We start from the raw sequence: 115,343 nt of genomic DNA, 5'->3' as shown, positions 1-115,343 counted from the left end.
TCTACATCATCCGTGCCGCGGGCGGCGGGCTGTTCCTGATCGGTGCGCTGATCATGGCCTGGAATTTGTGGATGACCGTGCGCGTCGGCGAGGCGGAAGAGGGCGCGCTGTCGAGCCCTGGCGCCACGTTGCAGCCGGCTGAGTGAGGATCAATCATGTCGTTCTGGAGTCGGCACCAAATCTTCGAGAAGAACTCGATCGTCTTGATCGTGGGTATCATTCTCGTCATCGCCATCGGCGGCATCGTCGAGATTGCACCTCTGTTTTATCTCAAGAGCACCATCGAAGCCGTCGAGGGCATGCGGCCCTACACGCCGCTCGAGCTGGCAGGGCGCAACGTCTATGTCCGCGAGGGCTGCTATCTCTGCCATTCTCAAATGGTGCGGCCGCTGCGTGACGAGGTCGAACGTTACGGGCATTACTCGCTCGCGGCGGAGAGCATGTATGACCATCCGTTCCAGTGGGGCTCGAAGCGCACGGGGCCGGATCTGGCCCGCGTCGGTGCCAAGTATTCCGATGAGTGGCACGTCACGCATCTGAGCAATCCGCGCGCCATCGTCCCGCAATCGGTGATGCCGTCTTACAAGTTCCTGGCCGAGACGCCTGTCAGCACCGAGACCATCGCCGATCATCTGAGCACCAACCGCGCGGTGGGTGTGCCCTATACGGACGATCAGATCGCCAATGCGGTGGCGGACCTGAAGACCCAGGCCGATCCCGACAATGGCGATACCGACGCGCTGCTCAAGCGCTATCCGAAATCGGTGGCACGTAACTTCGATGGCAAGCCGGGGCTGCCCACCGAGATGGACGCACTGGTGGCCTATCTGCAGATGCTGGGCACGCTGGTCGATTTCAAACTCTACAACGAAAAAGCAAACCTCCGCTGAGGAGATGGAAGCATGCGCGCAATCCTGACCGTCGAGAACTTCGCGTCGAACCTCGTCCTCACATTCTGGACGCCGGTCTTTGTCGGAATCTTCATCGCAATTCTGACTTACGCTTTGTGGCCCCGCAACAAGGCGATGTTTGACGCGGCCGCGCGTCAGCCGTTGCGAGAGGATTGATCAGATCATGAGCGATCACGAAGGCGAATTCGACAAGGCCACTGGCAAGACCACCACAGGTCACTCCTGGGACGGCATCAAAGAACTCAACACGCCGCTGCCGCGCTGGTGGGTGATGACTTTCTATCTCACCATCGTTTGGGCGATCGGCTATTGGGTCGTGTATCCGTCCTGGCCGCTGGTGCAGAGCTACGCGACGGGCGTCATGGGCTATTCATCACGCGCGGATGTCGCCGTCGATCTCGCCAATCTCGAGAAGATCCGCGGAGGCAAGATGGCGACGCTCGGCGCTGCGCCGCTCGCGGAAATTGAGAAGGATCCGGCGCTGCTGGCGCTGGGGCGCGCCAGAGGCCGTGTGGTGTTCGGCGACAATTGCGCGCCATGTCACGGTACTGGTGCCGCCGGTGCCAAGGGCTTCCCCAACCTGAACGATGACGACTGGCTGTGGGGCGGCACACTGGAGCAGATCGAGAAGACAATCCAGTTCGGCGCGCGTTCCGCCCATGCGGAATCGCATGAAGGATCGATGCTGGCCTTCGGCCGCGACGGCATGTTGAAGAAGCCGGAGATCGAGACGGTTGCAAACTACGTGCGCTCACTGTCTGGATTGCCGACGGCCAAGGGTTACGACGCCAATGCCGGCCAGAAGCTGTTCGCCGACAACTGCGCCTCGTGTCACGGCGACGCGGGCAAGGGAAATCCCGACATGGGTGCGCCGAACCTGACCGATAATATCTGGCTTTACGGTTCGGACGAAGCGACTATCGTCGAGACCATCACCAATGGCCGCAACGGCGTGATGCCGGCCTGGATTGGCCGTCTCGATCCGGCGACCATCAAGGCACTGACGATCTATGTCCATTCGCTGGGGGGTGGACAATAAGTCATAGCGCGCGCGGCCAATCCCGCGCGTGCCTTTGACGTACATCAATTGCATCGCACCGGCGAAGTCTAGGGTCATTCCAAAGACGAGAGTGACCTCCATGAACAAGCCCGTTGCACCCGAGGAATTCGACTACGGCCCGCTCTATGCGGCGCAGAAGAAAGTCTATCCGCAGAAGGTCTCCGGCAGGTATCGCAACGTCAAATGGGCGCTGATGGCGGTTTGCCTTGGCATCTATTATCTGCTGCCCTTCGTGCGTTGGAATCGCGGTCCCGGTGCCCCCGATCAGGCGGTGCTGGTCGACCTGCCGAACAGCCGCTTCTATTTCTTTTTCATCGAGCTGTGGCCGCAGGAAGTTTATTTCTTCACTGGCCTGCTGATCCTTGCCGCCCTCACGCTGTTCCTGATGAATGCCATCGGTGGTCGCGTCTGGTGCGGTTATCTCTGTCCGCAGACAGTCTGGACCGACCTGTTTTTCGCCGTCGAGCGTTTGATCGAAGGCGACCGCCGTGAGCGGATGAAGAAGGAGGCCGAAGGGCTCACGCTGCAGCGTGTCGTCGAACTGACGATGAAGCATTCGATCTGGCTCCTGATCGCATGGTGGACCGGCGGCGCCTGGGTGCTCTATTTCAACGATGCGCCGACGCTGGTGAAGGAACTCGTCACCTTCCAAGCGCCGGCGCTGGCTTATATCTGGATCGCAATCCTGACGGCAACGACCTACACACTGGCCGGCTGGATGCGCGAGCAGGTCTGTCTCTATATGTGCCCGTGGCCGCGCATCCAGGCGGCCCTCACCGACGAATGGGCGCTCAACGTCACCTACAAGACCGATCGCGGCGAGCAACGGACCTCGCTAAAGAAGGCTGCGGAGTTGCGTGCGCTCGGCCAGCCTGCCGGCGACTGCATCGATTGCCATCAGTGCGTGAATGTCTGCCCGGTGGGCATCGATATCCGCAACGGACTACAGATGGATTGCATCCAGTGCGGGTTGTGCATCGACGCCTGCGACGGCGTGATGAGCAAGATCGGCCGGCCGACCCGGCTGATCGGCTATGACACCGACATCAACATTGCCAGGCGCAAGGCGGGCAAGTCCGAAATCTATCGCATCATCCGGCCGCGTACGGTGGCCTATGTCGGCATGATTGTCGCTGTCGGTGCGGTGATGCTCTACGCGCTGCTGAACCGTTCGCTGCTCGACATCAACGTGTTGCATGATCGCAATCCGGTTGCCGTGCGCCTCAGCGACGGTTCGATCCGCAATGCCTATACGGTGCGCCTCTTGAACAAGCTTGGCGCCGGCCGCGTGGTCACGCTCGATGTCAACGGGCCGGTTAATGCCAGGGTGCATGTGGTGGGCATGGATGCGGTGTCATCGGGCCGGCCGGAGATCGTGCTTGGCCGCGACCAGACCACCGAGCTGCGCGTACTGGTGACGGCGCCCGCGGCAATCAATTCCGAGAAGTCGCTCCCGCTCGTGATGCGTGTCACCGATGCCGTCCATGGCGACATGGCGTCGGCGACCGATCATTTCGTTGCACCGTGAAGGAGAACAATATGAGCGCCGTCGTTGCCGCACCTCGTCCGATCACCGGCCGGTTCGTCCTGATCTGCCTGGTCTTGTTTTTCGGCATGATCATCGGCGTCAATGTCGTCATGATGAAATTTGCGCTGGAGACGCTGCCGGGTGTCGAGGTGGATAGTCCCTATACAGCGAGCCTCGCTTACGGCAACGAAATCGAGGCCGCACGCGGCCAGAGCAGTCGCGGCTGGAAGGTCAGCGCGCATGTCGAGCGCGATGCTGCAGGTGATGCTGCCGTCCGCGTCGAAGCGCGCGATCGCAACGGCAACCCGATCGCGGGATTGACCTTCACCGGTCGGCTGGAGCGGCCGGCCGATCGTCGCGCGGACCGGCCGGTTGAGCTCGTCGGGGCTGGCGGAGTGCTGTATCGCGGCAAGGTCGCCGAACTTGCGCCGGGACTGTGGGATCTGGTGCTTGAAGGCGAGGCCGGCGGACAGCGCATGTTCCTGTCGAAGAACCGCCTCGTGCTGAAATAGGTCCAACCATGCAGTCCCTCGTCGTCCTCGTGCCGCTGGCGCTCGCGCTTGGGTTGCTCGGCCTCTGGGCCTTCATGTGGTCGCTGAAAAGCGGACAGTATGAGGATCTGGAAGGTGCGGGATGGCGCGCGATTCTCGATGAGGATCCGCCGGCGAAGAAGCCTGGCGATCCCCTCTGAGGCGGCTCTTTCCGTTCAATCCATCACCGCCACAACTTGTGGCCATATTTTTCCAACCGCCATGCCTTTGCCGCGCGTTGCCTCTGCAGCGCGCGTGCTGGCGTCTGCTGTGCACCGGGCGCATAATGGCGGGAACGGATTTTGCACGCGTTCGGCCGGACAAGATCGGCGTAGGGCGCCGCAGCAGAAAGAAATGAAGCACTATGTATGATGTGATCGTCGTCGGCGGTGGATCTGCCGGCGCTGCCGTGGCTGCCAGGCTCTCCGAAAATCCCGCCACGCGCGTGCTGCTGCTGGAAGCCGGGCTCGACTGGCGCGCGGCGGATGCGCCGTGGGAAGTCACCACAGCGAACCCGATCCCGATCATTCACCAGCGCGAATTTCAGGAAAAGTGGCAGTGGCCGCAGCTGCATTCGCGTCGCGTTGCCGGACAGGATCAGCGCTTCTACTGGCGCGGCAAGGGCCTCGGCGGTTCGTCGATGATGAACGGCCAGATTGCGATCCGCGGTGTCGCCGCTGCATTCGACGAATGGGCATCGCTGGGGTGCACCGGCTGGTCGGCCAGGGACGTCATGCCGCTATTCTCGGTGATCGAGGATGATCTGGACTTCGGCGACAGGCCCGGCCATGGCCGTGGTGGTCCGCTGCCGGTCTATCGCGCGCCGCCGCAGACATGGGGGCCGATCGACAAGGGCTTGCGCGATGCGGCGCTGGCGTCGGGCTATGCGTGGTGCGACGACGTCAACGGACCGGATGGCGAAGGCGTTGCCTGCTATCCGATCAACAGCCGCGATCTGCGTCGCATCTCCACCAATGAAGCCTATCTCGAACCGGCGCGCGGCCGCGCCAATCTCGAAATCCGCGGTCATGCGCTGGTCGACCGCGTTGTGATCAAGGACGGTCAGGCGACCGGTGTGATCGTGCACTTCGAGGGGCAGGGCACGCAGGAAATCAGCGCGCGCGAGATCGTGCTATGCGGTGGCTCGATCCACAGCCCGGCGATCCTGCTGCGCTCGGGCATCGGTCCGGCGGACGAGCTGAAGGACATGGGCATCGCTGTCGAGTGCGATCTGCCCGTCGGCCGGAATTTCTTCGATCATCCGCTGTTTCGCACCACCCTCAAGCTGCAGGATGCCGTCGCGCCAAAGGATCGGGACACCCGCCACACCAATTGCTGTGTAACTTACTCGTCGGGCTTGGCCGAGGGCGGCAAGCGCGACATGATCCTGATCGCGTTCAATCACCGTGGCATCGGCAATCCCGGTGCCATCGGCGCTGGCCTGTTCAATGCGTTCTCACGCGGCACGCTGAAGCTCGCATCGACCGATGCGTCGATCGACCCGATCGTCGAGGAGAACATGCTGGCAGACCCCCGCGACATGCTGCGGATGGTCGATGCCGTGAAGCGGCTTGCCGTGATCACCACGCAGCCGGCGCTGGCCGGCATCGCGGACTGGATCCGCCTCACCGATACCGACATGACGCTGCCGCAGGCGGCGGCGTTGCCGACGCGCGAGCTTGAAGCCGTGCTGCGCCGTGACACCGGCGATATCCAGCACGCCGCCGGCACCTGCCGCATGACCGGCTTCAAGGATACGGGTGGCGTGGTCAATCCGGATGGCACCGTGAAGGGCCTCAAGGGTCTGCGCATTGCCGATGCGTCGATCATGCCGTCGGATTGCCGCGCCAACACTCATTTCACCACGGTGGTGATCGGCGAAGCCATTGCGCGCATGATGATGCGCAGGTCGAATGTAGCGTCGCCCGTCGTGGCGATGGCGAAGTAAGAACGCGCAACGCAAGCGCTCAAGAGTGACCGAAGGACAATTCATGTTGAACACTACCGAAACCCAGATCATCGACTGGCTCGCGTCCCAGAAGCAGCCGATGATCGACCTGCTGCGCGACGTCGTGAACATCGATTCCGGCTCCTTCGACAAGGAAGGTGTCGATGCCGTCGGCGCTCGTTTCGAACAGCACTTCGCCGAATACGGCATCGAAACCTGGCGCGAGCCTCATGATGTCTATGGCGATGCCGTGCATGGGCTGATCACCAAACCCGGCAGCAACGAAAAGCCGATCCTGCTGATGGGCCATCGCGATACCGTGTTTCCCAAGGGCGAAGTCGCCAAGCGCCCCTTCACTATTAAAGGCAATCTGGCCCATGGGCCTGGTGTTGCCGACATGAAGGCCGGCGTCGTCATCAACGTATTCGTGGCCGCCGCGCTAAAGAAGTTCGATGCTGCGCCGTGCCCCATCAAGCTGCTGATCACCGGCGATGAGGAGATCGCGTCGCGCTCGTCGCGGCCGATCATCGAGCGCGAGGGCCGTGCGGCGCGCGCCGTCTATAATTCGGAACCGGGACGTCCGACCGGCAATATCACCACGGGCCGCAAGGGCGGCGTGTTCATGCGCTTCGAGGTATTCGGCAAGGCCGCGCATTCCGGCAACAATTTCTCGGTGGGCATCAGTGCCATCGGCGAACTCGCGCACAAGATCGTGCAGATTCATGCGCTCACCGATATGGACAAGGGCATCACGCTGAATGTCGGCCTGGTGTCGGGCGGCCAGTCGGTCAACACCACGGCGCCCCATGCCGAAGGCGAGATCGATTTCCGCTACATCGATCCGGCCGATCGCGCCACCATTATGGGCGCCATCGAAAAGATCATCGCGACATCGACCGTGCCGGGCACGACGGCGAAGCTGCACATCAACGGCGAATTCCTGCCGCTGGTGCAGGACGCTGCCGCCAAGGCGATGTTCGAAGCCTATCAGGCGGCCGCTGTCGACTCGGGCCTTACCACGCTGACCGGCGAATTTGCCGGCGGCTGCGCAGATTCCGGTTTCACCGCCAGCGTCGGCACGCCGACATTGTGCGGGCTTGGCCCGGTCGGCGGCAATGTCCATACCGATCTGGAGTGGTTGGATATTGAGAGCATTGTTCCGCGTGCACAGACACTGGCGCGGGCGATCCTGCGCACGGAGATCTGACGACGGGAGACGCCGCGTGGCATGGTTCTGGCCCGGCGACGGTTGCTGACAACGCCTTTGTTTGAAGAGACACTCGCCTGATCATGACATCACCTTCTCCCAATACTTCGGTTCCCACCCATCTCGAAGCCGATGTTCTCGTGATCGGCGCTGGCGGCGCCGGCATGTATGCGGCGCTGGAAGCAGCGAAGGGTGGCGCGTCGGTTATTCTCGCCGATCGGAGCCTGATCGGGCGTGGCGGCGCCACAGTGATGGCCCAGATGACGGTCGCAGCCGCTTTGGGCGAGCAGACACCGGATCACTGGGAACATCATTTCGCCGACACGCTCGCGGCAGGCCGCGGGCTCTGCGACGAGCGTCTTGCGGCGTTGCTCTGCGAAGATGGCCCGCAGCGGTTGCGCGAAATGGATGCCTGGAAGGTCGGCTGGGCGCGCGAGGACGGGCATATTAAACAGGCGCAGGCGCCGGGCCATGATCGGCCGCGTTGTGCCTATGTGGACTTTCTCTCCACCGGTCCCGCAGTGTCGAAGACGCTGCGCACGCAGCTGAATAATGCGAGCGGCATTCGTCGCATCGGTGATCTCACCATTGTCGATATCGCATTGCGTGATGGCGAAGCCTGCGGCGCCACGGCGCTGCATCTGCCGACCGGGCAGGCAGTGACGCTGGCCGCGAAAGCGGTGGTGATTGCGACCGGTGGATTGACCGGTCTCTATCGGCGTAACAGTGCGTCGTCGAATATGGGCGGCGACGGTTATGCGCTTGCCTTGCGTGCGGGCGCCGAACTGATCGACATGGAATTCGTGCAGTTCTTCCCGATCGGTCATCTGGCACCGCGCCTCGTCGGCATGGATCCGATCATGTGGGACCCGTTCCGCTACAAGCTCGGCGGCAAGCTGCTTAATTCCGAGATGCGCGAATTCGAAGAGGACTATGCAACGCGCGACAAGCGCAGCGACGGCACCTATGTGCTGACGCGCGATCTGGCCACCTATGCGATCACCAAGGAAGTCGAAGCGGGCCGCGGCAGCCCCGCCGGCGGCGCCTATCTCAGCTTCCAGCATGTGCCGGAAGCTGAAATTCGCAAGGCATTCGGGCCGGTGGTGGATCGGCTCGCCGAGAACGGCATCGATCTCGCACAGCGCCCGGTCGAGGTTGCCCCGATCGCGCATTATCATATGGGCGGCATCCGCGTGGATGAGACGATGGCGACCGGCGTGCCCGGGCTCTATGCCTGCGGGGAGGCGGTCGGCGGTGCCAATGGCGCCAACCGGTTGTCGGGCAATGCGATCACCGAAGCCTTCGTGTTCGGCGCGCGGGCAGGCCGTAGCGCCGCCGAACGTGCCAAGCAGGGCACTGCGACGGGGTCTGCCGATGCGGCGAAACCGGCGATCGATCTGCTGCGCAGCGCCAGCAAGCGCGATGCGCCAAACCCCGCGGCGGTGATCGTGAAGCTGCAGGCCGTGATGGCCGATGATGTGGGGCCGTTCCGCACCGATGCCAGGCTGCGTGCAGCGATATCAGCCATCGCGCAATTGAAGGCCGATATCGGCGATACGCCGTTCGCGTCGGCCGAAACCTTCGATCCTGTGCTGGCCGACTGGCTCGATCTGCGCAACATGCTCGCTGTCGCGCAATCGGTTGCCATACCAGCGCTGGCGCGTACCGAAAGCCGCGGCGCGCATCAGCGTGACGATCATCTCGGTCTGAACGATGCGTGGAGCGTCAACCAGATCGTGTCGATGTCGGATGGCGACATGACCCTGCGCAAAGTGATGCCGACCACCGGAAAGGCTGCCGCATGAAGGCGACACTTAGCATTCAGCGCGGCGCCTTCGGTGAAGCGCCGCATCAGGACATGTTCGACATTCCCTTCGAACACGGCCAGTCCATTCTCGACGGCTTGCGTGCCATCAGGCGCAGCATGGATCCCTCACTGGCGTTTCGCTTCTCCTGCATCAATGCGAATGCGTGCAAGGAATGCATGATGTTGATCGACGGCAAGGTTGATTACGCCTGCACGGTTCGGCTCAAAGAGGGAATGACGACGCTGGCGCCGCTGCCGAAAAAGGCGCTGATCCGCGATCTCGTCACCGAAATCGCGCCGCCGGATGAGCGGTTGGTGTTGCGTTCCTGAGTGGTTGTCTGCCTCTAAGGCGATCAGCCTGATTAATTTATAGTCGCTCTAATCTGGCGAAACTGCTGTCCGGTGCTCTTATTCCGCGAGATCGGGCGCGGCATTGCGAGTGGCGTTCTCTGCGACAATGCGCTGCATCAGCGCAATGAAGGTGGCCTGTTCCGGTTTCGACAGGCTGCCAAGGGTCGCGCGATGCGCATCGCGGGCGGCGGCCTCGATCCTGTTCAGCAGCGCCGCGCCAGCGGGAGTCAGTCTGCAGACACGCGCCCGGCGATCGTCGTCACTGACCGGGCGTTCCACCAGTTTGCGCGCTTCCAGCCGCTTCAGCGCGCCAGTCGTCGTCGTGCGATCCAGAGCAATATCAGCGGCTAAGGTCGTTTGATCCGCGGTCCCGCGCACCGCCAGCGCCGACAGCAGGCTGTATTGCAGGGGCGTCATCTCAAAGGCGCTGCACGCCTCCTGGAACAGCGCGACATGGATCTGGTGCAGTCTGCGGATCAGAAATCCGGGTCGCTGTTCCAGTGGCCAGGGCTTGTGGGCGGCTTGGTCGCGCCGCGGTTTCGCTCTCGGCAAGGTCGTGTCTCCTGCTATCGGCCGCTTCTCGCATGGTGCAAGCGCTCTGAAAAGTTGCCGCACTGCAATCCTATGGCACGGACTTTGCTTTTGTAAAATACGAAGTATGCTTCGTATTTTGGTGAACCTCTAAAGAGGGCCCGCCAAAGTGTAAGGAGATCGCCATGTCTGTTACTGCCTCATTCGACCTGCTGCTGCGCGGTGGTCGCGTTATCGATCCCGCAGCCGGCGTCGACGGCCTCAAGGATGTCGCCATTCGCAACGGCAAGATCGCAGCCGTGCAGTCGGACATTCTGCCGACCAGCGCGAAGGAAGTCGTCGATGTCACCGGCAAGCTGGTGCTGCCGGGCATGATCGATACCCATGCGCATGTCTATCAGTATGTCAGTGGTCGTTTCGGCATGCAGCCCGACATGGTCGGCGTGCAGTCCGGTGTCACCACGCTGATCGATCAGGGTGGCCCGTCCTGCATGACGCTGCCCGGCTTTCGTCACTTCATCGCCGAGCCCGCGAAATCGCGCGTCTATGCGTTTCTGTCGGCCTATCTCGTCGGCGGTCTCGAAGGGCATTTCTATCCCAACCTCTACAGCCCCGATGGCGTCGATATCGACGCGACCGTGAAATCGGCGGTGGCCAATCGCGATCTCGTTCGTGGCATCAAGGCCCATGCGGAAATCGGCGGCTTCGCGCGCTGGGGCATTCGCGTGATGGAAATGGCGGCCGAAATCGGCAAGCGTGCGGAATTGCCGGTTTACGTGCATTTCGGCCAACTCTGGGGTCTGCCGGAGTCAGGCAATAATGGGGAGGACGTCGATACGATTCTGGAGCGCGTGATTCCGCTGCTGAAGGAAGGTGACGTGCTCGCCCATCCGTTCACGCGGCATCCCGGCGGCTTCGTCAATCGCGAAGGCGAGGTGCATCCGGTGATCCAGGCGGCGATCGATCGTGGCCTCAAGATCGATGTCGGCCATGGCAGCCACTTCTCCTATCGCCTCGCCAAGAAGGCGATTGCCGCTGGCATCGTGCCGAACACGCTCGGCGCCGACATCCACGGTTACAACACCGAGGTGCCTGCGCCTGCCGGCACGCCGGATGAGCACGAGGATGACGAGAACCATCCGTTCAAGGGCCAGGCCAAGTTCAGCCTGGTGCAGGCGATGAGTTCGATGATTTCGCTCGGTCTCACGCTGGAACAGGTGGTGCCGATGGTGACGTCGAACCCGGCCAAGATGATCGGCCTGTCCGACAAGATCGGCTCGCTCAAGGTCGGCATGGATGCGGACGTTTCGGTGCTCGTCGAAAAGCCCGGTCGTTACATCCTGCGCGACAACGAGAACACCGACGTGATTGCGAACGGCCTGCTGCAGCCGGCCTTCTGCCTGCGTGCAGGCACCCGCTTCGATCCGATCGCTCCGATCCTTCCTCAGGCCGTTGCGGCCTGAGGTTTGCAAGTCCATTGGGAAGACGCCGGGAGTTCGTCGATGCGCAATGAGCGAGATATCTCGCCCGCAGCGCCTGCCTCAAAGCAGGGCGTCGGCGCGCGCGTACCGCGCAAGGAGGACGACCGCCTCATGCGCGGACGTGGGCAATTCGTCGGCGATATCCGACTGGCGGGATTGCAGGACGTCGCTTTCGTCCGCAGTCCGCTGGCCCATGCCCGCATCCGGGCGATCCATATTCCGGAACGCTATCGCGACGTGGTGTTCACGTCTGCCGATCTTGTCGGTATCAAGCCGATCCGCGCGATCACGGGATTGGCCGGCTTCAAGCCGTCCGACCAACCCATTCTGGCCACCGATAAAATTCGTCAGGTCGGCGAGCTCGTTGCCATGTGCGTTGCGCCCACGCGCGCCGAGGCTGAGGATATCGCGGCCTCCGTCACGCTCGATCTCGAAGAGCTGCCCGCCGTCTACGATATGCTCAAGGCGCGTGAGGCCGGCTCGCCTCTGGTGCATGAACACTGGGGCGACAACGTCTTTCTCGAGAGCTTCTTCGAACTCGATATTACCCAAGCTCTCGATGCGCCGATCAAGGTGACGCGCGAGATCTCGACCGCGCGACAATGCATGTCGCCACTGGAAGGTCGGGGTGTCATCGCCACGTTCGATCATCGTCTCGATCAGCTCACGCTCTATACGGGCAGTCAGATGCCGCACATTGTGCGCAACGGGTTGTCCGATTGCCTTGAGATGGATCAAGGACAGATCAGAATCGTCTCGCCCGATGTCGGCGGCGGTTTTGGCCACAAGGGCATTTTGCTGCCGGAGGAAGTCTGCCTGTCATGGCTCACCATGAAGCGCGGCTTCCCGGTGCGCTGGATCGAGGATCGTCGCGAGCATCTCGTCGCGAGTTCGAACTGCCGCGAGCATCACTACAAGATCACCGTCTATGCCGATCGCGACGGCACGCTGCGCGGCATCGACTGCGAAGCCACGGTCGATTCCGGCGCCTATTCGTCTTACCCGTTCTCGGCCTGCCTCGAAGCCGCGCAGGTGGTCAGCATCTTGCCTGGCCCTTATCAGATGCCAGCCTATCGCTGCCGCACCTATTCGGTGGCCACCAACAAGTGTCCGATCCTGCCCTATCGCGGCGTCGCCCGCACTGGAGTGTGTTTCGCGCTGGAGCTGATGCTCGATCTCGTCGCGGCGGAAGCAGGGCTTGAGCCCGGCGACGTCCGGCTGCGCAATCTGGTGCGGCCGGAGCAGATGCCGTTCGACAACATCACCAAGAAGCATTTCGACAGCGGCGATTATCCCGAGGCGCTGCGCCGCGCGGTGGCGCAGATCGATATCGATGGCATCCGTGCGCGGCAGCGCAAGGGCGAGGATGACGGCCGGCTGATCGGTGTCGGTCTCTCGATCTATTGCGAGCAAGCCGCACATGGCACCTCGGTCTATTCCGGCTGGGGCATTCCCATGGTGCCCGGCCATGAACAGGCCACCGCGCGACTGACGCCGGATGGTGGACTCGAACTGAAGGTCGGGGTGCATTCGCACGGTCAGGGTCTGGAGACGACGCTGTCACAAGTCGCATTCGAGATGCTCGGTGTCGATGTCGGCAAGATTCGTGTGGTGCATGGCGACACGGCGATGACGCCCTATTCGACCGGCACCTGGGGCTCGCGCTGCATGGTGATGGCCGGTGGCGCTGTGGCGACGGCGTGTCACGAACTCGGCGAGCGCGCCAAGAAGATCGGCGCCAAGCTGCTGCAGGTCGATGAAGCCAATGTCGTGCTGGTCGACGGCGAAATCCGCGGGCCTAATGGCAGCGTAACGCTGAAGGAAATCGCGCACACCTGGTATCGCCGTCCGCAGGATCTGCCCGGCGATGTCGACCCGGGCGGGTTGGAGGCGACCTCCGGTTACAAGCCGCAGCGTGACAGCGGCACATTCAGCTATGCCGCCCATGCGGTCACCGTCGCCGTCGATCCTGATTTGGGCGATGTGGAAATTCTCGATTACGTCATCGTTGAGGACGGCGGCGTGCTGGTCAATCCGATGATCGTCGATGGCCAGATCTATGGCGGCCTCGCGCAGGGCATCGGCACGGCGCTCTATGAGGAGATGCCGTTTGATCACGCCGGTCAGCCGCTTAACACCACGCTCGCCGATTATCTGCTGCCCGGTCCGACCGAAGTGCCGATGCCGTGGCTGGATCACATGGAAACGCCGTCGCCTTACACCAAGTTCGGCGTGAAAGGCATCGGCGAGGGCGGGGCCATCGCGCCGCCGGCGGCCATCGGCAATGCCGTGAATGACGCGCTGCGCGGCCTCGGCGTCGAGATGCTGCAGTCGCCGATCACGCCGCGCCGCGTGCTGGAAGGTATTCTGGCTGCACGCGATACGAAGAGGACCGCCGCATGAAGCCGGCACCTTTCGCCTATGAGCGTCCAAGCGACGTTGCCTCGGCCTTAGCCGCAATGGCTGGCGATGGCATGGTCAAGATCATGGCCGGAGGCCAGTCGCTCGGACCGATGCTGAGCCTGCGTCTGGTGGCTCCTGACACCATCATTGATATTACTGGTCTCGCCGAGCTGAAGCATGTGGAAGTCACTGGCGAAGAGCTGGTGATCGGCGCTTGCGTGACCCACGCCGATATCGAGGATGGCCGCATTCCCGACGTGACGCGCGGTGCGATGCAGCGCGTGGCCAGCGCGATCGCCTATCGCGCGGTGCGTAATCGCGGCACGATCGGCGGTTCGCTCAGTCATGCCGATCCATCGGCCGATTGGGTCTCCACCTTCGCAGCGCTCGGCGCAACGCTCTCGCTGCGCAGCGCCAAAGGCGCGCGCCTGGTAGCGATGAAGGATTTCATGCTGGGTGCACTGGAAAGTGTGCTGCAGCCCGGCGAAATGCTGGAAGCCGTACGTGTGCCGGTGATGTCCCCTTCGGCGCGCTGGGGTTATGTGAAGAGCTGCCGCAAGACCGGCGAGTTTGCTCATGCCATCGGTGCGGTGCTGATCGACCCCGAGGCGGGCCGCGCGCGTGTCGTCATTGGCGCAGTCGAGGCCGCGCCTATCATTGTCGACAATGCCGAAGAACTGTTCGGCGGGCGTATCACCAACGATTTCAAATCGCGCTTCGACGCGCGCGTCGCCGACACCCTGCTGTCGAAGGCCGGCATGAGCGATGCCGCCGACCGGCATATTCACGTCACCATTCTGCGCCGCGCTGTTGCGGAGGCCGCGGCATGAACTCGGTCGAACTCACCGTCAACACTCGCGCCGTGAAGAGGGACGTCGAGCCACGTACGAGTCTCGCCGACATGATGCGCGACACGCTCGATCTCACCGGCACGCATCTCGGCTGCGAACATGGCGTCTGTGGCGCCTGCACCATCCTGGTCGATGGCATACCGACGCGCTCCTGCATCACTTATGCGGTGGCATGCGATGGCGCCGATGTCACCACCATCGAAGGTCTTGATGATGACGAGATTGCCACGGAGCTGCGCGCCGCCTTTACCCGCGAACACGCGTTGCAATGCGGCTACTGCACGCCGGGCATGCTGGTCTCGGCGCGCGATCTGGTGAAGCGCCTGCCGGATGCCGACGAGAAGCAGATCCGCATCGGCATGTCAGGCAATCTCTGCCGCTGCACCGGCTATGTCGGCATCGTCCGCGCCGTGCAGTCGGTCATCACAGAGCGCCGCGCGCGCGATATCGCGCCGGAGCCGGATGCTGGCCGCAAGGTGCTGGGGCCGGCGGGTTCGGGACACAAAGCCTGTGTCAGCTCCCAGAAGCTGATGCCCGCGCAGCCTGCTGTATCCGAACCGGCTGCAGCCATCGCACCGCTGGACATTCCAGACTTCACGCCATCGACCACGCTCGAGCAGCAATTCACTGTCGCGCATGCACCTGCAAAAGTCTTTGCACTGTTCGATGACATCGCGGCCGTCGCCTCGTGCCTGCCGGGCGCCACGCTGGTCGGCACGCCCAGACCCGAGCGTGTCGAAGGCGCGATTCGCGTCAAGATCGGGCCGATCTCGGCCAACTTCAACGGCGCCGCCCGCGTTGAGCGCAACGAGGCCGATCTCGCCGGCCGCATTCTCGGCATAGGCAGCGACCAGCGCAGCCGCTCCACTACGCAAGGCGAGATTCGTTACCGGCTTGTGCCGCAGGATGACGGCGTGGCCACGCGTGTGGAGCTTTCCATCGGCTACAGCCTCACCGGCATGCTGGCACAGGTCGGTCGCAGCGGGCTGGTGCGCGATCTCGCGGCGCGGCTGGTCGCGGAATTCGCCGGCAATCTCGATCGCCGCCTGTCGGGCGATGTGACATCGGCGCCGTCAGCGGCAGCCGATCTGAATGGTGTTTCGCTGATTCTTGGTCTCCTGCGTGAGCGCGCGACGAATGTCGTTCGCCGCCTCACCGGGCGCGGAGGATCGGCGTGAGAGATCGACGTTCGCGCGGACATGCGAGCGGCGGGGTTTGGACTGCGCAAGTTTCATCAGCGTAACACTGGAGGACCACATGATACGGACCATCAAAGCCGCCTCGGCGACCGCCCTGGCCATTGCTTTCCTGAGCAGCGCCGCCACTGCGCAAACCATTAAGATCGGCGTCAACGAGCCTTTGACCGGCGCCTTCGCCGCGTCGGGTACCTATGTCGTCAACGGCGCCAAGATCGCCGCCGACGAAATCAACGCCAAGGGCGGCCTGCTCGGCAAGAAGATCGAACTCGTCATCGAGGACAACAAGAGCAACCCGACCGAAGCCGCTGCCGTCGCCGAAAAGCTGATCACCCGCGACAAGACGCCGGTGATGCTCGGCGCCTGGGGCTCGAGCCTCACGCTGGCGGTGATGCCGAAGCTGGTCGAATACGAAACCGCGATGGTCGTCGAGACCTCCTCGGCCAGCAAGATCACCACCTCGGGCAATCCTTACGTGTTCCGCATCTCGCCACCGTCTTTCGTGGAAGCGGCTGCGTTCAAGAACATCGTCGACAAGCTGGCGCTGAAGAAAGTCGACTTCCTCGTGATCAACAATGACTGGGGCCGCGGCACCGCCGAAGACTTCAGCAAGATGATGAAGGAAAAAGGCATCACCATCGGTCTGGTCGAGACCATGGACCAGTCGGCGCAGGACATGAGCGCCCAGCTCGCCAAGATCAAGGCAACGGATTCCGAGACCGTGATCATCACGGCTGCGGTCGACCAGCTCACTTTGATCTTCAAGCAGGCCGCAGCACTCGGCCTGAAGAAGCGGATCATCACTACCGGCGGTTCGCAGAATCCCGATCAGATCATCGCGCAGGCCGGTGCCGCCGCGAACGACACCATGCATCTGACGACGTTCTTGCCGTGGATGCCGGAAAAGACGCCCAACCCCGAAGCCACCACCTATTTCATCAACGAGTGGAAGAAGCGCGGCTTCGATTTCGCCGGCTGCACCGAGAGCTTCCGCGGCTATGACGGCATCCGCACCATCGCGGCAGCCATCGAGAAGGCCGGCAAGGCCGAGCCGGCCGCGATCAAGGATGCGCTCTGGAAGATCGACGTCAAAGGTTTGAATGGCGACATCATCTTCAAGAAGTCGGGCCCGGCCGGTTCGGAGAGCGGTCAGAGCTTCCCGAATGTCTATCTGGTCGAGATCTCCGGCGGCAAGATCGTGATGAAGGATCTGTGATCCAGTCGAACTCCGGCAGTGAGCTCCCTCGCCCCGCTCTTGCGGGGAGAGGGCTGGGGTGAGGGGCACTTGCGAGTGAAACTCTGGCTCCTCTCACCCGAAGCCTCGCTGTCGCTCGGCTCCGACCTCTCCCTGCCCGGCGAAGCAAAGCTTCGCTAGGCGGGGAGAGGTTAGCACCTTACTCGAACCTTTAGGGCCGCTCGTGGACCAGCTCCTGCAACACCTCGTCAATATGCTTGTGCTCGGCGGCACCTATGCGCTGCTCGGCATCGGGTTGACGCTGATCTTCGGCATCATGAACGTGGTGAACTTCACCCACGGCATCCTCTACACATTCGGCGCCTATATGATGTTCATTGTCGTGCATCAGCTCGGGCTGAATTTCTTCGTGGCGCTGCCGGTGGCGATCGTCGCTGGCTGGCTGCTGGGCGCCGTCATCGAGATCACGCTGCTGCGGCCGCTGCGCGGCGCCGATATCGATACCACCATGCTGGTGATGATCGGTGCCTGGATCGCGATGCAGTCCGGCGCGCTGTGGATCTGGGGTGGCGTCGCTAAGTCCATCGACAATCCGTTTCCTGACGCGCCGCTGGTGATCGGACCTGTGTCCGTGTCCTGGCTTCGCCTGTTCGTGCTGTTCGCCGCCGCGCTGCTGATCGTACTGGCCTACTCGCTGATCAATCTCACGAAACTCGGCAAGGCGATGCGCGCGACCTTCCAGGACTCCGACACCGCGGCGCTGATGGGCGTCAATGTCAGCCTGATCTACACATCGACTTTCGCCATCGGATCGAGCCTTGCGGCTGCCGCTGGTGCATTGCTCGGTCCGGTCTATGTCGTGTTCCCGCAAATGGGCGATCTCGCCGCGGTGAAGGCCTTCGCCATCGTCATTCTTGGCGGCCTCGGCAATATCACCGGCGCTGTCATCGGCGGCTTCATTCTCGCACTCGCTGAAGAGCTCGGTGCTGGCTACATCTCGTCGGGCTATCGCGATGCCATGGGCTTCCTGATCATCATCATGGTGCTGATCTTCAAGCCGACAGGATTGTTTGCACGGGCGGAGCGCGTCGGATGAAACAGATCGTCACTCTCCTCTGTCTCGCCTTCTTTGCCTCCGTGCCCATGTGGCTGACGGATCCGTATCTGCTCAACGCGCTGATTACGACCGGCATCTTCATCATCGGCGCCATGAGCCTCAATCTGCTGCTCGGCTTTACTGGACAGCTCAGCCTCGGCCATATCGCCTTCTTCGGCATCGGCGCCTATGTCAGCGCGCTGACATCGCTGGGATTCGATGTGCCGATCTACGGTGATTTCCATATCGTCCACGTGCCGTGGCCGCCGATTGCGGGCTTCTTTCTGGCGATCCTCATTTCGGGCTTCTGCGGCTATCTGGTCGGACGCCTGTCCTTCAGCGTGCGCGGCGCTTACTTCGTCATCGTCACGATCTCGTTCGCCGAAGTTGTCAGGCTGGTGGCGCTGAACTGGGTCGAGCTGACGCAGGGCCCGTTGGCGCTGACCAATATCCCGTCGATCACCATTGGTCTGCCGGGGCTTGGTTATCTCGTGCTGAAGACCAAGTTCCACAATTACTATCTTGTGCTCGCTGTCGCCGCGATCTCGTATTTCCTGATCTCGCGCCTCGTTCATTCGCACTACGGCCGCGCCATGCGCGGCTTGATGGAGAACGAGACGCTGGCTGTCGCCGTCGGTATCGACGTTACCAAGACGCTGACACTGGCTGCCGTGATCTCTGCCGGTATCGCCGGCGCGGCGGGAAGCCTTTACGCGCATTACATCCGTATCATCGATCCCGACGTCTTCGCTTTCATCTCGACGGTGACCATGGTGATCATGGTGGTGTCGGGCGGCAAGGGATCGCTGGCCGGGCCTGTGGTCGGCGGCGTCATCTTTGGCCTGCTGCCTGTGTTCCTGCGGCCGATCATGCCGCCGGAGGCGCAGTGGATCACCTATGGCGTGGTGCTGATCGTCATTCTGTTCGTCATGCCGCGCGGCATCGTGCCGTCGCTTGCCGCGAAACTCGGTTTGGCCCGTGCCGGTGGAACCAGACGAGCGTCCATCGCGGTCTCCGAACGCACCGCCGAGGAGCACGCGTGATGGCCGAGACAGTACTCAGCATTGAACATGTCGCGGTCCATTTTGGCGGCCTTGTCGCGATCTCGGACATGAACTTCCATGTCAACAAAGGTGAGATCGTCAGCCTGATCGGGCCGAACGGTGCCGGCAAGACCACGGCCTTCAACGTCATGACCGGCTTTCTCACGCCCACGAAGGGCGCGGTGAACTATTGCGGCGCGGACCTCAAGGGCAAGAAACCGCATGAAATCGCAGATCTCGGGCTGATCCGCACCTTTCAGCGCACCAGCGTGTTTCCCAACGACACGGTCTACGACAACGTCCTGATCGGTCTGCATCGCCAAGGGGAGCTTAAAGGCAAGCTTGGCCTTGCCGAAGCCATTCTCGGCCTGCCGCGCGCGCGCGCGTCCGAGAAGGCGCAGCGCGCGCGGGCGGCCGAACTGGTGCGCTGGATCGGCCTCGAAGCCCGTGCCAACGATCTTGCGGGCTCGCTGTCCTACGGCGAGCAGCGTCTCGTTGGTGTCGCGCTGGCGCTCGCCGCGCAGCCGAAGATGCTGCTGCTGGACGAGCCTGTGTCCGGCATGAACGCGTCGGAGACGCATACTTTCGTGCAGCTGATCCGCAATATCCGGGATCGTGGCGTCACGATCCTCTTGGTCGAGCACGACATGCCGATGGTGATGAGCGTATCGGATCGGATTGTGGTGCTGAATTACGGCCGCATCATCGCCGAAGGACCGCCCGACGAAATCCGCAAGAATCCCGCAGTGATCGAAGCCTATCTCGGTCAGAGCGCGAAGGATGTGGTCAAGGAGGTCGCAGTCCATGCTTGAGATCCGTGACATGGTCTGCGCCTATGGCCAGATCTCAGCCCTCAAGGGCATTTCGCTTTCGGTCAAGGCCGGCCAGCTCGTGGCGCTGATTGGCGCCAATGGCGCCGGCAAAAGCACGACGCTGCGGGCGATCTCGGGCCTCGTGCCATCGCGCTCCGGCAGTCTGCATTTCGACGGCGAAGACATCACCGGCATTGGCGCGCAGCGGGTGCTCACAAAGGGCATCGCACATTGTCCGGAAGGACGTCGCGTTTTTCCGCATATGACGGTGGCCGAAAATCTCGACATGGGCGCCTATCTGCGCTCGGACACGAGCGAAGTCGCAGTGGACCGCGATCGCATTTATGGCGAATTCCCGCGCCTCGCCGAACGCCGCAAGCAGGCGGCTGGCACGCTGTCCGGCGGCGAGCAGCAGATGCTGGCCATCGGCCGTGCATTGATGTCGCGCCCGCGCCTTGTGATGTTCGATGAACCCTCGCTCGGTCTCGCGCCCAACATCGTCGAGCGCACCTTTGCGATCATCCGCGCGATCCGCGATGCCGGCACGACTGTTTTGCTTGTCGAGCAGAATGCCTTCGCCGCGCTCGAGATGTGCGATCATGCCTATCTGCTGGAGTCCGGCCGTGTCGTGCTGTCGGGCGCGGGCGCGGAGCTGATCGAGAACGAGCATGTCCGACGGGCCTATCTTGGCGGATGACGACAATCCCGCCCGATGGGTCGCGGTCTGTTCGCGCGAGCGCCTGACCGAGCAGACAATCGTCTGCGTAAGCGTGGCTGGCCTCGGTGTTCTCATCGTGCAGGATGATGAGACCATCTATGCCTGCGAGCGCGCCTGTCCACATGAGCAGGCCGATCTCAGCCTTGGCCGCGTCGCCGATCGCCGGCTGCACTGTCCGCGTCATCTGGCCTGGTTCGATCTGGCAGACGGCAGCATGTCGCCGGGCTGGCCCAGCAGGGGTTTGCGACGCTATCCGGTGCGCGAAAGGGGTGCACAAATCTGGGTCGATGCACAGGCCGTCGTCCCGAAGTAACAAGCCTTCGCGACAGTTACGCGGCATCGGGTCTGGATGCAGAATTCGTTGGCGCTGCAGCATTCAATTGGTGCAGTTGCGGTATAATAATCATGCTTGCCCCCTCGTAAAGCGCGGATAATACTGCTGAAAAGTCAGACTCCTGAGTGTGTCTGGCAGTACACAAATGGGCGCAAGACCCATGCTTCTCGTCGATCTTCCAAGCGATCTCCGTCAAGGGCCAGGGATGTGACCATTATCGATTTCGGCAGGGCCATCCCATCGTCGCAGGGGCGCGGCTGGCAGCAATGGCCCGGCCATGAAGACTTTTCGCTGCAGTTCTTGCGCGTGCTGCGCGCGGCGCAGGAAGGCGGAAGTACCGTTTCGGAATGTTTCCTGGCGGCGGAGCGCATCAATCCGCGCGATGACGAGAGCTGGTATCGCGAATGGCACAGCGCGGCTGATATCAACCGTGAGCGCGCCGCGGAGGCGCTGGCCAGCGGCCGCATCCCGACGGCGCTGAGCAACTGGCTGCGCGCAGCCAACTACTATCGCACCGCTCAGGTCATGCTCGCTTGTAGCGATCCGCGGCAAGGCGCAGCCATCGCCTTGATGCAGGATTGCGCCCGACTTTACGTGCAGCATGCAACGCCTGCCGGCGAGGTCGTCGAGATCCCGTGGCGGGACGGTGTGTTGCAGGGATACTTCGTTCCTGCGCCGCGCGCGACGCGGCCGCTGCCGGTCGTTCTCTGCGTCGTCGGGCAGGGCCACTACAAGGAAGAGCATCTGCACAGGGTGCCCAGCTACGCGCTGGAACGTGGTCTCTCGCTGTTGCTCGTCGATTTACCCGGTCAATCCTATAGCCAGGAGATGATCGGGTCGCCTTGTCGGTATGAGGTCGAAACGGCGATCAGCGGCTGGGTCGATTTCCTGGCCGACCGCAGCGATATCGATCAGGAGCGAATTGCGATCTTCGGAGACGGCCTCGGAGCTGCCTTTGCGACGCGCGGCGCCAATCTCGACGACCGCTTTGCAGCAGCTGTTTGCGATGCCGGAATCTGGGAGCTTCACGAGCGCGCGTTTATTGCCAGCCGCATTTCAGGCCGGGCTGGTCTGGGCTGTCCGAGTGAAATCGAGGGCTTCAACAGCAGCAGTGTCGCCGCCAATATCAAATGCCCGGTCCTGGTTGCGATGGGCGAGCGCGACTGGCTCGATGTCGATCACGTCACGGAATGTTGCCGCGTCATGAAACAAAACGGCCTCGACATCGAACTGAAGATCTTTCGCGCGTCGGAAACGGTGGCCCCGCCCGCCCAGATCGATATTCCGACAGTGGGCAACGAGTTCATCTTCGACTGGATTGTCGATCGCCTGCGCGCAGGGACGAAGTAGGGGCGCGGCTCGGTCGATTGACCGCCGCTCACCCGGCGACGTTCAGCTCTCGACTTCCAGCATCAGTGTCGCTTTTTCGAGGCGACTCTTGAGCCGGGACATGTGCTGTCCGATCTCCTTCAAGGCCTGCTCGTCGAAATCGCTGAGAATGAAATCTCCGAGCGACTCCCTGCGGGTTGATAGTGCGGAGATCTTCTTGCTGGCCTTGTCGGACAGCGACATCAGTACGACGCGGGCATCCTCGCGGGACGCGACGCGCCGCATGAAGCCATTCTTCTCGAGCATCTTGGATTGGGTAGTGACGAAGGAGGGGTCGACGTGGAGCATGGCGGAGACGTCTTTGACCGGCACACCGTTGCCGCGATCGAGGTCGCTGACGGCCATCAGGATCATCCATTGCGGTCCGCTGATGCCGAGCTCCTTGGCCCAGAACTGGCGGATTCCCTCAAGATGGACGTTGATCGAGGCGATGTCCCAGATGAACTGTCGGATGATCTCCTGATTCTGGCCGGTCACCCAAATTGAAAGCTCATTTTCGTTCCAGCCCGCAGATCCCCCACGCATAGTCACCACTGCCCCGCCGGCCATTCCATCGTCCCATACTTCCCAGAATTCTATAATTGTATCAGTGAATTGTGACGTGCAAACCACGATTTCGTGTGTTGCCGGGAAACCACACTGCATCGCGATAAAGTTACCTGAGTTCATAAAGTATTTTGCTTCTAAGAATTGCGCAGGCATTCTCAGTTCCGGCGATGGGGAAACCCTCGATCGTCCCGTTGAAGTAGTTCGCTTGAGTGCCTCGCGTTATGCGGGTGTTTCCGAAAGCGCGAAGTGCTCTAGCGGTTAGTTTGGGGACTTGGGGGACTAAATCTTCGGGCGCACGCGCCTGGCAGATCCGGAACCTTCCCTTTTGGACAACTTGGAGGTTTAACATGACGATGATTAAGAGCCTTATCCTCGGCTCGGCGGCGGGTCTGATCGCCATCGGCGGAGCTCAGGCAGCCGATCTTCCGGTGAAGGCCAAGGCAGTGGAATACGTGAAGATCTGCTCGCTCTACGGCGCAGGCTTCTACTACATCCCGGGCACCGATACCTGCATCAAGATCGGCGGCGCGATCCGTTTGGACGTTGCGTTCAACGGCAGCACCTACGACGTGCCGTTCTGGCAGGGTGGTGCCGGTGGCAACAATCTCTGGACCAAGAACTATTTCTCGACCCGTGAACGCGTCAACTTGACGACGGACACCCGCACCGCGACCGAATACGGCGTGGTTCGTACCTACGCGAACATCCAGTTCGACTTCCTCCAGGATCGTGAATCGATCGCTGGTGGTTACACCGAAGTCGACTACGCTTTCATCCAGTTCGCCGGCTTCACCTTCGGTAAGGCCGTCTCGCAGTTCGATCCGCAGTGGGCGCTCGCCAAGCCGTACATCTCGTCGGGCTTCAACGCTGGTTCGAACAACGCGACCGGTATCCCGCAGCTGGCCTACACCGCTTCGTTCGGTAACGGCGTGTCGGGCACGATCTCGATCGAAAACGCATCGGCCTACCGCAACGCCGGTCTCTGGAATACCAACGCGTTCATCGTTGGTCCGGGCGCTGCCTCGTTCACCGGTGCGTTCTACGGCACGAACTCGAACACCTTCCTGGGTAACTCCTACGGCGGCAACCACATTCCTGATATCGTTGGCAACATCCGCCTCGATCAGGCTTGGGGCACCCTGCACTTCGCTGCTGCGATGCATGCTGCAACCCCGGGCTTCTACGGCGCGAACGAAGCAACCGGCCATGCTGACGACAAGTATGGCTTCGCTGTGAGCGGCGCGGTCGAGTTCAAGAACCTGCCCACCGGCGCAGGCGACAGCTTGAAGATCGAAGCGTCGTACGGCAAGGGCGCTGCCAAGTACGTCTTCGGCGGCACGACCGACACCTCGGGTGGTGGCCGTTACGCCAAGGTTGATGGCAACAGCCTCGGCTTCGGCTATGTTCTGGACGGCGTGTACACCACCGGCGGTCAGATCATCCAGAGTTCCGCTTGGGAAGTTAGCGCTTTCTACGAGCATTACTGGAACCCGGCTTGGCGTACGTCGCTGTTCGGCAACTATAGCCACATCTCGTACGGCTCCGGCAACGACCTGATGATGGCCGCCTTCCAGGGCCTGACCACCGGTGGTCCGGGTACCAACTCGTCGCAGACGGTTGCTGCTACTCGTGCAGGCGTGTTCGCTGGCACGGGTAACTTCGACCTGGGCCTCGCCCAGATCGGTACCCGTACGGCCTGGACCCCGGTTCAGAACCTGACCCTGTCGGCTCAGTTCACCTATAGCCGCCTGGATCAGAACCTGAACGGCACCTACACTGTGACGAGCATGTCGGGTAAGCCAGCCGGCACCGTGCTCAACACGGCTGACCAGAACCTGTACAACGGTTCGGTGCAGATCCTGCGCTCGTTCTAATATCGACTGCTTCACGGCAATCGCTATCTGAAACAAAGACCCCCGGCAGAAAACTGCCGGGGGTTTTTGCTTGATGAACCTTAACTGTGCTCGACGAACGCGGCAGCCTCACCATCGGGCCAGTCCTCTGCTTCTCACGGTGGTTGCGCTGGAGCGCCGCTTCACCAACACCAGCCGAGCGCGCCTGCGCCTTACCCTCTCTTTCTTTGACTGATATGTGTCTGTACCCTTCGATCCACGTTGCTCGACTGTTTCTGATGGAATCGTTTGGCCTTTACCGACGAAGGTGATGGCACTACTTAAGGTTCGGGCTGCCTGTCGTGGCAGGTGAGAATGCTTGAGGGGCGATGGCTCAATCGGATACGGGGAAACATTTCTTTTTCGCAGCGTTGGATCAACTTGATGCGAAGAACTTTGCGGAGGCCGAGCGGCTGTTCCGCGCCACACTTGAGGTGGTCCCGAACCACCTCTCCTCGCTTAATAATCTCTCGATTGCGCAGCTCGAGCAGGACAAATTCTCCGACGCAGCGGCAACGGCTCGGATAATTCTCGGCCTGGACCGGAACAATCTGGCCGCCCTCACGATGCTGTCGACCTGCGAACTGCACGACGGGCGTGCTGCCGATGCCCTTGCAGCATGCCGGGCGATCGTGGCGATTGATCCGCGGAATGTTGAAGCCCATCACAAGATTGGGCTGATTAAGACAAGCGAAGGCGCATTCACCGAAGCACTCGCGGCTTTCGATAAGGTGCTGGAGATCCAGCCCGGCGCTGCCGAGACCTGGCTGCGGCGCGGACATCTCGCGACGGAACTGGCGCGCTATGGCGATGCCCTCACGTCCTACGATAGCCATCTTGAACTCGTGCCGGATTCGATACCGGCCATGCTCGGCCGCGGCTATGTCCTCAGCGTAGGTGCGCGTTTCGGCGAGGCGCTCGATGCCTTCGACCGTGTGGTTGCGCTGGATGCTGGCCACGCCCCCGCGTGGCTCGGCCGCGGCCATGTTCTCGTGTCGCTGGATCGCCTCCCGGAGGCGGCGGCATCCTATGAAAAGGCCGTTTCGCTGGACGGCAGCGCGGTCGAAGCGTGGATCGCACTAGGCGATGTGATGAACCGACATCATGATTTCCACGCAGCGTTACGCGCCTTTGATGCAGTGATCGCACTGGCGCCGAAGGCCGGTGCGGCGCGCCGCGGCCGCGCTGTCGCGCTGTTTCGTCTCGGTCGCCACGCTGAGGCCGAAGCGGAGTTCCGATCGGCGCTGACGCTTGTGCCCGGCGATAGTAACCTGTGGATCAGCTTCGGCAATCTGCTGACCTCATTGTCACGCTTCGACGACGCGCTTGCTGCGTATGGCGAGGCAAGAAAGATCGATCCTATGCATCCGGGCGCATGGCTTTGCCGGGCGAATGTGCTGGGCCTCGTCAAGCGCTATGACGAAGCGCTCGACTGCTACCGAGAGGCACTGCGTCTCAAACCCGATGATATCGATGTATTCGACAGCCGTGCAAACATGTTCCTGCAGATGAAGCGTTTCGAGGATGCGCTGTCAGACTACGACACCGCCTATCGCTTGCGTCCGGACGCCTTCCATATCGAAGGTGAACGTTTGCATGCTCAACTGCATATCGCCGACTGGACCGATGTCGAGGTGCGACTTGCCGGTCTGGAGGCTGCTATTCGCGATGGCAGGGAGCTATCGACGCCATTCGTTTCTCTTGGCTTGCTGCCGTCGGGCGAACTGCACAAGCGGCATGCGTCGCTATGGGCTGAGCGCCTGCCACGCGCGTCGACCGAACCATTGTGGAACGGCGAACGCTACAAACATGCGAAGATCCGACTCGCTTATGCATCCGCCGATTTTCACGAGCATGCGACCTCGCAACTGATGGCTGGCCTGTTCGAGCGACACGATCGGTCGAGATTTGAGCTTCTGGCAGTCTCGTTCGGTCCAGACGATCGGTCGGCCATGCGGAAGCGCATCCTCGCCCCCTTCGATCGCGTGATCGATGTGCGCGACCGTACCAACCCGGAGGTGGCGCAGGACATCAGGTCCGCCGAAGTCGACATTCTGGTCGATTTGAAAGGCTATACGGAAGACAGCCGTCCCGGCATTTTCCTTCACCGGCCCGCGCCGATACAGGTGAGCTATCTCGGTTATCCCGGAACGCTCAGCCTGGATGTGATGGATTACATCCTGGCCGACAAAATCGTCATTCCCGAAAGTGCTCACGGACATTACACGGAGAAAATTGCCTATCTCCCGCACAGCTATCAATCCAATGACGAGAAAAAAGTCATTGGCGCGCGCCATTTAAGTCGGACGGGAGTTGGTCTGCCGGAGGACGGTACCGTATTCTGCTGTTTCAACAGTATTTACAAGATTTTGCCCGATGTCTTCGACTGCTGGATGGCTATCCTCAAGCGTACTCCGAGCAGTGTACTGTGGCTGCTCCGGCCAGATGCGATAGCCGAACGGAACCTGAAGCGCGAGGCCGCAGCGCGCGGCATCGATCCGGTGCGACTGGTCTTCGCAGCGCGCGTTCCTCTGGCGGATCATCTCGCCCGGCATGGTCTCGCCGATTTGTTTCTGGATACCCTCCCTTACAATGCGCACACCACTTCCAGCGATGCGCTCTGGGCCGGCCTCCCAGTGCTGACGCAGCGGGGAGAGACCTTCGCGGGTCGGGTATCCGCCAGCCTGTTACAGGCGGTGGGCCTCGCCGAACTCGTTGCCAACGATCGTCAGAGCTATAAAGATCTCGCGGTGCTGCTGGCCACCGATTCCGCCCGCCTGAATGGCATCAAGGCCAAACTAGCGGCCAACCGCCTCGCCAGTCCGCTATTCGATAGCGTTCGCTTCACCCGTGATCTTGAGGGGCTGTACGAACAGATGTATCGCCGCCACCTCCACGGCCTGCCGCCCGACCATATTGAGGCCGGCGGCTGTTAGGACCATTGATAGATAGTAAGATAGGCGGGCAATGTAGTTGCGCAGCTCCGGGCGTTCTCGACGCCGCCGAGACGGGTGTCTATACCGGATGGCGTGGCCCCGGCCACGCAAGCGGCAAAGCCAGAAGTCCGAACAACCATGGCGTCTCCAGCTGAACTGTTTCAAAGCGCATTCGCTGCCTTCCAGCAGGGCCGCCTCCAGGAGGCCGAGCGCGGATTCAGCAAGTTCTTGCGCAAAGACCCGAAGCATTTCCCGGCGCTGAATATTCTCGCTATCGTCCTGGTCGCGCTGAAGCGCCATGCCGAGGCCGAGCCGTATCTGAAAGCGGCCCTGCGCATCAATGCGACATCGGATGCCACGTTCTACAACTACGGACTGGTGCTGAAGGCGCTGAACCGGCCGGACGAGGCATTGCAGCGTTTTACGGAAGCGCTGGCGCTCAATCCCGGCAATGCCGAAACGCTGAATAATCGTGGCACGGTTCTGAACGATCTGCGCGACTATCCCGCCGCGCTGGCGGATTTCGATCGCGCGCTGGTGCTCCACCCGCGCTATGCCGCAGCATTCTTCAACAAGAGCAAGTCGCTGGCCGAGTTGAAGCGCTATGACGAGGCGCTTGCAGCCTGCGAGTCGGCACTCGCCTTGCAGCCCGATCTGGCAGAAGCTTGGTTTGGTCGCGGCTACATCTTTGGCCAGATGCGGATGCCGGCAGAAGCGGTGGAGGCCTATGGCCGCGCACGCCAGTTCAATCCGGACATGCCGCTGCTGAAAGGCAACCTGCTGCATCAGAAGATGCTGGTCTGCGACTGGCATGACGCGAATGCGCTGATTGCGGAGATCGAGGCTGATCTCATAGCCGGCAAACTGGCCGCCGAGCCGTTTGGCTGGCAAGGCGTGGCCACTTCGGAACGCAGCCTGCAGCGCTGCGCCGAACTGACCAACGCCTCGCGTTTTCCCATGCAAACTCCACCGCTGCGTGTTTCCCCGACCGGGCCGAATGCAAAAATTCGCGTCGGCTATCTGTCCGGTGAATTTCGACAGCAGGCGACCTCGCTGCTGCTGGTCGGTGTGCTGGAGCAGCACGACAAATGCGCGTTCGAGATTTTCGCCATCGACAACGGGTATGACGACGGCAGCGACATCAGGCGACGCATCGCTGGCGCCGTGGATGGGATCGTCGATATCTCCACACTGAACGATCCGCAGGCGGTGGACGCCATTCGTGCGCAGCGCATCGACATCCTCGTCAATCTCAACGGCTATTTCGGCGAGCAGCGCACCGGCGTATTCGCGCGCAGGGCCGCGCCGGTGCAGGTCAATTATCTCGGCTTTCCCGGTACGCTCGGCGCGGGTTTCATGGATTACATCCTCGCCGATCAGCACGTTCTGCCGCCCGAGCACCGGCAATTCTTTAGCGAGAAGGTGGCTTGGCTGCCGAATTGCTATCAGGCCAATGACGATCGCCGGGAGATATCGACGCGTGCATTCACACGTGCCGAGGTCGGCTTGCCCGCGCAGGGCTTCGTGTTCTGTTGCTTCAACAATGCCTACAAGATCACGCCCGATGTCTTCGATAGCTGGACGCGGATTCTCTCAGCCGTTGACGGTAGCGTTCTCTGGTTGCTGGAGGACAGCGCTGCGGCTGTGGCGAATCTGCGCCGCGAAGCAGAATTGCGGGGCATCGACCCCGCGCGTCTGGTCTTTGCCGCGCGCATGCTGCCGGCCGAGCACCTGGCGCGACATCGTTGTGCGGATCTATTTCTCGATACGTTGCCGTACAATGCGCATACCACAGCGAGCGACGCATTATGGGCGGGATTGCCGTTGCTGACGTGTCGTGGAGAAACCTTTGCAGGGCGCGTTGCCGCGAGTCTTTTGCAGAATCTGGGTGTGCCGGAGTTGATTGCGGCGAAGCGAGATGACTATGAGCGTATGGCGATCGAGCTGGCGGAAAATCCCGAGCGGTTGTCGTCGATCCGGGAGAAATTATCGGCCAATCGTCTGAACATGCCGGCCTTCGACACCCGGCGTCTGGCGCGTGATATCGAAACCGCATTTCACAGGATGTCCGAACGTGCCCGGGCAAGCCTCGCGCCGGGCCATATAACAGTCCCCGTTCACGATAGCGGCCAATAATATATTTGATTGAGCAAATCAGGTATTGCGCTCAACATTCTGGCTCATGTAATATTTTCGTGCGCAGCCGGCAAATTTTTTGACGGCCCTAGGTCTTCAAGGAGACTCGCGCACTCTGCTGTAAATCTCCGAAACCACCGGCAATGCCCTGCCGGTGGTTTTTCGGCTTTTTTGGGCCAATTTCGAGTGGCCCGGCTGGTATTCCATGATTATTGCTAACGCGGAAAGGGCGCGGGAACTGTGTCATGGCGGCGCGCCCTTGAATCAGTCCAACCCCCTCTGAAAACGACAGAATTGCTGCCGACCAGATCGGCAGCATGAGATGGAATCTGTCGCAGAGGCGTCCGAATTATGACCTGTTGCCCATCGTTGCATATCAGGACTGACGAGCTATCTGACCGAAATTGCTAGAGATTTCTTGCTTTTTGAGCAAGTTGTGGCTAAAAGCCGCTCATCGTGGAGAGTATGAATAATGGCGCATAACTACGCAATTAATGAGGACGTTCACCACCAGCTGCAAGGGCCGCAGGGCCGTTCCACCATCAAGGAACGCAGCATCTACACCATCACCTCTCGCCTTCCGATCGAAGCCGATGGTCGCCCGCGTTACCGGATCAAGAGCAAGTCCGAGAACATCGAGCGTGTCGTGACCGAAGAGCAGATCAGCCGCCTGGGTTAATCTCGGATCAGCCTTCTTGCTGATCGTACTTGCCGTTTGCTGTCGTCGCCGGGGCCTTGGACCCCGCGACGAAGCAGACCGCCCCAAAGACCCCAACCAGATTCTATCTTGAAGCGGGAAGCTTGGCCGGGGCTGATCTCTACTCGTCCTGCTGCGATGGTTGCGGCAAAGCGGCTTCGCACCATATGCTTTGCCCCGAGGGCGGGCACCGAAGGCCACACACGCGATCGTCGCGCCGCACCTCGGCAAAAATGATGTGGTCGGAGCGGGGCGTCCCTTGATCGAAAAACTTGAACTGCTGTTGTCGCTGGCGAAGGAACGGCATTTCGGCCGTGCCGCCGAAGCATGCGGCGTCACCCAGCCCACCATGTCGACCAGCCTCAAGCAGCTCGAGGATATGCTCGGCGTGATGCTGGTGCAGCGCGGCTCGCGCTTCCAGGGGTTTACGCCGGAAGGCGAACGCGCGCTCGATTGGGCACGCCGCATCGTCGGCGATGCTCGCGCGATGAAGCAGGAAATCAACGGTCTCAAGGACAGTCTGTCCGGCGAGATCCGCATCGCTGCGATTCCCACGGTGCTCGGCATGGTCGCCTCGCTGACGACGCCGTTTCGTGCGCGGCATCCCGATGTACGCTTTAAAATCATGTCCTGCACTTCGGCGGCGGTGCTGGGCCTCCTGGAAAATCTTGAGGTCGATGCGGGGCTGACCTACATCGAAAATGAACCGCTGGGCAAAGTCCGCTCGATCCCGCTCTACAAGGAAAGCTACCGGCTGCTGACCTCGCCGGACGGCCTGTTCGGTGATCGCAAGGAAGTCACCTGGAGCGAAGTCGGCCAAGTGCCGCTGTGTCTCCTGACACCCGACATGCAGAATCGCCGCATCATCGATCGTGCCCTGAAATCGGTGGGCGCCGAAGCGATGCCGATGCTGACGTCGAACTCTATCATCGTGCTCTATACCCATGTGAAGACCGGCCGTTGGGCCAGCGTGATGCCGGCCAAGCTGGCGGAGACGCTGGGTCTGACCGCCAATGACTCGGTCCGTATGATCCCGATCGTCGATCCTGTGGTGAATTACGGCGTCGGCCTCGTGGTGCCCCAGCGCGATCCCATGACCCCGCTGGTGGCGACTCTGGTCCAGATCGCCCGGGAGGTTGCGCCGTCGCTGGAGGCGTAAGACCTTCGTTTCGGACGCTGTAATTGCTGCGCTGCAACCAAGCTAACCATTTCAAATTCATCGATTTCGCCGGGTGTCGATACCGTTTCCGTATCGCAGCATGAGACAGCTTTATTGATCTTTGGATCGATTCCAATTTTGATTGGTTCTCCAGTCATAAGATCAATTGAGTACCGGGATGAACGCAGCCTACGAGCCGAATGCTTATGAGCCTTGGAGTGCCGACCGAGGCACCGAGATCATCGAGAGCCTGTCCCATGTGGAAGGCGGCGTGATCGTGATTCTGCATGCGATGCAGGAAGCCTTTGGTTATGTGCCAGAGGCGGCAATCCCGATGATCGCGCTGGCGCGTAACCTGTCGCGCGCCGAGGTCCATGGCGTGTTCACCTTCTATCACGACTTCCGGCATGAACCGGCTGGCAAACATGTGCTGAAGATCTGCCGGGCCGAGGCTTGCCAGGCGGCCGGTGGCGACGCGCTGGCTGCGCGCGCGGAAGCGAAGTTGGGAGTAAAATTCGGAAACACGACGGCGGATCAGCGTGTTACGTTGGAGCCGATCTATTGCCTCGGGCTCTGCGCCACGGCGCCATCGGCGATGCTCGATGGCCGTCTGGTTGGCCGCCTCGATGAGAAGCGCATCGATGCGCTGGTCGCGGAGGCACAGCGATGACATCGTCTGATAAAACTCTGAAGATCTACATTCCGCGCGATGCGGCCGCCGTTTCCGTCGGCGCCGATGAACTCGTCAGTGCCTTTGAAGCGGAGGCTCAAAAGCGCAAGCTTGCAATCGAGATTATTCGCCCCGGTTCGCGCGGATTGCTGTGGCTGGAGCCGATGATCGAAGTCGCGACGCCGGAAGGCCGTGTCGCCTTCGGGCCGGTCGAAGAGAAAGACGTTGCGTCGGTGCTCGATGCGATGGTCGCAAACGGCCCTCACGCGCTGCGTCTTGGTGTCGCGGAGGAGATTCCGTGGCTCAAGAAGCAGACGCGTCTGACCTTTGTGCGCTGCGGCGTCGTCGATCCCCGGTCGGTCGAGGATTACATCGCGCATGATGGCTACAGGGGCCTCGCGCGCGCGCTGACGCTGGATAGCGCCGGCATCATTGCCGACGTCACCACATCCGGCCTGCGTGGCCGCGGCGGCGCCGGCTTCCCGACCGGCATCAAGTGGAAGACCGTTGCCGATACCAAAGCCGATCGCAAATTCATCGTCTGCAATGCGGACGAGGGCGACAGCGGCACCTTCGCCGACCGCATGATCATGGAAGGCGATCCCTTCGTGGTGATCGAAGGCATGACCATTGCCGGCATCGCGGTGGGCGCCACCAAGGGCTACATCTATATCCGTTCGGAATATCCGCATGCCGTCGAGGCGATGAATGAGGGTATCGCTGCCGCCAAGCGCGCCGGTTATCTCGGCGACAAGATTCGCGGCTCGGCGCATACATTCGATCTCGAAGTCCGCGTCGGCGCCGGCGCTTATGTCTGCGGCGAGGAGACTTCGCTGCTGGAGAGTCTCGAAGGTCGCCGTGGCATCGTCCGCGCCAAGCCGCCGCTGCCGGCCCATAAAGGCCTGTTCGGTAAGCCGACGGTCATCAACAACGTGCTCTCGTTTGCGGCGATACCGTTCATTCTCGACAACGGCGCAAAGGCCTATGCGGATTACGGCATGGGCCGCTCGCGCGGCACGATGCCGATCCAGCTCGCGGGTAACGTCAAGTTCGGCGGCCTCTTCGAAGTCGCTTTCGGCATCACGCTGGGTGAGTTGATCGACGATATCGGCGGCGGCACGTTTACCGGCAAGCCGGTTCGCGCAGTGCAGGTCGGCGGCCCGCTCGGTGCCTACTTCCCGCGCGAATTGTTCGACACGCCGTTCGACTACGAGGCTTTCGCCAAGCGCGACGGCCTGATCGGCCATGGCGGCATCGTGGTGTTCGACGACACCGTCGATATGTCTAAGCAGGCGCGCTTTGCGATGGAATTCTGCGCCATCGAATCCTGCGGCAAATGCACGCCATGCCGCATCGGCTCCACCCGCGGCGTCGAGACCATCGACAAGATTCGCCGCGGTGAACGCGTCGCCGAGAACATCGCCGTGCTGCAGGACCTCAGCAACACCATGAAGTTCGGCTCGCTCTGCGCGCTGGGCGGCTTCACGCCGTATCCGGTGATGAGCGCATTGAAACATTTCCCTGATGATTTCGGCCCGGTGCCCACGCGCCTTCAGGCCGCAGAGTAAAGGAGCAGCACATGTCGCTCGTTCACGAAATCGATTTTGGTACGCCGCGCTCGAAGTCCGAAAAGATGGTCACGCTGACCATCGACGGGCAAAGCGTCTCGGTGCCCGAGGGCACCTCCATCATGCGCGCCGCCATGGAGATGGGCACGCAGATTCCGAAACTCTGCGCCACCGACATGGTGGATGCCTTCGGCTCCTGTCGTCTCTGTCTGGTCGAGATCGAAGGCCGCGCGGGCACGCCGGCCTCCTGCACCACGCCGGCCATGGAAGGCCTCGTGGTTCATACCCAGAATGCGCGGCTCGCGGCGCTGCGCAAGGGCGTGATGGAGCTCTATATCTCCGACCATCCGCTCGACTGTCTCACCTGCGCCGCCAATGGTGATTGCGAATTGCAGGATATGGCCGGTGCCGTCGGCTTGCGCGACGTGCGTTACGGTTATGACGGCGAGAACCATGTCTTCGCCAAGACCGGTCCGAAGCACAATCACAATTCGCCGGAAGCCTGCGAAAACGATCACTGGATGGCGAAGGACGAGTCGAATCCGTACTTCACCTATGACCCCTCCAAGTGCATCGTCTGCTCGCGCTGCGTTCGCGCCTGTGAAGAAGTTCAGGGCACTTTCGCGCTGACGATCTCCGGCCGCGGTTTCGAGAGCCGGGTCTCGCCGGGCATGAGCGAGAGCTTCCTGGGTTCGGAATGCGTGTCCTGCGGCGCCTGCGTGCAGGCCTGCCCGACCGCGACGCTGACCGAGAAGGCCGTGATCGAGATCGGCCAGCCTGAGCACTCCGCTGTGACCACCTGCGCCTATTGCGGCGTCGGCTGTACCTTCAAGGCGGAAATGCGCGGCGAGGAATTGGTGCGCATGGTGCCGTACAAGGACGGCAAGGCCAATCGAGGCCATTCCTGCGTCAAGGGCCGCTTCGCTTGGGGCTATGCGAACCACAAAGAGCGCATCCTCAATCCGATGATCCGGGAGAAGATCACCGATCCATGGCAGGAAGTGTCATGGGATGAGGCCTTCAATTTCGCGGCCAAGAAGTTCAAGGGCATCCAGGCCAAACACGGCAAAGATTCCATCGGCGGCATCACCTCGTCGCGCTGCACTAATGAAGAAGTATTCGTGGTGCAGAAGCTGATCCGCGCCGGCTTCGGCAACAACAATGTCGATACCTGCGCTCGCGTCTGCCATTCGCCGACCGGCTACGGCCTGTCCTCGACCTTCGGCACCTCGGCCGGCACGCAGGATTTCGACTCGGTGGAAGACACCGACGTCGTGATGATCATTGGTGCGAACCCGACCGATGGCCATCCGGTGTTCGCGTCGCGCCTGAAGAAGCGTTTGCGCGCCGGAGCCAAGCTGATCGTGGTCGATCCGCGCCAAACCGATATCGTGCGCTCGGCCCATATCGAGGCACAGCACCATCTGCCCCTGATGCCCGGCACCAATGTCGCCGTGCTCACCGCGCTGGCGCATGTCATCGTCACCGAAGGCCTCGCCGACGAGACCTTCATCCGCGAGCGCTGTGACTGGAGCGAGTTCGAAGACTGGGCGGCCTTCGTCGCGCAGCCGAACCACAGCCCCGAAGCCACCGCCATCATGACCGGCGTAGATCCGAAGGAGCTGCGCGCCGCCGCCCGTTTGTTCGCCACCGGTGGCAACGGTGCGATCTATTACGGTCTCGGCGTCACCGAGCACAGTCAGGGTTCGACCACCGTAATCGCGATCGCGAACCTCGCGATGGCGACCGGCAATATCGGCCGTCCCGGCGTCGGCGTGAATCCGCTGCGCGGCCAGAACAACGTGCAGGGCTCCTGCGACATGGGCTCGTTCCCGCACGAGCTGCCGGGCTACCGCCACATCTCGGGCGATGCGGTGCGCGAGCAGTTCGAAGCGATGTGGAACGTCAAGCTCAACAGTGAGCCGGGCCTGCGCATTCCCAACATGTTCGATGCCGCCACCGAAGGCACTTTCATGGGCCTCTACGTGCAGGGCGAAGACATCCTGCAGTCCGACCCCAACACCAAGCATGTGGTCGCGGCGCTGTCGGCGATGGAATGCGTCATCGTCCACGACCTGTTCCTGAACGAGACCGCCAACTACGCCCACGTGTTCTTCCCGGGCTCCACCTTCCTGGAGAAGAACGGCACTTTCACCAATGCCGAACGTCGCATTCAGCGCGTCCGCAAGGTGATGTCGCCGAAAAATGGTCTTGAGGATTGGGAAGTGACCTTGGGATTCGCCAAGGCACTCGGCTATGAGATGTCCTACAATCACCCCTCGGAGATCATGGACGAAATCGCGGCGCTGACGCCGACTTTCGCCGGCGTCTCCTATGCGAAGCTGGAGGAGGTTGGTTCGGTGCAGTGGCCGTGTAACGAGAAGCAGCCTCTGGGCACGCCGATCATGCATATGGATGGCTTCGTACGCGGCAAGGGCAAGTTCATGCTCACCGAATACATCGCCACCGACGAGCGTACCGGCCCCCGTTTTCCGCTGCTGCTCACCACCGGCCGTATTCTCAGCCAGTACAATGTCGGCGCGCAGACACGGCGCACCGAGAATGTGGTCTGGCATGAAGAGGATCGTCTGGAGCTGCATCCGCATGACGCCGAACTGCGCGGCATCCGCGACGGCGACTGGGTGAAGCTGCAGAGCCGCGCCGGCGAGACGACGTTGCGCGCGCTGCTAACCGAGCGTATGGCGCCGGGCGTGGTCTATACAACCTTCCATCACCCGACCACGCAGGCCAACGTCATCACCACCGAGTTCTCGGACTGGGCCACCAACTGCCCGGAATACAAGGTGACCGCGGTGCAGATCTCGCCCTCGAACGGTCCGTCCGAGTGGCAGAAGGAATATGACGAGCAGGCTCGCCAGTCGCGCCGGATCGCCATGCCCGTCGTGGAAGCCGCGGAGTAGGTCTGGAAACCAAAGATGTACGAGCCGGTTCGCTCAGTCCCCCGCAAGATCTGGCGCCAGTCCGGCGTCAGCGAGGGGCTGCGCGCGGTGCCGGAAGAGACCGCGTTGGCGATCACCTATAATGGCGGCACCTATGCCGTCATGATGGGGACGCCGCAGGACTATCGCGACTTCGCCTACGGCTTCAGTCTGAGCGAGGGCGTGGTCACCTCGATCAACGAGATCGAGAGTTTCGAGGCCGTTGAATTCGACGATGGCGTCGAGCTGCGCATGTGGCTCGCAGGCGAGAAGGCCGAGAGCATCAGCGCGCGGCGCCGGCAGATCGCCGGACCGACGGGCTGCGGTCTGTGCGGCATCGACTCGATTTCTGAAGCCGTTAAGCCGGCGGCCATCGTAGCGCCCGGCGGCGTGTTCTCCTTCGAGCAGATCATGGCGGCGATGGAGACGCTGTCGCCGCTGCAGAAGGTCAACATCCAGACCCGCGCCGTGCACGCCGCGGCGTTCTGGACTCCGGCCGACGGCATCGTCGCGTTGCGTGAGGATGTCGGCCGTCACAATGCGCTCGACAAGCTGGCCGGCGCGCTGGCGCAGGCCAAGGTCGATGCAGGGCAGGGCATGGTCCTGCTCACCAGCCGCGTCTCCGTCGAGATGGTGCAAAAGACGGCTGCCATCGGCGCGCCGCTCATGGTGTCGGTCTCGGCCCCCACCGCACTGGCCATCCGCATGGCGGAAGCCGCAGGCATTACGTTGGCCGCGATCGCGCGCAGCGACGGGTTCGAAGTTTTCACACATCAGCACCGCGTGCGTCAGCACGGCGCCACCGCGGATGCATCAGGGCAAGAGCATGGACACCCACACATCGACGTCGCCTGACCGGCTGATCTATATGGCCAACCAGATCGGCGACTTCTTCAACAGCCAGGGCCACGATCACGCCGTGGCCGGCATTGCCGAGCACATCAAGAAGTTCTGGGATCCGCGCATGCGGAAGAAGATCTTCGAACATCTGGATGCGGGCGGCGCCGGGCTGAAGCCGAACGTCCTTGAGGCGATCGCGTCGCTGAAAAAGTAGGACCAACCCGCACTCGTCATTCCGGGGCGCGGGCGCGTCTTCGTAGACGCGAACCGGGAATCTGGACATGGCATGGCACTGTCGGAGACTCCCATGCTGAGATTCCGGGTTCGCGATCGCCAAGTGGCGCTCGCGCCCCTGAATGACGGTTAGGGTGCCGCGACGAAACCTAACCCGCTTCCTGCGGCGTCTGCGGTTTCAGCGCCAGCGCATGTACCGTTCCCGCAAGTTCCGCCGCCAGCAGTTCGTTGATCATGCGATGGCGGTCGATCCGGCTCTTCCCTTCGAAGGCCTCCGACACAATATTGACCCTGAAGTGGGTTTCACCCTCCGGGCGGTGGCCCATGTGACCGGCATGCAGATGCGATTCATCTGAAACGTCGAGGCTGAGGGGCGCGAAAGCCTCTGTCAGCTTCTTTGTGATGTTATCTTTCATGGTCATGATGGCCGGCTTAGCGGTTTGCCCCGCTCATGGTCAATCACGATGTGGCGACCATATTGGTGCGGCGCAGGGCGCCGAATGAGGTAATCGGAATGTCAAGACTTGAAGCTTTTTGCATTGCGTTGTCATAGTCAGCCATGCCCATCGACTCATCCAAATTCTTCGACAGCATCCGTATCAAGCCGAACAAGCTGAGCGCGAAGCAGCAGGCCGCTGCGCGCGAAGAAGCTATTATGTGCGAGTGGCCCGAGTGCAAGAACAAGGGTCCGCATCGCGCGCCCAAGGGCCGCGCGCAGGACAAGGAATACTGGCACTTCTGCCTGAACCATGTCCGCGAATACAATCAGGGCTACAACTTCTTCCAGGGTATGGCCCCGGACGCGGTCGCCAAGTACCAGAAGGATGCACTGACCGGCCATCGTCCGACCTGGAAGATGGGCGCCAACGGCTCTGCGGACAAAACCAAGGCCGGGCAGCCCGACCTCGACGGCGCGATCGATCCGTTTGCCATGTTCAACGAGATGAACGGCATGGGTATGGGGCGCGGCCGGGCCCGCAAGCCGCAGCAGCCGATCAAGGAAGAAACCCGCAAGATCTTCAATGCCGAGCGCAAGGCGCTGCAGGTTATGGGTCTGGGCCCCAGTGCGACGCTGGACGACGTCAAGGCGCAGTACAAGGCGCTGGTGAAGCAGCATCACCCCGACGCCAATGGCGGCGACCGCTCCACCGAGGACCGGTTGATCGAAATCATCAAGGCTTACAACTACTTGAAGACTGTGGTCCGGGGCTCCTGAGGCGCTCCGAGATTGTCCACGCCCTTGCCAATGTTCGTCGTGTCCGGCCAGCGCGAAGCGAGCTTCGCTGGATGTGCCGGGGCATCCACGTCTTTGGCGGCGAGTGAACAAAGAGGTAGGTGGCCGAGAGCGCTGCCAAACTATTAAGCATAACCCACCGCCGCCTGCTTAATTCGCCTTCCCGCCAGATACCGCCGCAATTCCGCCCGGCCTGAGATCTTCAATCTATGTTGACCATCGCCGGAACGGAACCTGCTGCTCACGGCCAGTTGCCTTGCGAGCAAGGGGCCTTAAGGCTAATATTTGCGTACGAATAAGGGCTCATTTGTCTTTATTCCTTGGGGTGTCGACGTCCCGTCGGCTGCGGAGCTTGGCTTTGAAACATCGCTCGCTTGTTCGCGCGCTGCTGACGTCGGTCGTACTTGCGACAGGCGTGGTGCTGGCCGGCTGCAACGGCGAAGACATGTCGCTCGCCAGTAACGCAAAGGCCAACCAGCCCGTCCCACCCAAGCTCGTCGCCGAGATGACTGAAAAGGACATGGACCTGCAGTCGCCGATGCTGGTCCGTGTGTTCAAGCAGGAAGCCGAACTCGAAGTCTGGAAGCAGAATCGCTCCGGCCAGTTTGCGCTGCTGAAGACCTATCCGATCTGCCGCTGGTCCGGCGATCTCGGCCCGAAGGTCAAGGAAGGCGATCGCCAGGCACCGGAAGGTTTCTATTCGATCACGCCGGCGCAGATGAATCCGCGCTCGTCCTACTATCTCTCCTTCAATACCGGTTTCCCCAACGCCTTTGACAAGTCGCTGGGACGCACCGGTTCGCAGCTGATGGTGCACGGCGATTGCTCGTCGCGGGGCTGTTTCGCCATGACCGACGAACAGATCGCCGAGATCTATTCGCTGGGCCGTGAATCCTTCTTCGGCGGACAGCGCTCGTTCCAGTTCGCGGCGTTTCCGTTCAAGATGACGCCGGTCAACATGGCCAAGCATCGCAACAACCCGAACATGCCGTTCTGGAAGATGATCAAGCAGGGCTATGATCATTTCGAAGTGACGCGGCAGGAGCCGAAGGTTGAGTTCTGCGAGAACAAGTATGTGTTCGATCCGGCCGCACCTGCGGGATCGACCAAGCCGCTGGTGTTCAATGCCTCGGCCAAGTGCCCGGTCTACCAGATTCCGTCCGAGATCGCCGATGCCGTCAGCGCCAAGCAGGCGCAGGATGATGCGAAGATTGCCGAACTGGTTGCCAAGGGCACGCCAGTCGCGCAGCGCCGTCCCGATATCGACGGCGGCATGAACCGCGTCTTCGCCTCCAAGTTGCCCGATGGCGCCACCGGCCTGTCGGATCCGGAGCCGCCGGGCGTGCAGACCGCCGCCTATTCGCGCGCACCCGGCACGATCCCGCCGCACGTCAATCCGCCGAAGGCCAATGCTGCGGCCTCGACGTCCTATTCGGCCTCGCTGTTCGCAGCATCGGAAGAACCCGTCGTCGCCGCGCCCTCCACGCGTGTCGCGTCGGCCTCGTCGGATGGTGGCTTCTTCAGCAATCTCGCCAAGAAGGTCGGCATCGGCGGCTCGGAAACGACCGCCACCGCAACTACGGCGCCAGCGGCTCCCGTGCCGACACCGGCCGCGAAGCCGAAGGCCGTCGCCAGCAAGGCCGGTCCGTCGGCTGCTCCTGCGACGCCTGCTTCTGTAGCTGCAGCGAAGCCGGCCGCCGCACCCGCACCGCTCGTGGCCACCGCGCGCGCGCCGCTCAAGCCGACGCTGTCGGCCGAACCATCCACGCCAGCCTCCGGCGGCGGCACCGGCACAGCCGCGCTGTCAGGCGCAGCCCCGGTCGTGTCCGCGAATTCGTTCACGGACCGCTTCTCGGCGATGCGCTAGGCGCGTCGCTCTTCCTGCAGACATATCGCTCACGTGTGATTGGCGCCGTGGTCGCTGACGCGTTTGACAATACTCACCTGACGCACGCCGTCGAGCTCCTGCAGCTTCGAAGGATAGCTCGCGATATCCTGTGACGACACCTTGCTGAGCAGGATCGAGAGCTGGTCGGTGCCTTGGGGATCGCGGCTTTCCACGAGGAAGCGCTTCACCTGGCCGGCGCGCAGCGACAATGTCTCGCGCAGCAATTCCGGCGTCAGGCCGTTGTTCTCGACTTCCACCTTCAGCATGCAGGTCTGGTTGCGCGAGCGATAGGCTTCCTCGAGCGGCTTGATACCGACGAGGATGATCAGGATGATCACCGTCGATGCGCCGGCCGCGAGATACAATCCTCCGCCGACCGCAAGCCCGATCGCTGCCACCGTCCAGATACTTGCTGCTGTCGTGAGCCCTTTCACGATCTCGCCGCGCGCCAGGATAGATCCCGCACCGAGAAAGCCGATGCCGGACACCACCTGCGCCGCGATGCGCGATGGATCGAGCACGACATTGGATTGCGTGAGCAGGATGTTGGAGAAGCCGTATTGCGAGACCAGCATGATCAGGCAGGAGCCGACACAGACCAGCATATGCGTGCGGATGCCCGCGGCCCATAGCAGCCGCTCGCGCTCGAAGCCGATCAGGCTGCCGAGCGCTGCGGCGGAGATCAGGCGGATCAGCATTTCGGAATTGGACATCATCGGCACGCCCCCTCATTCCTGCGGCCGCTCGTGTCGGCACGATGAAACAGGCTAGTCCTCTGCGACGCGTTGTCCAATCGTCGTCAGCGTCGTCCAGCGCAGTGCTTGGCTGCGTGAATGCGTGGAACCAACAGCCTAAAGAAAAATCCCTCCCGAACGGGGAGGGATTTCAGATGGCTTCGCGATTTACCCGGTGGTCGGCTTACGCATACCGCCCGTGGCAGTGCTTGAACTTCTTGCCGGAGCCGCACGGACAGTCCTCGTTGCGGCCGACCTTGCCCCAGGTGTCCTGGTTGTTCGGATCGCGGGCGACGGCGGGCTGCTGCTGGCCCATCGGTGCCAGCGCCGCATTGGCGAACGCCATTTCGTCTTCGCCAGTGTTGTAGTCGAGCTTGTGGGCCTCCATGACAGGCAGTTCGGGCTGCACGTCCGGCGGCACGATCTCGACGCGCATCAATTGCGCGGTGACGGCTTCGCGCAGATTGGAAATCATGGCCTCGAACAGGTTGAAAGCTTCCGCCTTGTATTCCTGCAGCGGATCGCGCTGGCCGTAGCCGCGCAGGCCGATGACCTGACGCAGGTGATCCAGCATCACCAGATGCTCGCGCCACAGATGATCCAGCGTCTGCAGCAGGATCGTCTTCTCGACGTAACGCATCACGTCGGGGCCCCACTGGGCGACCTTCGCGGCCATGTGCTCGTCGGCCTTCTGCTCGATACGGTTGAGCAGCTCCTCGTCAGCGATGCCTTCTTCCTTGGCCCATTCGTCGACCGGAAGATCGAGATCGAGTACGCGCTTGAGCTCTTCCTTCAGGCCGGCCACATCCCACTGCTCGGCATACTGGTTTTCCGGCACGTGTTTGGTGACGAGGTCCTCGACGAAGGCGCGGCGCATATCGTTGACGGTCTCGGCGACGCTATCGTTCTGCATCAGGTCGACGCGCTGCTCGAAGATCACCTTGCGCTGGTCGTTCTGTACGTCGTCATATTTCAGCAGGTTCTTGCGGATGTCGAAGTTGCGCGCTTCGACCTTCTGCTGGGCCTTTTCGAGCGCCTTGTTGATCCACGGATGGATGATCGCTTCGCCTTCCTTCAGGCCGAGGCGCGTCAGCATCGTATCGAGACGATCCGAACCGAAGATGCGCATCAGGTCGTCTTCCAGCGACAGGAAGAACTTGGACCGGCCAGGGTCGCCCTGACGGCCGGAGCGGCCGCGGAGCTGGTTGTCGATGCGGCGTGACTCGTGGCGCTCGGAGCCCATGATGTAGAGGCCGCCGGGCTTCTCGACGGTCTTGGCCGGCTTGCTGCCCTTGGCGGGCTCGATCTCGACCACTTCCTTGGCGTTCAGCACGATCTCGCGGAAACGCTCGATCTCGGCCTTGATCTCGGCGATCTTGGCGGCCTTCTCGGCCTCGTCGGCGATCTCGGCCGTTTCGATCTGCGCGCGCATCTCGACCGAGCCGCCGAGTTTGATGTCGGTGCCGCGGCCGGCCATGTTGGTGGCGATGGTGATGGCGCCGGGGACGCCGGCTTCGGCGACGATATAGGCTTCCTGCTCATGGAAGCGCGCATTCAGGACCGCGAACAGTTTCGCCGGCTTGCCGGAACGCGCGGCCGCATAGAGCTTGTCCATCGCCTTCGGCTTGGTGAAGTCGATCAGCTTGTAGCCGTTCTTGAGCAGATACTCGCCAAGCACTTCCGATTTTTCGATCGACGCGGTGCCGACCAGCACCGGCTGCATCCGCGCATTGGCGCGCTCGATCTCGGCGAGGATGGCGGCGTGCTTCTCGTCCTGGGTGCGATAGACCTCGTCGTCCTCGTCCATGCGGCCAATGCCGACATTGGTGGGCACTTCGACGACTTCGAGCTTGTAAATGTCGAACAGTTCGTCCGCTTCGGTCAGCGCCGTGCCGGTCATGCCGGCCAGTTTCTTGTACATGCGGAAGTAGTTCTGGAACGTGATCGAGGCCAGCGTCTGGTTTTCCGGCTGGACCGTCACATGTTCCTTGGCCTCCAGCGCCTGGTGCAGGCCTTCCGAATAACGGCGACCCTGCATCATGCGGCCGGTGAACTCGTCGATGATGATCACTTCGTCGTCGCGGACGATGTAGTCCTTGTCGCGGTTGAACAGCGAGTGGGCGCGCAGCGCCTGATTGATGTGATGCACGACGGAGACGTTCTCGACGTCATACAGCGTCTCGCCCTTGAGCTGGCCGGCATCGCGCAGCAGGGTTTCGATCTTCTCCATGCCTGCTTCGGTCAGCGTCACGGTGCGCTGCTTCTCGTCGACTTCGAAGTCGATGACCTTTTCAAGCTTGGGCAGGAAGGTGTCGATGGTGTTGTAGAATTCCGAGCGATCGTCGAGCGGGCCGGAAATGATCAACGGCGTGCGCGCTTCGTCGATCAGGATCGAATCGACTTCGTCGACGATGGCATAGAAGTGCTTGCGCTGGACCATGTCCTCCAGCCGGTACTTCATGTTGTCGCGCAGATAATCGAAGCCGTATTCGTTGTTGGTGCCGTAGGTGATGTCGCAGGCATAGGCCGCCTGGCGCTCGGCATCGTCGAGGCCGTGAACGATCACGCCGGTGGTGAGGCCCAGGAAGCTGTAGATCTGGCCCATCCAGCCGCTGTCGCGCTTGGCCAGATAGTCGTTGACGGTCACGACATGCACGCCCTGGCCGGCGAGCGCGTTCAGATAGACGGCGAGGGTGGCGACCAGCGTCTTGCCTTCGCCGGTCTTCATCTCGGCGATGTCGCCCTCATGCAGCACCATGCCGCCGATCAGCTGCACGTCGAAGTGACGCTGGCCGAGGGTGCGCTTGGCGGCTTCGCGGACGGTGGCGAAAGCGGGAACGAGGAGATCGTCGAGAGTCTTGCCGGCTTCGAGTTGTGCCTTGAACTCGGCGGTGCGCGCTTTGAGCGCATCGTCCGACAGCGCTGCGACCTCAGGTTCCAGCGCGTTGATCGCGGCAACACGCGATTGATATCCCTTGACGCGGCGGTCGTTGGCAGAGCCGAAGAACTTGCGGGCGAGCGCGCCGATCATCACGAAATCCTGTCTTTAGCAATGCGGCCCGAAGGCCGTGGAATGGTGCAGCGGTCGCCCAGCCTCGTCATATCCAAAGTCTGTGGCGGATTGCTGTCTGGACCCCGGTGCGGAGCGCCAAAAAAGCAAGACCCCGGGAGATGAGTGGGAGCAGGGCAATCAGGGGTTCAATGACCACGGCGCGGCCGAAATCGCGCCTTCGCCACCGGCCCGGTCGGGGAGAGATATGGCCCGTATGGGGGGTTGTCAACGGCGCGAACCTCTCAAGGATTTCATCATTTTGACAGAGTTTTCGCGTTGCCAAGACGGTACGTTTGGGAGAGTGTCCGCCGTCCCCAACAGGCTCTTATCCGAGATAAGGATTTTCCATGACCTTCGTATCGCTCGCCCTGACGCCGGGCCTGCGCCCGGACCGCACCCTGGCTGCCCTGACCGGCGCCGTTGCGGTGGCCTTTCTCACCAGTTTCCCGGTTTACGCGCAGGACGCCAATCCGGTCCTCGCCAAGGTCAATGGCCAGGAAATCCGCCAGAGCGACGTCACCATTGCCGAGGAGGAGCTCGGTCCGAGCCTCGCCCAGATGGATCCCGCGACCCGGAAGGACAATGTGCTGTCGTTCCTGATCGATATGAAGATCGTCGCCAAGGCCGCCGAGGACAAGAAGATCGCCGATCGTGAGGACTTCAAGTCCAAGCTGGCCTTCGCCCGTAACCGTCTGCTCATGGACAACCTGTTGGCCGTCGAAGGCAAGGAAGCCCTGACCGACGACAACATGAAGAAGGTCTATGAGGACGCGGCCAAGCAGATCACCGGCGAAGCCGAAGTCCATGCCCGCCACATCCTGGTGGAGAGTGAGGCCGAGGCCAAGACGGTCGCCGACGAGCTGAAGAAGGGCGCCGATTTCGCCGAACTCGCCAAGAAGAAGTCGAAGGATCCGGGCGCGGCCGATGGCGGCGATCTGGGTTTCTTCACCAAGGACCAGATGGTGCCGGAATTCTCCGCCGTTGCCTTCGCGCTGGAGCCGGGCAAGATCTCGGACCCCGTGAAGTCGCAGTTCGGCTGGCACATCATCAAGGTCGAGGAAAAGCGCAACCGCAAGGCGCCGGAATTCGACCAGGTGAAGCCGCAGATCGAACAGTATGTCGTGCGCAAGGCGCAGGCCGACTACGTCACCAAGCTGCGTGAAGGTGCGAAGGTTGAGCGTATCGATCAGGCCGCCGCAACGCCTGCTCCGGCGGCACCCGCCGCGCCTGCTGCCAAGGACGCGCCAAAGCCGGCCGACAGCAAGATGGCTCCGGCGAAGAAGTAATTCTGGACCCGAAAAACCCGCCCTCTGTCGAAAGGGCGGGCTTTTTGCTGCCTGTGCGTGGCTTCAGGCCTGCGTTTCGGTGACGCGCTGCCGCTGCGTCACGTGGTAGCGCGGCGCTGGCGTCGCATGACCGAATTTGGTCGAGAGGGCGCGGCGATCTGCTTCGAAGCGGGTCCAGTTCGCGCCGTCCTGCAGGCCCGGAATAGTGACGAGCTCACCCTGGTCGAGGCCGGCCAATGCAGCATCGACCATGTCGTCAGCGCGCATCACTGTGGCCTGATCCATGTTCTGGTGTGGGAAGCCCGCGATGTCCCAGAATTCGGTGGCCGTTGCGCCCGGCAACACCGCCTGCACGCGGATGCCCTTGTCGGCGAGTTCATGCACCAGCGAATGGCTGAAGCTGAGCACATAGGCCTTGCTGGCTCCGTAGACGCCGTTGAGGATTTCTGCGCCGATACCGACGATCGACGAGATGTTGATGATCGTGCCTTTGTTGCGCGCGACGAAGCCGGGCACGGCGGCATAGGTCAGCCGTGTCAGTGCGGTGACGTTCAGCGTGATCATGTCTTCCATTTTGTCGACATCGGCATTGAGCAACGGCGCCACCGCGCCGACTCCGGCATTGTTGACCAGCATCGTAATGCTCGCATCGTCGCGCAGCGCGGCTTCGACCTTTGCCAGATCGGCCTTGTTGCCGAGATCGGCGGCCAGTGTGCGGACCGATCGTCCGGTTTCGCTGGTCAGTCGCTTGGCGAGGGCCGCCAGGCGGTCCTGGTTCCGCGCCACCAGAATGAGGTCGTAGCCGCGCTTGGCCAGCCGGTCCGCGTAGACGGCGCCAATACCCGTGGAAGCGCCCGTAATCAGTGCCGTGCCCTGATGTGAATTCGTCATTGTCGTTCTCCTGAATGCTCTCGGCCGCAGCGGCCGTGTCAGGAAACCTAGTCTTGCGCGGGCGCGTCTTAAATGTCATATAAGCGGCGTTTTAGGACGTTTTGTCCTGAGAGAGCGGACACATGCAGCGCATCGGCCTTGTTGTTTCCCCGGGGTGCTCGCCCATCAGCCTTGCGGCGATGTCGGTCTTTGAGCTGGCCAATATGCTGACCGATCCGCCCACCTACGATCTGCATGTGTTGTCGGAGCGGGGCGGTCAGGTCGGCACCTCGCTGGGCATGAGTTTGACCACCGAACCGTTCAATGCGGCTGATGCCTATGACACGCTGATCATTGCCGGCGGTCTGACGGTCGAATCCGCGACGCCCGGCCTGATCGATTTCGTGCGACAGGCGCCCAAACATGCGCGGCGTGTTGCGTCTATCTGTATCGGCGCCTTCGTGCTCGCCGAAGCCGGCATTCTCGATCAGCGGCGCGCGACCACGCACTGGTTCTATGCGCGCGACATGCAGAAGCAATTTCCGAAAGTGAAGGTCGATGAAGACCGCATCTTCGTGAATGACGGTCCAGTTTGGACCTCGGCCGGCATGACCGCGGGCATCGATCTCGCACTGGCGATGGTCGAGGCCGATCTCGGCGAGGACGTCGCACGCAATATCGCGAAAAAGATGGTCGTGTATCACCGTCGCGCGGGCGGTCAGTCGCAGTTCTCGGCGTTGCTTGAACTGGCGCCGAAATCGGACCGTATTCAGAAGGCGCTCGCTTTCGCGCGCGACAATCTGCAGAAGCCGCTGACGGTGAATGATCTCGCCGATGCTGCGAGCCTGAGCCCGCGGCAGTTCAGCCGCGCCTTTCACGCCGAGACAGGCCAATCGCCCGCCAAGGCCGTCGAGCATCTGCGGCTAGAGGCCGCGCGGTTGATGATGGAGCAGAGCCGGCATCCCATCGACGCCGTCGCGCAGCAGACGGGGTTTGCCGATCGTGACCGCATGCGCCGCGCATTTCTGCGCGCCTATGGCCAGCCGCCGCAGGTGATCCGCCGAAATGCGCGGTCTCAGATGGACGCGTGAGAGAACGTCAGCTCACCCGATCTTGCGGCCGATATCCAGAAACTTCTGCCGGCGCTGCTGACGAATAGTCGCCGCGTCCATGCCGCGCATGTCGTTGAAGGCCTGGGCGATGGCGTCGCCGGTGATGGCAATCATGGCGGCGGGGTCGCGGTGGGCGCCGCCCGGCGGCTCTTTCAGGATGGAATCGATCACACCGAAGCGCAGCAGATCCTGCGCCGTGATCTTCATGTTGGTCGCGGCTTCCTGCGCCTTGGATGAGTCGCGCCACAGGATCGACGATGCCGCTTCCGGCGAGATCACGCTGTAGATGGCGTGTTCCAGCATCAGCACCTTGTTGGCGGTGGCAATGGCGATGGCGCCGCCCGAGCCACCTTCGCCGATGATCACGGCGACATTGGCAACGCCAAGGCCGAGGCAGGCATCGGTGGAGCGTGCGATGGCTTCAGCCTGGCCGCGCTCTTCCGCGCCGATGCCGGGATAGGCGCCGGCGGTGTCGACCAGCGACAGCACGGGAATGTTGAAACGGTCGGCCATCTCCATCAGGCGAACGGCCTTGCGGTAGCCTTCGGGGCGGGCCATGCCGAAATTATGCTTGAGGCGGCTCTCGGTGGTGTTGCCCTTTTCCTGGCCGAGCACGCAAACGCTCTCGCCGCGGAAACGGCCGAAGCCGGCCACCAGCGCTTCATCCTCGCCGAACTTGCGGTCGCCGGCGAGCGGCGTGAATTCGGTGATCAGCGCTTCCACATAATTCATGCAATGCGGGCGCTGCGGATGCCGCGCGACCTGGGTCTTCTGCCACGGCGTCAGGTTCGCATAGAGCTCGTGCAGCGCGGCGACGGCCTTGTCCTCGATGCGCACGATCTCCTCGCCGATGTCGCTGCCGCTGGCGGCCAGCGTGCGCAATTCATCGATCTTGGAATCCAGCTCGGCAACGGGCTTTTCAAAGTCGAGATAGCTGCGCATGGGTTCGGACATTCACTGGATATGGGAAGGACGGACGGCGGGCGAAACTGCCGGTGCAGGCTTTTCAAGTCAATCGGGGCTGCAAGTCAAGCTGCGAAGGCGTCATTTACTCTGAAAAATCAAAGAGATATTTCAACGTTCAAACGCCTTTTTATGACGTTTCCATTGCTGTGTTGCGCTTGCGGCGATGCCACCACCAGACGGCGGCACCGGCCAGCACGGCCGCCACGATCACGGCCTGAATCCAGTAATGCTTAGCCTGACCTTCGAGGCCGGCGATGCCGCCATAGCGGTCCAGCACCGACACTGCGAGCACGCCGGGTAGCACATGCGCGGGCGCCCAGAGCAATGCTGCGGGGATGTTTACGGCATAGAATTTCGCCGGTGCGGTCCCCAATGCTCCGGCCGTGACCGGCACGAAAGCGCGGATGGGCGGAACGAAGCGGCCGAGGAATACGGCCAGCGTGCCGAAGCGATGGAAGAAGGCCTCGCTCTGCGCCACCACGCCCGGATAATTCGAAAGCGGCCACGCGTCGAGCAGTTGTCGTTGCCGGACATGCCCGATCCAGAATGCGCTCCCGTCGCCGAGCACGGCGCCCGCCACGGCGGCCGCCAGCACCGCCACGAGATCGAGGTCGCCTGCCGGAATCAGGGCGCTCAGCGCCAGAATGACCGTGGTGCCTGGGATGAATGTTCCGAGCACCGGCACGGCTTCCAGCAAGGCAGCGAGGAAAATAGTGAGGTAGCCCAGCCAGGCATGCGCGGCGACAAAATGGGTCAGGGAATCGATGAAGGACGTCACGAAATTCCGATCCAGCGCGGGGTGCCTCGGCCAACTGACAGCATATATGATTGAAATGGCCGGCCGCGCCGTTCGATCCCCAAATACCGCTGCAAATTGATCGACCCGGAGCATCGGCTGATTCGCAGGGCAGACTTCCAAAAATTGCCGTTAGAACCTATCTCGATGATAACATTCGGGAACTTTGATGAAGAGCTGGGCTTTGTCCAGCCGCGGCTCTCTGATACGTTCCACAAAGCACCCCATCCGCAGCCATTACTAGACTGGTTTCGGGATATCCGGGACCACGGAGGATTGATGACCGCCGCCTCGACCAAACTGCAAGAAAAGACCGACGCGTTGATTGGCATTCCCGACAAGATGGTGTCGGTGCGCAAGTTGTTCGGCATCGATTCCGACCTCGAAGTGCCTGCCTTCTCCGAATCCGATCCGCATGTGCCGGACACCGATCCCGATTACCGGTTCGATCGCGCCACCACGCTTGCCATTCTCGCCGGCTTCTCGCGCAATCGTCGCGTGATGGTCACGGGCTTCCACGGCACCGGCAAATCGACCCATATCGAGCAGGTCGCCGCGCGCCTCAACTGGCCCTGCGTGCGCGTCAACCTCGACAGCCACATCAGCCGTATCGACCTCGTCGGCAAGGACTCCATCGTGGTCCGCGACGGCAAGCAGGTCACCGAATTCCGTGACGGCATTCTGCCCTGGGCGTTGCAGCACAATGTGGCGCTGGTGTTCGACGAATACGACGCCGGCCGTCCGGACGTGATGTTCGTCATTCAGCGCGTGCTGGAAGTGTCCGGCCGCCTGACGCTGCTCGACCAGAACAAGGTGATCAAGCCGCATCCGGCGTTCCGTCTGTTTGCGACCGCGAACACCATCGGTCTCGGTGATACGTCGGGCCTCTATCACGGCACGCAGCAGATCAATCAGGGCCAGATGGATCGCTGGTCGATCGTCACCACGCTGAACTATCTGGCGCATGACGAGGAAGTCGAGATCGTGCTGGCAAAGGCCAAGCACTATCAGAACCCCGAGGGCCGCGACATCGTCAACAAGATGGTGCGCCTCGCGGATCTCACGCGTAACGCCTTCGCCAATGGCGATCTGTCGACGGTGATGAGCCCGCGTACGGTGATCACCTGGGCCGAGAATGCCGACATCTTCAACGATATCGGCTTCGCGTTCCGCGTGACCTTCCTGAACAAGTGCGACGAACTCGAGCGTCCGCTGGTCGCCGAATTCTATCAGCGCTGCTTCAATGCAGAGCTGGCGGAAAGCTCGGTGAATGTGGCGCTGAGCTGATTCCCGCTGATCTTACTTACTTCCCCTCTCCCCTTGCGGGAGAGGGTGCCTTCGCGAAGCGAAGGCGGGAGAGGGGACAGCGCTCCGGTTTGCTGCAGGCCCTCTCCCGTCTCGAACCCGCTTCGCGTGTTCGATCCACCCTCTCCCGCCAGCGCAGCTTCGCTGCGCCCGGGGAGAGGGGAAGAAAGCGACAGCGATGAGCACGACGACGACCAACAAATTCCGCCCCGGCTCCAAGGAAGCGCCGACCGAGCCGTTCAAGCGCGCGGTGACGTCGTGTTTGCGCGCCATCGCCAAAGCGCCCGAGCTTGAAGTGACCTTCGCGGCCGAGCGGCCGGGTCTCTCACCGGGCAAAGCCCGTCTTCCTGAACCCGCGCGAAAAATGAGCAAGCGCGACGCCGCCATCGTGCGCGGCCACGCGGATTCGATCGCGCTCAAACTCGCCTGTCACGATCCCAAGGTTCATCGCAAGCTGATGCCGGGCAATCCGCAGGCGCGCGGCGTGTTCGAAGCCGTCGAGCAGGCCCGCGTGGAAGCGCTCGGGTCGCGCCGCATGGCCGGCGTGGCCAAGAACCTCACGGCGATGCTCGACGATCATTTCCATCGCGGCAAGTTCGACGAAATCACCGACCGCGCCGATGCGCCGTTGGCCGATGCGCTGGCGATGCTGGTGCGCGAGCGCCTGACCGGCATGGCGCCGCCAGCCGCCGCAAAGAAGATGGTCGACCTCTGGCGTCCGGTCCTCGAAGACAAGATCAGCGATCGCCTCGACCAGCTCGATCGGTTCGCTGAGAACCAGGCCAAGTTCGGCGATGCCGTGCACGACCTGCTGTCGGCGCTGGAGCTCGGCGACGATCGCAATGCCGAGCCGGATGACGAGGAGAGCGAGGACGACGAGCGCCAGGGCGAGAACGATCAGGCCGGTGCCGAAGGCTCGCCGGAGAGCGATGCCTCGCAGGAAATGAGCGCCGATCAGGCGCAGCAGTCGTCCGACGAAATGTCCGACAGTTCGATGGAGAGCGCGCAGGCCTCTGCCTCGGATACGTTCGACGAAGACGGCGAGATGGGCGACGACGAAACGCCCGGCGAAGCCACGCGTCCGAACTCGCGCGGGGCGAACGAGCCGCGCGGTCCGGAATATCATGCCTTCGCGCCGAAATTCGACGAAGTCATCGCGGCTGAAGACCTCTGCGATCACGACGAACTCGAGCGGCTGCGCTCCTATCTCGACAAACAGCTCGCGCATCTGCAGGGCGTGGTCGCGCGTCTGGCCAATCGGCTTCAACGTAAGCTCATGGCGCAGCAGAACCGCGCCTGGGACTTCGACCTCGAGGAAGGCATCCTCGATCCCGCGCGCCTGTCGCGCGTGGTGACCGACCCGCATCATCCGCTGTCCTTCATGCATGAGAAGGAAGCGACGTTCCGCGATACGGTGGTGACGCTGCTGCTGGACAATTCCGGTTCGATGCGCGGTCGCCCGATCACGGTCGCTGCGACCTGCGCCGACATTCTCGCGCGCACGCTGGAGCGTTGCGGCGTCAAGGTGGAAATCCTCGGCTTCACGACGCGCGCCTGGAAGGGCGGGCAGTCGCGTGAAGCGTGGCTCGGCGCCGGCAAGCCGGCCAATCCCGGCCGCCTCAACGATCTCCGCCACATCATCTACAAGTCGGCCGATGCGCCGTGGCGCCGCGCGCGCAAGAATCTCGGCTTGATGATGCGCGAAGGTCTGCTCAAGGAGAACATCGACGGCGAGGCGCTCGACTGGGCGCACAAGCGCCTGCTCGGCCGTCCCGAGCAGCGCAAGATCCTGATGATGATTTCCGACGGCGCGCCGGTGGACGACAGCACATTGTCGGTCAATCCCGGCAACTATCTGGAGCGCCACCTGCGTCATATCATCGAAGAGATCGAGACCCGCTCGCCGGTCGAATTGATCGCCATCGGCATCGGCCATGACGTGACGCGCTACTATCGCCGCGCCGTGACCATCGTCGACGCCGAAGAGCTCGGTGGCGCCATCACCGAGAAGCTGGCTGAATTGTTCAGCGAGACGGCGGGACCGGCGCCGACCCATGGTCGGCGACGCAAGACGCATTAGGCTTTACAGGATGGGTTTTGCTTTGCTCTACCCATCCTCCGGGGCCATCGCTTGACTGCTCATCTCACCCGTCGTCACTTTCTTGCAGTCGCGGCTTCAGCAGCCGCGCTGCCATCTCTTGCCCGTGCGCAGCCCGTGCTGGCGCCGGCAACGCCATCGGCCCGTGCGCCGGTGTCGATCGAGATCGAAGCGCGGCCGATCCCGGCTTTCGATACGCGCGACCGCGCGCATACACGGTTCGGGTCGCTGCAATATCGCAGCGGATTGGTCCTGACGTCGCGCTACAAGGACTTCGGCGGTATCTCCGGTCTTCGCCTGGACGACAAGGGCGAGGGTTTCATCGCCATCAGCGACAAGGGCAACTGGTTTACCGGCAAGATCGCCTATAGCGGCGATGCCATGGTCGGCATTGTCGATGTCGAGGCGGCGCCGATGCTGGGCGCCGACGGCAGGCCGATCACCGCGCGCGGCTGGTACGATACCGAGTCCATCGCGGTGGACGGACCGACGGTCTATATCGGCCTCGAACGCGTGCACCAGATCCTGAAATTCGACTTCGGCCGCGATGGCGTGCGCGCCCGGGGCGAACCGATCCCGCAGCCGCCGGGCATGCGCAAGCTGCCCAGCAATGGCAGTCTCGAAGCCCTGGTGATGGTGCGCAGGGACAGGTTCAAGACCTCGCCGCTGGCCGGCATGCTGCTGGCGATCTCGGAGCGCGGGCTCGACAGCGCCGGCAACATCTCAGCCTGGATCATTGGCGGCAAGGCACCTGCAACATTCTCGGTCCGCCGCACCAAGAATTACGACATCAGCGATGCGGCGCTGCTGCCATCCGGCGATCTGCTGCTGCTGGAACGCAAGTTCTCGCTGTTCGGCGATACCGGCGTCCGCATCCGCCGCATTCCCCTCGCATCGATCGTGCCGGACGCCGTCATCGACGGTCCCACCATCTTCGATGCGGATCTCGGCTACGAGATCGACAATTTCGAGGGGCTCGATGTCCATGTCACGCCGGAGGGCGACACGGTGCTGACGCTGATCTCGGACGACAATTTCTCAATGCTGCAGCGAACCCTGTTGATGCAGTTCACGCTGCTGGAATAAACGGTTAGGCCGCAGCCTCGGACTGCTTGGCCTGATGCGCGATCAACAGATCCCGCAATTCTGCTGCGGGCTTGGCGGGGCTGAACAGATAGCCCTGCATCTCGGTGCAGCCGAGCGCGCGCAGCAGCTCCTTCTGCCGGGGCGTTTCGACGCCTTCGGCCGTCGTCGTCATGTTGCGCGAACTGGCGATATTGACCACGGCCTGCACGATCGAGGACGAGCCCTGTGCATCGGCGATATCGGTCACGAAACAACGGTCGATCTTGATCTTGTCGAACGGGAAGCGCTGCAGATAGCTCAGGCTGGAATAGCCGGTGCCGAAATCGTCCAGCGCAATCCGTACGCCGATCTCGCGCAGCCCGTGCAGGATTTCCAGTGCGGTCTCGTCGTCGCGGATCAGCACGGCCTCGGTGATTTCGAGCTCCAGCCGCCGTGCCGGCAGGCCGGACGCGGCGAGGGCGGAGGTCACCTTCAGGGCGAGCGACGCGCAGCGGAACTGAACCGGCGAGACATTGACCGCCACCCGGATGTCGTCGGGCCAGTTGGCAGCCTCGGCGCAGGCGGTGTTCATCACCCATTCGCCGAGCTCATTGATGATGCCGATATCTTCGGCGACCGGAATGAACTCGGCCGGCGAGATCATGCCGCGTTCGGGATGACGCCAGCGCAGCAGGGCCTCGCAGCCCACGATGGTGTCGTCGCGCAGCGTCAGCAGCGGCTGATAATAGACTTCGAAGCCGCCTTTGGCGAAGCCGCCATCACCGGCGGCGTGACGCAGTTCAAGCTCCAGCGAGCGGCGGGCCTGCACCCGCGCATCCATTTCGGGCTCGAAGAAGCGGAACGTGCGGCGGCCGTCGGCCTTGGCGCCATACATCGCAAGGTCGGCGTTCTTCAGCAGCGTATCGAGGTCTGCGCCGTCGCGCGGCGCCAGCGCAATGCCGATCGACGCGTCGGTGAGCAGGCTGTGGCCGAGACAATCGAATGGCTGGCGGATCGCATCATAGATGCGGCCGACAAGATCCGTGATATCGGAATGGCTCTCCACACCGGTCTGCACGATGGCGAATTCGTCGCCGCCGAGCCGCGCCACCACGTCGGAGCCGCGCACGCAGCCGCGCACCCGCAGCGCGATGCCCTTGAGCAGTTCGTCGCCGACGGGATGGCCAAGCGAGTCGTTGATGCCCTTGAATTCGTCGATGTCGATATAGAGCACCGCACATTGCGCGCCGCGCGCGACGCGCTTCAATTCGCGTTCGAGCTCGTTGCGGAACAGCGTGCGGTTCGGCAGGTCGGTCAGCGCATCGTAATGCGCCAGATGCGCGATCTTCTCCTCGGCATTGCGCCGCTCGGTGATGTCTTCATGGGTCGCAACCCAGCCGCCATCGGCCACCGGCCGCGACGAAATCTGGATGGTGCGGCCATCGGCGGTCTGCATGATCTGGATGTGCGACCGCCCGACGTCGCGCAACACTTCCGCCACATAGGCGTCAACGCTGCCAGCGAATGAGCCCGTGTCCTTGCGATGCGCGATCACGTCGCGGAACGGTCGGCCGGGTGTGATGACCTCGCGCGACAGCCCGTACATGTCGAGATAGCGCTGGTTGCAGACCACCACGCGCGCCTGCGCGTCGAACAGCAGCAGGCCCTGCGTCATGTTGTTGATGGCGGTATCGAGGCGGTTCTTCTCCAGCGTCATCTGCAACTGTGCTGCACGGTTCTGCCGCTGGATGTGACGGATCATCAGATAAAGCAGACCTGCCAGGATCAGGGCCGACAGCGTCGCGAGGGTCACGAGAAATTTGGTCTGGTCGCGCCAGTTGGCCAGTGTGCCCTCGACCGTCGTGGTTGCGACCAGCGCGACCGGAAAGTTTTGCAGCAGGCGGATCGAGCCGAGCCGATCGATATTGTCGATGGGGCTGACGGTGCGGATGGTTGCGGGCGCGTCGCTGAAGCGCAGATGCTGCAGCAGCGGGCCGCTATTGAAAACCTTGCCGATCGACGAGGGCGTCTGCGGGTATCGCGCCAGCAACGTGCCATTGCGGTGGAACATTGCGATGGTCCCGTTTTCGCCGAGCGAGACGGAGGCAAAGAATTTTTCGAATTGCTGCGGTTCGACGCTGCGCGTCACGATGCCGAAGAATTCGCCCTTGGGCCCTGTAATGCGACGTGCGAACAGCGTCTTCCACCGGCCGGTGATGCGGCTCAGGACGGGCTGCACGATCTCTTCGTCCTGAGTGAAGGTCTGCGATTTGAGTTTCTGGAAATATTCACGGTCGGCCAGCACCAGATCCGGTCCGGGCCAGGCTCCTGTCCAGTTGACCAGACGGCCTTCGGCATCGAGAACGGTGATGTCGTTGACGAATTCATCATCCACCTTTGACTTCAGCATCATGTGGGACTCATAGCTCGACATGCTGCTGGCAAAGCTGTGGACCGACATCACGCCATTGGCGAGAAGATGAGCCGTGAGGCTCTTCTGGATGCGCTGGAGATCCTGGAACTGCTGATCGAAATGCCGGCTGAGCAGCAGCACGGTGTTTTCAAGTTCGCGGTTGGAATTGTCGATCGTGCGCTGACGGAAATTGTTCACGGTCATCGCCGTGCCTGCGGCAATGGTGACGATCAGCACGGCGCCAACGACCACGAGCCAGCGCACTGGCGCGCGACGTGTCGTCGAGCGCCCATCGCCATGTTCGGCGGAGCCCGGCGCTGAAACGCGCACGTCGTTCGTCATTCGCCTCCCCAGCAGCCGCATGAATTCCTACCCCTCGTGCATAGGAATACCCGAGCAAGGGTGGAAGACGCGTTAGGAAGTCAGGTGAACCGCGGGTTAATTACAACCGTACAAATGGTATCTGCTTACGCCGCAAGGCTTTTCTGCAGCGGTGCGACCGGCCATGTCTGGTTGCGACCGTGCGCTTTTGCGGCATAGAGCGCACTGTCGGCATTGCTGATCAGGTCGTTCGACGTGGTCAGCGATGACGGCACGAGACACGCTGCGCCGACGCTGATCGTCGTCGTGGTCATGCCGTCGCGCTCGAGATGGCCCACCTCGACGCGGATCCGTTCGCCGAGTTCGATGGCATCGGCGAGGGAGAGGCCCGGCAGGATCAGCGCGAATTCCTCGCCGCCATAGCGCGCGGCGCAATCGCTGGCGCGTTTGGCATGCCGGGCAATGCTCCAGGCGATCCCGCACAGAACGAGATCACCGGCCTGATGGCCGAAATTGTCGTTGAACACCTTGAAGTGGTCGGCGTCGATCATCAGCAGCGAGATCGGTGCGCGGGCGCGCTGGGCGCGCTGCCATTCCTTATCCATCACCACGTCGAAATGACGTCGGTTGGCGAGGCCGGTGAGGCCGTCGGTCATGGCGAGGCGCGCCATCCTGTCTTCCATCTCGCCGCGCTTGCCCATCTCGCGCGCCAGGATCAGCATCAGCGCACAGGCGATCAGGCCGAGCGCGGCCATGGCGCCGCCGATCTGCAGCGCTTCCTTGCGCCACTGGCCGAAGATCACGTCGGTGGACCGCCCCACCATCACGATCAGCGGATGCGAGCCTTCGCGCCAGACAAAAAGACGCCGCACGCCGTCAGTCGCGGAATTGCCAATATGGGAGCCGGAGAAATAGGCGAGCGCTTTCTGTACGCCCGGGACCCGACTGAGATCGCGGCCGATGATCTCCATGTCGAACGGTGCGCGCATGATCAACACGCCGTCCTGCCGGATGACGGAAATCACGTCGTTCGGCTCGAGCTGCAGGCGATCGGCGATCTCGTGGAAATAGCTGTAGCGGATGAAGCCGGCGACGATGCCCAGAAAAGTTCCGTCGCGCGCCGCGATGCGGCGGCTCAGCACGATGCCGTAACTGCCCTGATGCAGCATCGGCTTGGAGATATAGAGGCCGAACAGCGGATCGCGCTTGTGGACCTTGAAGAATTCCTCATCGGCGAAATTCTGCGGCTTCGGATCCAGCGTCGACGAATCCAGCGTCACGTTGCCGGCGACGTCCGTGACCTGGATGGCGCCGAAGTGACGCGCGGTGGCGGCGTGGTCGAACAGGATCAACTGCCGCATCGGCCGCGAAATCTCGACCAGTTCCGGCGAGGTCATGTTGCTGACCACGTTGCGCAGCGAGAGGTCGTAGAGTTCCACATTGCGGGCGACATCGGCATCGATGCTGGAGGCGAGGTTGCCGAGCGTCTGGTGCGCCAGCTTCTCGTCGCCGCGCCGCATGCTGAGCAGTACGCTGCCGCAGATGACTGTGAATCCGACAACGACGATCGCCGCAGCGGCCAGCAGCCAGCGCGGGGAGATCCGGCGGGTCGTCTCGGATGTATTACGGGCCAGCATTGGCTTTCGTCGATCAAAAAGGACTGCGTTACAATCACCGACGCATAGCATCAGAACCGGTAATTCTTTGACAGCTACGCGGTGATCAACAGTTTCGTTTCGCCGTTTTGTGACGGGCGGTTAATAGGATGTGAAAGAAATCGAGACGCTTTGGTCGGCGAGTGCGCAAAAAGAAATATGGGCGTGCCGCGCAGGCACGCCCACAAGCGTCGGGAGGAACCTGGAAAGCCGGGTTCCCGGCGTCACCGCATGGCGCCGGCCACCATGATGTCGCGGCCGGAACGATACGCGTTGTCGTCGCAGGTCAGCGCCACGGCGATGTCGGCGATGCCTTCGGTTGTGTGGTTGCGCGCAGCGGGCAAAGCGATGAACTGCCGGTTCCGCACGCTGCCGTCGAGCACGTCGATGGCGGCGGGTTCCTCCGGGCCGAGCATTCCGGGCGCGATGGTGCTGACGCGGATGTTGCGCGTGCCATAGGCGCGGGACAACCCGCGGGTCATGGCATCGATGGCGGCGTCGGCGCCGGGGTCCGGCAGCGATGCGGGCGCTGTCGGAATGCCATCGAGCGCGGTGAGATTGACGATGCTGCCGCCGGCGACGCCGAACATCCGCACCGCCTCCTGGCACAGCAGCATGGCGCCGAACACCTTCAGCTCGCGCTGCCGGTGCAACTCGTCCTCGGACACCACGTCCGCCACCTCGCTGCGCGCGAGGGCGCCGTTATTGACGAGAATATCGAGCCGGCCGAAGGTCGCCGCGATTTCCTCATAGAGCCGCCGCACGTCCGGCCAGCGGGCGATGTCGCCCTGCACGGCGATGGCGCGGCCGCCGCGCCACACGATTTCGGCGACCACGCGCGCCGCGCCGCGGGGATCGTCCGCGTGATGCACGATCACCGCCGCGCCTTCCGCGCCGAAGCGCCGCGCAATGCCCGCGCCGATGCCGTCCGCGGCGCCGGTCACGAGCGCAACTTTTCCTGCCAGTCTTGTCATGGCATGTCCTTGGATCTGGATGATGTCTGTCTTGATCGTCAGTCGTGTGCGTAGATTTTGAGGCGGAATCGATCCGGGCGTGATCGCGCCCCGACAACAGTCTGGACGCGCAAGGCGGGGAGTTCGACCCGATACCCGTATGGCCTGGCAGATCCGAGGCCCGCGGGCGGCTCGCCGATCTGCTCTGTGGCTGGTGCTGTTATCGCAAATGCAGCCGCGTCGGCGTTAGCGCGATCCTGCATCTGTTTTGCACGATCCTGCAAAAGTGATCCCGCAGCCATTTCCCTGCCACGGCACTGCACCTAGATACACATCGGCATAAAAGGCCTGCCGCTTGAGGGGTTTGCGTGTGACCGAGACGATTCGTGAGATTGCCGACATCATTGCCCGTTACGCCGCCAATGGCAGCGACCATCCGACCGGCCTCGCCAGCCTCTATCTGAAGCGGCAGACCGAGCCGACGCAGCTCGTGCATACCGCGCAGTGGCCGTGTTTCGGCCTCGTGGCGCAGGGCGCCAAGCGGCTGCAACTGGGCACCGAGACCTACACCTATGCCGCCGGCGATTATGTGCTGGTGTCGCTCGATCTGCCGATGTCGTCCTGCATCGTCGAGGCCTCGGAAGCGCAGCCGCATCTCGGCATGGGCTTTGCGATCGATCCGCAATTGTTGAAGGAGGTGCTCGGCCGGTTCGGCAACGGTCATGCCGATGCGCCCGCGCATCCGCAGCTCCCCGAGCGCGGCGTCGTCGTCGCCAAGGCCTCCGCCGATCTGCTCGACGCCACGCTGCGGCTGCTCCGCCTGCTCGACCGGCCGCAGGACATTCCGGTGATGGCGCCGCTCTTGGAGCAGGAGGTGCTGTATCGCCTGCTGGTCGGCCCTTATGGCGCGCGTCTGCGGCAGATCGCGCTGGCCGAGAGCCCGAGCAACAAGGTCGCCAAGGCGATCTCCTGGCTGCGCAGCAACTATGCCAGCCCGCTCCGCATCGAGGATCTCGCCGACCGCGTCGGCATGAGCGAATCGTCGCTGCATCACAATTTCAAGACCGTCACCGCGATGACGCCGATGCAGTATCAGAAGCAGCTTCGTTTGCATGAGGCGCGCCGCCTGATGCTGGTGGAGCGGCTCGATGTCGGCAGCGCCGGCTATGCGGTCGGCTATCAGAGTCCGTCGCAATTCTCCAGGGAATATGCCCGGCTCTACGGCCAGCCCCCGATCCGCGATGTCGGCAGTGCGCGCGGCCCGGTACTCGGAGGCGAGGCCCGCGTCGCCGGGTAGCTCTTTCTTCCCTCTCCCCCAGGCGAAGCGAAGCTTCGCTAGGCGGGAGAGGGTGGCGCGTAGCGCCGGGAGAGGGGGAGCCGCACGCTCGGAGTTCGCCCAGCCACGCTCCGTCCTCTCCCCACGTCATTGCCGGGCAGCGCGAAGCGAGCTTCGCTAGATGACTCGGCAATCCACCTTAAGCCGCGAGCGCAGACGAAGATGGATACGCGGGTCAAGCCCGCGTATGACGTCGGAGTGTGAGGCGGCGTGGTCGATTCATAAAAGCGGCCGGGTAACAAAAGGGAAGAACATGATCTCTGCGGTGATCTTTGATTTCGGCGGGGTGATCACCTCCTCGCCCTTCGAGGCCTTTGCGCATTACGAGCAGAGCCATGGCCTGCCGAAGGACATCATCCGCCGTACCAATGCGGACAACCATTTCGAGAATGCCTGGGCGAAATTCGAGCGCGCCGAAATCGATCTCCCAACCTTCGACGCTTTGTTCGCCGCCGAGTCCAAAGCGCTCGGCGCCGAAGTGCCCGGCCGCGATGTGGTCAAGCTGCTGAAAGGCGAGATCCGCCCCGACATGGTCGAGGCGCTCCGCCGCATCAAGGCGGCGTTCAAGACCGGCTGCATCACCAACAACCTGCCGGCCAATGCCATGGGCTCCACCGACGGCCGCGCGCTCTATGTGGCCGAGGTGATGGTGCTGTTCGATCACGTCATCGAATCCGCCAAGATCGGCCTGCGCAAACCCGATCCGCGCATCTACACGATGATGACCGATAAACTGTCTGTCGATCCGAAAAATTGCGTCTATCTCGACGACCTCGGCGTCAACCTCAAGCCCGCGCGCGAACTCGGCATGACCACGATCAAGGTGACATCTGCCGCGCAGGCGCTGGCCGAGCTCGAAGCCGCGACGGGATTGAAGCTGACCTGAGCCGCACGCGCCGGCGGCCGTGCTCCCTCTGCCATTCGCGGAAGAGGAAGCACGTCGGCAGTTGTCAGATTTTGCCGGTCAGTCCGATGCGATAGATATTGGCGAATGTCCCGGTGTCTTCGTCATTGCCTCGTTGATAAGTCAGCGCGAGGGCGAGATGGCCGGCATCGTCGATATTGTATTTCAGCGTGGCGTCCAGCCATGAGAGCTCGGTGCGCGAATAGGTTTCGTGCGCCCAGTGATAGCTGAACGAAGCGCTCATCCTGCCCAGAAAGCCTTTCTCGAGCGGATCGGGGAAAAGATGCGCGGTGACCTGGGGGCCAATGCGTAGCGCCCGGGTCATATTGTTGAAATCGAGCAACTGGCCCTTCCCGGTGGTCTGATTGTACTGCAGCAGAATTTCGGGATCGAAGCGCAGGATGACTGGCAGACCCAGCGGATGCGGTATCGGCCTCTGAAAGTAGAGCTGGAGCGACGTCGGGAGATATTCGAGCGTCACAGCCGCCGACGACGTTTGTTTGATGTTGTTCTCGACGCCGCCTCCGCGAAGACGGAAGAAGTGTCCGCCATCGGGGACGAGATAGCCAATTTCGGCGGCAACGCCATAGGCCAGCTTGTCGACATTGGAGTCCGCGAATTCGGACGCCGAGTTGAAGGCCCGATTGACCGTGACATAGGTGGCAAGGCTTTTCGCGCCTGGATCCCACCAGGCGACGGAATCGTGCACCGACGAGTAGGAGAGCGCGGCGGTGCCGTTGATCGCCCAGATCTGGTTATGGTTCGCACGATCGCCGGCGAACGCGATTTCCGCGCCTGTGGCCTTGTCGACACTCATGGGACAATCCAGAAAGCCGATGTCTTTCCAGTCCCGCCGCAGAAGAAACGTCAGGCCGGGACATTTACTGTGTTCGATCAAGGCATTCGTTGATTTCTCCCGCTTTCTGACCAGCGTTCCCATATCGTCCAGATAGGCGACCGACTGGATGGGTACGGCGACCGTTGGCGTTGCGGCCGCCGGACTGGTCCGGTTGGCCGCCCGTCGTTTTGTTCTTGTTGCCGCCGCGATCTTGTTTTGCGCTTCGGCAAGTTTGTCGCCGTCGCCTCTCGCGATGATGCCGTCGATGACCTCCTGCTCATGGGCCGTCAGTGCGCCTGCATGCGCCTCGCAACCGAGCATGACAGAGGCGCATAGTGCGAGGGCGGATATCTGCCGCGAATAGGTCATCGCACGCGCCCCATCTCTTTGAGAACGCAGGCGATGTCGCCGCAGACCAGAATGGCTGCGGGGCTCACATTGACGCCATGCTCGATAATGTTCGCGGCCAGAACGGAATTCGCTTCACCACCATATCCAAGGGCGTCGAGGCCGGTGTCGTCAGGGTAGTCGCCGTCAAAAATGTCGTGAAGTATTCCCCTGTTCGTTTGGCGAGCAGTGGCGCGTGGGCGCAGGGTGTCGAATCGAAGTCGCCCAAGTGGCTTGAGAGACGTGTCGCTTACCAGCGTGCGTTCTGCCAGCGCGCCCTCTGCCAGCTTGCCCCCGGCCTGCTTGTCCCCGGGAATCAGAAACGGTGCCAGAATTCCGAAAAGACCTGCGATGCCTCCGGCGGCCCATTCCGGCAGGCCATAGGCGCCGAGCGGGGACGGTGGGCCCATGGCACACGCCCAAAGCACAAACGCGATCGACGATACGAGGACGCTGGCCCATTGTGGCTTCGCCGGTTCGGTGCTGTCGCGGGGCATGCTGGAATATGCGCGAAGGCAAATGCATGCGAGCAGGCACAGGCCAAACCAGTAGAGGAGTGCGTTATTTGTGACCCAGGCCGCCTTGGCCGCGAGATAGATGGCGACGATTTCCGTCGGGATCAGCTTGAGGAGCGCAGACAGATAATTGTCTGGAGGTGCGCTGGCCGCTGGCGCGGCGTTGGAAGATCTGAGATTGCCTGCTGCGGTTGCCGCAGGTGCTGCGTAAATGCGTGTCCCGCCCCTGATAAAATCGACCATATATCCATACCCCCCTTGGATGGCGAGGGACTCGATCGAACTCTGTGGGAGGGCCACCAGCGTCAGACAGGCTGCGTGCAAGGAGGTCGATCTCAAGGCAGGCAGATATCAAGACAGGCAGATCTGATGAGAAAAATGGTTTGTCGTGCCACAAAGCTAAATGGAAATGCCCCGCCGGTTAAAAAAATCATCGATCCCGGCCAGGCAAGAATACACGTCGTAGTTGATGAGTCCAGATGTATCACAGGAGAATTGACGGTGCGCGCGAGGCTCGCCGCGTCCGCCCATCCGGATGAAGCGTGACGACGCCATGGTGGTGATCGTCGCGCCATCGGGCATCGCGTCATCTGGAATGAGACCAGACGCATCGGTGGTCGCCGTCATCCGGCGTCGCACTCACAAGCGCTTACACAAAAACAAACGGCGCGCTCATCGCGCGCCGCTTGCTCACTTCCCACCCGATCAGATAATCGACCGGTCCACATGGCGCACTTCGCCGGTGCGCGCATCGATGTCGACCTGAATCCATTTGCCGTATTGATCGCGGCCCTCGATCTCCCATTCGTTGTCGTCGAAATGGGTGTTCTGCACCGTCACCACGCCGATTCCCGACGCGATCGCCAGCGCATCCTGCAGCGTCAGCGGGCCGGATGGCACCACTACGGCCGCGCGCGGCGCGGGCTGGCGCATATAGACATCGGCGGCGAAGGCCGGCGCCGCGACGCCAATCGCGCCCGCCAGTGCCAGCGGAAGCAAGGCCTTCGAAAATACGGCCTTCTTCAAAATCTGTTGCATCGAAATCTCCTCATCTGTCCCACGCGCCGCATGCGGCGCAACCGGGTTAAGAACGGTGCACGCTGCACTGCGTTCCCGGAGGAAATGAGGCGATTTGGTGCGGGAAAAGCGGTGATGCGCTATACTGGCAGCAGCACATCAGCACTCTCACGAATGAGATTTTTGGTCGAGGTCAGTGATGACAAAGAAAGCGGGCAAAGCGTTGGTGAAAAACCGCGACGTCCGTGGGTGAGGGGCCTTGCGCTTACTCTGCTGCGCTCACCGCTGGCAGCGCGAACGTCTCGATTCGCGTGAGGTCGAGCTTGCCGGATGCCTGATCGATAGCGAAGCCCACCACATCGCCGTTGGCGTCGAGATCGACCACCAGTCCTGCGACGATTTCCCGGCTCGCGGCGCCGGGCGCATCCTTCAGTGCGATATAGAGACTGTCAGGATTTTTATTCCGCTGAGATGTCGGGGCCCGGCGGGCCCGTTCGTCATGGATGTATCGGGCGGCGGAAGCTGCCCGCCGGACGACAACCGAAGTAACCGAGCCACAGGAAGAAGCCCATGCCCAGCACGATCCGTCTGCATCGCGTCATTGCCACCAAGCCCGAGAAGCTTTACCGCGCGTTCCTCGAACCTGACGCGATTGCGAGCTGGCTTCCGCCCTTCGGGTTCACATGCACCGTCCATGAGCTGGATGCGAAGGTCGGTGGCCATCACAGGATGTCATTCCGGAACTTCACCACGGGCGGCAGTCACTCCTTTGGCGGGACCTATCTGGAGCTCGTTCCCGGTGAGCGTCTCGTCTACACCGACCGCTTCGATGATCCCAGCCTGCCGGGCGAGATGAAGGTCACGGTGACGTTGAAGGCCGTGTCTGTCGGCACGGAGGTGAACATCGAGCAGCAGGGCGTGCCCGACGTGATCCCGGCCGAGGCCTGCTATCTCGGCTGGCAGGAATCCCTGCGCAAGCTCACGAAACTCGTCGAGCCCGAGATCAACCAGTAGCGCCGTCGCTTCCGGAACGGCTTGGGGAAATTCAATCAACAGCAGGAAGGAGCGCCAGCCATGGCACTCGCCCGTGTCCAACATGTCTCCGTCTCGCTCGACGGTTTCGCTACCGGCGAAGGCCAGAGCCTTGACGCGCCGTTCGGCCATGCCGGCGAGCGGCTGCACCAATGGATGTTCGCGACCCGATGGGGTCGCCAGATGCTCGGCCAGCCCGGCGGCACGGCGGGCATCGACGACGCGTTCCTGCGGCTGTTCGCGCCCGGGATCGGCGCCGAGATCATGGGCGCCAGGAAGTTCGGTCCTCCCACATGGCATGAGGATCCGGACTGGAAAGGCTGGTGGGGTCCCAACCCGCCGTTCCATACGCCGGTCTTCGTCCTCACCCATCATCCGCGCGCATCGATCGAAATGGAGGGCGGCACGGTGTTCCACTTCATCGACGCTTCGCCTGCCGAGGCCCTTGAGACGGCCCGCGAGGCTGCGGGCGGCAAGGACGTGCGCATCGGCGGAGGTCCCACCACGATCCGCGACTTCCTTGCCGCCGGGCTCGTCGATCACATGCACATCGTGGTGGTTCCGATCCTGCTCGGCCGCGGCGTGCGCCTGTGGGATGGCGTGGAGGGTCTTGAGAAGGACTACGAGATCGAGACGACATCCTCTCCCGGCGGGGTCGTACACATGACATTCGCTCGAAAGCACAAACCGCTATGAGAAATGCCATGTTGTCGAACTGCCGAAGGCGCGTTCGGTAACGGCGCGCTCCACGACATGAGGAACCGATGGTCCGTTTGGCGTAGGGGAGTGCCGAGACCACCAGATCGATGATGACCGTTTCGTTGCAGTCTGTGATCGGAATATTCGGAAAGCACCCAAGGTCGCGCCGGGGCAAGCTCGGGAGGCCGGGCTGGCTGGCGCGATGTGCGGAAACTGCAATGTTGCAATGCGGTATTGAACTGTGCAATGCAGCAAAAGAGGTCTAGGCTCCTCGTTCAATCCTACGAGGAGATTAACAGTGAAGATGACTTTATCGATCGCCGTCGCGGCCGTGATCTCGATTGCGGGTGGCTGCGCCGGCTTCGCTGCGGAGTTGCCGACCTATGGATCGGCGGGTTTGCCGATATCGGCGGTGCAGGTTCGCGTGCTGGGAGCTGCGAACGTCCAGGAACAGTCGGCAGCGCCAACCTCCACGGCGTCTCTGCATCAGCTGAGAGTTCTGGCACCGCGGACGGAAATGACGACCGCGACGGCACCAACCCGGACCGAAACCGCTCGCTCACTTCGTTGACCGGCACCTCGTACCGATATCGCCGCGTCTTTCATTTTCGAAAGGGCTTCGCGTGCACATCAGGGCGGTGCCGCACCTCTCCCCGCCGGGGAGAGGTCGCCGCGTCTTCGCGGCGGTGAGGGGGCTCAGGGCAGACGGGCGATCCATCTGCTCAATGTTACCAATCCCGTGATATCTCTATCAGACGAGAGCTTCGCGATGACCTCGACAGCTAAAAAACCCGACTAACAAAGGGCGCGAAAAAGCGGGCGATGACGGCCGGCAAAAAGGCCGGGACAACACGCGCGACAAAGGGCAACACCCGCCTGACCCTGGAGCTGCTGGAAACGGCGCGTCACATGCACGCCAGCGGTGCTCTTACAGACGTTGGAGCCACAGCATTTTCTGGCGTGATCCCACCGAAGTACGGGGGCATCTAGCGGCGCGCCGCCGTCGCCAACCGTCGATAAGAACTACTATTAGCAAGATTTGGCGACACAACTCGAATTTGATCCAGCGCGTCAGTCAAATCATAGGGAATTACCGATCCCTCGGAGCTTCCTATAGTTAAGTCGAGCAGTCGTAACAGAGCTTCAGATTCGGCAGGAGTATCAATTTTTGATAGCTTCTTGACGCCGCCTTCGTCACCGCGCAGCCCATAGTCGTGCATTGACCAGCATTCGAACGGAACAAGAAAACGTTCAATGACACGAACCGCTTGTGCGAATGCCTCGCCAGAAGTTGCTGGTAGGTCTGCAAGTGCCCGACTTACACTTGGTGTCGTTAGCGATCTCTCTTGGGGCCATACCTCGTTAAGAAATGGCATAGCTGCAGACCGGAAAAGATCGGCAGCCGATTGGCTGTCGAGTTCAGTCGCCTGTTGTGCCGATAGTTGGCGAATATATCGCTGCACTGCATTGGCCGCGTTTGCCCGCACTTCGTCGTCGAGGGTTCGGAGTGTCTGCTGCAGGCGTGAATTCGGCACCGCCGGTTCGCGCTTCTCGCGGAATGCATGCAGAGATTCCACAACCAAACTGAAAACCAGTCCGCGCCGAGTGTCCCGACTCAAGCGCCGATCTGTGGCTTTCGTCGCCATTGCGCCACCAATAATCTTGAGAACGTCAGTAAAATGAGTCCGTCGTCCAATTGCCTGCCAAAGTGCAATCGAAGCGCCGTCGTCCTTCAAAAGCGGGGTGATCAATTTCTCTTGTGTCCACGCCGCGTCAGCGTTCAAAAAATAGGGGAGCGCTTCGATTAACCTGTGTCGCGCGACCAAATCGCTACGCCCACTTGCCTTGATTAAAAGGTCTCGCATTTCTCGTAGCGGCGTGCCGGCTGCAAAAGGTGTTGCTACCGTTTTCAATGAAGGACATGCCTGCAGGAATGCCCCTACAAGTCGCCCAGTAGGTGTATTCAGGGTATCAAGATCCTTTGGCTCGGTAGCGTTGCCATTTTCGGTATCAGCGATGACATTCAACGCTGCGCTATCGCGCTCTTTGTCTGGCCTGGTATTAGTAGCCTCAATCGCAAGTGGCCAAAGGCGAAGCCACGCCTGCGGTCCTGAATGGGACAATGGAAGCTGTTTTCCCCACGAATCCAGCCAATAGCTCAGTCCTTCGATTGCCGCACGTATTGTGGCTTCAGAAATTTTCAGTAAAAGCCCAAAAACAAGATCGGCTTCGCCGTGCAGGTCGCGCTGTGACGCTTCATTGGAGGCTGAACTACGTGGCGTATGTCCCCAGCCCACGCGATTCCATACCATGGGAAATTCATCCCCCCCATCTTTAACACTAGCCAAGTCCTTGATGACGTGAACTACATGCTCATCCAGCGTTAGCCAATAATTTGCACTCTGTGCAGGGTCATCGTCCCACCCGCCGCGTTTAGTTGCGAACGCCGTTTCAAGCGCGCGAAGGCGTTCTTCCCCTTGGATGGAGCTATAGCGATCATCAGGTGTAGCTACGACGGATCGAACCTTTGGCCCTTCAGAAAAACCTTCATGAACACTCATGTTCTGTAGGTCGTCGAACTGATGAATGTTCGATCTAAGCCAAAGTTTGGAGGTTGGCGGCAGTTCACCTCCGGCTACCTCGATCCGCCTCAGTTCTCTAACGACCCAATAAAGTCGCGCATTCTTAACCTTGCTTAGCTCAATCGTCTTAGGCCAAAAATTGCGAGGGGGGCCCTTACGTATACGAGTAACTATCGCGTTTTGGCTTTTTGGCTCAAGCTCATGAAAACGCCGAGCTCGCAACTCGGCAATTTCGGGGAACGTATCCAAATCCCAAAATTCACGCTCATCGAGCGTAGCAAGGAAGTCCGTAACTTGGTCTGTGGAAACTAGTTGGTTACTTTTGGCTATGGCTGCCCACAACCGAATGTGGACTGACGAGTGTCCGTGTTGCCAACGCTGAACAAACGGTATGGCTGCTCTAGGCTCAAGATCTGAGATTCGAGAAACTACGGCATAGAACAGCTTTACGGAAGGAGCGATACCATGATGGTAAGCATCTGGATCTTGGTCATCCTCTTCGTTCGGATCTGGGGCGACGTATTCTACGCGCCCTAGGTCTCCGAGTTTCCAGAGTTGTGTCTTGCCGTCCCAGCCGAGGCGCCGCCCAATGTCTAGTCCATGATTGAACGCGCGCTCTAAGGCATTTGCCAAAGCTTTCAAAAACGCGACATCTTCAAGCTCGTGCAGCCCAATGATCTTTAGATCTACGATGTCTCCACTTGATAGGCGTGCTGACAGTAGGTCGTCGAATTTTCGAGGTCGGCGAGGTCTCTTGATGAAATTCCAGCGCCACGCATCGTTGGGTTCGACGCTCAATCTAGGTGCAACGAGGTTCACGATGGCGGAAATGATCGAGCCGGATCGATCCCCCGATCGAAGTCGCTCTTGAATCCCATATATTGCTGTTGAGGGGCCTTTTTCTACAGCCGGCTCAGACCATGCTTCTTCGATGAGGCGCCAAGCTGTTGCCCAAGGCTCCGAAAGTGATCGCGTGTTGGAGTGAGTCAGTATCTCTTCAATCGCAACGCGTGGGATATGATCTGAAGCTTTCAGGTTCAGCGCCCAATCAATAGTGCTCGATTGCGTGAGACGATCTTCAAGAAAAACAATCGTTGCTCGAAATGCCGCGAGATTCTGTTCGTCTAGATGTATCCAGGATGGTATCACTGGCGACGCCCCCACTCTCTTTCAGTTCCGATCTTAATGATGGCATCAAGCCAACCAAGATCAGCTTTTGCCTTTGAGGCGAGTGTAGATAGCCGAACGCGCTCACTAGTATTGCTGCGTCGTACTAGGTGATCGAAGAGATCGCGGTCTGCATCAGAGGCCGCCGCTCTGGATAGCTTTACGATGCGTCGAATTTCTGAATCAATCTTTGTCTTCTTTCCGTTGATGGCGGAAAGTTCAGCCCAGCGATCAAACGTAGTTCGTAATGTGGTATGCCCTCCCTTCCCATCATAGTAGATGGGCGTTATGCCTCGCGCCTTCCAGTCTTCCAAGGCAACAGGGTCGGGGCTGTCTGTTCCAAAAAACGTAAAACGTTCTTTTAGGTCATCAAAGCGGGTCCCGTCTGCTGCAACGGCATTCAGGAGGTACCTCATCGGCGGATCGTTGGCGCTGTAGCCGACCAGCACTAGATGGAAGAGGCGGGCAGCGTCATAAATAAAATCTGGAACGACGCGCCGTCGCAAATAGAACTCGCCAAAATCTTGATCGGTAAGTACGAGTTCCGAAAATCGCTGAGAGCTCCTATTAAGCGCTCCGTGTATATGGAGAACGCCGGAAAAATCAGTTTGCCTTGTCGGTCGCGGAATAGATCCAAGTGAGTAAGTCTCTATAGGCGATCGAGTATGTTTCGCTGCGTCTTGTAGGAGTAGATCGAAATTGGTCGTAACGATAGTCGTCGCGCCACCACGGTTCGCGAGTCGCATGAGGGCGTGGTGAATTGGTGCAGGTTTGCTGCCATTGATTTGTAGTCGACGGGCGACTTCCTGTCGCACCCGGCTGTTTCCATGTGTCTGATTGTCGAGTCGCCGTTCTAGCATTCCAAGGACAACGTCATAGTCGCCGCTAATGAAGCGTCTTACTTCTGCTGTTTGACGGTCAGTTAGATGCGAGCAGCTCCCTTGCCATTGATTGCATGCGCCTCTTGGAATTTTCTGAAGTACAAGATGTACGGTCGCATCGAGCGCAGCGTAGACATCGATAACGAGCTCGCGGAAATCAGGTAGGTTCGCTGGCTTGGAAATACCTGCGCCGCAAATGAAAAGTACCTCGCCTCGCGCATGCGCGAGCAGTAATCTTTCAGGTATAGTCGCCAAGTTTGGGCCAAGGGATATTACTCGGTCCTCTGTTGATGCCTTGCCGACCATGCAGTCTCTCGCAATTTAGGTGCTCAAGCTGAAAGTCAGGCTTGCTGATCGTTGATGCAAGAGAAGGTTGCGTAGTCGCGCTAGAGCTCCACAAGCATTAGATGACGTGCTGCCTAGTCTGGTTTGTGAATTGCAGCTTGAGACAAAATTTATCGCTCAAACGCAAAAACGGCCGGATCTTGCGATCCGGCCGTTTTCAAATTTCAATCCGCTCAATGCGAGCGGCGGGTCAGGCTCAGGCCGCGACTGCTGCGGTCTCGGCCTTCTTCTTTTCGATGGCGCGCTTGAGCAGCACGGCCTTCTGCGACAGCTCGCTCTCGCGGGCCTTGATCAGATAGGCGTCGAAGCCACCGCGGTGGTCGACCGACTTCACGGCATTCGCCGACACGCGCAGGCGCACGCCGCGGCCGAGCACGTCGGAAAGGAAGGTCACATTGACCAGGTTCGGCAGAAACCGGCGCTTGGTCTTGATGTTCGAATGGCTCACCTTGTGGCCCACCTGGGGGCCCTTCAGTGTCAGTTCACAGCGCCGAGACATGGCGAAAATCCTCTGTCATCCCCGCAGCTAAAAGGCGAAGAGCCCAAAGCCGGGCAGGGGGTCAAAAATCACGTCCATTTCAGGAGTGGCGGACGTATAGGGGGCTTGGCCGCGATCGTCAAGATATCCGGCCAGCTAAAGTCGCGGCAAAACCGGCAAAAGCCTGCGCATTCGGCGGCTGTATAGCCCGGCCTACGAGCGGAAACCACATGGAATCTGGCGCGGTTCCCATCATATAAACGACGTATTCGGGCCGGAAACAGGTCGCTCCAGCCCAATTGAGCGATGCGGCCCTGGGCCTTTGGCCGGGGATCGCCGACCAGGTGATATCAGCAAGTGAGCCTTCGCACGCCCCGCTTTGTGACCCGACCGGTGACGACCCCGCGGACCGCCGCGCCCGCAAGAGTGCGATTTGCGGGCTTTGGCGCGCGTTTCGCCGTCGCCGCGGGCCTGATGCTGCCGGTTTTGCCGGTGGACGCCTCCGCGCAGGTGCAAGGCCAGATCCAAAGCCAGACCCAAGGCCAAGCTCAAGGCCAGAGCCCGGCCGCCGTGCCGGTTCAGGCACCCGCGCAGGCGGTGTTGGCGGGCGGCAAGCTGGAGGCCAAATATGAAGCCAGCCTCGCCGGCATCGCGGTGGGCAAGGGCCAGTGGGCCATCGACATCAATGAAGACCAGTATTCCGCGACGGCCAGTGGCGGCACCGCTGGTCTGCTGAAGGCATTTGCCGGCGGCTCGGGCTCCGGCCAGTCCACCGGCCGCGTGGTCGCGGGCGCGCTGGTGCCGTCGAATTATCAGGCCGTCACCACCTCCGCGAAGAAGTCCGAGACGATCAAGATGCTGATCACGCCGGGCTATGTGAAGGAGTTCTCCATCGAGCCGGAGCCGCCACTCGACCCCGAGAAGATTCCGATCACCGATGCGCATCGCCGCAACGTGATCGATCCGATGACCGGCTCGCTGATGCGCGTCGGCGGCACCGGTGAATTGCTGACGCCGGATTCGTGCCGCACCGGCGCGTCGATCTTCGATGGCCGCATGCGCTACGATCTCAAGCTCGACTACAAGCGCATGGAAAGCGTGAAGGCCGAGAAGGGCTATCGCGGACCTGCCATCGTCTGCGCCGTCTATTTCACGCCGATCGCCGGCTATGTGCCCGACCGCGCCGCCATCAAATATCTCGCCGCCCAGCGCAATATCGAAGTGACCCTGGTGCCGATCGCCGGAACCCGCGTGCTGGTGCCGTATCGCATGGTGGTGCCGACCCCGCTCGGCGTCGCCATGCTGGAAGCCACCGAATTCGTCACCACCCCCGCGCCGGCCAAGGCCGTGGCGAAGACGAACTGAATCGACGAACGAGCGGAGCGCGAGGACACGTTCAAAGGAGGCAACCCACTCCGGCCTCATCCTGAGGAGCCCCGTCTTCGGGGCGTCTCCTGCGAATGGCAAAGCCATTCGCCCGGGATCGATGCAAGCTCCGGCCCGCCAGCTCATGGTTCGAGACGCGCGAAGGCGCGCTCCTCACCATGAGGGACCGAGACGGGACGCTGCCGCAATGATGCCGCAAGATAAAGTGCGCCATCGCAGCATCGTCGCAAACGCGCCGCAGGATTTGCGCAGGATCTCGGCTTGACTCAAAGCCGGTTCGGAGTCCGTGCGCTGTTCATAACTTCGGGGATTTGTCGGCCCTTGTTGCGCTGTCACAAACTTGATCTAGTCAGTCTCGGAGAATGTCAGCGCGAGATGTTGGGGTGATGCGGCCAGGGAGGTGCCGAGTCACCGATTCGGGCCGCTTTCGTTCCGGACTCGTTCCAAACCATCAAAAAGCGCGGCTCTGAAGCGTCGTAACCTGTCTCGGTCTTGACAGTCGGCGACGCGGAAATATCTGAAAACATGGCCTTTTTGTCTTCTCCGCCCACGCTGTCCAACGGCAGGGCCCCCGGCGCCGGCGTCACCGCGGTGCTCGGCCCCACCAATACCGGCAAGACCCATCTCGCCATCGAGCGCATGCTCGCGCATTCGTCGGGCATCATCGGCCTGCCGCTGCGCCTGCTGGCGCGTGAGGTCTATAATAAAATTTTGGACCGCGTCGGCCCTGAAGCCGTGGCGCTGATCACCGGCGAAGAGAAGATCAAGCCCGCAAAGCCGCGCTATTGGGTCTCCACCGTCGAGGCGATGCCGCGGGATCTCGACGTGTCGTTTCTGGCCGTCGACGAGATCCAGATCGCGGCAGATCTGGAGCGCGGCCACGTCTTTACGGATCGCATCCTGCATCGCCGCGGCCGCGACGAGACGCTGCTGCTCGGCGCCGCCACCATGCGCCCGATCATCGAGCGGCTGCTGCCCGGCGCCAGCATCGTCACACGGCCGCGTTTGTCGCATCTGGAATTTGCCGGCGATCGCAAGATCACGCGGCAGCCGCGCAGGACAGCGATTGTCGCGTTTTCCGCGGACGAAGTTTACGCCATCGCCGAACTGATCAAGCGCCAGCACGGCGGCGCTGCAGTCGTACTGGGCTCGCTATCGCCGCGCACCCGCAATGCGCAGGTGGCGATGTTCCAGAATGGTGACGTTGACTACTTAGTGGCAACCGACGCGGTCGGAATGGGCCTCAATCTCGACGTCGACCACGTCGCCTTTGCCAGTGATCGCAAATATGACGGCTACCAATTCCGCCGTCTCACGCCGTCGGAATTCGCGCAGATCGCTGGCCGCGCCGGCCGCGCCACGCGCAACGGTACCTTCGGCACCACCGGTCGCTGCGAGCCGTTCGAGCCCGAGCTCGTCAATCAGCTGCAGAACCACATCTTCGAGCCGGTGAAGGTGCTGCAGTGGCGCAATTCGAAGCTGGATTTCTCATCGATCGCGTCGCTGCAGGTGTCGCTGGCGGAGGTGCCGCGCCATGAGGCGCTGACCCGTGCGCCGATCGCCGAGGACCTGCGCGTGCTCGATCATGCCGTCCGTGACGTCGACGTGCGCGAAATGGCGCAGGGCAAGGCCGCCGTCGAGAAACTGTGGGACGCCTGCCAGATTCCAGATTACCGCCGCATCGCGCCCGCTGCACACGCAGAGCTGGTAGTCACTATCTTCAACTTCCTGATGCAGCGTGGGCGCATCCCGGATGCCTGGTTTGGCGCTCAAATCGCGCAAGCTGACCGAACCGATGGCGATATCGACACGTTATCGGGCCGAATCGCGCAAATCCGGACCTGGACATTCGTGGCAAATCGTCCCGATTGGCTCTCAGATCCGGATCATTGGCAGGGAATTTCGCGCGAATTGGAAAATAAACTGTCAGATGCCCTTCATGAGAGGCTCACTGAGCGTTTCGTTGATCGTCGTACCAGTGTATTGATGCGCCGCTTGCGGGAAAACACGATGCTGAATACTGAAATTGGTAAGACGGGCGAAGTGATCGTAGAGGGCCATGTGATTGGCCGTCTCGACGGATTTACATTTTTGCCCGATGCGGCCGAGGCTGGCTCGGATGCGAAGGCCTTGCAGGCCACGGCGCTGAAGGCGCTGGCCGGCGAGATCGACGCGCGCGCCGAGAAACTCGGCAACGCGCCGGACGATCAGTTCGTGCTCGCCTCCGACGGCACAATGCGCTGGACCGGCGATGCGGTGGCCCGTCTGGTCGCAGCCGACGATGTGCTGCATCCCCGTCTCCGCATCATCGCCGATGAGCGCCTCTCCGGCGCGCCGCGCGATGCGGTTCAGGCTCGCCTCGATCTCTGGCTGAAGACGCATATCGAGAAGCTGCTCGGGCCGCTGTTCGATCTCACCAAGGCCGAAGACATCACCGGTATCGCGCGCGGCATTGCGTTCCAGCTCACTGAAGCGCTGGGCGTGCTGGAGCGGCAGAAGATCGCGACCGAGATGAAGGATCTCGATCAGCCGTCGCGCGCGACCTTGCGCAAATACGGCGTGCGGTTCGGCGCCTATCACATCTATATTCCCGGTCTGCTGAAGCCTGCGGGGCGTTCGCTCGCGGCGCTGCTCTGGGCGCTGAAGCAGGACAATGTCGACATGTCGGCGCTGTCGAGCGCGCAGCATCTCGCAGGGTCGGGCCGTACATCCTTCCCGGTCGACAAGCTGCTCGATCGCGATGCCTATCGCGTGCTCGGCTATCGCCAGTGCGGCGAGCGCGCCGTGCGCGTCGATATTCTCGAACGTCTTGCCGATCTGATCCGTCCAGCTCTCGCTTGGCGCGAAGCGTCACCGGGCGAGAAGCCCGCCGGCGCCTTCGATGGCCGCCACTTCGTGGTGACGCAGGCGATGACCTCGCTCACCGGTTCGGCCGGCGAAGATTTCGCCTCGATCCTGCGTGCCCTCGGCTATCGCATGGAGAAGAAGGCGCCGCTGCCGCCGGCACCGCCGAAGCCGGTCGCTGCGACGACGCCGATCGAGGTCAAGGCAGACGACAACACCGGCGATCAGCCCGACGCCCTGGTGGGACTTGCCGAGGCTGACAAGCCCGGTGAGGACAATGTCATTGCGGTCGAGGCTGCCGCTGAGGCAGCCGAGACGGTTGAGATCGCGACGGCCGAGGCAGCCGCCGATGCAACTGCTGATGCAGCTCCGGTTGAAGAAGCCGCGGCTGTACCGTCGGCATCGCTGTTGCCCGAAGTCGCGCTGGTGCCCAGCGCCGCGCCCGAAGCGGCGCCTGTTGAAGAGACGGCTTCCGTCGAAGCGCAACCAGAGCCCGCTGCGGCCGTTGCCGAAACCGGGACTGCTGCTGAGACCGCACCTGCTGCAGTGGCCGATGCTGCTGCGCCTGCCGAGGGCGACGCCGCTGCGGTTCCTGCCGTCGCTGCCGAGCCCGAACTGGTCGAAGTCTGGCGTCCGGGTGGCCGTTCGGAAGAACGCCGTCCGCCGCGCCACGACCGCAACCGCCACCATCGCAACACCAACGCCCCGCAGGGCGCTGCGCAGTCGGCTCCCGCCGAAGGCGCCGTGGCCGATGGCGAAAAGCGCGAGCGGCATGATCGCGGAGGCCAAGGGCGCCGCGATCGCAACAATAACAACGAGTTCCGTCGTCCGCGCAGCGATGCACCGGCCGCCGCGGTCTCCGCCGAAGGGGCGCCGAACCGCGACAACCGTGGCAATCGCGGTAACCGCGACAACAAGCCGGGCGATGCCGGTCGTCCGCCGCGTGAGCGCGAACGCTTCCAGGGCAAGGGCAAAGGCCCCTTCAAGGGCGGCGACAAGGGCCGTGAGGGCCGTGGCAACGACCGCGGCGGCGCGACCCGTCCGTTCGCAACATCGGCCGCACCGCGCGAACGGGACCGTCCGATCGATCCGAACTCCCCCTTCGCGAAACTCGCCGCGCTCAAGGAACAGCTCAGCGGCCGCAAGGATTGATGCAGGTCATGTAAGGCGGCACCGAGCCGCCATTTGGTGGTGTGTCGGTTGGAGCGCCAGCGTCTCGATAAATGGCTGTGGCACGCGCGGGTGGTAAAGGCCCGCACCAGTGCCGCTGCGCTGGTGGAAGGCGGCAAGGTTCGCATCAATGGCGAGCGCGAGAAATCGCCGGGCCATGGTGTGAAGATCGGCGACGTGCTCACGGTGGCGCTGGATCGCACCGTGCGGGTGATGAAGGTCGAGGGCTTCTCGGAACGGCGTGGCGATGCCACTGCGGCGCGCGTGCTCTATACCGATTTGCAACACCTTCCGGAGTAACTATCTAGGCTAGATGCCGCGTCCAACGATGGTTTCGTGGCAGGCTTTTTCCTTGGTCGAAATGCCCTGACCTATGCCGGCTGCATCCCTTGCGGCAGCGGGGTTGGTGCGCTACGCAAACATTGAATATCGATCGTTTCCGGAGTTCTGGATGACTTACGTCGTCACCGACAATTGCATCAAATGTAAATACACCGACTGCGTCGAAGTGTGTCCCGTGGACTGCTTCTACGAGGGTGAAAACATGCTGGTCATCCATCCGGACGAATGCATCGATTGCGGTGTCTGCGAGCCCGAATGCCCGGCGGACGCGATCAAGCCCGATACCGAAGGCAATATCGAGAAGTGGCTGCAGATCAATCTGGAACACGCCAAGACGTGGCCGAACATCACCCAGAAGATCGATGAACTGCCCGAAGCCAAGGAATTCGATGGTCAGGAAGGCAAGTACGAGAAGTATTTCTCGGCGGCGCCTGGCAAGGGCGACTGAGTTCCCCGGTCACAGGGATCAAGCAATTGATTGGGTGACCCCGATACCCCCAGCCACACGAAATTTACCCTAGCCCCGATTATGCCCCGGAAGCGGCCGCCGAGCGGCCGCGACAGGGCATAAATCATTGATTTTTGCGGGAAATGTGCTATAATAGGCACAATTCAAGAAGCTGGACCATGTGGTGCCGCTCGATTTGGCCCTGCCGGGTTCCCGTTTAAACATCAAACAGGGGCGTGGCGGTTTCCACGCGCAGGCTGTGTCACAGAAAACGCGTAAAAAGAGTGTTTCCAAGGCTGCTGTTTCGAAGAAGGCTACTGCTTCGAAGGTTTTGGATCCGAAGGCTTCCAAGAAAACAACTGCGGCGAGCCGCGTTGTGAAGGGTCCTGCTGCGAAGAATTCTGTCACCAAAGGCCGTGCCCGGGCTCCTGTCAAGGACACCCGGACCGCCGCGAAGGCTGCGGCTGAAAAGTCCTCCAAAAATAAAAGAAGTGCAATGCCCAACAAGACTGCCAAACCTGCCCCGAAGGCTGCTGCTTCGAAGACCACTGCCGCCAAGCCTGCTGCGCCGAAACCGGCTGCGAAGGCTCCCGCCGCCGCTCCTGCTGTGAAGGCTGCTGCGCCGAAGGAAGTTGCCAAGGTTGCTGCGAAGCCGGTCGTTGCCAAACCGGTTGCCGCCAAGCCGGCGCCCGCTGCGGCTCCGCGCGTCGAAGAGCCGAAGAAGCCACTGACCCAGCGTCAGGGCTTCAAGACCAACGAATTCGTTGTCTATCCGGCGCATGGTGTTGGCCAGATCCTCGCCATCGAAGAGCAGGAAATTGCAGGCGCCAGGCTTGAACTCTTCGTGATCAATTTCATGAAGGACAAGATGACCCTGCGCGTTCCGACCGCGAAGGTCGCGAATGTCGGCATGCGCAAGCTGTCCGAGCCGGCGCTGGTCAAGCGCGCGCTGGAGACACTGAAGGGCCGTGCCCGCATCAAGCGCACCATGTGGTCGCGCCGCGCACAGGAATACGAAGCGAAGATCAACTCGGGCGATATCGTTGCCATCGCCGAAGTGGTCCGCGATCTGTTCCGCTCCGACTCGCAGCCCGAGCAGTCCTACAGCGAACGTCAGCTGTATGAAGCAGCTCTCGATCGTCTGTCGCGCGAAATCGCTGTGGTTCAGCACGTCACCGAGACCGAAGCGGTCAAGGAGATCGAAGGCCAGCTCGCCAAGAGCCCGCGCCGTGGCGCCAAGGCCGAGGCAGGCGCCGAAGCCGGTGCTGACGAGGCCGACAGCGATGGTGACGATGATGTCGCCGCCGCGGACGAGGCTGCATAAGCAGCGTCTCGCAAGTTGAATACGAAAAGCCCGGCCGAGAGGCCGGGCTTTTTTGTTGTCTATGAGAAAGTACTTGGGTGGATCTCAATCCACCACGACCTTGACGCGGTCGCGGGCTTTCACGCTGGCATTGTTCTCGAGCCCGTTCAATACGCGGAAGCGCTCCAGTGGACGATCGACGCCGCTCATGCGATGCGACAGTGACTCCACGGTGTCTCCGGGCTGCACGGTGATCACCTTGATGCGCAGCGGACGGGCGGCCTGAATCTCGGCCAGGGTCAGGCGGCGGAACGAGTTAACGGTGTCGCGGGCGTTGCGTTCGCTCTCGGTGCTCTTCTGCTTGGCAGCGAAGATGAAGCGGTAGACGTCGCTGCCGAAGCGCAACGCGTAAACGCGGAATTGCCACTGGTCGCCGCGCGCGATGGCGGACGCTGCCGGGAAGCCGTTGATGGTCAGCTCTTCCGTGGTGGCTTTGTCGACATTCTCCATCCATCCGGAATTGAGGTAGTCGCTCAGCGTCTGTTCGGATGGTACGCGGACCACGTCGAAGCGCATGGCCTGATTGCCGCCTTCGCGCACGCCGATCACCGCCTGCGCCGTATTATCGAGAGTGAAGGCCTCCGGCGCCTGGAAGGTGAAGCCGAGCTTGGGATGCAGGAAGCGGCGGCCGCGCACGAAACCCTCGCTCGGGTCCTCGCCATAGACGATGCCGTCGATGGCCGAGAGATAGGTCTCGCGATCGCGCTCGCCGCCGTCGGGCGAGGAATATTGCCGCGCATTGGCTTGCGCATTCTGCACGCGCTCGGGCGTCGCCGGATGGGACGACAGGAAGTCCTGCGCGCGGGGATCGAGCGGCGTGCGGCTGGCCTTCAGCGCCGCGTTACGCTCCATCGCCGCGAGAAAGCGCGACGCGCCATAGGGATCGAACTTTGCGCGGGCCGAGATGCCTACGCCGATGCCGTCGGCTTCGAATTCCTGCGCGCGCGAGAAGCTCGCCATCGTCAGTTTGGATTTGGCGAGCGCGAGTGCGGTGAGATCGGGATCGCTGCCCATATCGGTGACGACGCGCGTGACGATCGATGCCTGCCGTGCCTGCTCCTCGCGGATGGATGCGTGCTTGGCCAGCACATGCGCCATCTCGTGCGACAGCACCGATGAAATCTCGGACGTATCGCTGGCCAGCGCGATCAGGCCGCGCGTGACATAGAGTTGTCCGGTCGGCAGGGCGAAGGCGTTGACGGCGCCCGAATTGAGGATCGTGACCTTGTAGGCCAAGTCCGGTCGCTCAGAGGCTGCGACCAGCCGATCGACGGTCTTGGTGATCAGTGATTCCAGCCGCGGGTCGTCATAGGCGCCGCCATAGGATGCGAGGATGCGCTCGTGTTCTTTCTCGGCGGCCGGGGTCTGCACCACGGCAGGCTTGGGCGGCTTGGCCGGCACCGTCGGCTTGACCGACGAGGCGGCCTCGAACCGGCTGGCATCGCCGCAGGCCGATAGAGCGAGCGCGGCGCACAGCAGGGCAGGCGCAGCCCAAAGGCGGCGGCTCAAGCTGGTTTGCCGTCCCACACCCGTCACGTCGTCCACTCTCTGCCCAAACAGCCCATTCGCCCAAATCATCTTCGCTCAAGCGATCTTGCTGCCCAAGTGGCCTACTTGTCCCCGACCACTTCGATCTGCCACACCCCGAGCGCCTCGATCCGCGGCCCGCCGCGCCTCTCGATCCATCCCCGAACGCGAATATGTCGTCTTTCCAGGGACTTAAGCATAATTCCTGCCGTCTCGAAGGCGGCTATCATGCGCCTTGAAACGGTCACCGCAAAGTCCTCAGTCCAGCGACGCCCGAAATTGACGTAGGTCACCGCCCCGGCCTGGCGAACCGACAGAACCCGCCCCTCGACTACCCCGAAACGCCCCACATCGGCCAAGATATCGCCGGGACTTTCCGCGTTTTTTATGACGTTGGTTTGAGCCCAGATTCCGCGCTTCAACCGGCGGGCCGAGCCTTCCGCAGCGGCGAGTTCCGCCGCACAGGCTTTATCCGAAACCGTGCCGGAGGCGAGGGCGGCGCCCTGCGCCAGAAGCTGCGCCTGGAGCGACGGCGCAGCGGGATCAACGAAGACAAAAGCCGGTTGTCGGCCGTAGCGATCCGGCATGTCGCTTTCGCCGTACAAGGTGACATCACGGCCGGAGACCAATGCGAAAAGTTCGTTTGTCGACTTCGATGAGCCAGCGATCGGCTCGATCCCCGCCAGACGGATCACGTTGCCGTCGCTCAAACGCAATGTTCTGACATCGATCACGTCGGCGACACGACCTTCGCCCTGGGCGGCGAACATGCAGGCCGCCGACGCAGGTTGCGCGGACGTTGAAATGCCGATTGCCAGCAACAGCGCTGCGGCACGCGACACGTCACACTTTGCTGATGCGGCACGCATCACGCCACCTTGCGAGCTCCGGTCAACCTCTCGTCTATCATAGCCAGCAATCCATTCCGCTTTGCGGAAAACCTTGATGTCTTTGCAGCTATTCTTGGCAGCGCCGCCGCTTGCCGCTGTTGTTCCATTGCGGCATGATCGCGATAACAACAACACCGCGCACGAACAACAACGGCGCGTCTGAGGGAGGGACTTTTGAAGAAGATCATTTCAGGTCTGCTGGCGTCAGCAATGGTATTCGCGGCCACAAGTGCCATGGCGCAGACCAAGCCGCTTAAGCTCGGCGCAATTCTCGATATGTCGGGCCTGTATGCCGATATCACCGGCGTCGGCAGCGAGACCGCAGCCAAGATGGCTGCGGAAGATTTCGGCGGTGAAGTGCTGGGCCGCAAGATCGAGATCATTGCAGCCGACCATCTCAACAAGGCCGATCTGTCCGCCAACATCGCACGCGACATGCTCGACAATCAGGGCGTCGAGGCGATCATCGACGTTGCGGCATCGGCGACCGCGCTGGCAGCGAGTGAAATCGCGCGGGCGCGCAACAAGATCATCATCTTCAACGGCCCGGGCTCGATCCGTCTCAGCAACGAGGCTTGCGGCCCCTATACGGTGCATTACGTGTTCGACACTTACGCGCAGGCCAATGTGACCGGTCTCGCCACGGTGAAAAACGGTCTCGACACCTGGTTCTTCCTGTCGGCCGACTACGCATTCGGCGCGGACCTCGAGAAAGACACCACGGCTGTCGTCACCAAGGCCGGCGGCAAGGTGCTGGGCTCGGTCAAGCATCCGCTGAATACGTCCGACTTCTCGTCCTTCCTGCTGCAGGCGCAGAGCTCCAAAGCCAAGGTCGTCGGCCTCGCCAATGCTGGCGGTGATACGATCACCGCGATCAAGCAGGCGGCCGAGTTCGGCTTGACGCGCAGCGGCGGACAGAAACTGTCGCCGCTGTTGGCCTTCATCTCCGATATCGACAGTGTCGGTCTTGATACTGCGCAGGGCCTGATCCTGGCAGAAGCGTTCTATTGGGATCTCAATGACGAGACGCGAGCTTTCACCAAGCGTTTCCAGGAGCGCACCAAGCGCGTACCGACATCGGCCCAGGCCGGCGTCTATTCATCGGTGCTGCATTATCTCAAGGCCGTGAAGGCCGCCGGCACTACGGACTCGGCTCCGGTCATGAAGCTCATGAAGGAGACGCCGATTAACGACATGTTTGCCAAGAATGGCCGGATTCGCGAGGATGGCCGCATGGTGCATGACATGTACCTGTTCGAGGTGAAGAAGCCGTCGGAATCCAAGGGCCGCTGGGACGACTACAAGCTGCTCGCGACCGTTCCCGCAGAGCAGGCATTCCAGCCGCTGGAAGCCTCGCGCTGTCCGCTGGTGAAAAAGTAATCGTCGGGGCCCGAAGCTTGCCGGACGATCAAGAACAACAAGGAGCGCAATCATGAGCGACATCGTCCTGCAGGACCTCGACAACGGTCTTCTGACCATCACCATGAATCGTCCGGATCGGCGCAATGCGCTCAATCCGGAGATGACACAGGGGCTGGTCGCGGCAGCACGCCGTGCGCAGGAAGATCACGACGTCCGCGCCGTGCTCATCAAGGGCGCCGGCGGCACGTTCTGTGTCGGTGGCGACGTCAAGTCGATGGCGGCCGGCCGCGCGCCGCTGCCGTTCGAGGCCAAGCGCGCCAATCTGCGCCGCGGCATGGAAGTGTCGCGCATTCTGCACCAGATGGCGAAGCCGGTGGTGGCGCAGCTTGACGGCGCTGCCGCGGGCGCTGGCCTCTCCATCGCGCTGTCCTGCGATCTGCGCGTCGCCGCAAGCTCGGTGAAGATCACCACGGCCTTCGCCAAGGTCGGCTTCTCCGGCGATTATGGCGGCACCTATTTTCTGACCAAGATGCTCGGCAGCGCCAAGGCACGTGAGCTCTATCTGATGTCGCCGGTGCTCTCCGCACAGGAAGCGCTGGCGCTCGGCATGGTGACCAAGGTTGTCGACGACGCCGAGGTGGAGACAGCGGCGCGCGACCTGGCAATGTCACTCGCCCAGGGCCCGAGCATCACCTACGGCTATATCAAGACCAACATCAACAATGCCGAGACGATGACGCTCGAAGCCTGTTTCGACGGCGAGGCGATCCATCACACCCGCTGCAGCGATACCGACGATCACAAGGAGGCCGCCAAGGCCTTCGTCGAGAAGCGCAAGCCGGTCTTCAAGGGGCAATGACCATGAGCCAGATGCGGTTGCGGCAAGTTTGTCTGGTCGCTCCGCATCTGGAGCCAGTGGTGAGCGATATCGCGGCCATTCTTGGCCTCAATGTCTGCTACCGCGATCCTCATGTCGGCAAATACGGGCTTGAAAATGCACTGATGCCCGTTGAGGCGACGTTGCTCGAAGTGGTCGCGCCGACGCAGCCGGGCACGGCGGCTGGGCGGTTCATGGAGAAATCCGGCGGGCGCGGCGGCTATATGGTGATCCTGTCCTGCGAGGATCCCGACGAGCGTGGGCGCTTCGCCGCCAACATCGGCGTGCGCACCGCCAATGTGATCGATCATCCGCCCTATCACGGCGTGCAATTGCATCCACGCGATTGCCGAGCCGCCTTCATCGAGTTCAATCACACCAAAGACAGCGACGACGATTTCGGGCCGTATCCGCCGGCCGGTCCGGACTGGCAGGAGGCGATCCGCCATGACATCACGCGCGCGCTGACCGAGGTCGAGCTGCAGAGTCCGGACCATTACGATCTGGCGCAGCACTGGAGCAATATCATCGGTGTGCCGCTGACCTCGGCCCGCAACGACGATCCGCAGATCGCGTTCACGAACGGCTGTTTGCGCTTCGCGAAGGGCAAGAGCGAAGCGATGACCGGGATCACTTTTCGCGTCAACGACGTCGCACAGGTGCTCGGCAGCGCACGGGCACGCGGATGTCCCTGCGCCGGGGATGCATTTCTGCTGGCCGGGGTCACGTTTCGCGTCGTTGCGTGATCGCGGCAATCGCCGCACGATCAGTTCCTGTTTGACGCGTTTCCTTCATGCGAACCGGTATCCACTTCGCTCGGAAACGCTACGGCAACAACAATAAACCGGAAACGCCATGACTGTGACACGTCCGCATCCGCTGGACTCGTTCTTCAATCCATCCAGCATCGCCATCATTGGCGCTTCCCGCGATGTCACGAAGATCCCGGGCCTGCTTCTCTCCTTTTTGCGCAAAAACCAGTTCTCCGGCGCGATCTATCCGGTCAATCCGAACTATCCGGATATCGATGGGCTGACGTGCCATCCGAGCATCGCAGCCATCGGGCAGCCGATAGATCTCGCCATCGTGATCATTCCTGCGCGTGTCGTGCTCGGCGCGCTTGAGGACTGCGCGAAACTCGGCGTCAAACACGCGATCATCATCTCCTCCGGCTTTGCCGAGGAAGGCGGCGATTCCATCGCCATGCAGGATGCTATTGCGACGCTGGCGAAGCGCACGGGGATGCGGATCTCCGGACCGAACGCCGAGGGGTACTACAACCAGATCGCCGGCATTGCCGCGACCTTCAGCCCAACCGTTGATGTAAGGCCGGATCAGCTGCAGCTGGTCGCTACCACGAAGCGGATCGGTATCGTCGCGCAATCCGGCGGCATCGGCTTTGCGATCTATAACCGCGCCAAGTCGCTCGGCATTGCTCTGAGCACCGTGATCTCGACCGGCAACGAGTCCGATCTCGGTGCCGGCGAATTCTTTGGCTACATGGTGCAGGACACGGCAACCGACGTGATCCTGCTGTTCATCGAGGGCATTCGCGACGTCGACAAATTTCTCGCCGCGGCTCGCAAGGCGGCGGAGCTCGGCAAGCCGGTCATCGTCGTAAAGGTCGGCCGCTCCGGTGCTGGCGAGCGCGCAGCAGCCTCGCATACCGCCAGCATGGCGGGCTGGACGGCGGCCTATGATGCGGTGTTCGCGCGCTATGGATTCATCGTCTCCAACGATCTCGACGAAGCGGTGACCATCGCCGCAGTGCTGACCACGTCGCCGCTGCCGAAGGGCGACCGCGTCGCTGTCGTCACCGTCTCGGGCGGCGCAGGTATCTGGGGCGCTGATGCCGTGTCGGCGCAGGGGCTGCAGGTGCCCGAATTGTCGGACGGCGTTCAGGCGACGATTCGCGGGCTGATCCCGTCCTACGGGTCGCCATGCAATCCGATCGATATCACGGCCCAAGCGGTGCATAGTGGCGGGCTACAAAAGACCATTGAATTGCTCGACAGGTCTGACGAGGTCGATGCAATCTTGGTGGTCATCTCGCTATCGAGCGAGACGCGGATGCCGTTCAAGACGCCGGAGCTGAAGCCCGTCATTGCTGCGCAGAGCAAACCGATCGTGTTCTGGTCCTATACGCTGCCGTCCAATTTTGCGCGCACCGGTCTCGCCGAATCCGGTGTGGTCGTGTTATCCGGCCTCACGCATGTCAGCGTCGCATTGAGGCGACTTGTCGATCACGCCAGTTTCAATCTGGCTGAACCGGTCGCCACGGTCGCGGCTGCGCCGAACGATCTGGTTGAGCATCTGACCGCGCCGACGCTCTCCGAGTATGACAGCAAGACGCTGCTGCAGATTGCCGGTGTCGCGCTGCCAGGCGAGGTTCTTGTCACCGACAGATCGGCGCTGGATGCAGCGATTGCCGGGATCGGCTTCCCGCTGGCGATGAAGATCCAGTCACGCGACATTCCGCACAAGAGCGAGGTTGGCGGCGTCAGGGTCAACATCACCACGAAGAGTGAAGCCGCAGCTGCCTATGATGCGCTGACTGCCAGCGCCCGGCAGCACCGGCCGTGGGCTGCGCTGCAGGGCGTGCTCGTTTCGCCGATGGCTAGCAAGGGTGTCGAAATCATCGTCGGCACGCTGCTGGACGAGACCTTCGGGCCGATGGTGATGGTCGGCCTTGGTGGAGTGACGGCGGAATTGTTCAAGGACGTGGTCTATCGTCCGGCGCCCGTGAGTGCCGCTGAGGCTGCTTCCATGCTAGGCGCACTCAAGGCCGCGCCGTTGCTGAACGGCTTTCGCGGCGCGCTGAAGGCCGACGTGTCGGCGGCGGCGGAGCTGATTGCGCAGCTCTCGCAGCTCGCAGCTCAGTTCAAGGGCGAGATTGCCGAGATCGAACTCAATCCGGTACTGGTGCATCCCACGGGTGAGGGAGTCACCATCGTCGATGCGTTGGTGGTGCGGAAGGGGTAGGCGGCCGTCAAATAAAAATGGCCGGGGCGTCTAGCGAAGCTCGCTTCGCGCTGCCCGGCCATTTCCAAGTGAGGTTTGAAAAACAAACCCGACGGGGACTTAGCGCCCCTTGAAGTTCGGCACCCGGCGTTCGGCAGTCGCCGCAACGCCTTCCTTGAAATCTTCTGTCTTACGCAGGCGCGTCTGTTCGGCGAGTTCGTGCTCCGTCGCCTTGGCGACGCGGTCGGCGAGGCCGTTGCGCATGGTGGCGCGGGTCGAGAGCAGGCCGAGCGGCGAGCATTCGGCGATCTCCTCGGCGAGCTTGATCGCGGCGTCGCGGACCTCGGCCTGCGGCACCAGCACATTGGCGAGGCCCATCTTCAGGGCTTCCTCTCCGCCGACACGGCGGCTGGTGTAGAACATCAACTCCGCATTGTTCTTGCCGACCACTTCGGTGAGCGCGACCGTCAGGCCGAAGCCGGGATGGAAGCCGAGCTTGGTGAAATTGGCAGCGAAGCGCGTTTCCGGGCAGGCGACGCGGAAATCGGCCGACACCGCGAGGCCGAGGCCACCGCCAATGGCCGCGCCCTGCACGGCCGCGACGATCGGCTTCTTGGCGCGGAAGATGCGCACGGCTTCCATATAGAGATGGCCGATGGAGCCGAGATTGTCGGCGGGGTCGCCACTTTTGGCAGCTGCCTCGGTCTCCTTGCGGTTCGGGTCGCTGAAATCGGCGCCGGCGCAGAACGCCTTGCCTTGCGCGCACAGAACCGTCGCCCGGATTTCGGGATTGGCATCGATCTCGTCCAGCGCGTTGGCGATCTGCTGGATCAGCAGGATGTCGAAGAAATTCAGTGGCGGCTTGCGGATCTCGATAATCGCAATGTGGCCACGGGTCTCGACGGCGATGTCTTTGTAGGTGGTCATGATGGCTCTCTGTTGAATGGATGGATCAGCGCAGACCAAGTCCGCGCGCGATGATGCCGCGCAGGACTTCGGTGGTGCCGCCCTGAATGGTCAGTTTTGGCGCCGTCTTGATGGCGAAGCCCAGCATCTCGTCCAGCGTGGCGTGATTGGAGGCACTGTCGTCGACGAAAGCCGCGAGTTCGCGCACGCGATGGGGCAACTGCTGCTCCCAGATCGTACCGATATCCTTGACGATGGACGCTTCGACCACCGGCTCCTTGCCGGCCTGCAGCATGCCGGCCACCGACACCGACATGCGCCGCATCGTGTGGAGCTGGGCGACCAGACGACCAATGCCTTCGGCGCTGCGGGTGTCCGGCTTCGGGCCGACAGCGCGAACCAGCTCGGTCAGCACGTAATAGGTCTCAAGGAAACGTTCGGGGCCGGATCGCTCATAGGCGAGCTCGCTGGTGGCCTGCTTCCAGGCGCTGTCGATCTCGCCGAGCATGTGGTCGTCGGGCACGAAGTGATCGGTGAACACGACTTCGTTGAATTCATACTGGCCGGTGATCTGCGCGATCGGGTTCACCGTGATACCCGGCTTCTTCATATTGACCAGAAACTGCGTCAACCCGTGGCGGCGGTTTTCCTTGGTCGGGGCCGATGTGCGGAAGATCGCGATCATGTAGTCGGCCATATGGGCCGAGGTCGTCCAGATCTTGCTGCCGTTGATGAGCCAGCCGCCGTCGGTCTTGGTGGCCTTGGTCTTGGCGGCGAACAGGTCGGAGCCCGAATTCGGTTCGCTCATGCCGATGGAGAAACAGACCTCGCCGCGGCAGATGCGCGGCAGGATGTCCATCTTGATATGCTCGGGCGCGTATTTCAGCAGCACCGGGCCGCTCTGGCGGTCGGCGACGAAAAAGCGGCGCACCGGCGCGTTGGCCACGCGCATCTCTTCGGTAACAACGTAGCGTTCAAGGAACGAGCGCTCGTGGCCGCCATACTTCTTGGGCCAGGTCATGCCGAGCCAGCCGCGCTCGCCGACGCGCTTGCTGAATTCAGGATTGTCCGAGTCCTCGCGCTGGGGCTTGTGCGGATCGAAAGTGCCGGCGGCGATTTCCTCGGCGAGGAAAGCGCGCACTTCCTTGCGCAGCTGCTCGCATTCGGGCGGTAGGCGGATCGGATCGAAACGAAGGGCAGCAGTCATGTGAAAGATCTCGTTTCTTGTGTTCGATCAGCGCGACGCGACCAGAGGCCACAGCTCGTCGGCACCGCGCGCAGCGACCAGTTTGCCGAGCTCGACCGCCCAGTAGCTTTCGCTGCCGAAATCATCGCGCCATGCCAACGCGCGCAGCGTGTAGCGATGCAGGATGTGTTCCTGCGTGAAGCCGATGGCACCAAGAACCTGATGCGCAATGGCGGCGCCCTTTTCGGCGGCCTCGGAGCAACGGATCTTTGCAGCGGCGGCCTCGAGGAAGAGCGCGTCATCGAGCGGTGCGCCGCTGGAGAAGGCGTCAGCCGCGGAGCTGGCAGCGGCGAGGGCTGCCGAGGTCTCGCCTGCGAGTTTCGCCAGATTGTGCTGCACCGCCTGGAACTTCGAGATCTTCTTCTCGAACGCCACGCGCTCGCCAGAATAGTTCACGCCGATGCCAAGCATGGTTTCCAGTGCACCGGCAATCTGCTGGCTGCGTACGAGTGCGCCCATCAGCAACAGCGCGTTCTGATCGAAGCCCGATGCTGCAGATTGAATAGTGACCGGCTTCACAGTGTCGAAATGCACCGTGTCGGACGGATCATCGGCCAGACCGAGCCCACCCTCAATCCGGCAGGCGCTGGCGTCCACCAGCGCAATAGAGGCGCCGCCGATGCCAGAGGCGACGACGGCGATGTATTTCGCATCCTTCGCGAACGGCACGCCACGTGCGCGGCCGGTGATTGTACCATCCGCGTTGAGCGTGAGGCGATCGCGCGGGCTTGCCGGCGCGACGGTCATCATGCCTACGGGCGATTTGATCTGGGCCTGCGCGAGCAGCCAGCCCGCCAGCATGGTCTCGGCGAGCGGCACCGCAACGCCGGCGCGACCGGCGACGCTGAGGACGCTGAAACCTTCGGCCATGCTGGTGCCGGAGCCGTCGCACTCTTCAGGCACCCATGAGAGCGGCAGGCCAGCATCGGTCAGTGCTTGCCAGAGCGGCGCTTTCCAGCTGCCGTTCTTGTCGTGATTGATGGTCTGTGCGTCAGCGAGATCGGCGAAAATACGTTCCGCGGTTTCCGCAACGATATTGTCTGCGTCCGTCAAGGCGTTCCCCGTGTGCTAGCGCATCTCATTCGGCAGGGAATGCCGGGCATGGGCGCTGCCACTTTTCTTGCATTCATGATGCGGAAAAGGCGGAAGGAAGACAAGCGGGCTGGCCGCAGAGGGGCCTGCGGTGGCGGCATGATATGTTGGTGCGACGCAATTTAATTCCGCAAAGCGAACTTGTGCCGCGTTGTATACCAGCGCGACCGCATTATGGTAGATCGCATCAGCGGCAGAACAAGCAGAGGAAATGCAGATGGCAAGTGACGGTTTGTGCGTCGTGATTACAGGGTCGGCATCGGGGCTTGGTGCTGCGACCGCCGCCATTCTCGCCAAGGACGGCGCCCGTATTGTCATCAACTATTCGTCGAGTCAGAAGGAAGCCGAAGCCACTGCCGAGCTGTGCCGCGATGCGGGTGCAACCGAAGTCATCGTGGTTCAAGGCGATGTATCGAAGGACGAGGATTGCAAGAACATCGTCGCGGCTGCCCAGCACTGGGGGCGGATCGATGCGCTGATCAACAATGCCGGCATGACCAAGCATGTGCCGCATCACGATCTCGATGGCCTGTCCGCGGAAGATTTCCAGCGCATCTACGCGGTCAACACGATCGGGCCCTATCAGATGGTACGTGCGGCGCGTGCCTTGCTCGAAGCCGGCGCCAAGGCGTCGGGTCGTGCTTCGGCCGTCGTCAATGTCTCGTCGATGGCCGGTATCACAGGCGGCGGTTCGTCAGTCGCCTATGCCGCCAGCAAGGGCGCGCTGAATTCGATGACGCTGTCGCTCGGCCGAGCACTAGCTCCGCTGATCCGCGTCAATACGGTCTGCCCTGGCTATATTGATACGCCATGGTTCACCAAGGGACGCGGTGCGGACGGCGCTGCCAAAGTTCGCGATGCCGTAATCGCGCGAGTTCCGCTGAAGGTGGCCTCGACCGCGGAGGACGTCGCCGCCCTGATCTGCTTCCTCGCCACGTCGCCATCGAGCAATATGACGGGCGAATTGGTGCGGATGGATGCCGGCATGCATCTGCTGGCCTGATCGGAAACCTGCGTCAAACAGCAAAAAGCCTCGGGTAATGCCCGAGGCTTTTTCATTCTCGATTGCTGGCAGATCAGCGATTGCCCGGATCGGAAATCATCCGGCGGGCAACCAGCCTGTTCCAGATGAACAGCACCACCAGCGCGCCGATCGTGGCGGTGATGAAGCCGGCACCCTGGTTCGGGCCGTAATGGCCGATCTGCTGGCCGATGAACGTCGCCAGGAATGCGCCGGCAATACCCAGGATAGTGGTCAGAATGAAGCCGCTGGGGTTGTTTGGCCCCGGTGACAGAAGGCGGGCGATAATGCCTGCGACAAAGCCCACAACGAGAATCCAGATCATAGCAATATCCCCTCTTCTAAGTGCGCGTTAAACCCAGCTGGACTTAACTTCGTCTTCCGTGGGTAGCCGGCCATGCGGTGTGAACTGATTAACGGCATCGGGTAGTTCGTTGCTCAGCTCCGCGAGAAGCTGCTCGCGGGACATGCCGGTGCGCGACGTCAGTTGCGCGATCTGATCCGCGCCAAGTGCGGCGCCGAGATCATTAGGCGAGATCTGCTTGTTCGGGCCGGAGCTGACCCAGGAATCCGCGGCGTCGCCATGGCCGTTCTGCTGGAACTGCTTAAGCAGGTCGCCGAGGCCACCGCTGAGCACGCTGCCGGCGGCTCCGCCCGCCAACAGACCGCCGAGCGGGCCCTTCAGAAGGTCGCCGAGGCCGCCACCGCCTGCTGCAGTGCCAGAATTTCCGCCGAGGAGGCCGCCAAGCATACCACCAAGGCCGCTATCTTGCGCGCTGGCCTGCGTCGTATTCGGCGGCGGGATTTCTTGCGAGTGCCCCTGTGCCGCCGGTTGGCTACCAGTGAAGTGCTTGTATCCTTTGTAGGCGAGCAGCGCGAGGATCGCCATCGTCATCGGCGACATGCCGCCGCTCTTGTCGTCGGGATCGCTGGGGCCACGCGGCCCGTTGGCCATGCCATTCAGAATGTCGAGCAAACCCATGATCATCTCCTGTTCTGCCAGCCCGGCGAAAGCATAGCTGCGCGGTATGACGCCTACAAGGCGCGTCGGTTCCGCCGATAGGCAGCGCTGCGGCATTTTGCTAGTAACGGATGCTGGATGAACGGGAGATGACGTGATCGAAACGCGGCCCATTTGTATCGCCGGTGCCGGCAGTATCGGCTGTTTCGTGGGTGGCATCCTGGCGGCAGCCGGCCGCGACGTCGCCATACTGGCGCGGCGGCGCATCGTGGACAGCATCGAGGGGCACGGTCTGAGGCTGACGAGCTTCGAGGGACTTGATCAACGTCTCGCCCCCGGCCAGCTGCGGCTGTCGGATGACCCCGCCATCATGAGCGAGGCGAAGATCATTCTGGTCGCGGTCAAGAGTGGCGATACGGCGGAGATGGCGAGGCTGATCGCGGATCATGCAGCGAAAGACGCGATCGTCGTCAGCCTGCAGAACGGCGTCGGCAATGTCGGAGTCCTGCGCGCAGCTCTGCCCGGGCGCCGCATCCTCGGCGGAATGGTGCCATTTAATGTCATCGCAAAGGACGATGGTCATGTTCACCGCGCAACGTCCGGAAACATCGTCGTCGAACGCGATGGGGCCGATACCGCTTCGGAGCTATCCGTGCCGCATCTTGCCGTCCTTGCGAGCGACGATATCGTCGGTGTCCAGTGGGGTAAGCTGCTGGTCAATTTGAACAACGCGCTCAATGCGCTGTCGGATATACCGCTGCGGTCGCAGCTTGCACAGCGCGCGTGGCGCTCGTTATTCGCCGATCAAATGGCGGAAGGCCTGGCCGTTCTGAAAGTCGCCGGTATCAAGCCCATCTCGGCGACGCCGATCCCTGCGCGACTAACGCCGCATTTGCTGCGGCTACCTGACGGCCTGTTCAATATGCTGCTCGGGCGGACGATGAAGATCGACGCAAATGCGCGCTCGTCCATGTGGGAGGATCTGCAGCGCGATCGACGCACCGAGATTGACTATTTGCAGGGTGTCGTCGTTGAGCTGGCGGCGAAATATCAGATCACGGCTCCGCTATCGCTGCGCGTGATGACACTGATCAAGCACGCAGAGACGTCAGGCAGGGGATCGCCCGCACTCACGCCAGATCAGATTCGCAGTTAGCGTGAAATTGATTGAGCTGAAGGGAGTGTTGGACCGGCTTCGGCGCTATCATTACGAGAATGTTACTAATCATTTCGGCTACTATCGGCGGACTCAACTATCCGAATGATCCAATTGCGTCTGCCGGTCAATGCGATGGTACCATTATCCGTTGCATTCGCATCAAGCCGATGATTATCCGTTAAATATCAATTGCGGATACGCGTCGGTGAATTCTCAGTAAATGAGATGTAAAGCGTCTTTTAGCCCGTTATTCGCAGACGAGTAGCAGTTCGCGTCGTGAAGAAGGCTCGCAGGAGTACGGCTGGTTCAATACTAGACATCATGATGTGACATCAGGGGCTATGTCATTCGCGACATCTTTAGTATAGAAGGCCGCGTGATTTGACGGTGGTTCGCGCTTCGCGCGCCGGGCTGGGCGTTTGATCCTTTCATATCATCGGCAAAGCGTGTGCCGGTCGAATTATTCAACTAACAATCGGAGCTACAATGGCCAAGAAAGCGAAAAAGAAACTCGTCCGTCGCGAGTACACCAAGGAAGACGTGAAGATCCTGAAGGCGCATTCGAAGGCCCAGACCCCGCTCGAGAAGATTTCCAAGGAGATGAAGCGCACCGGTGGTTCGCTGCGTCAGAAAGCCATCAAGCTTGGCATTCCGCTCGGTCATCGTCGCCGCAAGGCGAAGAAGGTTGCCACGAAGGCTACCAAGGTGACTAAGACTGCAAAGGCCAAGAAGGCCAAGAAGTAAGCTTTCGTACTGAACGAAGCCGGCCTGAAGTTCGTTAGCGCTTCAGGCCGTTTTCTTGGGTGGAGCGATCGATGCGAACCCTGTTTTTGAAGGTCTTGAAGCGGAAATCCTGCGCCGCTATCGCTGTGGTTGCGGCGATGCTAAGCATTGGTGCTATCGCACCTGCATTTGTGGTTCCTCCGACGGTCACCCCGTCGCCGGGTTATGATGCCCGGCTTGCCGAGCAACGACGCGCGACTGAAGTGCAGGCGCCTGCGCATGCTCGCAAGCCCGCTGCCGCGATCGTCTGCGCAACGTCGTCGGTATAGTCATTGAATCTGATCCGTGAAGCGATTGTCATGACCTACCGCCCCCTGAGGTTGTTTGTGCTCTGTGGTGCGTTGATCGTGGCAACCATTGTCGAAAGCAGGGCGGCGGATTATGCGAGCCAGATCAGTGCCTTTCGCCGGGCGCACAAGCTCTCCTCTGTCACACTGGACAGTAAATTGAACGCGGTAGCGCTTGCTCAGGCGCAGGCGATGTCATCCAGTGGCAAGGTCAGCCACGAGGTCGGCGGTGTTTTCTCCGCGCGTGTGGGGAAGCTCCGCAAATCCAAAGCAGCAGAGAATATCGCGGCGGGCTTCCTGACATTTCCCGAAACGTTGAGGCAATGGGAAGAGAGCCCAGGTCATCGCGAGAACCTGCTCATGTCCGGCGCACGCAAGGTCGGCGTCGCTTACGTCGCCAATCCCAAGTCGCCCTACCGGATGTTCTGGGCGATGGTCATCACGGATTGATGCCTGACAGGTTGCTATGGCTCAAGTGCGCTTGGTCTTGGCCGGCGCGGGCGTGCCGAACAGCGCGTCCTTGATGTCTTTCAGCCCCGATGACAATTTGGACCACCCACAGGTAAGCGGCTCGATCGCGCAATCCGGCTCCTTGGCGCGCACTTTGGGCCGAGGCCTGGGTAGCACGACAGGCTTCGCATCGCTTGGGGTTTCCGCGGTCTGCCGAAAGTCCGTTTCGAGCGCAGCCTGGGTTTGCGCTTCGCGCTGCTTTTCAGCGAAGGCCGCGACGATGACGCTGCGACGCTGATTGTCCAGATAGATCTTGTACTGCTCGTCGATCGCCTTCTGTTCAGCCGTGGTTGGGTTCGGGCCAGCGATATCAAAGCTGCGGTTCTGCATGAAGTCGTGATACGTATAGCCGCCACCGCGCTTGCGCCGTCCCGCGAATTTGCTTTCGCAATCCGACAGCGCCACAGCCTTGGCGTCTTTCGAAGCCGTCGATTTTTCGATGCGCTCGGCGCAATCTTCATAATCCGCAGGCGCGGCAGTCCACCATTGCGCACGAGCAGGCGAAGACATCAACGCGAGACCGGAGAGTGATGCGGTCGTCAGTAGCGCAAATATGAGTGACTTGTATGCGGACAAATGAGCCACGTGGGTTCCGATGTAGGTAACAAACCCAATTCTTGCCATTTGTGGGCCATTTTTCAACCTCGGATGTGTTACTTCTCCCCGCTTTTGGAGCAAGTGCAGCATGACTGCATCAGTGCGGTCATGTGGTACGCAGACCGGCGTTATTTCGCGATACAACGCTGATGTGGAAGTGTTTTCAGGCAGAGATCTGTGGCTGCTCTCATATCACTGAAATTGATGACTTCAGAGTTTTGAGTCATTCTTGACAGTAGTTTTCGGATCGCGCTGCTACTCGACGCGCAATCACCTACACGGGACCACACGTAGTTTGCGAAGCGACGGGCTCACGTCCGATGGAGCGGTGTTGTCGTTTCGTTTCGTGCGCCTGGGACTCTATCCGATGACAGGCACGAAAAAGGGCGGTCCTTTGGGCCGCCCTTTTTCTCAGATGTCAGTTGTCTTACTGGCAGATGTGTCGTCGGCCGTCCTCGCCGCGGAACCAAGTTCCCGGCTGACACACGAAGCCCATGCGCTGTGCGTAGGAATCGCGCGGGACGCCATTGTAGCCATCATAGGAATTGTAGCTGTTCCGGAACGGCGCAGTTGCGATGGCCCCGGCGGTGCCCACAGCCGCACCCGCTACACCGACCGCGCCGCCAACCACGCCTGCCGCAACGTCACCCGGCCAGAAGCCCGAATCACGATAGCCGCTATCGACTGTACTGGCGCGATAGTCCTGCGTGGCCTGCGCCCGGCGATTCATCGGGTCCTTTGCCATCACTGGCGTAGCGATCAAGCCAGAGACCACGGCAACAGCAGCAAGAAGTTTCATCTTTGTCATGCGGGATTCTCCATCGTTATTATGACAACCAGCCAACGATGGGCGGTCCGAGACGTTCCGCGATAGATGTCCCGATCTTTTAAGGGCATGTGACGCCGGTTCCGGCCCCGTCCTATTTGAACTGCCAACGGGTAGCGATGATCGAACGGCTCTGGTATGGAACTGTCCATGCCCGGTGTTCCTGACCGGGATCGCGGTCCCGTAGCTCAGCCGGATAGAGCGACGGTTTCCTAAACCGTAGGTCGCATGTTCGAGTCATGCCGGGATCGCCAGCTTTCCTTCTGTTTAATCCAAAACAGGCCATTTTCGCGACGAGTTCGGACCTCCTGGTGTCAGGCGACGGCGATCTCGCGCTTCTGGAGCATGGCGCGAATCTCTCGTGACGGCTTGGCGGCACTGAAAAGAAAACCCTGCATCTGGGTACAACCGAGCATACGCAGTGCGTCGAGTTGATCGGCTGTCTCAACGCCCTCCGCCGTGGTGATCATGTTGCGGGCGGCCGCGATGGTTACAACCGCCTGTACGATCGATGACGATCCGCCGGGCGCCACGATGTCCCGGATGAAACTGCGGTCGATCTTGACCTTGTCGAACGGGAATCGCTGCAGATAGCTGAGCGACGAATAGCCGGTCCCGAAATCGTCCAGCGCAATCCCGACACCAATGCCGCGGAGCTGATGGAGGATCGCGAGCGCCATCTCATCATCGCGGATCAGCACTGTTTCGGTGACCTCAAGTTCGAGTCGGTGAGCTGGCAAGTTGGCTGCCACGAGGGCTCGAGTGACATTCAAGGCCAGGGTCTGCGTCGTGAATTGAATCGGCGATACATTGACAGCGAGCTTGATCGGCGCCGGCCAGGAGGCGGCCTCAGCGCATGCCGTTCGCAATACCCAATTGCCGAGTTCGGTAATCAGGCCGGTTTCTTCGGCGATCGGAATGAACTCTGCCGGTGAAACCATGCCGCGAACCGGATGCCGCCAGCGGAGCAACGCTTCGCAACCAGTAATCTCGTTGCTGGCGATATCGACGACGGGTTGATAGTGAACCTCAAGTCCGTCTTCCGCGAGCGCCTTCCGCAGATCCTGCTCCAGCGCGCGCCGCGCCCTTGCGCCTTCATCCATGGCAGGCTCGAAGAAGCGAAAGGTGCGCCGTCCAGCGGCCTTGGCGCTATACATTGCAAGGTCGGCGTGTCTCAGCAATTCGTCGAGATCGGAGCCGTCATCGGGGGCTACAGCGATTCCGATGCTGGCATCGGTCGTGATCTGGTGACCAAGGCATTCATAGGGCTGCCGGATGGCGTCATAGAGCGGCACCACTAGATGGGTGACATCGCTGCGGCGAGCAATTCCCGTATGCACGATGGCGAATTCGTCGCCGCCAAGTCGTGCGACAAAGCCCGCATTACCGACACAGCTGCGCAGCCGCGTGGCCACGATTTTTAGCAGTTCGTCGCCGATCGCATGACCGAGCGTGTCATTGACGCTCTTGAACTCATCGATATCGATATAGAGAATCGCAAATCGCGCGCCGTCATGCAGCGTTGCGATTTCCGCTTCGAGGCGCTCACGGAACATCACCCGATTGGGGAGATCTGTCAGAGCATCGTAATGCGCAAGATGGGCGATGCGCTCTTCCGAACGTTTGCGATCGGTGATGTCCTCGAGCGTAGAGGCCCAGCCGCCGTCCCCCGATCTCTGAACGAGGATCTGGATCGAACGACCATCCGGCGTGGTCAGTAGCGTATCGTGGACAGGGCCTTCAGCAACGCTTCGCAAGAACGACGTGCAGTATTCGTCGACATCGCCGATGAAGGTTCCGTTGTCCTTGCGATGCTGGATGAGGTCGCGGAAATAGCAGCCTGGCTTCACGATCTTGTCGGATAGTCCGAACATGTCGATGAAGCGCCGATTGCAGACGACCAGCCGGCCATAGGCATCGAACAACAGCAGGCCCTGCGTCATATTGTTGATTGCAGTATCGAGATGTGTCGATTTTTGCGCCAGCATCCGTTCGGCCGAGCGGTGCTGGCGGTTCAGCTGCCGGACGATCAGGAACAGCGTCGCCAGGATCACCAATGCGGTAAGTGTCGCACCGATGATTTGATATTTGGTCTGCTCGCGCCAGTCATGCAGGGCCGCGGGCATGCTGGTGGTCGCGACGATCATCACGGGAGCCGCCGCGAGGCGCCTTGCGGAGCCCAATTCGTCTTCCCCGTCGATGGGGCTGATATAGTGCCCCGTCGAGGTTCCGCCCGTCGACCAGAGGTCCTTGAAGACTGAGCTGTTGCTGAGGTTCTGGCCGATAACGGTCTCGTTCTGCGGATAGCGAGCAAGCACGGTGCCGTTGCGGTGGATCATCAAGATCTTGGCGTCTTTTTCGAGCGCGAGGGATGCGAAGAAGCTCTCGAAGTGAACCGGCTCGACGCCGCGGCTGATGATGCCCATGAATTCGCCATGGCGTCCGATCAGCTTGCGCGAAAACACGGCGGTCCATGCACCAGTCACCCTGCTGATGACGGGTTCGGCCAATACGACCGCGGGCCCGTTGTCGGCCTGCAGCGTCTGGAAATGCTGACGGTCGGCAATGTCGATGGCAGGCACCGGCCAGGTTTCCGACGAGTTGAGCAGCTTGCCTTCGGAATCGAACAGGTTGATGCCGCCGACATAGGGCAGGCTGCTGAGCTTGGTGCGTAGCATGCGGTGGACGTCGATCCCCGACATCAGATGCTGATAGGCGGCGCTGTTCTGGATGTTGGCCGACTTCATATAGGTGATGACGTCGTTCTGGATGCCCTGCAGGTCTCCGAACTGCTGGTCGAAGTGTCGTGCGACCAGCAGAACCGTGTTGTCCAGTTCGCGCTTCTTGCTCTCGATGGCGCGGTCTCTGAAATGGACGGTGATGTAGGCCGTGCCGATGGCGATGGCGGTAATCAGCAGGCAGCCGCACAGGATGAGGCCCTGGATCGGCCCGCCTTGAAATCGGAAACGGCGCAGCGCGGCGAAGCCAGCAAGGCCGCCAGCGCCATCAGACCGTTCCCCCGACTTTGCGTCGTTTTGCCCCATGCGTAGTTTTGTACCGGGGGGACCGCCAACACGCCGTTACGAACTTCGGTGAACGATAGGTTAAGACGCTGCGCCATCACGACGATGTCGACACGCCGCCGGCGGCCTATCCCGCCGCCGAACCATGGACGATATCGGCCTGCTCGCCGCGCTCGATCAGCGATTTGACCAGCGAGGATTTCACGCCGGAGACGTGTTCGCGCATCAGTACCTCCGCGCGCCAGGGCTCGCGGGCCAAAATGGCGTCGTAGATCCGGTGATGATCATCATGACGCCGGCGTACGTCGCGATGCTCGAAGGCGACGATATTGCGGCTCGATGACATCGGCACGTGGTGGCAGATCCGGATCATCTCCGCCAGCATGCGGTTACGGGCGGCGCCCAGCAGGGTGTCGTGGAAGTCGCCATTGATGCCCCGATAGATGGTGAGATCGCCTTCCGCGAACTCACCGCGCGCCAGCAGTTTGTCGCCGGCGACAAGGCTTTCCTCGATGATGGCGCGCTCCTCGGCGCTCAGTCCACGTTCGGCGGCGAAGCGTGCGGCCACGCCTTCCAGCGATGCGCGAATTTCATAAGCATCGACGATGGCCGAGAGCGGGAATTCACGGACGGTGAAGCCGCGATTGGGGGCGTAGTCGAGCAGCCCTTCGCCGGCCAGTGCCTGCAAGGCGGCCCGGACGGGGGTCCGCGAGACCTCCAGCGTCTTGCTGAAGCGGACCTCGTTGATCCGTTCGCCTGCGCTGACCGTGCCATCCAGAATGGCGTCGCGGATCTGATCCGTCACCGATAGCGACCGGTTAGCGGCGCGGCCGGGGCCGCCAGCTTCAGGCGGCGGCAAGGGGGATGAGTCGGGCATCGGTGGTGCTCCGCAGCAAAGTGAATACAATTCAATCCGAGTGTGATCCGTCTTTGCTACTCAGCATACAGGAAAGCGCAATTTTACTGCATAAATATCGCGCATAAAGGGGAGGCAATTCGCGGAAATGATGAGCATCTGAAAAAGTGTATGTAATTCCGATTGACTCGTGACCCGAACCCGCAATGATGCGGTCACGTTCACAAGAAGCAGGCGGTACGCGTCTCATGGCGGCAGGGAAGTCGATCGGCGAAAACGCCATCGAGGAGATCACGGCGGATCGTACCCCGCACTATGAGCCGTTTGGCTGGCATCACTGGCCGGAGCATCCCTGGCTTGCCTATCAATTCCGCCGCGGTCTCGGTGAGACCCAGGAGGGCGGCGGCAGCGTGTCCGAGGTGATGCTGGCCGGTTCGCGGATGATCCCGGGCGACCTCGAAAGCTGGCATAAAGAGTGGATGGTGATCGCGGATGCCAACTGGCAGCGCGGCCTTTCCGAAGAAAAGCTCGGCCACATCCGCACGGCGATGAACTGCTTCCTGCGGGCCGCCGACTACTACCGCCAGGCAGAATTCCATCTCGAGCCGACCGACCCGCAACGGCTGCCGACCTTCGAGAAGATGGAGGCCTGCTCGCATAAGTTCATTTCCTATCTCAATCCGCCCGGCGAAGTGGTCGAAATCCCTTATGAGCCGGGCAAGCCGATCTGCGGCTACTTCATCCGTGCGCCATTTCCGGGAGACAAGCTGCCGGTGCTGATCTGCATGGGCGGTCTCGACTCCATCAAGGACGAGATGTGGTTCATGCAGGCCCATGGTTGCCTGCAGCGCGGCATCTCGGTGCTGATGGTCGATCTGCCCGGGCAGGGCGGTACCTTGCGCCGCCACGGACTTGCAACCCGCGCCGATACGGAAGTGCCGGTCGGCAAATGTGTCGACTGGCTCGAAAAGCGCGCCGATGTCGATAGCTCGCGCATCGCGGTCTGCGGCTCCAGCATGGGCGGTTACTACGCCGCGCGCGCCGGCTGTTACGAGCATCGCCTCGCGGCGGTGATCTCGCACGGGGCTGTCTGGTCGGTGCATGACATGTGGGGCCAGAAGGGCGACGACTTCGGTCTGGCGATGCATATCCGCTGGGTATTTGGCGCCAAGACCATGAAGGAAGCTCATGAGCTGATGAAGCCCTTTACGCTGAAGGGCCATCTCGAACACATGAAGTGTCCGTATCTCGTGCTGCATGGCGGCCACGACGTGCTCACGGTGACCGCGGCGCGCTCGACCTATGACCATGCGATTGCCAATGGTGTTGATGCGACATTGCGCGTGCTTGAGCCGGACGAGACCGGCGCCGAACATTGCCAGCACGACAATCCCACCATTGGACAGGAAGTGTTGGCCGACTGGCTCGCCGACAAATTCAAGATCGATCAGCGCACTCTGCTGAAAACTTCGTTCAACCCGCTGGTGTGATCATGAATTTTGGTGTCGATCAGATCAAGGCTGCCGTTGTCGCGATCGACCTGCATCGCGGTCATCTGGACATGTCGGTGGCGACCATGCCGACCACGCCGGATGTCGCGAAGACGGTGATCGCTGCCAATAAGCGGCTGTTCGACTGGTGCCGTAGTGTCGGCATTCCCGTGATCCACCAGGTCACGTCCTATCGCGACGAGGCCGAGATCCGCGCCAATCCGTTCTGGCGGACCCGCGCCGAGGATCCAAAAGCAACGCGCAAGAATGTGATGCGGCACAATATCATGGGCGGCCCCGGCTGCACCGTGATGCCGGAGCTGCTGGACCCCAGCGACTTCATCGTCAACACCAAGAAGCGCTACGATTGCTTCTTGGGCACCGATCTCGATTTCGTGTTGCGTTCGCACGGCATCAACACGCTGCTCGTCACCGGCGTAAACACCAATTCCTGTGTGCTGGCGACGACGACGGCTGCCAATGTGCGGGACTACTCGGTGATCGTCGTCGAGGATTGCGTCGACAGCATGGACGGGCCGGAGTTGCACGCCGCCGGCCTCGCCTGCATCCGCACCGCCTTCGGTTTCGTGATGGATACCGATGCCGTGATGCAGCTCGATGGCCTCAAGGGTGCAGGACGCGCCGCATGATCCCATACAACTTCCCACTTTCGAAGGGCATCCAGCCATGACCGGTCCCATGCAGCCGCGCGAGCGTTGCGACTATTCCGCCATCGTCGATCGTCCCAAGCTGAAGCTGCCGGGCAATGCCCGCATGATCATCTGGACCATCGTCAATCTCGAGGTCTGGGATATTGCCAAGCCGATGGCGCGTCAGGTGCTGCCGGCGCCGACCGGCATTCCGCTGCTGCCCGATGTCGCCAATTGGGGCTGGCACGAATACGGCATGCGTGTCGGTGTCTGGCGTTTCTTCGATCTCTACAAGAAGCTCGGCATCAAGCCCACGCTGTCGATCAATGCGCGCGTCTGCGAGGACTATCCACGCGTCGCCCAGCAGGCGAAGGACGCCGGCTGGGAGTTCATGGGCCATGCCTATGAGCAGGGGCCCATCCACAAGGAGGCCGACCAGAAAGCGATGATCAACCGCTCGATGGATGTGATCGAGAACTTCACCGGCAAGCGCCCGGTGGGCTGGCTCGGGCCGGGTCTTACGCAGACGCTGCAGACCCCGGAATTCCTCGCCGAAGCCGGCGTGAAATATATCGGTGACTGGGTCTATGACGACGAACCGACCGTGATCCGTACCGAGAAGGGGCCGCTCACAACGCTGCCTTACACGGTGGAGATGAACGACATCCCGATGATGATGGTGCAACATCACGAGAGCACGCAGCTCCTGAATCGCGCCAAGGACCAGTTCGATCGCCTCTATGCGGAGAGCGCGGAGCGGCCGAAGATCATGTCGATCGCGATCCATCCGTATATTTCGGGTCAGCCGTTCCGCATCAAGTATCTCGAAGCGATCTATGATTACGTCAACCAGTTCGAAGGCGTGGTGCATTGGAATGGCGCCCAGATCCTCGATTGGCACAATACCCAGGTGGCGAAGTGAGTGTGACGTCCCAGCAGATGCTGCCAGCAATTCCCGTCACCGGCGTGCCGGTCGTGGGGGGCGGTTTTTTCCCTGTACGCCGCGTCTATTGCGTGGGGCGCAACTATCTCGACCACATCCGCGAGATGAAGGAAGCCGACGAGCGCGATCCGCCGTTCTTCTTCCAGAAGCCGCGCGACAGCGTGGTGCCGGACGGCGCGCGCGTGCCTTATCCGGCTTTCACCGAGGACTTCCAGTTCGAGGTTGAGCTGGTGCTGGCGATCGGACGCGGCGGCCGCGATATCGCGGTGGAGGATGCGCTCGATTATATCTGGGGTTATGCCGTCGGCATCGATCTCACCCGTCGCGACCGCCAGCGCGATGCCCGCGATATGCGACTGCCTTGGGAAATGGGCAAAAGCTTCGACGCGTCCGCGCCTTGCGGCGAAATTGCGCCGGCACGCGATGCCCGGCATTTCAACAATTGCGCGATCACGCTGTCGGTGAACGGCGTCGAGAAGCAGCGCGGCGATATCGGCCAGATGATCTGGAGCGTGCCGGAGATCGTGGCGCAGCTCTCGAAGCAGATGAAGCTCGAGCCGGGCGATCTCATCTATACGGGCACGCCTGCCGGCGTGGGTCCCGTCGTTCCGGGCGACGTTATCGACGCGCGGATCGAAGGCCTGCCGTCGCTCGGCATTACCATCGTTGAGCCGGAGACCTGATCATGTTGCCGACCGAACGCATTTCCTACTCGCCGATTGACGCTCGTCCACCACTGAAGCTGCCGAATGGGAAGCGCATGGCAGTGTGGATCATCGTCAATGTGGAGGAATGGGACGCCAAGCAGCCGATGCCGCGTACGGTGCTGACACCGCCGGCCGGCGGCTCGCCGTCGCCGGACGTTCCGAACTGGGCCTGGCACGAATACGGCAATCGTGTCGGCTTCTGGCGCATGCTGAAGGTGTTCGACGACTACAAGCTCCCCGCCGCGCTGGCGATCAATGGCTCGGCAATCGCCGCTTACCCGCCCATCGTCGAGGCAGCCAAAGCGCGCAACTGGGAATTCATGGGTCACGGTTTCACCCAGCGCAATATGCAGAAGGTTGAGAACGAACGCGAGGATATCCGCAAGACTGCCGACGTGATCGAGAAGGCCACCGGCAAGCGGCCGCGCGGCTGGCTCGGGCCCGGTCTGACCGAGACTTGGGAAACGCCGGATCTGCTGAAACAGGAAGGCTATGACTACGTCGCCGACTGGGTGCTCGACGATCAGCCGGTGTGGCTCAGGACCACGACGACGCCGATCGTCAACGTGCCCTATACGCAGGAATGCAATGACGTCGCGATGATGCTGATCCAGCATCACAAGGCGTCGGAATATTACGACCGGGCCATCGACCAGTTCGAGCAGATTTACGCGGATTCCGAGAATTCGGCCCGTGTCATGGCATTGGTTGTGCATCCCTACATCATGGGCGCGCCGCATCGCCTGAAGCACTTCCGCCGGATCTTCGAGACCATCCAGAAGAAATCCGACGTGGCTTTCATGACCGGCGAACAGATTCTCGATTGGTATCTTTCGGTCGGACCGAAAGCGCCAGAAGCATAGATCAGGCAAGCAGCAGGGCATGAGTCTCTTTCAACTCCTCAACGGCCTGACTTTCGCCGCGTTGCTGTTCGTCGTGGCAAGCGGCTTCACGCTGATCTTCGGCCTGCTGCGCATCGTCAATCTCGCGCATGGCGCGCTGTATCTGTTCGGCGGCTATATCGGCTATAGCGTTGCGGTGAAGACCGGCAGCTTTGTGCTCGGCGGTATAGGCGCCATGGCTGCGATTGCGGCCATCGGCTTCGTGCTCGATCAGGGATTGCTGCGCTTTGTACGTGGCAATGAGCTGCGGCAGGTGCTGCTGACCCTCGGCGTCGCCTTTTTCCTCAACGATCTCGCGCTGGTGATCTGGGGCGGCGACAGCTTCACTGTGCCGATCCCGGAGATGTTGCGCGGCGGCACGCGGGTGTTCGGCACCTTCTATCCGATCTACCGGTTGTTTGTGCTGGGCATGGGCATCTTCGTCTTCATCGGCCTGTGGGTGCTGCTCAATCATACAAGGCTCGGCGCGCTGATCCGTGCCGGCGTCGACGATGCCGAGATGGTGGAAGCCTCCGGCGTGAATATCCGCCGTGTCTTCCTCTTCACCTTCCTGTTCGGTTCGGCGCTGGCCGGCCTTGGTGGCCTGATGGGAGGCGCGTTCCTGTCGCTCTATCCGTCGGCGGACGCGGAAATCCTCACCTTTAGTCTCGCCGTCGTCATCATCGGTGGGCGTGGCAGCCTCGTCGGCGTCGGTGTCGGTAGCCTGCTGGTCGGGCTCCTGAATACGCTCGGCCAGGTGATGTTCCCCGAACTCGCTTATTTCGTGATCTTCGGCCCGATGGCGGTGTTGCTCGCATTCCGTCCGCTCGGCCTGTTCGGACGTGCCACATGACGCAGCCCGTATCCAAAACGTCAGTTCTCGCCGGCATGACTAGCCGTGCGCTCGTCATCGCCGCGCTGGTGGTGATCGTCGCGGCCTGCCTGCCGATGGTGCTGTCGAGCTATCAGGTCGGCCTCGCCACCGAAGTGTTGATCTTCGGAGTCCTTGCCATGTCGATCGACATTCTCGCCGGCTTTGCCGGCCGGACTTCCCTCGGGCATGGTGCCATCTTCGGTGTCTCGACCTATGTCGTCGTTTATGCGACCGGCCAGGCCGGTCTGTCGCCCTGGGCGGGCTTCGCGCTCGGTGTGCTGGCGGCCACCGCGGTGGCCTCGGTATTTGCGCTGCTCGCAGTCCGCACCTCCGGCGTCTACTTCCTGCTGCTGACGCTGGCGCTCGGCATGATCGTGTGGGGCGTCTGCTTGCGCTGGACGCAGGTCACCGGGGGCGAGAACGGCATGCGCGCCGATGTGCGGCCGGCAGCCCTGATGAGCCACAGCGCGTTCTATTGGGCGGTGCTGGCCGGCGCCGTCATTGTATCTTTTGCCATGTGGCGGTTCGTGCGATCTCCGTTCGGCCTGACGCTGCGCGGCATCCGAGACAGTGAAAGCCGCATGCGCAGCCTCGGCTACAATGTGCCACTGCATCTGTTCATCGGTTTCACGGTGTCCGGCATCTTCGCCGGTATCGCCGGGGGCCTCTACGCGATGTTCAACAATTTCGTCAGCCCTTCGACCGTCGCGCTCGCGCAATCGGTGGAAGGCGTGTTGATGATGATCGCCGGCGGTGTCGGCACGTTGTTCGGCGCCTTTGTCGGGGCAGCGGCGATCATCGTGCTGGAAAACATCGTCAGCTCTTACACCGAACGCTGGCTGATGGTTCTCGGCATCACATTCGTTCTCATCATGATCTTCGCCCCCGAGGGCATCATAGGCAAGCTGCGCGCGATCACCTCGCGCAAGGTGCGATAAGTCGGTTTCACGTTTCAATCGGGTTGCTCACGAAAGGACTTCGAGATGGATCGCAGGCAATTTCTCAAGAACACTACGGCGGCCGTCGCTGCCGCGGGCGTCGGCGTCGCTCCGTGGCGCTCCGCACAGGCCCAGGCCGGCCCGATCAAGATCGGTCTGTTGGCGCCGCTGACCGGCGTTGTCGCGTCGGGCGGCAAGGAAATGGTCGAGGGCGTGCAGTTCTATCTCGATCAGGTAAAGAACGAGATGGGCGGCCGCAAGGTCGAGCTGGTGATCGAGGACGATGCGTCGAATCCCGACACTGCTCTGCAGAAAGCGCGCCGCCTGGTCGAGCAGGGCAATTGCCATATGCTGATCGGCAACCTGCTCGCCAATACCGGCCTTGCTGTCGCCAACTACGTCAAGGGCACCGGAACGCCCTACTTCATTCCGATTATCGCGGCTGACGATCTCACCCAGCGCGCCCGCATCAAGAACGTAATCCGCGTCGCCGGCTATTCAGCCAGCGCCTTCACCCATCCGTTCGGCGATTGGGCCCTGAAGCAGGGTTACAAGAAGATCGCCACCATCAGCCAGGATTACACCTTCGGCCACGAACAGTGCGGCGGTCTCGCCCAGGTCTTCACTGAAGGTGGCGGGCAGATCGTGCAGCAGTTCTGGCATCCGCTGAACACCGCCGACTTCAGCCCCTATCTCGGCCAGCTCGCCGATCTCAAGGTCGACGCGATCTTCGCGATGGAGACCGGCGCGGACTCGACTCGTCTGATCCAGCAATACGCGTCCTTCGGCCTGAAGGAAAAGACGCCGCTGTTGATGGCGATGAACGGCACCGACCAGTCGGTGATCCGCACCATGGGCCCCGAATGCGAAGGCATCATCGCAGCGGCACATTTCGCCGAAGGTTCGGACGTCCCGACCACGGCAAAGTTCGAGAAGGATTATGAGGCGAAGTACGGCAAGATCCCGTCGCTCTACGGTTTCTCGATGTATTCCGGCATGATGTGGATCGATGCCGCGCTGAAGAAGATGGGCGGCAAGGTCGAGGACCGCGAAACCTTTATCGATACGGTACTGAAGACCGAGCTCGACAATTCGCCGCTCGGCAAGACCGTGAAGTTCGACGACTACGGCAACCCGATCTACGACGTCTACATTCGCAAGGTCGTCAAGCGCGCCGATGGCAAATACTGGAACGTGCCGATCGAGACCTATCCGAATGTCTCGCAATTCTGGAAGTACGATCCGGCGACCTATCTGAAGCAGCCGCCTTACTCGCGGACCTTCCAGGGCATCAAGAAGACCTGATTCAATATTGCTGACATCGAGGCGCGGCCGTATCGCCGCGTCTCGTTCACTGGGAATTATTCGTGTCCGAATCGATCCTGACGCTGACAGATGTGGTCGTGGCCTTCGATGCCTTGCGGGCGGTCGATGGCGTCAGCCTGATTGTGCCGCGGGGCCAGCGCCGCGCCATCATCGGCCCCAATGGCGCCGGCAAGACCACATTGTTCAATGCCATCGCCGGCGCGCATCCGCCGACCTCCGGCAAGATCAAATTCAACGGGCATGATGTGTCCAGACTGCCGCCACACCGGCGTGCGCAGCTCGGCATCTCGCGCACCTTCCAGATCACCAATCTGTTCCCCACGCTGAGCGTGCAAGACAACATGATGCTGGCGCTGCGCGGATTGAAGCCGAAGAAGTTTTCGCTGTTCGGTTCGCCCGATCCGGACGATAGCGAGGCTACACGTATCGCGGCCGCGCTGAATGCCGCACGGATCGCCGAACGCGCGGACATCATCGTCAAGGAAATGTCCTATGGCGAGCAGCGTCAGCTCGAAATCGCGATTGCGCTGGTGACGACGCCGACCATGTTGCTGCTGGATGAGCCCGCGGCCGGCCTGTCGCCGTCGGAGCGCTCGATGATTGCCGACGTGATCCGCTCGCTCGACCCGGCAATCACCGTGATCCTGATCGAACACGACATGGATCTGGCGCTCGGTCTGGTCGACTACGTCACCTGCATGTTCGAAGGCCGCGTGCTGGTGGAGGAGCCGCCGGAAGGCATCCGCCGCAACAAGCAGGTTCAGGAAGTCTATCTCGGGAAGCCGCGTCATGCTTGAGGTCAAGGATCTGCACAGCGGTTACGGCGACGCGGTTGTGGTGCGCGGCGCCTCGCTCGAGGTGCGTCCCGGTGAGATCGTCGCGCTGCTCGGCCGCAATGGTATGGGCAAGACCACTTTCATTCGTTCCATAATGGGTCTGACGCCGCCACAGGTGCGCTCGGGCACGATCACCTGGCGCGACGAGAGCCTCATTGGGCTGCGTCCTCATGACATCGCCAATCGGAAGATCGCCATTGTGCCACAGGGCCGCCGGCTGTTTCCGTCGCTGACGGTGACCGAGCATCTGACCATGCTAAAGAGCGCGCGTGCCAAGGATGGCTGGACGCTCGATCGCGTATTCGGCATTTTTCCGCGGCTTGCTGAGCGTCGCTATCACCGCGGTGGCCAGTTGTCTGGCGGTGAGCGCGGCATGCTGGCTGTGGGCCGTGCGCTGATGATCGATCCCGAATTGATCCTGATGGACGAGCCGTCCGAAGGTCTCGCGCCGGTGATGGTGCAGCACCTCGAGAGCATCATTCTCGATCTTAAAAAGGAAGGGTTGTCGATCTTGCTGGTCGAGCAGAATCTCTACAGCGCGCTGGCCGTCGCCGATCGCGTCTACATTATGGAAACCGGGCAGATCGTGCATCACGGCACGTCGCAGGAAATGAACCAGCAGACTGATGTGCTGTTCCAGCGCCTCGGCGTGCATTGAGGTGATCATGAGCGAAGACCTGTTGCGCCAAGTAGCCGCCGAATTGAACAAGGCGCCCGGCGCCGCTGAACGCACACCGCGCATGACGGGGCTGGTCGTGGAAAACAACACGCGCGTCGCGACTGCGGCTGTACAAGACATGGCGTTCGATTCGACGCCCTACGCCTATCAGGCGTGGCTCGCTGGCATGGACAAGCGCTGATGCAGAGCGCAATCGCAGCCCTTGATCTCTGCGCTCTCGCGGATGCAGTTGCTAAAGGCGGAGTCACGTCCGTGAAGGCGACAACGGTGGCGCTGGAACGGCTCGATCTGATCGGCCGCAAATTGAATGCGGTGGTGCGGCTTGACGACGAACGGGCGCTGGATGCGGCCGAAGCCGCCGACAAGTTGCGCGCATCGGGGGGGGCATTGCCGGTACTGCATGGCGTGCCCCTTGCACATAAAGACCTCTTCTACCGTGTCGGTGATCTGTCCGGTGGCGGCTCGAAAATCCGGGCTGACTTTCGCGCTGACGTGACAGCCACGGTGATTGCCCGGCTCGATGCCGCCGGCGCGCTCGATCTCGGCCGGCTGCAACTGGCTGAATTCGCCATGAGTCCGACGGGCTATAACGAATCGTTGGGGCATGCGCGCAACCCGTGGAATCCGGCGCATGTGCCGGGCGGCTCGTCCTCCGGTTCCGGCGTTGCCGTCGCCGCGCGCCTCGTGACCGGCTCGCTCGGGACGGATACTGGCGGTTCACTACGCCATCCCGGCGCGATGTGCGGCCTGATCGGGTTGAAGCCGACCTGGGGACTGGTTCCGACTGATGGTGTGATGCCGCTATCTGCCTCACTAGATTGCACGGGACCTCTGGCCCGCACCGCACGAGATGCCGCGCGACTGCTGTCGGTGATCGCGGATCGCGACTATGAAACGACGCTCGATACGGGTGTGACCGGGATGCGCATCGCAATTCCCGGTGGATACTACCGCGAGCTCATGCATTCGGATGTGGCGACTGCGCTGGACGAAGCTGTGAAGGTGTTGCGGTTGCTCGGCGCCACCGTCGTCGAGACCTCGCCGCCGGACATGGCCTTGATCAACGCGCTGATGCAGATCGTCATGAGCGTTGAGGCTGCGACGATCCATCGCCGCTGGCTGATCGAGCGACCGCAGGATTATGCCGATCAGGTGCGCTCGCGCATCGAGCCCGGCCTGCTCTATCCGGCGACCCGTTATGTGGAAGCGCTGTCGCTGCGTGTGCAGATCACCCAGCAATGGATCGCGTCCTGCATCGGATCCGCCGATCTCGCGCTTCTGCCGGCGATCTCGATTCCGGTACCGACCATCGCGGCGACCACCGAAGGCAATCCCGCCGACGTCGCTGCTGTGATCGGCCAGCTCACACATTGCACCCGCGGCATCAATTATCTCGGTCTCCCCGGAGCGTCAGTGCCGTGCGGCTTCGATGCGGCAGGTCTGCCGATCGCGTTCCAGCTGGTCGGCCGCCCCTATGCCGAGGCCGATATCCTGCGCGCCGCTCACGCCTATCAGGGCGCGACAGACTGGCATCAGCGTGTCCCCGCCAGTGCCGAACTAAACTAAGAAGAAGAGATTTCGAATGCCCATCATCGACATGCACACCCATGGACTCAGCAAGCGCGTCGAGCCGTTGGTGGCCGGACATTACGACCCGATGGACAATCCCTATCGGCGCGACATGTCGCCGGCGAGCCGCGAAACTGATGCAGAGCAGGGCAAGCTGCTTCCGGGCCTGATGCTCGACATCGCCAAGCGCCGCGAGATGATGGCGAAGATGGGCGTCGACTTTCAGGTGATCGCGCCGGCACCGGCGCAACAGAACTACTGGGCCGACGAAGATTTGCAATGTGCGCTGTCGCGCGTGCAGAACGAAGACATTGCCGCGCTCGTGGCGCAGGATCCTGCACATTTCGCGGGGATGGGTACGCTGCCGATGCGGTTTCCCGGGCGTGCGGTGGAGGAGGCGGTTCATGCAGTCGAGCAACTCGGCCTGCGCGGCTTCCAGATCGATACCCGCGTCGAAAACCTCGAACTGTCCCATGCCGCCTTCGATCCACTCTATGCGCGGCTTGCCAATCTGCGCATACCGCTGTTCGTGCATCCCCTAGGTTTCTCCCATGGCCAGCGGCTCGGCGATTTCTTCATGGTCAACAGCGTCGGCCAGCCCATCGAGGAGACCATTGCGATCGCCCACTTCATCATGGGTGGCATTCTAGACCGGCATCCGGATCTCGACGTGGTTATCGCTCATGGCGGTGGTTTCTACCCATTCTACGCAGCCCGACTGGATCACGCCTGGAAGGTGCGTCCGGAAGTACGCCGGCTCACGGCAGATGCGCCGTCGACCTATCTCAAGCGGCTCTGGTTTGACACCTGCGTTTTCTCTGCGGAGCTGATCGACAACCTGATCAAGACGGTGGGCCTCGATCGCGTTATGATGGGCTCGGACTACCCGTTCGACATGGGGGACCCCGATCCGGTAGGGCTGGTCAACAAGGCCAAGCTATCGGACACTGATCGTCAGAAAGTCCTGTTCGGTAATGCGAGCCGGCTGTTCAAGATCGGATAAGCTCCTGCCTCGTTGCGGCAAGGTGCGGCACAAGAGGCAAAACCTGCGATGACGATCCACTTTGATTTCGCCAAGCTTAGCGCGCCGGAGCGCTACAAGTTGCTTTGTGGTCTTGTTGTCCCGCGACCGATTGCGTTGATCACAACCATTTCCGAGGCTGGCGTGGTCAATGCAGCGCCGTTCTCGTTCTTCAATGTGTTCTCCGAGAAACCGCCGCTGGTGGTGGTCGGCCTGCAGGCCAGGCCCGATCTGTCGGTCAAGGACACGACCCGCAATGTGCGCGCCAATGGGTTGTTTGTTATCAATATGGTGGATGAGGCCCTTGCCAACGATATGGTCGATTGTTCGATCAGCTTTCCATCTGACATCGGTGAACTGGATGCCCTGCAGCTCCCAATGACGGCTGGCATCAATGTGCCGGTGCCGCATTTGGCGAAGGCGCCTGCGGCACTGGAATGCCGAAAAGTGACAATGATGAACTTTGGCGCAGAACGCGACCTACTGGTCGGAGAGGTCCTGGGCATTCAGGTTCGCGATGGTGTTGTCGACCCCGTCACCTTGCGTACGGACTATGATCACTATCTTCCGGTCGCACGCATCGCGGGAACCATGTATGCACGGATGCAAGATCGGTTCGAGATCAAACCTGACAGTTTAGACACTTGGCAACTCCGCAACCCCCGCTGAGGGAGGTTTTGTCCGCGGAGTGCGTCGGAATGCCGGTGGTAGTTCTCTGCGCGTTCGATTAACCGTCAAAGGTGAGAAATTGCCGCTCCTGCGGTTGCATGGGATATGACTGCTGGATGTATCGGAAAACCGTCATTGTTGTCGCGTGGACTACACTTGCATTGATTGCTTTTGCGACTCTGTCACCGATCGGGCTGCGGCCGCATTTTGGCGGCGTCAGCCTTGAGCGCTTCGGCGCATTCGCACTCGTGGGCCTTTTGTTCGGTCTCGCCTATCCCCGCCATCTCTGGCTTGTTCTGACGCTCGTTGGGGGGGCGGCAGTCGGGCTGGAGGTGCTGCAACATCTGACGCCGGACCGGCACGGCGAGGTGCGGGATGCGCTGGTCAAACTTGCAGGTGGCGTCACCGGCATCGGGATATCGCTCGCGCTCCATCAGACTTTAAAGCGATTTATCACCTTAGGTTGAGAATGAGCTGAACTACCTCACTGAGGTACGTCAGCTTTTTCCGCGAATCGCGGTTGCTGAGTTCCAGCCTGTGAAGTGCTATCCCGATGCTTTACATTTCGCGGCTTTAAAAAAATACGTGTAATCACGGTAGCGTTCTACCCGCGCCCCCTCTTTGAGATTGCTAATGCAGAAATCACACATGCCTCCTCGTGAAAGTACTTGGCATGTGTAAAAAGACACCGATACAACTGGAAGGAAGGTGTATGCCGTGGCGTCTACAATTTGGACGAGCCTAAGAAACGTTTCGGCCAGATTGATGTAGATGGCCGATGACTTTGGTGTGACGTCTCGAAGCGGACAATTCCGTTGCGTGGAGAAGACGTCGATCTCAAAGGACAACGTATTATGCATCGGCGGTACCAGCATTCGAGCATCCCGACCGAAATCATGCGATCGGTTGTCGGTATCTCCGAAGCCGGCAGCATCACCAAGGCCGCGAAGCTGCTCGGCTTGAGCCAGCCGGCCATCAGCTCGCAGATCAAGCGCATTGAGCACGCGGTCGGCGGCAGTATCTTCCAGAAGTCTGCCAACGGCTCATCGACGACAGAACTCGGAAAGCTCGTTCTGATCCAGGCCAGGAAGATTTTGGAGGCGAACGACCAGTTGCTCTTGCTGCGTGGCGCTTCGCTCGAAGATCAGACCATCCGGCTTGGTCTGACCAATTTCTATTCGCAACGCGCAATGGAAGGGATGAGCAAGGCGGCGATGAGCAATGTCTGCATCTATTCAGATAATTCGGCCGAGATCGCGAAAAGCATGCTCGACGGCTACGTCGATGTCGGCGTGTTCCTCAGTATCTCCGATATGCCCGGGGATGCGGCCATCGATGTCATCGCGCAACGCGACGATGAATTGACTTGGGTTCGATCCAGGGATTTTACGTTAAGTCCTGGCGCGCCCATTCCGTTGCTGACCTGGCCGGGGCAGATCGTGCATAACGTCATGGTTCAGGCGCTTGAGCGCAAGGGAATGATCTATCGTATCGCATTTTCCAGCCCGGACTATCATGCACGGATCGAGGCTGCGAAGGCGGGCATCGGTTTGACCCTGCTGCCAACGGCTCTGATCCCGGCGTCGCTCTTGGCGGCCAATGAGTATTATCTTCCAAAGCTGGCGATACCCAAACTCGTGCTATGCGCGCGCGAGGGTATTCGCAAGAAACACAGCATTCTAATAGAGGAACTACACGTTAAATTCTTCGGTATATAGTTCTCTCATCAGCGCGCGTATCAGAAAACATGATCACCTCATCAAATCCAATGCCATCATCCAACACAATGCAGGCATTGGAGATGATCGATCCCACCAAGTGGTAGCAGAAGTTGTATAGGTAGTTTTCACGCGGTCTTGCGAAGCTCAGCGCATGTTGAGATTCGATGCCGGCATGAAAAAACTCCTATCGTGTCGACGCGGTTCTTCCGCAGTCGAATTCGCGATGCTGCTTCCCGTCTTTCTGTCGATCGTTTTCGGCATCGTCGTCTTTGGGTCATATTTTGCAGTCGTTCACGGTGTTCAGCAGCTTGCTGCCGAGGCAGCACGTTCCTCTGTCGCCGGGCTGACCGAGACCGAACGTGGCTCGATTGCATCGACCTATGTCACGTCGAATGCCGCGACTTATCCGCTGATCAATGCGTCAAAGCTGAGCGTCAATGCGGCGACATCGTCGTCGAACGCAAACGTCTTCGTGGTCACGGTCAACTACGACGCGTCGACCATGTTCATCTATTCACTTCCTTTCGTGCCGATGCCTCCATCGCAAGTCTCGCGATCTGCCGCCATTCCCTACGGAGGGTTTTGAGCGATGGAACCGATGCGCGCACTTCTCAAGAGGTTTCGCACCGACCAGCGCGGAAATATTGCCATCATGTCTGCGG

At 61.5% G+C, this 115,343-nt stretch carries 105 protein-coding genes and 1 tRNA gene (2 of these 106 only partly in view); 76 read left to right on the top strand and 30 right to left on the bottom strand.

Annotation, left to right across the window (positions count from 1 at the left end; all coding sequences use genetic code 11):
* The 11 genes from ccoN to AB7828_RS19110 all read left to right on the top strand — a co-directional run.
* Positions 1-146, top strand: the 3' end of a protein-coding gene (gene ccoN / locus AB7828_RS19160; protein ID WP_089267867.1) for a cytochrome-c oxidase, cbb3-type subunit I. Its footprint begins 1,486 nt before the window's first position; 146 of the gene's 1,632 nt are visible here — the last part of the coding sequence; the start codon falls outside the window, past its left edge; the stop codon is at positions 144-146.
* A 9-nt stretch (positions 147-155) separates the two neighbouring features.
* The gene (gene ccoO, locus AB7828_RS19155; RefSeq protein WP_441230903.1) at positions 156-890 is read left to right on the top strand and encodes a cytochrome-c oxidase, cbb3-type subunit II; all 735 of its coding nucleotides are present in this window, start codon (positions 156-158) and stop codon (positions 888-890) included.
* A gap of 12 nt (positions 891-902) precedes the next feature.
* On the top strand, positions 903-1,067 hold the full coding sequence (locus tag AB7828_RS19150; protein ID WP_068729582.1) for a cbb3-type cytochrome oxidase subunit 3: 165 nt from the start codon (positions 903-905) through the stop codon (positions 1,065-1,067).
* 7 nt (positions 1,068-1,074) lie between these two features.
* Positions 1,075-1,950, top strand: a complete 876-nt coding sequence (gene ccoP / locus AB7828_RS19145) for a cytochrome-c oxidase, cbb3-type subunit III (RefSeq protein WP_441230902.1) — start codon at positions 1,075-1,077, stop codon at positions 1,948-1,950.
* A 100-nt stretch (positions 1,951-2,050) separates the two neighbouring features.
* Positions 2,051-3,499, top strand: coding sequence for a cytochrome c oxidase accessory protein CcoG (gene ccoG, locus AB7828_RS19140; RefSeq protein WP_441230901.1), 1,449 nt, complete (start codon positions 2,051-2,053; stop codon positions 3,497-3,499).
* Positions 3,500-3,510: 11 nt separating this feature from the next.
* On the top strand, positions 3,511-4,011 hold the full coding sequence (locus AB7828_RS19135; RefSeq protein ID WP_441230900.1) for a FixH family protein: 501 nt from the start codon (positions 3,511-3,513) through the stop codon (positions 4,009-4,011).
* An 8-nt stretch (positions 4,012-4,019) separates the two neighbouring features.
* Positions 4,020-4,190, top strand: coding sequence for a cbb3-type cytochrome oxidase assembly protein CcoS (gene ccoS / locus AB7828_RS19130; RefSeq protein WP_089267801.1), 171 nt, complete (start codon positions 4,020-4,022; stop codon positions 4,188-4,190).
* A 203-nt stretch (positions 4,191-4,393) separates the two neighbouring features.
* Complete coding sequence (locus AB7828_RS19125; RefSeq protein WP_184512244.1) at positions 4,394-5,977, top strand: GMC family oxidoreductase; 1,584 nt, start codon at positions 4,394-4,396, stop codon at positions 5,975-5,977.
* 43 nt (positions 5,978-6,020) lie between these two features.
* Positions 6,021-7,184, top strand: a complete 1,164-nt coding sequence (locus tag AB7828_RS19120; protein WP_244528046.1) for a M20 family metallopeptidase — start codon at positions 6,021-6,023, stop codon at positions 7,182-7,184.
* Positions 7,185-7,267: 83 nt separating this feature from the next.
* Positions 7,268-8,989, top strand: coding sequence for an FAD-binding protein (locus AB7828_RS19115; RefSeq protein ID WP_441230899.1), 1,722 nt, complete (start codon positions 7,268-7,270; stop codon positions 8,987-8,989).
* The gene (locus AB7828_RS19110; protein ID WP_441230898.1) at positions 8,986-9,321 is read left to right on the top strand and encodes a 2Fe-2S iron-sulfur cluster-binding protein; all 336 of its coding nucleotides are present in this window, start codon (positions 8,986-8,988) and stop codon (positions 9,319-9,321) included. Before AB7828_RS19115 ends, AB7828_RS19110 begins: the two co-directional genes overlap by 4 nt.
* A 78-nt stretch (positions 9,322-9,399) precedes the next feature.
* On the opposite strand, the gene AB7828_RS19105 is transcribed toward AB7828_RS19110, so the two are convergent.
* Positions 9,400-9,894 carry a MarR family winged helix-turn-helix transcriptional regulator gene (locus AB7828_RS19105; RefSeq protein WP_441230897.1) on the bottom strand — a complete coding sequence of 165 codons (495 nt, stop codon included), beginning with the start codon at positions 9,892-9,894 and terminating at the stop codon, positions 9,400-9,402.
* Positions 9,895-10,058: 164 nt separating this feature from the next.
* Between AB7828_RS19105 and AB7828_RS19100 the strand changes: the two genes are divergently transcribed.
* The 11 genes from AB7828_RS19100 to AB7828_RS19050 all read left to right on the top strand — a co-directional run bounded on the left by AB7828_RS19100 (position 10,059) and on the right by AB7828_RS19050 (position 22,352).
* Positions 10,059-11,336 (top strand): amidohydrolase/deacetylase family metallohydrolase, encoded by a 1,278-nt coding sequence (locus AB7828_RS19100; RefSeq protein WP_441230896.1) that lies wholly within the window; start codon positions 10,059-10,061, stop codon positions 11,334-11,336.
* Between the two features lie 39 nt (positions 11,337-11,375).
* Positions 11,376-13,757: a xanthine dehydrogenase family protein molybdopterin-binding subunit gene (locus AB7828_RS19095; RefSeq protein WP_441230895.1), complete on the top strand. Its 2,382-nt coding sequence runs from the start codon at positions 11,376-11,378 to the stop codon at positions 13,755-13,757.
* On the top strand, positions 13,754-14,587 hold the full coding sequence (locus AB7828_RS19090; protein ID WP_441230894.1) for an FAD binding domain-containing protein: 834 nt from the start codon (positions 13,754-13,756) through the stop codon (positions 14,585-14,587). Before AB7828_RS19095 ends, AB7828_RS19090 begins: the two co-directional genes overlap by 4 nt.
* Positions 14,584-15,786, top strand: coding sequence for a xanthine dehydrogenase family Fe-S subunit (locus AB7828_RS19085; RefSeq protein ID WP_441230893.1), 1,203 nt, complete (start codon positions 14,584-14,586; stop codon positions 15,784-15,786). The genes AB7828_RS19090 and AB7828_RS19085 overlap by 4 nt, the downstream gene beginning before the upstream one ends.
* Positions 15,787-15,865: 79 nt before the next feature.
* The gene (locus AB7828_RS19080; protein ID WP_231078873.1) at positions 15,866-17,020 is read left to right on the top strand and encodes an ABC transporter substrate-binding protein; all 1,155 of its coding nucleotides are present in this window, start codon (positions 15,866-15,868) and stop codon (positions 17,018-17,020) included.
* Between the two features lie 202 nt (positions 17,021-17,222).
* The gene (locus tag AB7828_RS19075) at positions 17,223-18,095 is read left to right on the top strand and encodes a branched-chain amino acid ABC transporter permease (protein ID WP_176454739.1); all 873 of its coding nucleotides are present in this window, start codon (positions 17,223-17,225) and stop codon (positions 18,093-18,095) included.
* Positions 18,092-19,138, top strand: a complete 1,047-nt coding sequence (locus tag AB7828_RS19070) for a branched-chain amino acid ABC transporter permease (protein ID WP_089267791.1) — start codon at positions 18,092-18,094, stop codon at positions 19,136-19,138. The genes AB7828_RS19075 and AB7828_RS19070 overlap by 4 nt, the downstream gene beginning before the upstream one ends.
* The gene (locus AB7828_RS19065) at positions 19,138-19,950 is read left to right on the top strand and encodes an ABC transporter ATP-binding protein (protein WP_093757539.1); all 813 of its coding nucleotides are present in this window, start codon (positions 19,138-19,140) and stop codon (positions 19,948-19,950) included. The genes AB7828_RS19070 and AB7828_RS19065 overlap by 1 nt, the downstream gene beginning before the upstream one ends.
* The gene (locus AB7828_RS19060) at positions 19,943-20,647 is read left to right on the top strand and encodes an ABC transporter ATP-binding protein (protein ID WP_068729545.1); all 705 of its coding nucleotides are present in this window, start codon (positions 19,943-19,945) and stop codon (positions 20,645-20,647) included. Before AB7828_RS19065 ends, AB7828_RS19060 begins: the two co-directional genes overlap by 8 nt.
* Positions 20,619-20,981: a Rieske (2Fe-2S) protein gene (locus AB7828_RS19055; RefSeq protein WP_441230892.1), complete on the top strand. Its 363-nt coding sequence runs from the start codon at positions 20,619-20,621 to the stop codon at positions 20,979-20,981. The genes AB7828_RS19060 and AB7828_RS19055 overlap by 29 nt, the downstream gene beginning before the upstream one ends.
* 228 nt (positions 20,982-21,209) lie before the next feature.
* Positions 21,210-22,352, top strand: coding sequence for an alpha/beta hydrolase family protein (locus tag AB7828_RS19050; protein ID WP_441230891.1), 1,143 nt, complete (start codon positions 21,210-21,212; stop codon positions 22,350-22,352).
* A 42-nt stretch (positions 22,353-22,394) separates the two neighbouring features.
* Here the strand turns inward: AB7828_RS19050 and AB7828_RS19045 are convergent, their stop codons facing one another.
* Positions 22,395-23,093 carry a MarR family winged helix-turn-helix transcriptional regulator gene (locus AB7828_RS19045; RefSeq protein WP_441230890.1) on the bottom strand — a complete coding sequence of 233 codons (699 nt, stop codon included), beginning with the start codon at positions 23,091-23,093 and terminating at the stop codon, positions 22,395-22,397.
* A gap of 194 nt (positions 23,094-23,287) precedes the next feature.
* Here AB7828_RS19045 and AB7828_RS19040 point away from each other — a divergent pair, with 194 nt between their 5' ends.
* The 10 genes from AB7828_RS19040 to AB7828_RS18995 all read left to right on the top strand — a co-directional run bounded on the left by AB7828_RS19040 (position 23,288) and on the right by AB7828_RS18995 (position 37,991).
* Positions 23,288-24,814, top strand: a complete 1,527-nt coding sequence (locus tag AB7828_RS19040; RefSeq protein WP_441230889.1) for a porin — start codon at positions 23,288-23,290, stop codon at positions 24,812-24,814.
* Between the two features lie 347 nt (positions 24,815-25,161).
* On the top strand, positions 25,162-27,768 hold the full coding sequence (locus tag AB7828_RS19035; protein ID WP_441230888.1) for an O-linked N-acetylglucosamine transferase family protein: 2,607 nt from the start codon (positions 25,162-25,164) through the stop codon (positions 27,766-27,768).
* A gap of 138 nt (positions 27,769-27,906) precedes the next feature.
* On the top strand, positions 27,907-29,904 hold the full coding sequence (locus AB7828_RS19030) for an O-linked N-acetylglucosamine transferase, SPINDLY family protein (RefSeq protein ID WP_441230887.1): 1,998 nt from the start codon (positions 27,907-27,909) through the stop codon (positions 29,902-29,904).
* 472 nt (positions 29,905-30,376) lie between these two features.
* Entirely contained in the window at positions 30,377-30,583 is a 207-nt protein-coding gene (locus AB7828_RS19025) for a hypothetical protein (protein WP_068729538.1), read from the top strand.
* A gap of 277 nt (positions 30,584-30,860) precedes the next feature.
* A complete protein-coding gene (locus AB7828_RS19020; protein ID WP_120287415.1) occupies positions 30,861-31,760 on the top strand; it encodes a LysR family transcriptional regulator in 900 nt (299 codons plus the stop codon).
* Positions 31,761-31,938: 178 nt separating this feature from the next.
* Positions 31,939-32,430 carry a formate dehydrogenase subunit gamma gene (locus tag AB7828_RS19015; RefSeq protein ID WP_089267785.1) on the top strand — a complete coding sequence of 164 codons (492 nt, stop codon included), beginning with the start codon at positions 31,939-31,941 and terminating at the stop codon, positions 32,428-32,430.
* Positions 32,427-33,998, top strand: a complete 1,572-nt coding sequence (locus AB7828_RS19010; RefSeq protein WP_441230886.1) for a formate dehydrogenase beta subunit — start codon at positions 32,427-32,429, stop codon at positions 33,996-33,998. The genes AB7828_RS19015 and AB7828_RS19010 overlap by 4 nt, the downstream gene beginning before the upstream one ends.
* Positions 33,999-34,009: 11 nt before the next feature.
* Positions 34,010-36,919, top strand: a complete 2,910-nt coding sequence (fdhF, locus tag AB7828_RS19005; protein ID WP_120287413.1) for a formate dehydrogenase subunit alpha — start codon at positions 34,010-34,012, stop codon at positions 36,917-36,919.
* A 15-nt stretch (positions 36,920-36,934) separates the two neighbouring features.
* The gene (gene fdhD / locus AB7828_RS19000) at positions 36,935-37,792 is read left to right on the top strand and encodes a formate dehydrogenase accessory sulfurtransferase FdhD (RefSeq protein WP_441230885.1); all 858 of its coding nucleotides are present in this window, start codon (positions 36,935-36,937) and stop codon (positions 37,790-37,792) included.
* On the top strand, positions 37,764-37,991 hold the full coding sequence (locus AB7828_RS18995) for a formate dehydrogenase subunit delta (protein WP_068729526.1): 228 nt from the start codon (positions 37,764-37,766) through the stop codon (positions 37,989-37,991). Before fdhD ends, AB7828_RS18995 begins: the two co-directional genes overlap by 29 nt.
* A gap of 169 nt (positions 37,992-38,160) precedes the next feature.
* Here the strand turns inward: AB7828_RS18995 and AB7828_RS18990 are convergent, their stop codons facing one another.
* On the bottom strand, positions 38,161-38,433 hold the full coding sequence (locus AB7828_RS18990; RefSeq protein ID WP_184512230.1) for a BolA family protein: 273 nt from the start codon (positions 38,431-38,433) through the stop codon (positions 38,161-38,163).
* 137 nt (positions 38,434-38,570) lie between these two features.
* Here AB7828_RS18990 and AB7828_RS18985 point away from each other — a divergent pair, with 137 nt between their 5' ends.
* Entirely contained in the window at positions 38,571-39,227 is a 657-nt protein-coding gene (locus AB7828_RS18985; RefSeq protein ID WP_089267780.1) for a J domain-containing protein, read from the top strand.
* Positions 39,228-39,603: 376 nt separating this feature from the next.
* The gene (locus AB7828_RS18980; RefSeq protein WP_441230884.1) at positions 39,604-41,112 is read left to right on the top strand and encodes a L,D-transpeptidase family protein; all 1,509 of its coding nucleotides are present in this window, start codon (positions 39,604-39,606) and stop codon (positions 41,110-41,112) included.
* Between the two features lie 29 nt (positions 41,113-41,141).
* Here AB7828_RS18980 and AB7828_RS18975 read toward each other — a convergent pair whose 3' ends face one another.
* Together AB7828_RS18975 and secA are read right to left on the bottom strand one after the other, a co-directional pair.
* The gene (locus AB7828_RS18975; protein WP_309942303.1) at positions 41,142-41,849 is read right to left on the bottom strand and encodes an MgtC/SapB family protein; all 708 of its coding nucleotides are present in this window, start codon (positions 41,847-41,849) and stop codon (positions 41,142-41,144) included.
* Between the two features lie 202 nt (positions 41,850-42,051).
* Positions 42,052-44,898 (bottom strand): preprotein translocase subunit SecA, encoded by a 2,847-nt coding sequence (gene secA / locus AB7828_RS18970; RefSeq protein WP_441230883.1) that lies wholly within the window; start codon positions 44,896-44,898, stop codon positions 42,052-42,054.
* Between the two features lie 368 nt (positions 44,899-45,266).
* Between secA and AB7828_RS18965 the strand changes: the two genes are divergently transcribed.
* Positions 45,267-46,205 carry a peptidylprolyl isomerase gene (locus AB7828_RS18965; protein ID WP_441230882.1) on the top strand — a complete coding sequence of 313 codons (939 nt, stop codon included), beginning with the start codon at positions 45,267-45,269 and terminating at the stop codon, positions 46,203-46,205.
* Positions 46,206-46,268: 63 nt separating this feature from the next.
* Here AB7828_RS18965 and AB7828_RS18960 read toward each other — a convergent pair whose 3' ends face one another.
* Positions 46,269-47,096, bottom strand: coding sequence for an SDR family NAD(P)-dependent oxidoreductase (locus tag AB7828_RS18960; RefSeq protein ID WP_441230881.1), 828 nt, complete (start codon positions 47,094-47,096; stop codon positions 46,269-46,271).
* 122 nt (positions 47,097-47,218) lie between these two features.
* Here AB7828_RS18960 and AB7828_RS18955 point away from each other — a divergent pair, with 122 nt between their 5' ends.
* On the top strand, positions 47,219-48,166 hold the full coding sequence (locus AB7828_RS18955; protein ID WP_441230880.1) for a GlxA family transcriptional regulator: 948 nt from the start codon (positions 47,219-47,221) through the stop codon (positions 48,164-48,166).
* Positions 48,167-48,178: 12 nt separating this feature from the next.
* Here the strand turns inward: AB7828_RS18955 and AB7828_RS18950 are convergent, their stop codons facing one another.
* Together AB7828_RS18950 and AB7828_RS18945 are read right to left on the bottom strand one after the other, a co-directional pair.
* Entirely contained in the window at positions 48,179-49,141 is a 963-nt protein-coding gene (locus tag AB7828_RS18950; RefSeq protein WP_093757526.1) for an acetyl-CoA carboxylase carboxyltransferase subunit alpha, read from the bottom strand.
* A gap of 139 nt (positions 49,142-49,280) precedes the next feature.
* Complete coding sequence (locus tag AB7828_RS18945) at positions 49,281-49,931, bottom strand: DedA family protein (RefSeq protein WP_439083917.1); 651 nt, start codon at positions 49,929-49,931, stop codon at positions 49,281-49,283.
* A 297-nt stretch (positions 49,932-50,228) separates the two neighbouring features.
* On the opposite strand from AB7828_RS18945, the gene cobS reads away from it, so the two are divergent.
* The 3 genes from cobS (at position 50,229) to AB7828_RS18930 (ending at position 54,438) form a co-directional block, all read left to right on the top strand.
* Complete coding sequence (cobS, locus tag AB7828_RS18940) at positions 50,229-51,236, top strand: cobaltochelatase subunit CobS (RefSeq protein ID WP_068729504.1); 1,008 nt, start codon at positions 50,229-50,231, stop codon at positions 51,234-51,236.
* A 196-nt stretch (positions 51,237-51,432) separates the two neighbouring features.
* Positions 51,433-53,334, top strand: a complete 1,902-nt coding sequence (gene cobT / locus AB7828_RS18935; RefSeq protein ID WP_231078892.1) for a cobaltochelatase subunit CobT — start codon at positions 51,433-51,435, stop codon at positions 53,332-53,334.
* Positions 53,335-53,385: 51 nt separating this feature from the next.
* Complete coding sequence (locus tag AB7828_RS18930; RefSeq protein ID WP_441230879.1) at positions 53,386-54,438, top strand: esterase-like activity of phytase family protein; 1,053 nt, start codon at positions 53,386-53,388, stop codon at positions 54,436-54,438.
* 4 nt (positions 54,439-54,442) lie between these two features.
* Here AB7828_RS18930 and AB7828_RS18925 read toward each other — a convergent pair whose 3' ends face one another.
* The 3 genes from AB7828_RS18925 to AB7828_RS18915 form a co-directional block, all read right to left on the bottom strand.
* The gene (locus tag AB7828_RS18925; protein WP_441230878.1) at positions 54,443-57,172 is read right to left on the bottom strand and encodes a bifunctional diguanylate cyclase/phosphodiesterase; all 2,730 of its coding nucleotides are present in this window, start codon (positions 57,170-57,172) and stop codon (positions 54,443-54,445) included.
* Between the two features lie 125 nt (positions 57,173-57,297).
* Positions 57,298-58,788: a diguanylate cyclase gene (locus AB7828_RS18920; RefSeq protein WP_441230877.1), complete on the bottom strand. Its 1,491-nt coding sequence runs from the start codon at positions 58,786-58,788 to the stop codon at positions 57,298-57,300.
* A gap of 242 nt (positions 58,789-59,030) precedes the next feature.
* A complete protein-coding gene (locus tag AB7828_RS18915) occupies positions 59,031-59,780 on the bottom strand; it encodes an SDR family NAD(P)-dependent oxidoreductase (protein ID WP_441230876.1) in 750 nt (249 codons plus the stop codon).
* A gap of 349 nt (positions 59,781-60,129) precedes the next feature.
* Between AB7828_RS18915 and AB7828_RS18910 the strand changes: the two genes are divergently transcribed.
* Together AB7828_RS18910 and AB7828_RS18905 are read left to right on the top strand one after the other, a co-directional pair.
* A complete protein-coding gene (locus AB7828_RS18910; protein WP_231078897.1) occupies positions 60,130-61,056 on the top strand; it encodes an AraC family transcriptional regulator in 927 nt (308 codons plus the stop codon).
* A 292-nt stretch (positions 61,057-61,348) separates the two neighbouring features.
* Positions 61,349-61,981: an HAD-IA family hydrolase gene (locus tag AB7828_RS18905; RefSeq protein WP_441230875.1), complete on the top strand. Its 633-nt coding sequence runs from the start codon at positions 61,349-61,351 to the stop codon at positions 61,979-61,981.
* Between the two features lie 64 nt (positions 61,982-62,045).
* On the opposite strand, the gene AB7828_RS18900 is transcribed toward AB7828_RS18905, so the two are convergent.
* The 5 genes from AB7828_RS18900 to AB7828_RS18880 form a co-directional block, all read right to left on the bottom strand.
* Complete coding sequence (locus AB7828_RS18900; RefSeq protein WP_439060006.1) at positions 62,046-63,206, bottom strand: hypothetical protein; 1,161 nt, start codon at positions 63,204-63,206, stop codon at positions 62,046-62,048.
* Positions 63,203-63,982 (bottom strand): hypothetical protein, encoded by a 780-nt coding sequence (locus AB7828_RS18895; RefSeq protein WP_441230874.1) that lies wholly within the window; start codon positions 63,980-63,982, stop codon positions 63,203-63,205. The genes AB7828_RS18900 and AB7828_RS18895 overlap by 4 nt, the downstream gene beginning before the upstream one ends.
* A 156-nt stretch (positions 63,983-64,138) precedes the next feature.
* Complete coding sequence (locus AB7828_RS18890; RefSeq protein ID WP_439061991.1) at positions 64,139-64,366, bottom strand: hypothetical protein; 228 nt, start codon at positions 64,364-64,366, stop codon at positions 64,139-64,141.
* Positions 64,367-64,444: 78 nt separating this feature from the next.
* Complete coding sequence (locus AB7828_RS18885) at positions 64,445-64,777, bottom strand: PepSY domain-containing protein (RefSeq protein WP_068729486.1); 333 nt, start codon at positions 64,775-64,777, stop codon at positions 64,445-64,447.
* Positions 64,778-65,021: 244 nt separating this feature from the next.
* On the bottom strand, positions 65,022-65,195 hold the full coding sequence (locus tag AB7828_RS18880; RefSeq protein ID WP_441232268.1) for a DUF2283 domain-containing protein: 174 nt from the start codon (positions 65,193-65,195) through the stop codon (positions 65,022-65,024).
* Positions 65,196-65,326: 131 nt separating this feature from the next.
* Here AB7828_RS18880 and AB7828_RS18875 point away from each other — a divergent pair, with 131 nt between their 5' ends.
* The 3 genes from AB7828_RS18875 to AB7828_RS18865 all read left to right on the top strand — a co-directional run bounded on the left by AB7828_RS18875 (position 65,327) and on the right by AB7828_RS18865 (position 67,058).
* Complete coding sequence (locus AB7828_RS18875) at positions 65,327-65,770, top strand: SRPBCC family protein (RefSeq protein WP_441230873.1); 444 nt, start codon at positions 65,327-65,329, stop codon at positions 65,768-65,770.
* A gap of 60 nt (positions 65,771-65,830) precedes the next feature.
* On the top strand, positions 65,831-66,484 hold the full coding sequence (locus AB7828_RS18870; RefSeq protein ID WP_441230872.1) for a dihydrofolate reductase family protein: 654 nt from the start codon (positions 65,831-65,833) through the stop codon (positions 66,482-66,484).
* 307 nt (positions 66,485-66,791) lie between these two features.
* A complete protein-coding gene (locus AB7828_RS18865; RefSeq protein WP_231081272.1) occupies positions 66,792-67,058 on the top strand; it encodes a hypothetical protein in 267 nt (88 codons plus the stop codon).
* Positions 67,059-67,473: 415 nt separating this feature from the next.
* On the opposite strand, the gene AB7828_RS18860 is transcribed toward AB7828_RS18865, so the two are convergent.
* The 3 genes from AB7828_RS18860 to rpmB form a co-directional block, all read right to left on the bottom strand.
* Positions 67,474-70,218 carry a hypothetical protein gene (locus AB7828_RS18860; protein WP_441230871.1) on the bottom strand — a complete coding sequence of 915 codons (2,745 nt, stop codon included), beginning with the start codon at positions 70,216-70,218 and terminating at the stop codon, positions 67,474-67,476.
* A complete protein-coding gene (locus AB7828_RS18855) occupies positions 70,215-71,423 on the bottom strand; it encodes an SIR2 family protein (RefSeq protein WP_441230870.1) in 1,209 nt (402 codons plus the stop codon). The genes AB7828_RS18860 and AB7828_RS18855 overlap by 4 nt, the downstream gene beginning before the upstream one ends.
* Before the next feature lie 235 nt (positions 71,424-71,658).
* Positions 71,659-71,961, bottom strand: coding sequence for a 50S ribosomal protein L28 (gene rpmB, locus AB7828_RS18850; protein ID WP_089267758.1), 303 nt, complete (start codon positions 71,959-71,961; stop codon positions 71,659-71,661).
* Positions 71,962-72,333: 372 nt separating this feature from the next.
* On the opposite strand from rpmB, the gene AB7828_RS18845 reads away from it, so the two are divergent.
* From AB7828_RS18845 to AB7828_RS18825, 5 genes are all read left to right on the top strand, one after another.
* A complete protein-coding gene (locus AB7828_RS18845) occupies positions 72,334-73,305 on the top strand; it encodes a DUF3108 domain-containing protein (protein WP_441230869.1) in 972 nt (323 codons plus the stop codon).
* Between the two features lie 546 nt (positions 73,306-73,851).
* A complete protein-coding gene (locus tag AB7828_RS18840; RefSeq protein WP_441230868.1) occupies positions 73,852-77,322 on the top strand; it encodes a helicase-related protein in 3,471 nt (1,156 codons plus the stop codon).
* Positions 77,323-77,370: 48 nt separating this feature from the next.
* Positions 77,371-77,640 (top strand): RNA-binding S4 domain-containing protein, encoded by a 270-nt coding sequence (locus AB7828_RS18835; RefSeq protein ID WP_089267756.1) that lies wholly within the window; start codon positions 77,371-77,373, stop codon positions 77,638-77,640.
* A 151-nt stretch (positions 77,641-77,791) separates the two neighbouring features.
* Positions 77,792-78,130: a ferredoxin FdxA gene (gene fdxA / locus AB7828_RS18830; RefSeq protein WP_068730400.1), complete on the top strand. Its 339-nt coding sequence runs from the start codon at positions 77,792-77,794 to the stop codon at positions 78,128-78,130.
* A gap of 259 nt (positions 78,131-78,389) precedes the next feature.
* A complete protein-coding gene (locus AB7828_RS18825; protein ID WP_439059997.1) occupies positions 78,390-79,454 on the top strand; it encodes a CarD family transcriptional regulator in 1,065 nt (354 codons plus the stop codon).
* A gap of 84 nt (positions 79,455-79,538) precedes the next feature.
* Here AB7828_RS18825 and AB7828_RS18820 read toward each other — a convergent pair whose 3' ends face one another.
* Both AB7828_RS18820 and AB7828_RS18815 read right to left on the bottom strand, forming a co-directional pair.
* Positions 79,539-81,002: a M48 family metalloprotease gene (locus tag AB7828_RS18820; RefSeq protein WP_414716832.1), complete on the bottom strand. Its 1,464-nt coding sequence runs from the start codon at positions 81,000-81,002 to the stop codon at positions 79,539-79,541.
* 101 nt (positions 81,003-81,103) lie between these two features.
* Positions 81,104-81,889: a thermonuclease family protein gene (locus AB7828_RS18815; RefSeq protein ID WP_441230867.1), complete on the bottom strand. Its 786-nt coding sequence runs from the start codon at positions 81,887-81,889 to the stop codon at positions 81,104-81,106.
* 231 nt (positions 81,890-82,120) lie between these two features.
* Between AB7828_RS18815 and AB7828_RS18810 the strand changes: the two genes are divergently transcribed.
* The 4 genes from AB7828_RS18810 (at position 82,121) to AB7828_RS18795 (ending at position 87,131) form a co-directional block, all read left to right on the top strand.
* Positions 82,121-83,290, top strand: a complete 1,170-nt coding sequence (locus tag AB7828_RS18810) for an ABC transporter substrate-binding protein (RefSeq protein WP_374725626.1) — start codon at positions 82,121-82,123, stop codon at positions 83,288-83,290.
* A 52-nt stretch (positions 83,291-83,342) separates the two neighbouring features.
* On the top strand, positions 83,343-84,131 hold the full coding sequence (locus AB7828_RS18805; protein ID WP_441230866.1) for an enoyl-CoA hydratase: 789 nt from the start codon (positions 83,343-83,345) through the stop codon (positions 84,129-84,131).
* 2 nt (positions 84,132-84,133) lie between these two features.
* The gene (locus AB7828_RS18800; RefSeq protein ID WP_439065200.1) at positions 84,134-84,895 is read left to right on the top strand and encodes a hypothetical protein; all 762 of its coding nucleotides are present in this window, start codon (positions 84,134-84,136) and stop codon (positions 84,893-84,895) included.
* A 109-nt stretch (positions 84,896-85,004) separates the two neighbouring features.
* Positions 85,005-87,131: an acetate--CoA ligase family protein gene (locus tag AB7828_RS18795; protein WP_441230865.1), complete on the top strand. Its 2,127-nt coding sequence runs from the start codon at positions 85,005-85,007 to the stop codon at positions 87,129-87,131.
* A 99-nt stretch (positions 87,132-87,230) separates the two neighbouring features.
* Here the strand turns inward: AB7828_RS18795 and AB7828_RS18790 are convergent, their stop codons facing one another.
* The 3 genes from AB7828_RS18790 to AB7828_RS18780 are packed head-to-tail and all read right to left on the bottom strand — an operon-like array spanning position 87,231 to position 90,315.
* The gene (locus tag AB7828_RS18790) at positions 87,231-88,037 is read right to left on the bottom strand and encodes an enoyl-CoA hydratase/isomerase family protein (RefSeq protein WP_439078557.1); all 807 of its coding nucleotides are present in this window, start codon (positions 88,035-88,037) and stop codon (positions 87,231-87,233) included.
* A 25-nt stretch (positions 88,038-88,062) separates the two neighbouring features.
* On the bottom strand, positions 88,063-89,223 hold the full coding sequence (locus tag AB7828_RS18785; RefSeq protein WP_439078556.1) for an acyl-CoA dehydrogenase family protein: 1,161 nt from the start codon (positions 89,221-89,223) through the stop codon (positions 88,063-88,065).
* A 27-nt stretch (positions 89,224-89,250) separates the two neighbouring features.
* Complete coding sequence (locus AB7828_RS18780; RefSeq protein ID WP_441230864.1) at positions 89,251-90,315, bottom strand: acyl-CoA dehydrogenase family protein; 1,065 nt, start codon at positions 90,313-90,315, stop codon at positions 89,251-89,253.
* A 256-nt stretch (positions 90,316-90,571) separates the two neighbouring features.
* Here AB7828_RS18780 and AB7828_RS18775 point away from each other — a divergent pair, with 256 nt between their 5' ends.
* Positions 90,572-91,357, top strand: coding sequence for an SDR family NAD(P)-dependent oxidoreductase (locus AB7828_RS18775; RefSeq protein WP_441230863.1), 786 nt, complete (start codon positions 90,572-90,574; stop codon positions 91,355-91,357).
* 73 nt (positions 91,358-91,430) lie between these two features.
* On the opposite strand, the gene AB7828_RS18770 is transcribed toward AB7828_RS18775, so the two are convergent.
* Positions 91,431-91,700, bottom strand: coding sequence for a GlsB/YeaQ/YmgE family stress response membrane protein (locus AB7828_RS18770; RefSeq protein WP_089267746.1), 270 nt, complete (start codon positions 91,698-91,700; stop codon positions 91,431-91,433).
* 27 nt (positions 91,701-91,727) lie between these two features.
* Entirely contained in the window at positions 91,728-92,357 is a 630-nt protein-coding gene (locus tag AB7828_RS18765) for a YidB family protein (protein ID WP_089267854.1), read from the bottom strand.
* A 133-nt stretch (positions 92,358-92,490) separates the two neighbouring features.
* Between AB7828_RS18765 and AB7828_RS18760 the strand changes: the two genes are divergently transcribed.
* The 3 genes from AB7828_RS18760 (at position 92,491) to AB7828_RS18750 (ending at position 95,015) form a co-directional block, all read left to right on the top strand.
* Positions 92,491-93,492: a 2-dehydropantoate 2-reductase gene (locus AB7828_RS18760; protein ID WP_441230862.1), complete on the top strand. Its 1,002-nt coding sequence runs from the start codon at positions 92,491-92,493 to the stop codon at positions 93,490-93,492.
* A gap of 489 nt (positions 93,493-93,981) precedes the next feature.
* Entirely contained in the window at positions 93,982-94,239 is a 258-nt protein-coding gene (locus AB7828_RS18755; RefSeq protein WP_231078919.1) for a hypothetical protein, read from the top strand.
* Between the two features lie 311 nt (positions 94,240-94,550).
* On the top strand, positions 94,551-95,015 hold the full coding sequence (locus AB7828_RS18750; RefSeq protein ID WP_439074457.1) for a CAP domain-containing protein: 465 nt from the start codon (positions 94,551-94,553) through the stop codon (positions 95,013-95,015).
* Between the two features lie 21 nt (positions 95,016-95,036).
* Here the strand turns inward: AB7828_RS18750 and AB7828_RS18745 are convergent, their stop codons facing one another.
* Positions 95,037-95,762, bottom strand: a complete 726-nt coding sequence (locus AB7828_RS18745) for a hypothetical protein (protein WP_441230861.1) — start codon at positions 95,760-95,762, stop codon at positions 95,037-95,039.
* A gap of 337 nt (positions 95,763-96,099) precedes the next feature.
* Complete coding sequence (locus AB7828_RS18740; RefSeq protein WP_441230860.1) at positions 96,100-96,480, bottom strand: hypothetical protein; 381 nt, start codon at positions 96,478-96,480, stop codon at positions 96,100-96,102.
* A gap of 195 nt (positions 96,481-96,675) precedes the next feature.
* Between AB7828_RS18740 and AB7828_RS18735 the strand changes: the two genes are divergently transcribed.
* Positions 96,676-96,752: transfer RNA gene (locus tag AB7828_RS18735), tRNA-Arg, on the top strand.
* A 60-nt stretch (positions 96,753-96,812) separates the two neighbouring features.
* On the opposite strand, the gene AB7828_RS18730 is transcribed toward AB7828_RS18735, so the two are convergent.
* On the bottom strand, positions 96,813-99,542 hold the full coding sequence (locus AB7828_RS18730) for a bifunctional diguanylate cyclase/phosphodiesterase (RefSeq protein WP_441230859.1): 2,730 nt from the start codon (positions 99,540-99,542) through the stop codon (positions 96,813-96,815).
* Between the two features lie 106 nt (positions 99,543-99,648).
* Complete coding sequence (locus AB7828_RS18725; protein ID WP_441230858.1) at positions 99,649-100,398, bottom strand: GntR family transcriptional regulator; 750 nt, start codon at positions 100,396-100,398, stop codon at positions 99,649-99,651.
* A 227-nt stretch (positions 100,399-100,625) separates the two neighbouring features.
* Between AB7828_RS18725 and AB7828_RS18720 the strand changes: the two genes are divergently transcribed.
* The 18 genes from AB7828_RS18720 to AB7828_RS18635 form a co-directional block, all read left to right on the top strand.
* Positions 100,626-101,867: an alpha/beta hydrolase family protein gene (locus AB7828_RS18720; RefSeq protein ID WP_441230857.1), complete on the top strand. Its 1,242-nt coding sequence runs from the start codon at positions 100,626-100,628 to the stop codon at positions 101,865-101,867.
* A gap of 2 nt (positions 101,868-101,869) precedes the next feature.
* Positions 101,870-102,517 carry a cysteine hydrolase family protein gene (locus AB7828_RS18715; RefSeq protein WP_089267740.1) on the top strand — a complete coding sequence of 216 codons (648 nt, stop codon included), beginning with the start codon at positions 101,870-101,872 and terminating at the stop codon, positions 102,515-102,517.
* Positions 102,518-102,554: 37 nt separating this feature from the next.
* Positions 102,555-103,439 carry a polysaccharide deacetylase family protein gene (locus AB7828_RS18710; protein WP_441230856.1) on the top strand — a complete coding sequence of 295 codons (885 nt, stop codon included), beginning with the start codon at positions 102,555-102,557 and terminating at the stop codon, positions 103,437-103,439.
* On the top strand, positions 103,436-104,143 hold the full coding sequence (locus tag AB7828_RS18705) for a fumarylacetoacetate hydrolase family protein (protein ID WP_338117588.1): 708 nt from the start codon (positions 103,436-103,438) through the stop codon (positions 104,141-104,143). The genes AB7828_RS18710 and AB7828_RS18705 overlap by 4 nt, the downstream gene beginning before the upstream one ends.
* Before the next feature lie 2 nt (positions 104,144-104,145).
* Positions 104,146-105,030: a polysaccharide deacetylase family protein gene (locus AB7828_RS18700; RefSeq protein ID WP_439078546.1), complete on the top strand. Its 885-nt coding sequence runs from the start codon at positions 104,146-104,148 to the stop codon at positions 105,028-105,030.
* A gap of 19 nt (positions 105,031-105,049) precedes the next feature.
* Positions 105,050-105,901 (top strand): branched-chain amino acid ABC transporter permease, encoded by an 852-nt coding sequence (locus AB7828_RS18695; protein WP_068729440.1) that lies wholly within the window; start codon positions 105,050-105,052, stop codon positions 105,899-105,901.
* The gene (locus AB7828_RS18690; RefSeq protein ID WP_089267738.1) at positions 105,898-106,860 is read left to right on the top strand and encodes a branched-chain amino acid ABC transporter permease; all 963 of its coding nucleotides are present in this window, start codon (positions 105,898-105,900) and stop codon (positions 106,858-106,860) included. The genes AB7828_RS18695 and AB7828_RS18690 overlap by 4 nt, the downstream gene beginning before the upstream one ends.
* 45 nt (positions 106,861-106,905) lie before the next feature.
* The gene (locus AB7828_RS18685; protein WP_089267737.1) at positions 106,906-108,165 is read left to right on the top strand and encodes an ABC transporter substrate-binding protein; all 1,260 of its coding nucleotides are present in this window, start codon (positions 106,906-106,908) and stop codon (positions 108,163-108,165) included.
* 62 nt (positions 108,166-108,227) lie between these two features.
* On the top strand, positions 108,228-108,983 hold the full coding sequence (locus AB7828_RS18680) for an ABC transporter ATP-binding protein (RefSeq protein WP_441230855.1): 756 nt from the start codon (positions 108,228-108,230) through the stop codon (positions 108,981-108,983).
* Positions 108,976-109,680: an ABC transporter ATP-binding protein gene (locus AB7828_RS18675; protein WP_184512192.1), complete on the top strand. Its 705-nt coding sequence runs from the start codon at positions 108,976-108,978 to the stop codon at positions 109,678-109,680. Before AB7828_RS18680 ends, AB7828_RS18675 begins: the two co-directional genes overlap by 8 nt.
* Before the next feature lie 7 nt (positions 109,681-109,687).
* A complete protein-coding gene (locus AB7828_RS18670) occupies positions 109,688-109,882 on the top strand; it encodes a hypothetical protein (RefSeq protein WP_441230854.1) in 195 nt (64 codons plus the stop codon).
* A 71-nt stretch (positions 109,883-109,953) separates the two neighbouring features.
* Positions 109,954-111,267 (top strand): amidase, encoded by a 1,314-nt coding sequence (locus AB7828_RS18665; RefSeq protein WP_441230853.1) that lies wholly within the window; start codon positions 109,954-109,956, stop codon positions 111,265-111,267.
* 16 nt (positions 111,268-111,283) lie between these two features.
* A complete protein-coding gene (locus tag AB7828_RS18660; protein WP_441230852.1) occupies positions 111,284-112,273 on the top strand; it encodes an amidohydrolase family protein in 990 nt (329 codons plus the stop codon).
* A 48-nt stretch (positions 112,274-112,321) separates the two neighbouring features.
* Positions 112,322-112,960: a flavin reductase family protein gene (locus AB7828_RS18655; RefSeq protein ID WP_120287366.1), complete on the top strand. Its 639-nt coding sequence runs from the start codon at positions 112,322-112,324 to the stop codon at positions 112,958-112,960.
* A gap of 116 nt (positions 112,961-113,076) precedes the next feature.
* The gene (locus AB7828_RS18650) at positions 113,077-113,427 is read left to right on the top strand and encodes a VanZ family protein (RefSeq protein WP_093758154.1); all 351 of its coding nucleotides are present in this window, start codon (positions 113,077-113,079) and stop codon (positions 113,425-113,427) included.
* Between the two features lie 387 nt (positions 113,428-113,814).
* A complete protein-coding gene (locus AB7828_RS18645; protein WP_441230851.1) occupies positions 113,815-114,678 on the top strand; it encodes a LysR family transcriptional regulator in 864 nt (287 codons plus the stop codon).
* Between the two features lie 154 nt (positions 114,679-114,832).
* Positions 114,833-115,267 (top strand): TadE/TadG family type IV pilus assembly protein, encoded by a 435-nt coding sequence (locus AB7828_RS18640; protein WP_439078540.1) that lies wholly within the window; start codon positions 114,833-114,835, stop codon positions 115,265-115,267.
* Between the two features lie 12 nt (positions 115,268-115,279).
* A protein-coding gene (locus AB7828_RS18635; RefSeq protein WP_309942433.1) for a TadG family pilus assembly protein crosses the window boundary here: on the top strand, positions 115,280-115,343 show its beginning. The gene runs 1,595 nt beyond the window's last position; 64 of the gene's 1,659 nt are visible here — the first part of the coding sequence; its start codon is at positions 115,280-115,282; its stop codon lies beyond the right edge, outside the window.

It is taken from the genome of Tardiphaga sp. 215_C5_N2_1 (genome assembly GCF_052076055.1).
GTDB classification, from domain to species: domain Bacteria; phylum Pseudomonadota; class Alphaproteobacteria; order Rhizobiales; family Xanthobacteraceae; genus Tardiphaga; species Tardiphaga robiniae.
This window is presented reverse-complemented; position numbering and strand designations above follow the sequence as displayed.

Excerpts from the sequence above, each read along its gene's own strand:
- ccoO (WP_441230903.1), top strand. The coding sequence starts at position 156 with ATGTCGTTCTGGAGTCGGCACCAAATCTTCGAGAAGAACTCGATCGTC.
- AB7828_RS19150 (WP_068729582.1), top strand. The coding sequence starts at position 903 with ATGCGCGCAATCCTGACCGTCGAGAACTTCGCGTCGAACCTCGTCCTC.
- ccoP (WP_441230902.1), top strand. The coding sequence starts at position 1,075 with ATGAGCGATCACGAAGGCGAATTCGACAAGGCCACTGGCAAGACCACC.
- ccoG (WP_441230901.1), top strand. The coding sequence starts at position 2,051 with ATGAACAAGCCCGTTGCACCCGAGGAATTCGACTACGGCCCGCTCTAT.
- AB7828_RS19135 (WP_441230900.1), top strand. The coding sequence starts at position 3,511 with ATGAGCGCCGTCGTTGCCGCACCTCGTCCGATCACCGGCCGGTTCGTC.
- ccoS (WP_089267801.1), top strand. The coding sequence starts at position 4,020 with ATGCAGTCCCTCGTCGTCCTCGTGCCGCTGGCGCTCGCGCTTGGGTTG.
- AB7828_RS19125 (WP_184512244.1), top strand. The coding sequence starts at position 4,394 with ATGTATGATGTGATCGTCGTCGGCGGTGGATCTGCCGGCGCTGCCGTG.
- AB7828_RS19120 (WP_244528046.1), top strand. The coding sequence starts at position 6,021 with ATGTTGAACACTACCGAAACCCAGATCATCGACTGGCTCGCGTCCCAG.
- AB7828_RS19115 (WP_441230899.1), top strand. The coding sequence starts at position 7,268 with ATGACATCACCTTCTCCCAATACTTCGGTTCCCACCCATCTCGAAGCC.
- AB7828_RS19110 (WP_441230898.1), top strand. The coding sequence starts at position 8,986 with ATGAAGGCGACACTTAGCATTCAGCGCGGCGCCTTCGGTGAAGCGCCG.
- AB7828_RS19100 (WP_441230896.1), top strand. The coding sequence starts at position 10,059 with ATGTCTGTTACTGCCTCATTCGACCTGCTGCTGCGCGGTGGTCGCGTT.
- AB7828_RS19095 (WP_441230895.1), top strand. The coding sequence starts at position 11,376 with ATGCGCAATGAGCGAGATATCTCGCCCGCAGCGCCTGCCTCAAAGCAG.
- AB7828_RS19090 (WP_441230894.1), top strand. The coding sequence starts at position 13,754 with ATGAAGCCGGCACCTTTCGCCTATGAGCGTCCAAGCGACGTTGCCTCG.
- AB7828_RS19085 (WP_441230893.1), top strand. The coding sequence starts at position 14,584 with ATGAACTCGGTCGAACTCACCGTCAACACTCGCGCCGTGAAGAGGGAC.
- AB7828_RS19080 (WP_231078873.1), top strand. The coding sequence starts at position 15,866 with ATGATACGGACCATCAAAGCCGCCTCGGCGACCGCCCTGGCCATTGCT.
- AB7828_RS19070 (WP_089267791.1), top strand. The coding sequence starts at position 18,092 with ATGAAACAGATCGTCACTCTCCTCTGTCTCGCCTTCTTTGCCTCCGTG.
- AB7828_RS19065 (WP_093757539.1), top strand. The coding sequence starts at position 19,138 with ATGGCCGAGACAGTACTCAGCATTGAACATGTCGCGGTCCATTTTGGC.
- AB7828_RS19060 (WP_068729545.1), top strand. The coding sequence starts at position 19,943 with ATGCTTGAGATCCGTGACATGGTCTGCGCCTATGGCCAGATCTCAGCC.
- AB7828_RS19055 (WP_441230892.1), top strand. The coding sequence starts at position 20,619 with ATGTCCGACGGGCCTATCTTGGCGGATGACGACAATCCCGCCCGATGG.
- AB7828_RS19045 (WP_441230890.1), bottom strand. The coding sequence starts at position 23,093 with ATGCCTGCGCAATTCTTAGAAGCAAAATACTTTATGAACTCAGGTAAC.
- AB7828_RS19040 (WP_441230889.1), top strand. The coding sequence starts at position 23,288 with ATGACGATGATTAAGAGCCTTATCCTCGGCTCGGCGGCGGGTCTGATC.
- AB7828_RS19035 (WP_441230888.1), top strand. The coding sequence starts at position 25,162 with ATGGCTCAATCGGATACGGGGAAACATTTCTTTTTCGCAGCGTTGGAT.
- AB7828_RS19030 (WP_441230887.1), top strand. The coding sequence starts at position 27,907 with ATGGCGTCTCCAGCTGAACTGTTTCAAAGCGCATTCGCTGCCTTCCAG.
- AB7828_RS19025 (WP_068729538.1), top strand. The coding sequence starts at position 30,377 with ATGGCGCATAACTACGCAATTAATGAGGACGTTCACCACCAGCTGCAA.
- AB7828_RS19015 (WP_089267785.1), top strand. The coding sequence starts at position 31,939 with ATGAACGCAGCCTACGAGCCGAATGCTTATGAGCCTTGGAGTGCCGAC.
- AB7828_RS19010 (WP_441230886.1), top strand. The coding sequence starts at position 32,427 with ATGACATCGTCTGATAAAACTCTGAAGATCTACATTCCGCGCGATGCG.
- fdhF (WP_120287413.1), top strand. The coding sequence starts at position 34,010 with ATGTCGCTCGTTCACGAAATCGATTTTGGTACGCCGCGCTCGAAGTCC.
- fdhD (WP_441230885.1), top strand. The coding sequence starts at position 36,935 with ATGTACGAGCCGGTTCGCTCAGTCCCCCGCAAGATCTGGCGCCAGTCC.
- AB7828_RS18995 (WP_068729526.1), top strand. The coding sequence starts at position 37,764 with ATGGACACCCACACATCGACGTCGCCTGACCGGCTGATCTATATGGCC.
- AB7828_RS18990 (WP_184512230.1), bottom strand. The coding sequence starts at position 38,433 with ATGACCATGAAAGATAACATCACAAAGAAGCTGACAGAGGCTTTCGCG.
- AB7828_RS18985 (WP_089267780.1), top strand. The coding sequence starts at position 38,571 with ATGCCCATCGACTCATCCAAATTCTTCGACAGCATCCGTATCAAGCCG.
- AB7828_RS18975 (WP_309942303.1), bottom strand. The coding sequence starts at position 41,849 with ATGATGTCCAATTCCGAAATGCTGATCCGCCTGATCTCCGCCGCAGCG.
- secA (WP_441230883.1), bottom strand. The coding sequence starts at position 44,898 with ATGATCGGCGCGCTCGCCCGCAAGTTCTTCGGCTCTGCCAACGACCGC.
- AB7828_RS18965 (WP_441230882.1), top strand. The coding sequence starts at position 45,267 with ATGACCTTCGTATCGCTCGCCCTGACGCCGGGCCTGCGCCCGGACCGC.
- AB7828_RS18960 (WP_441230881.1), bottom strand. The coding sequence starts at position 47,096 with ATGACGAATTCACATCAGGGCACGGCACTGATTACGGGCGCTTCCACG.
- AB7828_RS18955 (WP_441230880.1), top strand. The coding sequence starts at position 47,219 with ATGCAGCGCATCGGCCTTGTTGTTTCCCCGGGGTGCTCGCCCATCAGC.
- AB7828_RS18950 (WP_093757526.1), bottom strand. The coding sequence starts at position 49,141 with ATGTCCGAACCCATGCGCAGCTATCTCGACTTTGAAAAGCCCGTTGCC.
- cobS (WP_068729504.1), top strand. The coding sequence starts at position 50,229 with ATGACCGCCGCCTCGACCAAACTGCAAGAAAAGACCGACGCGTTGATT.
- cobT (WP_231078892.1), top strand. The coding sequence starts at position 51,433 with ATGAGCACGACGACGACCAACAAATTCCGCCCCGGCTCCAAGGAAGCG.
- AB7828_RS18925 (WP_441230878.1), bottom strand. The coding sequence starts at position 57,172 with ATGACGAACGACGTGCGCGTTTCAGCGCCGGGCTCCGCCGAACATGGC.
- AB7828_RS18920 (WP_441230877.1), bottom strand. The coding sequence starts at position 58,788 with ATGCTGGCCCGTAATACATCCGAGACGACCCGCCGGATCTCCCCGCGC.
- AB7828_RS18915 (WP_441230876.1), bottom strand. The coding sequence starts at position 59,780 with ATGACAAGACTGGCAGGAAAAGTTGCGCTCGTGACCGGCGCCGCGGAC.
- AB7828_RS18905 (WP_441230875.1), top strand. The coding sequence starts at position 61,349 with ATGATCTCTGCGGTGATCTTTGATTTCGGCGGGGTGATCACCTCCTCG.
- AB7828_RS18900 (WP_439060006.1), bottom strand. The coding sequence starts at position 63,206 with ATGACCTATTCGCGGCAGATATCCGCCCTCGCACTATGCGCCTCTGTC.
- AB7828_RS18895 (WP_441230874.1), bottom strand. The coding sequence starts at position 63,982 with ATGGTCGATTTTATCAGGGGCGGGACACGCATTTACGCAGCACCTGCG.
- AB7828_RS18890 (WP_439061991.1), bottom strand. The coding sequence starts at position 64,366 with ATGACGGCGACCACCGATGCGTCTGGTCTCATTCCAGATGACGCGATG.
- AB7828_RS18885 (WP_068729486.1), bottom strand. The coding sequence starts at position 64,777 with ATGCAACAGATTTTGAAGAAGGCCGTATTTTCGAAGGCCTTGCTTCCG.
- AB7828_RS18875 (WP_441230873.1), top strand. The coding sequence starts at position 65,327 with ATGCCCAGCACGATCCGTCTGCATCGCGTCATTGCCACCAAGCCCGAG.
- AB7828_RS18870 (WP_441230872.1), top strand. The coding sequence starts at position 65,831 with ATGGCACTCGCCCGTGTCCAACATGTCTCCGTCTCGCTCGACGGTTTC.
- AB7828_RS18865 (WP_231081272.1), top strand. The coding sequence starts at position 66,792 with ATGACTTTATCGATCGCCGTCGCGGCCGTGATCTCGATTGCGGGTGGC.
- AB7828_RS18855 (WP_441230870.1), bottom strand. The coding sequence starts at position 71,423 with ATGGTCGGCAAGGCATCAACAGAGGACCGAGTAATATCCCTTGGCCCA.
- rpmB (WP_089267758.1), bottom strand. The coding sequence starts at position 71,961 with ATGTCTCGGCGCTGTGAACTGACACTGAAGGGCCCCCAGGTGGGCCAC.
- AB7828_RS18840 (WP_441230868.1), top strand. The coding sequence starts at position 73,852 with ATGGCCTTTTTGTCTTCTCCGCCCACGCTGTCCAACGGCAGGGCCCCC.
- fdxA (WP_068730400.1), top strand. The coding sequence starts at position 77,792 with ATGACTTACGTCGTCACCGACAATTGCATCAAATGTAAATACACCGAC.
- AB7828_RS18815 (WP_441230867.1), bottom strand. The coding sequence starts at position 81,889 with ATGCGTGCCGCATCAGCAAAGTGTGACGTGTCGCGTGCCGCAGCGCTG.
- AB7828_RS18810 (WP_374725626.1), top strand. The coding sequence starts at position 82,121 with ATGGTATTCGCGGCCACAAGTGCCATGGCGCAGACCAAGCCGCTTAAG.
- AB7828_RS18805 (WP_441230866.1), top strand. The coding sequence starts at position 83,343 with ATGAGCGACATCGTCCTGCAGGACCTCGACAACGGTCTTCTGACCATC.
- AB7828_RS18800 (WP_439065200.1), top strand. The coding sequence starts at position 84,134 with ATGAGCCAGATGCGGTTGCGGCAAGTTTGTCTGGTCGCTCCGCATCTG.
- AB7828_RS18795 (WP_441230865.1), top strand. The coding sequence starts at position 85,005 with ATGACTGTGACACGTCCGCATCCGCTGGACTCGTTCTTCAATCCATCC.
- AB7828_RS18790 (WP_439078557.1), bottom strand. The coding sequence starts at position 88,037 with ATGACCACCTACAAAGACATCGCCGTCGAGACCCGTGGCCACATTGCG.
- AB7828_RS18785 (WP_439078556.1), bottom strand. The coding sequence starts at position 89,223 with ATGACTGCTGCCCTTCGTTTCGATCCGATCCGCCTACCGCCCGAATGC.
- AB7828_RS18775 (WP_441230863.1), top strand. The coding sequence starts at position 90,572 with ATGGCAAGTGACGGTTTGTGCGTCGTGATTACAGGGTCGGCATCGGGG.
- AB7828_RS18770 (WP_089267746.1), bottom strand. The coding sequence starts at position 91,700 with ATGATCTGGATTCTCGTTGTGGGCTTTGTCGCAGGCATTATCGCCCGC.
- AB7828_RS18765 (WP_089267854.1), bottom strand. The coding sequence starts at position 92,357 with ATGGGTTTGCTCGACATTCTGAATGGCATGGCCAACGGGCCGCGTGGC.
- AB7828_RS18755 (WP_231078919.1), top strand. The coding sequence starts at position 93,982 with ATGGCCAAGAAAGCGAAAAAGAAACTCGTCCGTCGCGAGTACACCAAG.
- AB7828_RS18745 (WP_441230861.1), bottom strand. The coding sequence starts at position 95,762 with ATGCTGCACTTGCTCCAAAAGCGGGGAGAAGTAACACATCCGAGGTTG.
- AB7828_RS18740 (WP_441230860.1), bottom strand. The coding sequence starts at position 96,480 with ATGACAAAGATGAAACTTCTTGCTGCTGTTGCCGTGGTCTCTGGCTTG.
- AB7828_RS18730 (WP_441230859.1), bottom strand. The coding sequence starts at position 99,542 with ATGGGGCAAAACGACGCAAAGTCGGGGGAACGGTCTGATGGCGCTGGC.
- AB7828_RS18725 (WP_441230858.1), bottom strand. The coding sequence starts at position 100,398 with ATGCCCGACTCATCCCCCTTGCCGCCGCCTGAAGCTGGCGGCCCCGGC.
- AB7828_RS18720 (WP_441230857.1), top strand. The coding sequence starts at position 100,626 with ATGGCGGCAGGGAAGTCGATCGGCGAAAACGCCATCGAGGAGATCACG.
- AB7828_RS18715 (WP_089267740.1), top strand. The coding sequence starts at position 101,870 with ATGAATTTTGGTGTCGATCAGATCAAGGCTGCCGTTGTCGCGATCGAC.
- AB7828_RS18710 (WP_441230856.1), top strand. The coding sequence starts at position 102,555 with ATGACCGGTCCCATGCAGCCGCGCGAGCGTTGCGACTATTCCGCCATC.
- AB7828_RS18700 (WP_439078546.1), top strand. The coding sequence starts at position 104,146 with ATGTTGCCGACCGAACGCATTTCCTACTCGCCGATTGACGCTCGTCCA.
- AB7828_RS18695 (WP_068729440.1), top strand. The coding sequence starts at position 105,050 with ATGAGTCTCTTTCAACTCCTCAACGGCCTGACTTTCGCCGCGTTGCTG.
- AB7828_RS18690 (WP_089267738.1), top strand. The coding sequence starts at position 105,898 with ATGACGCAGCCCGTATCCAAAACGTCAGTTCTCGCCGGCATGACTAGC.
- AB7828_RS18685 (WP_089267737.1), top strand. The coding sequence starts at position 106,906 with ATGGATCGCAGGCAATTTCTCAAGAACACTACGGCGGCCGTCGCTGCC.
- AB7828_RS18675 (WP_184512192.1), top strand. The coding sequence starts at position 108,976 with ATGCTTGAGGTCAAGGATCTGCACAGCGGTTACGGCGACGCGGTTGTG.
- AB7828_RS18670 (WP_441230854.1), top strand. The coding sequence starts at position 109,688 with ATGAGCGAAGACCTGTTGCGCCAAGTAGCCGCCGAATTGAACAAGGCG.
- AB7828_RS18660 (WP_441230852.1), top strand. The coding sequence starts at position 111,284 with ATGCCCATCATCGACATGCACACCCATGGACTCAGCAAGCGCGTCGAG.
- AB7828_RS18655 (WP_120287366.1), top strand. The coding sequence starts at position 112,322 with ATGACGATCCACTTTGATTTCGCCAAGCTTAGCGCGCCGGAGCGCTAC.
- AB7828_RS18650 (WP_093758154.1), top strand. The coding sequence starts at position 113,077 with ATGTATCGGAAAACCGTCATTGTTGTCGCGTGGACTACACTTGCATTG.
- AB7828_RS18645 (WP_441230851.1), top strand. The coding sequence starts at position 113,815 with ATGCATCGGCGGTACCAGCATTCGAGCATCCCGACCGAAATCATGCGA.
- AB7828_RS18640 (WP_439078540.1), top strand. The coding sequence starts at position 114,833 with ATGTTGAGATTCGATGCCGGCATGAAAAAACTCCTATCGTGTCGACGC.